This window comes from Pseudomonas synxantha, from assembly GCF_900105675.1.
Classification (GTDB): domain Bacteria; phylum Pseudomonadota; class Gammaproteobacteria; order Pseudomonadales; family Pseudomonadaceae; genus Aquipseudomonas; species Aquipseudomonas synxantha.
On the sequence record NZ_LT629786.1, the window covers coordinates 1,192,447 to 1,306,586 of the forward strand.

General features: G+C 60.7%; 105 protein-coding genes and 3 pseudogenes (2 of these 108 only partly in view). 67 read left to right on the plus strand and 41 right to left on the minus strand.

Annotated features, from left to right (window positions below):
• The 3 genes in view from lysA to BLU48_RS05725 are tightly spaced (at most 23 nt apart) and all read right to left on the minus strand, a layout consistent with a single transcriptional unit that may run on beyond the window.
• A protein-coding gene (gene lysA / locus BLU48_RS05715) for a diaminopimelate decarboxylase (RefSeq protein ID WP_057024672.1) crosses the window boundary here: on the minus strand, positions 1-1,134 show its 5' portion. 126 nt of this gene lie to the left of the window's left edge; 1,134 of the gene's 1,260 nt are visible here — the first part of the coding sequence; it begins with the start codon at positions 1,132-1,134; its stop codon lies off the left edge, out of view.
• Positions 1,135-1,157: 23 nt separating this feature from the next.
• Complete coding sequence (locus tag BLU48_RS05720) at positions 1,158-1,493, minus strand: hypothetical protein (RefSeq protein ID WP_057024673.1); 336 nt, start codon at positions 1,491-1,493, stop codon at positions 1,158-1,160.
• Positions 1,494-1,503: 10 nt separating this feature from the next.
• Positions 1,504-3,072 carry an amino acid adenylation domain-containing protein gene (locus tag BLU48_RS05725; RefSeq protein ID WP_057024674.1) on the minus strand — a complete coding sequence of 523 codons (1,569 nt, stop codon included), beginning with the start codon at positions 3,070-3,072 and terminating at the stop codon, positions 1,504-1,506.
• Between the two features lie 364 nt (positions 3,073-3,436).
• Between BLU48_RS05725 and BLU48_RS05730 the strand changes: the two genes are divergently transcribed.
• The 7 genes from BLU48_RS05730 to BLU48_RS05760 all read left to right on the plus strand — a co-directional run bounded on the left by BLU48_RS05730 (position 3,437) and on the right by BLU48_RS05760 (position 8,846).
• Complete coding sequence (locus BLU48_RS05730) at positions 3,437-3,868, plus strand: ACT domain-containing protein (RefSeq protein ID WP_057024675.1); 432 nt, start codon at positions 3,437-3,439, stop codon at positions 3,866-3,868.
• 152 nt (positions 3,869-4,020) lie between these two features.
• Positions 4,021-4,917, plus strand: a complete 897-nt coding sequence (locus BLU48_RS05735; RefSeq protein WP_124356211.1) for a hypothetical protein — start codon at positions 4,021-4,023, stop codon at positions 4,915-4,917.
• A gap of 56 nt (positions 4,918-4,973) precedes the next feature.
• On the plus strand, positions 4,974-5,768 hold the full coding sequence (locus BLU48_RS05740) for a pyrroline-5-carboxylate reductase family protein (protein WP_057024677.1): 795 nt from the start codon (positions 4,974-4,976) through the stop codon (positions 5,766-5,768).
• An 18-nt stretch (positions 5,769-5,786) separates the two neighbouring features.
• A complete protein-coding gene (locus BLU48_RS05745; protein WP_057024678.1) occupies positions 5,787-6,494 on the plus strand; it encodes a methyltransferase in 708 nt (235 codons plus the stop codon).
• Positions 6,495-6,841: 347 nt separating this feature from the next.
• The gene (locus BLU48_RS05750; RefSeq protein ID WP_057024679.1) at positions 6,842-7,039 is read left to right on the plus strand and encodes a hypothetical protein; all 198 of its coding nucleotides are present in this window, start codon (positions 6,842-6,844) and stop codon (positions 7,037-7,039) included.
• Between the two features lie 208 nt (positions 7,040-7,247).
• Complete coding sequence (locus BLU48_RS05755; RefSeq protein ID WP_057024680.1) at positions 7,248-7,490, plus strand: hypothetical protein; 243 nt, start codon at positions 7,248-7,250, stop codon at positions 7,488-7,490.
• A 54-nt stretch (positions 7,491-7,544) separates the two neighbouring features.
• Positions 7,545-8,846, plus strand: a complete 1,302-nt coding sequence (locus BLU48_RS05760; RefSeq protein ID WP_083348214.1) for an IS4 family transposase — start codon at positions 7,545-7,547, stop codon at positions 8,844-8,846.
• 156 nt (positions 8,847-9,002) lie between these two features.
• Here the strand turns inward: BLU48_RS05760 and BLU48_RS05765 are convergent, their stop codons facing one another.
• Entirely contained in the window at positions 9,003-10,499 is a 1,497-nt protein-coding gene (locus BLU48_RS05765; protein ID WP_057024997.1) for a trypsin-like serine peptidase, read from the minus strand.
• Between the two features lie 300 nt (positions 10,500-10,799).
• Between BLU48_RS05765 and BLU48_RS05770 the strand changes: the two genes are divergently transcribed.
• A complete protein-coding gene (locus BLU48_RS05770; RefSeq protein ID WP_057024996.1) occupies positions 10,800-11,126 on the plus strand; it encodes a DUF2388 domain-containing protein in 327 nt (108 codons plus the stop codon).
• A gap of 142 nt (positions 11,127-11,268) precedes the next feature.
• On the opposite strand, the gene BLU48_RS05775 is transcribed toward BLU48_RS05770, so the two are convergent.
• Complete coding sequence (locus tag BLU48_RS05775; RefSeq protein ID WP_043049434.1) at positions 11,269-12,147, minus strand: LysR family transcriptional regulator; 879 nt, start codon at positions 12,145-12,147, stop codon at positions 11,269-11,271.
• A gap of 131 nt (positions 12,148-12,278) precedes the next feature.
• Here BLU48_RS05775 and BLU48_RS05780 point away from each other — a divergent pair, with 131 nt between their 5' ends.
• From BLU48_RS05780 to BLU48_RS05820, 9 genes are all read left to right on the plus strand, one after another.
• Positions 12,279-13,145, plus strand: coding sequence for a hydrolase (locus BLU48_RS05780; protein ID WP_046068848.1), 867 nt, complete (start codon positions 12,279-12,281; stop codon positions 13,143-13,145).
• 126 nt (positions 13,146-13,271) lie between these two features.
• Positions 13,272-14,840, plus strand: coding sequence for an ABC transporter substrate-binding protein (locus BLU48_RS05785; RefSeq protein WP_057024995.1), 1,569 nt, complete (start codon positions 13,272-13,274; stop codon positions 14,838-14,840).
• 11 nt (positions 14,841-14,851) lie between these two features.
• Positions 14,852-15,805, plus strand: a complete 954-nt coding sequence (locus BLU48_RS05790) for an ABC transporter permease (protein WP_057024994.1) — start codon at positions 14,852-14,854, stop codon at positions 15,803-15,805.
• Entirely contained in the window at positions 15,802-16,671 is an 870-nt protein-coding gene (locus tag BLU48_RS05795; RefSeq protein WP_057024993.1) for an ABC transporter permease, read from the plus strand. Before BLU48_RS05790 ends, BLU48_RS05795 begins: the two co-directional genes overlap by 4 nt.
• A gap of 2 nt (positions 16,672-16,673) precedes the next feature.
• A complete protein-coding gene (locus BLU48_RS05800) occupies positions 16,674-18,305 on the plus strand; it encodes an ABC transporter ATP-binding protein (RefSeq protein WP_057024992.1) in 1,632 nt (543 codons plus the stop codon).
• A 129-nt stretch (positions 18,306-18,434) separates the two neighbouring features.
• The gene (locus BLU48_RS05805; protein ID WP_057024991.1) at positions 18,435-19,715 is read left to right on the plus strand and encodes an OprD family porin; all 1,281 of its coding nucleotides are present in this window, start codon (positions 18,435-18,437) and stop codon (positions 19,713-19,715) included.
• Between the two features lie 66 nt (positions 19,716-19,781).
• Complete coding sequence (locus BLU48_RS05810; RefSeq protein ID WP_057024990.1) at positions 19,782-21,299, plus strand: serine hydrolase domain-containing protein; 1,518 nt, start codon at positions 19,782-19,784, stop codon at positions 21,297-21,299.
• Positions 21,296-22,621, plus strand: a complete 1,326-nt coding sequence (aptA, locus tag BLU48_RS05815; RefSeq protein WP_057024989.1) for an omega-aminotransferase AptA — start codon at positions 21,296-21,298, stop codon at positions 22,619-22,621. Before BLU48_RS05810 ends, aptA begins: the two co-directional genes overlap by 4 nt.
• A gap of 14 nt (positions 22,622-22,635) precedes the next feature.
• Positions 22,636-24,054, plus strand: a complete 1,419-nt coding sequence (locus BLU48_RS05820) for an aldehyde dehydrogenase family protein (protein ID WP_057024988.1) — start codon at positions 22,636-22,638, stop codon at positions 24,052-24,054.
• 134 nt (positions 24,055-24,188) lie between these two features.
• Here the strand turns inward: BLU48_RS05820 and BLU48_RS05825 are convergent.
• The 3 genes and pseudogenes from BLU48_RS05825 to BLU48_RS05835 all read right to left on the minus strand — a co-directional run.
• Positions 24,189-24,406, minus strand: a pseudogene (locus BLU48_RS05825) (hypothetical protein); the annotation flags it as partial.
• Between the two features lie 72 nt (positions 24,407-24,478).
• A complete protein-coding gene (locus BLU48_RS05830; RefSeq protein ID WP_057024987.1) occupies positions 24,479-25,888 on the minus strand; it encodes an amino acid permease in 1,410 nt (469 codons plus the stop codon).
• Between the two features lie 187 nt (positions 25,889-26,075).
• Positions 26,076-27,110 carry a histone deacetylase family protein gene (locus BLU48_RS05835; protein WP_057024986.1) on the minus strand — a complete coding sequence of 345 codons (1,035 nt, stop codon included), beginning with the start codon at positions 27,108-27,110 and terminating at the stop codon, positions 26,076-26,078.
• Positions 27,111-27,229: 119 nt separating this feature from the next.
• Here BLU48_RS05835 and BLU48_RS05840 point away from each other — a divergent pair, with 119 nt between their 5' ends.
• Positions 27,230-27,730: an Lrp/AsnC family transcriptional regulator gene (locus BLU48_RS05840; RefSeq protein ID WP_057024985.1), complete on the plus strand. Its 501-nt coding sequence runs from the start codon at positions 27,230-27,232 to the stop codon at positions 27,728-27,730.
• 202 nt (positions 27,731-27,932) lie between these two features.
• Here the strand turns inward: BLU48_RS05840 and BLU48_RS05845 are convergent, their stop codons facing one another.
• Together BLU48_RS05845 and BLU48_RS05850 are read right to left on the minus strand one after the other, a co-directional pair.
• On the minus strand, positions 27,933-29,717 hold the full coding sequence (locus tag BLU48_RS05845) for an IlvD/Edd family dehydratase (RefSeq protein WP_057024984.1): 1,785 nt from the start codon (positions 29,715-29,717) through the stop codon (positions 27,933-27,935).
• 50 nt (positions 29,718-29,767) lie between these two features.
• The gene (locus BLU48_RS05850; RefSeq protein WP_057024983.1) at positions 29,768-30,949 is read right to left on the minus strand and encodes a fumarylacetoacetate hydrolase family protein; all 1,182 of its coding nucleotides are present in this window, start codon (positions 30,947-30,949) and stop codon (positions 29,768-29,770) included.
• A gap of 114 nt (positions 30,950-31,063) precedes the next feature.
• Here BLU48_RS05850 and BLU48_RS05855 point away from each other — a divergent pair, with 114 nt between their 5' ends.
• The 21 genes from BLU48_RS05855 to BLU48_RS05955 all read left to right on the plus strand — a co-directional run bounded on the left by BLU48_RS05855 (position 31,064) and on the right by BLU48_RS05955 (position 54,107).
• On the plus strand, positions 31,064-32,014 hold the full coding sequence (locus BLU48_RS05855) for a LysR family transcriptional regulator (RefSeq protein ID WP_057024982.1): 951 nt from the start codon (positions 31,064-31,066) through the stop codon (positions 32,012-32,014).
• A gap of 126 nt (positions 32,015-32,140) precedes the next feature.
• Positions 32,141-33,721 (plus strand): aldehyde dehydrogenase (NADP(+)), encoded by a 1,581-nt coding sequence (locus BLU48_RS05860; protein ID WP_057024981.1) that lies wholly within the window; start codon positions 32,141-32,143, stop codon positions 33,719-33,721.
• Positions 33,722-33,810: 89 nt separating this feature from the next.
• Positions 33,811-35,193, plus strand: a complete 1,383-nt coding sequence (locus BLU48_RS05865; RefSeq protein ID WP_057024980.1) for an MFS transporter — start codon at positions 33,811-33,813, stop codon at positions 35,191-35,193.
• An 86-nt stretch (positions 35,194-35,279) separates the two neighbouring features.
• Positions 35,280-35,972, plus strand: a complete 693-nt coding sequence (aqpZ, locus tag BLU48_RS05870) for an aquaporin Z (protein WP_057024979.1) — start codon at positions 35,280-35,282, stop codon at positions 35,970-35,972.
• 417 nt (positions 35,973-36,389) lie between these two features.
• The gene (gene gspE, locus BLU48_RS05875) at positions 36,390-38,087 is read left to right on the plus strand and encodes a type II secretion system ATPase GspE (protein WP_371851111.1); all 1,698 of its coding nucleotides are present in this window, start codon (positions 36,390-36,392) and stop codon (positions 38,085-38,087) included.
• A complete protein-coding gene (gene gspF / locus BLU48_RS05880) occupies positions 38,084-39,280 on the plus strand; it encodes a type II secretion system inner membrane protein GspF (RefSeq protein WP_057024977.1) in 1,197 nt (398 codons plus the stop codon). The genes gspE and gspF overlap by 4 nt, the downstream gene beginning before the upstream one ends.
• Positions 39,281-39,300: 20 nt before the next feature.
• The gene (gspG, locus tag BLU48_RS05885; protein WP_124356208.1) at positions 39,301-39,711 is read left to right on the plus strand and encodes a type II secretion system major pseudopilin GspG; all 411 of its coding nucleotides are present in this window, start codon (positions 39,301-39,303) and stop codon (positions 39,709-39,711) included.
• Between the two features lie 7 nt (positions 39,712-39,718).
• Positions 39,719-40,144 carry a GspH/FimT family pseudopilin gene (locus BLU48_RS05890; protein WP_057024975.1) on the plus strand — a complete coding sequence of 142 codons (426 nt, stop codon included), beginning with the start codon at positions 39,719-39,721 and terminating at the stop codon, positions 40,142-40,144.
• Complete coding sequence (locus BLU48_RS05895) at positions 40,141-40,473, plus strand: type II secretion system protein (protein ID WP_057024974.1); 333 nt, start codon at positions 40,141-40,143, stop codon at positions 40,471-40,473. Before BLU48_RS05890 ends, BLU48_RS05895 begins: the two co-directional genes overlap by 4 nt.
• Entirely contained in the window at positions 40,470-41,078 is a 609-nt protein-coding gene (locus BLU48_RS05900; protein ID WP_057024973.1) for a prepilin-type N-terminal cleavage/methylation domain-containing protein, read from the plus strand. The genes BLU48_RS05895 and BLU48_RS05900 overlap by 4 nt, the downstream gene beginning before the upstream one ends.
• Positions 41,075-41,776, plus strand: coding sequence for a hypothetical protein (locus BLU48_RS05905; protein ID WP_057024972.1), 702 nt, complete (start codon positions 41,075-41,077; stop codon positions 41,774-41,776). The genes BLU48_RS05900 and BLU48_RS05905 overlap by 4 nt, the downstream gene beginning before the upstream one ends.
• Positions 41,773-42,765, plus strand: coding sequence for a PilN domain-containing protein (locus BLU48_RS05910; RefSeq protein WP_057024971.1), 993 nt, complete (start codon positions 41,773-41,775; stop codon positions 42,763-42,765). The genes BLU48_RS05905 and BLU48_RS05910 overlap by 4 nt, the downstream gene beginning before the upstream one ends.
• Positions 42,740-43,342 (plus strand): type II secretion system protein GspM, encoded by a 603-nt coding sequence (gspM, locus tag BLU48_RS05915; RefSeq protein ID WP_057024970.1) that lies wholly within the window; start codon positions 42,740-42,742, stop codon positions 43,340-43,342. The genes BLU48_RS05910 and gspM overlap by 26 nt, the downstream gene beginning before the upstream one ends.
• Entirely contained in the window at positions 43,339-43,839 is a 501-nt protein-coding gene (locus BLU48_RS05920) for a hypothetical protein (protein WP_057024969.1), read from the plus strand. The genes gspM and BLU48_RS05920 overlap by 4 nt, the downstream gene beginning before the upstream one ends.
• Positions 43,840-43,844: 5 nt before the next feature.
• Positions 43,845-45,971 carry a type II secretion system secretin GspD gene (gspD, locus tag BLU48_RS05925; protein WP_057024968.1) on the plus strand — a complete coding sequence of 709 codons (2,127 nt, stop codon included), beginning with the start codon at positions 43,845-43,847 and terminating at the stop codon, positions 45,969-45,971.
• Positions 45,972-46,984: 1,013 nt separating this feature from the next.
• Positions 46,985-49,378: a TonB-dependent receptor plug domain-containing protein gene (locus BLU48_RS05930; RefSeq protein WP_057025001.1), complete on the plus strand. Its 2,394-nt coding sequence runs from the start codon at positions 46,985-46,987 to the stop codon at positions 49,376-49,378.
• Positions 49,379-49,397: 19 nt separating this feature from the next.
• Positions 49,398-50,369, plus strand: a complete 972-nt coding sequence (locus BLU48_RS05935; RefSeq protein ID WP_057024967.1) for an amino acid ABC transporter permease — start codon at positions 49,398-49,400, stop codon at positions 50,367-50,369.
• The gene (locus BLU48_RS05940; RefSeq protein WP_057013589.1) at positions 50,362-51,135 is read left to right on the plus strand and encodes an amino acid ABC transporter ATP-binding protein; all 774 of its coding nucleotides are present in this window, start codon (positions 50,362-50,364) and stop codon (positions 51,133-51,135) included. The genes BLU48_RS05935 and BLU48_RS05940 overlap by 8 nt, the downstream gene beginning before the upstream one ends.
• Before the next feature lie 18 nt (positions 51,136-51,153).
• Positions 51,154-52,077: an ABC transporter substrate-binding protein gene (locus BLU48_RS05945; RefSeq protein WP_057024966.1), complete on the plus strand. Its 924-nt coding sequence runs from the start codon at positions 51,154-51,156 to the stop codon at positions 52,075-52,077.
• A gap of 12 nt (positions 52,078-52,089) precedes the next feature.
• Positions 52,090-53,673, plus strand: coding sequence for a flavin monoamine oxidase family protein (locus tag BLU48_RS05950; RefSeq protein WP_057024965.1), 1,584 nt, complete (start codon positions 52,090-52,092; stop codon positions 53,671-53,673).
• Positions 53,674-53,684: 11 nt separating this feature from the next.
• On the plus strand, positions 53,685-54,107 hold the full coding sequence (locus BLU48_RS05955; RefSeq protein WP_057024964.1) for a RidA family protein: 423 nt from the start codon (positions 53,685-53,687) through the stop codon (positions 54,105-54,107).
• A 9-nt stretch (positions 54,108-54,116) separates the two neighbouring features.
• On the opposite strand, the gene BLU48_RS05960 is transcribed toward BLU48_RS05955, so the two are convergent.
• The 4 genes from BLU48_RS05960 to BLU48_RS05975 form a co-directional block, all read right to left on the minus strand.
• A complete protein-coding gene (locus BLU48_RS05960; RefSeq protein ID WP_046068824.1) occupies positions 54,117-54,689 on the minus strand; it encodes an HD domain-containing protein in 573 nt (190 codons plus the stop codon).
• A gap of 87 nt (positions 54,690-54,776) precedes the next feature.
• Positions 54,777-55,334, minus strand: coding sequence for a helix-turn-helix domain-containing protein (locus tag BLU48_RS05965; protein ID WP_057024963.1), 558 nt, complete (start codon positions 55,332-55,334; stop codon positions 54,777-54,779).
• Between the two features lie 250 nt (positions 55,335-55,584).
• Positions 55,585-56,421, minus strand: a complete 837-nt coding sequence (locus tag BLU48_RS05970; RefSeq protein WP_057024962.1) for a 5'-nucleotidase, lipoprotein e(P4) family — start codon at positions 56,419-56,421, stop codon at positions 55,585-55,587.
• Positions 56,422-56,458: 37 nt separating this feature from the next.
• Complete coding sequence (locus tag BLU48_RS05975) at positions 56,459-58,399, minus strand: hypothetical protein (RefSeq protein ID WP_057024961.1); 1,941 nt, start codon at positions 58,397-58,399, stop codon at positions 56,459-56,461.
• Positions 58,400-58,497: 98 nt separating this feature from the next.
• Between BLU48_RS05975 and BLU48_RS05980 the strand changes: the two genes are divergently transcribed.
• Positions 58,498-59,079: a hypothetical protein gene (locus BLU48_RS05980; protein ID WP_057024960.1), complete on the plus strand. Its 582-nt coding sequence runs from the start codon at positions 58,498-58,500 to the stop codon at positions 59,077-59,079.
• Here BLU48_RS05980 and BLU48_RS05985 read toward each other — a convergent pair.
• The 3 genes from BLU48_RS05985 to BLU48_RS05995 form a co-directional block, all read right to left on the minus strand.
• Entirely contained in the window at positions 59,049-60,263 is a 1,215-nt protein-coding gene (locus BLU48_RS05985; protein WP_057024959.1) for a DUF1835 domain-containing protein, read from the minus strand. The genes BLU48_RS05980 and BLU48_RS05985 overlap by 31 nt on opposite strands.
• Positions 60,264-60,414: 151 nt before the next feature.
• Positions 60,415-60,657: a hypothetical protein gene (locus BLU48_RS05990; protein WP_052501140.1), complete on the minus strand. Its 243-nt coding sequence runs from the start codon at positions 60,655-60,657 to the stop codon at positions 60,415-60,417.
• 72 nt (positions 60,658-60,729) lie between these two features.
• On the minus strand, positions 60,730-61,806 hold the full coding sequence (locus tag BLU48_RS05995; protein ID WP_057024958.1) for an aldo/keto reductase: 1,077 nt from the start codon (positions 61,804-61,806) through the stop codon (positions 60,730-60,732).
• A 215-nt stretch (positions 61,807-62,021) separates the two neighbouring features.
• Between BLU48_RS05995 and BLU48_RS06000 the strand changes: the two genes are divergently transcribed.
• The 4 genes from BLU48_RS06000 (at position 62,022) to BLU48_RS06015 (ending at position 65,487) form a co-directional block, all read left to right on the plus strand.
• On the plus strand, positions 62,022-62,654 hold the full coding sequence (locus BLU48_RS06000) for a glutathione S-transferase family protein (protein WP_057024957.1): 633 nt from the start codon (positions 62,022-62,024) through the stop codon (positions 62,652-62,654).
• 16 nt (positions 62,655-62,670) lie between these two features.
• Positions 62,671-63,591, plus strand: coding sequence for a LysR family transcriptional regulator (locus tag BLU48_RS06005; protein WP_057025000.1), 921 nt, complete (start codon positions 62,671-62,673; stop codon positions 63,589-63,591).
• Entirely contained in the window at positions 63,591-64,475 is an 885-nt protein-coding gene (locus BLU48_RS06010; protein ID WP_057024956.1) for a LysR family transcriptional regulator, read from the plus strand. The genes BLU48_RS06005 and BLU48_RS06010 overlap by 1 nt, the downstream gene beginning before the upstream one ends.
• A 79-nt stretch (positions 64,476-64,554) precedes the next feature.
• The gene (locus BLU48_RS06015; protein WP_057024999.1) at positions 64,555-65,487 is read left to right on the plus strand and encodes a pyridoxamine 5'-phosphate oxidase family protein; all 933 of its coding nucleotides are present in this window, start codon (positions 64,555-64,557) and stop codon (positions 65,485-65,487) included.
• Positions 65,488-66,321: 834 nt separating this feature from the next.
• Here the strand turns inward: BLU48_RS06015 and BLU48_RS06025 are convergent.
• Positions 66,322-66,597, minus strand: a complete 276-nt coding sequence (locus tag BLU48_RS06025; protein WP_057024955.1) for a DUF6124 family protein — start codon at positions 66,595-66,597, stop codon at positions 66,322-66,324.
• Between the two features lie 637 nt (positions 66,598-67,234).
• On the opposite strand from BLU48_RS06025, the gene BLU48_RS32200 reads away from it, so the two are divergent.
• From BLU48_RS32200 to BLU48_RS06045, 4 genes are read left to right on the plus strand one after another with little or no spacing between them, the layout of a single operon-like run.
• Positions 67,235-67,897, plus strand: coding sequence for a hypothetical protein (locus tag BLU48_RS32200; RefSeq protein WP_057024954.1), 663 nt, complete (start codon positions 67,235-67,237; stop codon positions 67,895-67,897).
• Positions 67,894-68,412 (plus strand): hypothetical protein, encoded by a 519-nt coding sequence (locus BLU48_RS06035; protein WP_057024953.1) that lies wholly within the window; start codon positions 67,894-67,896, stop codon positions 68,410-68,412. Before BLU48_RS32200 ends, BLU48_RS06035 begins: the two co-directional genes overlap by 4 nt.
• Positions 68,409-68,915, plus strand: a complete 507-nt coding sequence (locus BLU48_RS06040) for a hypothetical protein (protein ID WP_043049353.1) — start codon at positions 68,409-68,411, stop codon at positions 68,913-68,915. The genes BLU48_RS06035 and BLU48_RS06040 overlap by 4 nt, the downstream gene beginning before the upstream one ends.
• A 41-nt stretch (positions 68,916-68,956) precedes the next feature.
• Entirely contained in the window at positions 68,957-69,556 is a 600-nt protein-coding gene (locus tag BLU48_RS06045; RefSeq protein WP_057024952.1) for a hypothetical protein, read from the plus strand.
• Between the two features lie 23 nt (positions 69,557-69,579).
• Here BLU48_RS06045 and BLU48_RS06050 read toward each other — a convergent pair whose 3' ends face one another.
• Positions 69,580-71,067 carry an aldehyde dehydrogenase family protein gene (locus tag BLU48_RS06050; protein ID WP_057024951.1) on the minus strand — a complete coding sequence of 496 codons (1,488 nt, stop codon included), beginning with the start codon at positions 71,065-71,067 and terminating at the stop codon, positions 69,580-69,582.
• Positions 71,068-71,302: 235 nt separating this feature from the next.
• Here BLU48_RS06050 and BLU48_RS06060 point away from each other — a divergent pair, with 235 nt between their 5' ends.
• Together BLU48_RS06060 and BLU48_RS06065 are read left to right on the plus strand one after the other, a co-directional pair.
• Positions 71,303-72,472 carry a p-hydroxyphenylacetate 3-hydroxylase oxygenase component gene (locus BLU48_RS06060; protein WP_057024950.1) on the plus strand — a complete coding sequence of 390 codons (1,170 nt, stop codon included), beginning with the start codon at positions 71,303-71,305 and terminating at the stop codon, positions 72,470-72,472.
• A gap of 57 nt (positions 72,473-72,529) precedes the next feature.
• A pseudogene (locus tag BLU48_RS06065) lies at positions 72,530-73,003 on the plus strand (flavin reductase family protein); the annotation flags it as partial.
• A 32-nt stretch (positions 73,004-73,035) separates the two neighbouring features.
• Here BLU48_RS06065 and BLU48_RS06070 read toward each other — a convergent pair.
• Positions 73,036-74,358 (minus strand): alginate export family protein, encoded by a 1,323-nt coding sequence (locus tag BLU48_RS06070; RefSeq protein WP_057024948.1) that lies wholly within the window; start codon positions 74,356-74,358, stop codon positions 73,036-73,038.
• 217 nt (positions 74,359-74,575) lie between these two features.
• Here BLU48_RS06070 and BLU48_RS06075 point away from each other — a divergent pair, with 217 nt between their 5' ends.
• The 3 genes from BLU48_RS06075 to feaR all read left to right on the plus strand — a co-directional run bounded on the left by BLU48_RS06075 (position 74,576) and on the right by feaR (position 77,660).
• Positions 74,576-76,075, plus strand: a complete 1,500-nt coding sequence (locus BLU48_RS06075; RefSeq protein WP_057024947.1) for an APC family permease — start codon at positions 74,576-74,578, stop codon at positions 76,073-76,075.
• Positions 76,038-76,604, plus strand: coding sequence for a DUF3156 family protein (locus BLU48_RS06080; RefSeq protein WP_057024946.1), 567 nt, complete (start codon positions 76,038-76,040; stop codon positions 76,602-76,604). The genes BLU48_RS06075 and BLU48_RS06080 overlap by 38 nt, the downstream gene beginning before the upstream one ends.
• 114 nt (positions 76,605-76,718) lie before the next feature.
• Positions 76,719-77,660: a transcriptional regulator FeaR gene (feaR, locus tag BLU48_RS06085; RefSeq protein ID WP_057024945.1), complete on the plus strand. Its 942-nt coding sequence runs from the start codon at positions 76,719-76,721 to the stop codon at positions 77,658-77,660.
• A gap of 138 nt (positions 77,661-77,798) precedes the next feature.
• Here feaR and BLU48_RS06090 read toward each other — a convergent pair whose 3' ends face one another.
• The 5 genes from BLU48_RS06090 to BLU48_RS06110 are packed head-to-tail and all read right to left on the minus strand — an operon-like array spanning position 77,799 to position 81,868.
• A complete protein-coding gene (locus BLU48_RS06090; RefSeq protein WP_057024944.1) occupies positions 77,799-78,554 on the minus strand; it encodes an SDR family oxidoreductase in 756 nt (251 codons plus the stop codon).
• Positions 78,544-79,347: an SDR family NAD(P)-dependent oxidoreductase gene (locus BLU48_RS06095; RefSeq protein ID WP_057024943.1), complete on the minus strand. Its 804-nt coding sequence runs from the start codon at positions 79,345-79,347 to the stop codon at positions 78,544-78,546. The genes BLU48_RS06090 and BLU48_RS06095 overlap by 11 nt, the downstream gene beginning before the upstream one ends.
• Positions 79,340-80,161, minus strand: a complete 822-nt coding sequence (locus BLU48_RS06100) for a molybdenum cofactor biosynthesis F family protein (RefSeq protein WP_057024942.1) — start codon at positions 80,159-80,161, stop codon at positions 79,340-79,342. The genes BLU48_RS06095 and BLU48_RS06100 overlap by 8 nt, the downstream gene beginning before the upstream one ends.
• Positions 80,162-80,172: 11 nt before the next feature.
• Positions 80,173-80,538: a cupin domain-containing protein gene (locus tag BLU48_RS06105; protein WP_057024941.1), complete on the minus strand. Its 366-nt coding sequence runs from the start codon at positions 80,536-80,538 to the stop codon at positions 80,173-80,175.
• A 31-nt stretch (positions 80,539-80,569) separates the two neighbouring features.
• Positions 80,570-81,868, minus strand: a complete 1,299-nt coding sequence (locus BLU48_RS06110; protein WP_057024940.1) for an NAD(P)/FAD-dependent oxidoreductase — start codon at positions 81,866-81,868, stop codon at positions 80,570-80,572.
• A 207-nt stretch (positions 81,869-82,075) separates the two neighbouring features.
• On the opposite strand from BLU48_RS06110, the gene hpaR reads away from it, so the two are divergent.
• Positions 82,076-82,498 carry a homoprotocatechuate degradation operon regulator HpaR gene (hpaR, locus tag BLU48_RS06115; RefSeq protein ID WP_043049367.1) on the plus strand — a complete coding sequence of 141 codons (423 nt, stop codon included), beginning with the start codon at positions 82,076-82,078 and terminating at the stop codon, positions 82,496-82,498.
• 42 nt (positions 82,499-82,540) lie between these two features.
• On the opposite strand, the gene hpaI is transcribed toward hpaR, so the two are convergent.
• The 8 genes from hpaI to BLU48_RS06155 are packed head-to-tail and all read right to left on the minus strand — an operon-like array spanning position 82,541 to position 89,737.
• Complete coding sequence (gene hpaI, locus BLU48_RS06120; RefSeq protein ID WP_057024939.1) at positions 82,541-83,341, minus strand: 4-hydroxy-2-oxoheptanedioate aldolase; 801 nt, start codon at positions 83,339-83,341, stop codon at positions 82,541-82,543.
• 16 nt (positions 83,342-83,357) lie between these two features.
• Entirely contained in the window at positions 83,358-84,161 is an 804-nt protein-coding gene (gene hpaH, locus BLU48_RS06125; RefSeq protein WP_057024938.1) for a 2-oxo-hept-4-ene-1,7-dioate hydratase, read from the minus strand.
• Between the two features lie 11 nt (positions 84,162-84,172).
• Positions 84,173-85,477: an MFS transporter gene (locus tag BLU48_RS06130; protein ID WP_057024937.1), complete on the minus strand. Its 1,305-nt coding sequence runs from the start codon at positions 85,475-85,477 to the stop codon at positions 84,173-84,175.
• A gap of 47 nt (positions 85,478-85,524) precedes the next feature.
• Positions 85,525-85,917, minus strand: coding sequence for a tautomerase family protein (locus tag BLU48_RS06135; protein ID WP_057024936.1), 393 nt, complete (start codon positions 85,915-85,917; stop codon positions 85,525-85,527).
• A gap of 15 nt (positions 85,918-85,932) precedes the next feature.
• Entirely contained in the window at positions 85,933-86,790 is an 858-nt protein-coding gene (hpaD, locus tag BLU48_RS06140) for a 3,4-dihydroxyphenylacetate 2,3-dioxygenase (RefSeq protein WP_057024935.1), read from the minus strand.
• Positions 86,791-86,838: 48 nt separating this feature from the next.
• A complete protein-coding gene (gene hpaE, locus BLU48_RS06145) occupies positions 86,839-88,299 on the minus strand; it encodes a 5-carboxymethyl-2-hydroxymuconate semialdehyde dehydrogenase (RefSeq protein ID WP_057024934.1) in 1,461 nt (486 codons plus the stop codon).
• A gap of 5 nt (positions 88,300-88,304) precedes the next feature.
• Entirely contained in the window at positions 88,305-89,075 is a 771-nt protein-coding gene (locus BLU48_RS06150; protein WP_057024933.1) for a fumarylacetoacetate hydrolase family protein, read from the minus strand.
• Complete coding sequence (locus BLU48_RS06155; protein WP_056846658.1) at positions 89,072-89,737, minus strand: fumarylacetoacetate hydrolase family protein; 666 nt, start codon at positions 89,735-89,737, stop codon at positions 89,072-89,074. Before BLU48_RS06155 ends, BLU48_RS06150 begins: the two co-directional genes overlap by 4 nt.
• Before the next feature lie 128 nt (positions 89,738-89,865).
• Between BLU48_RS06155 and hpaA the strand changes: the two genes are divergently transcribed.
• Positions 89,866-90,720 carry a 4-hydroxyphenylacetate catabolism regulatory protein HpaA gene (gene hpaA / locus BLU48_RS06160; RefSeq protein ID WP_057024932.1) on the plus strand — a complete coding sequence of 285 codons (855 nt, stop codon included), beginning with the start codon at positions 89,866-89,868 and terminating at the stop codon, positions 90,718-90,720.
• Here the strand turns inward: hpaA and BLU48_RS32205 are convergent.
• The 6 genes and pseudogenes from BLU48_RS32205 to pmrG form a co-directional block, all read right to left on the minus strand.
• Positions 90,719-90,805, minus strand: a pseudogene (locus BLU48_RS32205) (hypothetical protein); the annotation flags it as partial. The gene hpaA and the pseudogene BLU48_RS32205 sit on opposite strands and share 2 nt — an antisense overlap.
• A gap of 12 nt (positions 90,806-90,817) precedes the next feature.
• Positions 90,818-91,612, minus strand: coding sequence for a helix-turn-helix transcriptional regulator (locus BLU48_RS06165; protein ID WP_057024931.1), 795 nt, complete (start codon positions 91,610-91,612; stop codon positions 90,818-90,820).
• Between the two features lie 962 nt (positions 91,613-92,574).
• Positions 92,575-92,883, minus strand: coding sequence for a DUF6124 family protein (locus BLU48_RS06170; RefSeq protein ID WP_056846655.1), 309 nt, complete (start codon positions 92,881-92,883; stop codon positions 92,575-92,577).
• Between the two features lie 332 nt (positions 92,884-93,215).
• Positions 93,216-94,733, minus strand: coding sequence for an ArnT family glycosyltransferase (locus BLU48_RS06175; protein WP_057024930.1), 1,518 nt, complete (start codon positions 94,731-94,733; stop codon positions 93,216-93,218).
• A 26-nt stretch (positions 94,734-94,759) separates the two neighbouring features.
• Positions 94,760-96,415 (minus strand): lipid IV(A) 4-amino-4-deoxy-L-arabinosyltransferase, encoded by a 1,656-nt coding sequence (gene arnT / locus BLU48_RS06180; RefSeq protein ID WP_057024929.1) that lies wholly within the window; start codon positions 96,413-96,415, stop codon positions 94,760-94,762.
• A 182-nt stretch (positions 96,416-96,597) separates the two neighbouring features.
• Entirely contained in the window at positions 96,598-97,278 is a 681-nt protein-coding gene (pmrG, locus tag BLU48_RS06185; protein WP_082636723.1) for a lipopolysaccharide core heptose(II)-phosphate phosphatase PmrG, read from the minus strand.
• 275 nt (positions 97,279-97,553) lie between these two features.
• On the opposite strand from pmrG, the gene BLU48_RS06190 reads away from it, so the two are divergent.
• The 6 genes from BLU48_RS06190 (at position 97,554) to BLU48_RS06215 (ending at position 104,812) form a co-directional block, all read left to right on the plus strand.
• Positions 97,554-98,222 carry an ABC transporter ATP-binding protein gene (locus tag BLU48_RS06190; RefSeq protein ID WP_057024927.1) on the plus strand — a complete coding sequence of 223 codons (669 nt, stop codon included), beginning with the start codon at positions 97,554-97,556 and terminating at the stop codon, positions 98,220-98,222.
• Position 98,223: 1 nt separating this feature from the next.
• A complete protein-coding gene (locus BLU48_RS06195) occupies positions 98,224-100,686 on the plus strand; it encodes an ABC transporter permease (protein ID WP_057024926.1) in 2,463 nt (820 codons plus the stop codon).
• On the plus strand, positions 100,676-101,740 hold the full coding sequence (locus BLU48_RS06200; RefSeq protein WP_057024925.1) for a lipocalin-like domain-containing protein: 1,065 nt from the start codon (positions 100,676-100,678) through the stop codon (positions 101,738-101,740). The genes BLU48_RS06195 and BLU48_RS06200 overlap by 11 nt, the downstream gene beginning before the upstream one ends.
• Positions 101,741-101,879: 139 nt before the next feature.
• Positions 101,880-102,872 (plus strand): hypothetical protein, encoded by a 993-nt coding sequence (locus BLU48_RS06205; RefSeq protein ID WP_057024924.1) that lies wholly within the window; start codon positions 101,880-101,882, stop codon positions 102,870-102,872.
• Positions 102,873-102,874: 2 nt separating this feature from the next.
• Complete coding sequence (locus tag BLU48_RS06210) at positions 102,875-103,231, plus strand: hypothetical protein (protein WP_046068780.1); 357 nt, start codon at positions 102,875-102,877, stop codon at positions 103,229-103,231.
• Between the two features lie 135 nt (positions 103,232-103,366).
• Positions 103,367-104,812 (plus strand): hypothetical protein, encoded by a 1,446-nt coding sequence (locus tag BLU48_RS06215; RefSeq protein ID WP_057024923.1) that lies wholly within the window; start codon positions 103,367-103,369, stop codon positions 104,810-104,812.
• A 5-nt stretch (positions 104,813-104,817) separates the two neighbouring features.
• Here BLU48_RS06215 and BLU48_RS06220 read toward each other — a convergent pair whose 3' ends face one another.
• The gene (locus BLU48_RS06220) at positions 104,818-105,519 is read right to left on the minus strand and encodes a sterol desaturase family protein (protein ID WP_057024922.1); all 702 of its coding nucleotides are present in this window, start codon (positions 105,517-105,519) and stop codon (positions 104,818-104,820) included.
• A gap of 658 nt (positions 105,520-106,177) precedes the next feature.
• Here BLU48_RS06220 and BLU48_RS06230 point away from each other — a divergent pair.
• The 6 genes from BLU48_RS06230 (at position 106,178) to BLU48_RS06260 (ending at position 113,551) form a co-directional block, all read left to right on the plus strand.
• Positions 106,178-107,098 (plus strand): substrate-binding domain-containing protein, encoded by a 921-nt coding sequence (locus BLU48_RS06230; protein ID WP_057024921.1) that lies wholly within the window; start codon positions 106,178-106,180, stop codon positions 107,096-107,098.
• 63 nt (positions 107,099-107,161) lie between these two features.
• Positions 107,162-108,670, plus strand: a complete 1,509-nt coding sequence (locus BLU48_RS06235) for a sugar ABC transporter ATP-binding protein (RefSeq protein ID WP_057024920.1) — start codon at positions 107,162-107,164, stop codon at positions 108,668-108,670.
• Positions 108,636-109,628: an ABC transporter permease gene (locus BLU48_RS06240; RefSeq protein ID WP_057024919.1), complete on the plus strand. Its 993-nt coding sequence runs from the start codon at positions 108,636-108,638 to the stop codon at positions 109,626-109,628. The genes BLU48_RS06235 and BLU48_RS06240 overlap by 35 nt, the downstream gene beginning before the upstream one ends.
• Before the next feature lie 27 nt (positions 109,629-109,655).
• A complete protein-coding gene (locus BLU48_RS06245; protein WP_057024918.1) occupies positions 109,656-110,747 on the plus strand; it encodes an alcohol dehydrogenase catalytic domain-containing protein in 1,092 nt (363 codons plus the stop codon).
• A 4-nt stretch (positions 110,748-110,751) separates the two neighbouring features.
• Positions 110,752-112,284, plus strand: coding sequence for an FGGY-family carbohydrate kinase (locus tag BLU48_RS06250; protein WP_057024917.1), 1,533 nt, complete (start codon positions 110,752-110,754; stop codon positions 112,282-112,284).
• Positions 112,285-112,825: 541 nt separating this feature from the next.
• On the plus strand, positions 112,826-113,551 hold the full coding sequence (locus tag BLU48_RS06260) for an SDR family oxidoreductase (protein WP_057024916.1): 726 nt from the start codon (positions 112,826-112,828) through the stop codon (positions 113,549-113,551).
• On the opposite strand, the gene BLU48_RS06265 is transcribed toward BLU48_RS06260, so the two are convergent.
• On the minus strand, positions 113,548-114,140 hold the 3' portion of the coding sequence (locus BLU48_RS06265) for a LacI family DNA-binding transcriptional regulator (RefSeq protein ID WP_046068771.1). 412 nt of this gene lie beyond the right edge of the window; 593 of the gene's 1,005 nt are visible here — the last part of the coding sequence; its start codon lies off the right edge, out of view; its stop codon occupies positions 113,548-113,550. The two genes, BLU48_RS06260 and BLU48_RS06265, sit on opposite strands and share 4 nt — an antisense overlap.

The window sequence follows — 114,140 nt, forward strand, 5'->3', positions numbered from 1 at the left end:
ATTGTAGTTTGACGACATGCTTGCACCATAAGCCCCACAATCATGAAAGATCAGCAGGTCACCAATCTCTACCTCGGGCAGGAGGTAGGAAATGACTTCCCCACCTTCCTTCTGAGTAAACACATCGCCTGACTCACAAAGGGGACCGGCAATCACTGTCGGCCGTAGGCCTTCGCTCTTTATTTGCCCTGTTGGGCTCATAACACTCACACGATGGATTGAGCCATACATGGCCGGACGAATCAGATCGTTGAAACCGGCGTCCACGAGAACGAAGAAGTTCTGGCCCATGGGTTTGTAAGCCCGCACTTCTGCGACCAAGATTCCGGCTTGCGCAGCCAGATAGCGGCCAGGCTCGATTTCCAGGCTGACTGGGTGTCCCAGGAATTCTTCTATCTTCTGACGTGCTGAGTGCCAGAGCTGAAAATAATGCTCGGGGTCAATTTCCTCCTCACGGTCAGTGTATGGAATCGACAGCCCGCCGCCCGCGGATATCGCTTCAATATCGACCCCCAGGAGCTTGACCTCGTTCACCATAGCGTCGCAGACACGCGCCAGATGCTCATAGTCGGCTCCCGAACCGATGTGCATGTGAAGGCCCACCAGTTTCAGCCCATGATGGTGAATCAACTCGATGCTGCTTTGGATTTCGGTGTGCCATATTCCGTGTTTACTGTGCTCTCCACCCGTATTCGTCTTGCGCGTGTGGCCATGACCGAACCCCGGATTGATCCGCAACCATACCTCATGCCCAGGGCTCAGGGCTCCCAACTGTTCAAGCATCTGCGGGGAGCCTGCGTTGACCGGGATCTTCAGTTCAACCAGGCGGGCTAGGGTGCCTGCGTCAATCAAGTCTGCGGTGAAAACGATGGGTGAGTGGGGGCCGTCAACGCAATAGCCCGCGCTCAGGGCACGCTCGACCTCTCCCAGCGACACGGAGTCGATCAACACGCCTTCTTCGCGCATCAGCGACAGGATGTGAATATTGGAGCAAGCCTTCTGCGCATAACGTATGAAATCGAAGGACTTCAGTTTTCTGATCTGCCGACGGATGATTGGCGCGTCGTATAACCAGAGCGGCGTGCCAACTGAGTGGATCGCCGGGATGATTGAATCGAGTAGATCTTTTGTCATGATAATCCTTAACGAGTGTGCGGTTACTGAGCAGCGCTGGCCGGACGGGTTGAAAACCAGCGGGCCGAACATAAAGTAAACAAAGCAACGATAATGAGACTGGCGATTACGGGGAGCGCGCTGACATGATCAATTGCGTACCCACCTGCCACCGCCACAACAGCCATGCCCAAAGGCGCAATCGAATGGAAGGTCACCATGACGACGCTGATCTCTTGTACGGGTGTTTCGGTCAGCAGGTCATTGTAAGCACGCATGAAAACAACTTCGAAGATGAACATGAAAATAAAGTAGGTCGGTATGACAAGGGCGCTAGAGGAGACCAGGAAGGGTGCCGCCAGCGCCGCAAGCCCCAACATAAATGTTTGATCATTTGAGAGAGAGTCGGATCCGGGCCTGGGTCTCAGTAGTGGGGCGAGTCTTGTCTTCCGACAACTCAAGTTCCCAAGAGTGTGACTCACGTAGTGTCTTGCGATCGACTTTGCCGTTATCGGTATAGGGAATGGCCTCTACCACCAGGAACCTGGCCGGTACCATGTAGTCGGGGAGGCGATCAGCCAAGCTGGTACGAATAGCCGCCGCGCTCAGTTCTACGCCGGGTTCGAATGTTAGATATGCCGAAAGACGGGTGTTGCCACTCGGCGCCCGAATGCCCACTACCACAGCTTCCTTTACCCCTGGGCAACGATTCAGGTGCGCCTCGATCTCTCCGGGCTCTACGCGATGTCCGGCCACTTTCAACTGGTCGTCTATCCGTCCCAAAAGGTCGATGCGGCCATCAGCATCTTGTTTTGCGATGTCCCCTGTTCGGAACGCCATTCCGTATGGGGTATCGATAAAGCGTTCGCGGGTAAGCTCGGGCTGCTTGAAGTAGCCGTCGGCAATACCGGTGCCGGTGATGAGCAGTTCGCCAGGTTGTGCGTCGGTGACTTTGCGCAGCGACTCATCGACAATGATAGGCGTCAATTCCGCAGGGAAACCCACCGGCACGAAGCCGGCATATTCTTGTTCAGGGTGGCACTCCCAATGGCAGCTATAAAGCGCTTCTGTCAGGCCGTACAGGTTGAACAATCGGGCGGGAATATCACAGGCGAAAAATCTTGAGGGAAGATCGCCAGGCATTACATCGCTGCTACTGAACACATAGCGTAGCGTCCGGTTCTGTTTGAACTCAGGTTCTTCAATCATCCCGGCCAACAGGGCTGGCACCGCCAGGAATACCGAGATCCGGCTCTGATTGATGGCATCGACCAGTTTCGACGGGCTTCTATGCTCGCCGGGCGGCAGTACAACGATCACGCAGCCTGACAGCAGAGGCCAGAAAATTTCCCGGACAAGGTTGGTGACGCTCAAGGTGGTGCGCAGTAACTGTCGGTCTTTTTTGCTTAGAGGGAATCGCGTTTGCAACCAGCGCTGTCCGCTGACCAAGGCGCGATGGGATAGCATGACCCCTTTAGGTTGCCCGGTGGAACCCGAGGTGTAAAACAAGAAGGCTAGGCTATCGGCGTCGACGGCAGGCAGGTTCTGCAGGTCGTGGGCGTGCAGCGTGTCAATGAGTCGAATCAGGGTCAGCCTGACTCCAGCCCATGAACCGACAAAGTGCTCGCTTGCCCGGTCTGTCACCAACGCCTGAGCGTCGGAATGGTTCAAGATCGCAGCTCGGCGCTCGTCCGTATCTTCCGGGTCGATGGGGACGCATGTGCAGCCGGCCTTGAGGATGCCAATGACCCCCGCCAGCATGTCCAATGATCGCGGAACCTGGATCGCAACTCTGCTACCGGTGGGGATGCCCTCGGCGATCAAGCTGCGTGCAACCTGGTCAGCCCGTTGTTCCAGTTGCGCATTGCTTATTGGTAAGTCATTGAACATCGCCGCTGTAGCGTCGGGAGCCAGCGTTGCTCGCGCAGTCAGAAAGTCATGTAAGCATTCGTTAAACATACCCTGGGCCTCTATCTATTCAAATCCATGTGATGCTGTCAAATTTTGCAGCGCCCAGTCGTTATGAAGACTTATACAGCGGTGCTGTAATAGGCATCTTCAAAGTGATGCAGGCTAAGTGAAAAGTTTGCGGACTGAGGTAGGTATAAGAAACGCACCGCCTACTTTGTGCCAAAGCTATATCAAAACTGCAGAGAAGAAAAATATCCGATTTTCTGTAAGGTATTCGTTTTTGATATGGCTTGACAATATTATTTGCGTGCCTTCAGGATGAGTGAGTTGTGCGTTGACGTCAGTCTAATTAAGTTTTGAATTGAAGGGTTGTGGGCGGTTGTTTGGTCGGAATATTTTAACGGAATGGTAAATGGGTATGGTCAATTTTGAGTTGGTGTTCAGAGTGCACGCACCTGCGTATTCGATATATAAGTTGAAAGGTGTTCCAGAGGCTGCTTGCTTATCAGTGGGCACGGATTTTGTATCGTTATCGATTGCACTGAATGAAACCACTCTGATTTGCACGAGCAATATTCAACTCGCGGGTTGTGTAGTCGAGCAGGCCAGTCTTGCCTGGCGTTGCCTTGAAGTGGTCAGCGAACATCCAGCGGATGTCGTGGGTTTGATAGCCTTTGTCAGTAATACTTTAGCCGGCGCAGGTATCAGTATGCTGACGATTTCCTCTTTTGCCGGTGACTACTTTTTTGTAAAAGAAAAGTCGCTCGATCACGCCATCACGGTACTGAGTGCCGCGGGTAGCATCTTTACCTCTATTACCGAGCCGCAGGGGTGCGCAGAGTGAGTCAAGTACGCTCATTGGAGGACCTCGCCGAATTGGGGAGGAAGGTCTGTGCCGTAGAGCCTGTCTTATTGGAGGGTAAATACAGTTTTACCAAAGACCGAGAGGTTTATTTGCGAGCCACGTTGGTCAGGAGGCTGGATCTGGAGGTTCGCATGCAGGACTGGGTGGCCTCCCGCGTTTCTGCAGACATGCTGCTTTCTCGCCTCTCCCACCGTTGTCGCTTGGGCGAAAGGGTGCAATGGCCACAGCACTTTCCAGTACAGATCGTCGACTCCGATTACAATGCTGCATTGTTGAATAATGTGTTTCTCTATTTTCCGTTCGGGGCCGGACTTCGCAGCGAAGAAGAACAACATATATTCGGCTTCGAACTGGTAGCGGTGTCCACCAGGATTTTCAATGAAATACATATTCCGGCATTGGAAATTATCGGTTCGAAAAATGCAAAGGCGTTAGTTGAAGAACGGCTTTCCAAACGATTAGAAGAGGTTGTTTGCCTGTACTCCCTGTTGCATGAAATGTGTCATCGGGTTGGCGTGTGGCGAGTGATTCCTTCAAAAGACAAATCGTTGTGCATCAGTGGCATGAACCTAGCGATTGTTGGAGAGCTCTGGGCTGATCTACAGCTTGTTGAAAATGCCAAGGAATTCCCGGAGCTTGTGCTGTTCATCTTTTTGAATCGTATTTTCTGGTATGCCCGCAAGGGATATAGCGTCAGCGTACAGCACGGTGACTTGAACACTGACAATGATGCTTGGGGCGGGGTTTACCTGTGGGTGAGGTTGCGCGACGCCGGGGCCCTCTCCATTAATCAGGTGACTGGAAAGTTGGATTTCGAGTTGGACGCTATGGCGGATGTATTCAGTGCCTGTTATCGGGAACTTGAGGCGTTAGGGGCATCCTGCCTTGAAGCGGGAGCCGAAGGGGATGCGCTCGTCAATCAATGGAAGTTGAGTGTGTTGTCTGGTGCCCTTGAGCAACAAGTTTTGCCCTTTGAGTTGCAGGAAATTTATGCGCTGTGCAGGGGAGTGCCTGAATCGTTTCATTGATGTAATTGTGTCGTATCGAGTTTGCTCAGGCTTGTTTCATACATAAAGGACTGTTTATGAGAACTATACATATGTTGGGCGCAGGGCACATGGGGGGAGCCATTCTTTACGGCCTTCGCCAACAACTGAAGGGTACTGATAGTCTTCGTGTCATCGAGGTTGATGCCGAACGTAGCGCCCGGTATTCCAGTGATGGTTTCCAAGTCAGTACCCGCCTCGAAACGATTGAGGATGACGACATTATTGTTCTGGCAGTTCCTCCGCAGCGGTTCGCGCAGGCGTTGATGCAGAACGAACGACTCAAACGGCATCGCGGCCCGGTTATTTCCGTCATGGCAGGCATTACTTTGAATACGCTGACCCGTGAGTTGGGACATTGCAACGTCGTGCGTTCGATTCCCAACACACCGTCGCAGGTGGGGGAAGGCGTGACGCTGTATTACGCCCCGAAGTCAGCCAGTCCTGAGCTGACATCTGCTGCACAGCAGGTGTTCGGTGCAATCGGCGTTGTGATTCGTGTTGAGGACGAAACGCAGATTGATTCAGGTACGGCCCTGGGCGGTGGCGGCCCAGCGTTGGTTGCTTTTTTTGCCGACGCCTTGCAGGAGTATGCTCATGACGAAGGTTTCGATGCCCAACAGGCTGCGCTGATTGCCACTCAGTTACTGCACGGCACTGCCCGGTTGATACGTGAAACCGGCAAGCCCGCGTGGCAAGTCTGTAAGGATGTACAGACCAAAGGCGGTACAACGGAGCGTGCCATCGATACGTTCATTGATGCGGATCTCAAGGGTATCGTCAAGGCAGCCCTACAGGCGGCGGCGCGTCGCTCGGTAGAGCTGGGACAATAACCAGAAAAGGATAGCCCGATGAGTGCTCAGGTAAACTTGCAATCAGACTCTCCGAACATCGATCCTCAGCCGAAGGAGGATGTCAGTTATTCCCTCTATTTTGGTTTGGGTCAGTCACTCACGCTTTTGGATCACCCTGAAGTGTTCAAGGTCAGCGCAGCCGGAAAAGCATTCGGTTCATTATTGACAAGGCGCTTCGGAAGGCAATACGCCGATGCTCGCTTTCTCGATATAGGAACGGGCAGTGGAGTGCACTCGCTGCTTTTGCGCCGCCTGGGCATGAAGTCGGTCACTGCCACGGACATTTCAGCCCAGGCTATCGACGTGGCGAAGATCAATGAGGTCGCCAATCTTGGCACTGAGGATGTCCGGTTTATCCTCAGTGATCTGTTTGATGGCATGGACCCCACCACCGACGCCTTTGATGTGATTCTGTTCAACCCGCCAGGCTGGCAGACCCCGTCGACAGAGTTTCTACAGGCACTGCAACACTCGGAGTCTGCCCAGGGGCTGGCCATTGAGGCGATGTTTTATGGTGATCGCACGCTCAAGCGCTTCTTTGATGAAGTGCCTTTATTTCTCAAATCTGGCGCAAAACTTATCATTGGTCTGAACTCGCTGGTGGGCATTCCGGCCGTGATGCAGGCATTGTGTCAAAAACACGATGCCGATTACCACATTGACTGGTGCTTGTTAGGGAATCCTGGCCTGATGTCCACGCGGTAGCGCTTGATATTAAGCGAGTCCAGCTCGGGGTCAGATAGCCCAAAAAGCGCCTTGAACGGCTCTGGAGAAAGGCCGGAAATACGAAAAGTCATGTGTGGCTCCTGTCGTTTGTGTCTGCGCATAAGACAGGCACCCTCGCAGGCTCGCTATCCGTTTCTTGCCTTCAAATTCCTTAGGAGATGACCGCTGGATGGGTTGTAGGAGTGCTTAAGCGAAGCAGCTACCACCCTTACGCCCCAACACAGCCTTCCGATCCTCCGTTCGTCCAATGCCCGGCACTCGCAGCTACAGGCCAAGTCCAATGGTTTAAGTGCGTATTTGTCGTGCTTTTACAGCGGAGAGACAGCATGGAAATCAACGAGAACGCCCCAGGCAATATTTCACAGCAGGCAGTAACGCGCGGCACGGACAACGAGACCGGTCATGATCCAAAGCGCGATGAGGAGCATGTCCCGTTGCCACCGGACGATGAGGCACCCCTCGAGGAAGATATGTCGGACGTGGACGCTGCCGACTCAGTAGCCAGTGAGCATCCTGATAACTGAGCATTTAGATCAACGGACCCGGCCAAGCGCCGGGTTTGCCTAATAGGCCATTGGCTTTTCAGCGTTAGAAGCTGGATAGATCGACGTACAAGTCGCTGTCGGGGCTCGGTTTGCATTTAAATGCCAGCGCAAAATAATTACGCTATTGTCGGCATGAGGCTTATCGAAAAGGCCGAGAAGTTAAAGCAACCCAGCTGCGGAGACTGATATGCGTGCCGAAGACATTCTCGCCGACGACACAAACGAAGCAACATTTGAAGGCGTGACCGTACGTAAAGGGACGGTGGGCGCCTTTTTGGCAAACGTACGGGTTTGGAGTGATTCGGACGCGAGCATGGATGATCAACTGCTAGCCGAGCGCGAGATTATTCAATCTTTACCCGCTCTAAAGGCCAGCCCTTTCAAGGTCTTCTGTAAAATCCCCCTGAAATTTCATTCAGGGGATACCTAAACGATGTGGGCGGAAGTTCTAGCGCGTTTCGAGAAAAAAGCACCTGCCAGTGTCATGGCCAAACTGGCGCTGCAGCAGGCTATTGCCCCCGAGTGGATTGATCAGGTTTTCGAAGAACACCGGCAACGGCAGTATTCTCGTGAGCTATTGTTCTCGACCATCATCAAGCTAATGTCCCTTGTTTCATTGGGTTTTAAGCCATCTCTGCACGCCGCCGCGCGACAACTGGAAGACCTTCCTGTTAGCCTGGCGGCGCTCTACGACAAGATCAGTCGTACCGAGCCTGCTCTGTTGCGCGCCCTGATTACGGGCTGTGCACAGCGCCTGGCTCCAACCATCCGGGAACTGGGCTGCACGGCGATGCTGCCGGGCTGGCAGGTTCGGGTAGTGGATGGTAATCACCTGGCATCCACTGAGAAACGTCTGGGAGCTTTACGCAACGAGCGCGGCGCCGCTCGTCCCGGTTTTTCGGTTGTTGCATACGATCCCGATCTGGATCAGGTCGTCGACCTTCAGGCGTGTGAGGATGCCTACGCAAGCGAGCGCGTTTGTGTGCTGCCTTTATTGGCCAATGCCGAGCCCGGCCAAGTGTGGCTGGCTGACCGGCTTTATTGCACGCTCCCGGTTATGGAGGCTTGTGAGCAAGTCCAAACTTGCTTTGTCATTCGTCAGCAAGCCAAGCATCCACGTTTGATTCAAGAGGGTGAGTGGCAAGAGCCAGTACCTGTGGAAACTGGCACTGTGCGTGAGCAGATCATCCAGGTCAAAGGCGGTTACCAATGTCGGCGTGTCGAACTGACGCTTCATTCGCCAACGGACTCCGGCGACAGCAGCTTGATGTTCTGGAGCAACCTGCCTGAGAGCGTCAGTGCACAACAGATCGCCGAACTGTATCGCCGCCGCTGGAGCATTGAAGGTATGTTCCAGCGACTGGAAGCGATCCTGGAAAGTGAGATCGAAACCCTTGGCAGCCCAAAGGCTGCCTTACTCGGGTTCGCAACGGCGGTATTGGCTTACAACGTCCTGGCTGTTCTCAAACGCAGTGTTGAACAAGCTCATCGGGATACCCAGCCTGAAGGATGGGAAGTCTCGATTTACCATTTAGCGGTTCAGGTCAGGAGTGGATATGAGGGAATGCAGATTGCGCTGCCCTCGGAACATCTTCCTGTCATTCCGTTGGAAAAACTGGCTCAGCACTTATTGGCGCTTGCCAAAAATATCCAACCTAAACAAGTTGCGAAAAGCCCCCGTGGCCCCAAGGTACCCAAGCCCAAAACATGGGTTAAAGGCACCGCGGTGAATGCGCATGTTTCAACGGACAGGGTACTTAAGGCTGCCAAAACGAAAAGACCTTGAAAGGGCTGGCTCTAAAGGCGATCGGGCTCCTTGATGTGTTTGAGCCTAAAGATTCCCGACTGCGTGAGTTGATCGCCAGGGCGGGCGTGCCACAGTGAGTGCATGGTCGAATCCGGATGGTAGTCACCCTGGTTAGCAAGATCAGAGATTGCCGCATCACCTGGCATGACGCTGCGAGCGAACCGTTGCTCCTCTGATCACATCTGTGCGAATGGCCGACGGTTGGCCAGCGTTGTTGCGTGCATAGCTGCATAACGTGATCGGCAACTCTGCTATGTCAATGAAAATGCCGTCCATGGCCAGGGTGTAGCGATCGTCGTCAATATCGCCACATGTGGTGCTGACCGCCGCGTTCACGCTGTAGTAGTAATGCTGGCTGAAACCGTTGTGCTGGGTTTCCCAGGCGACGTGATAGCGGTGCTTGAGCTGCGGTGCCGGTGCCGGGTTGGTCAGGAATACCGAATGGGTGAACGCATTGCGCAGCAGCGCTTCGGTCAGCGGCTGCTCGGCCTTTTGCACCCCGAGTATGCACAGCACATGCGGCCCCAGCTCTGGGCCGATGGGCTGATTGATGTAGGCTTCATCAGAGGCGGCAGCCACTTGGTAACCGTGCGTGCGTGCGCAATCGCTGATGTCATTCACGGCTTTGAATCGATAGAACGGTTCCTGGATTGAAAACCTCAGGTTCCAGGTCGGACGAATAATTTTGTCGGCGGCGTCACGTTGTAAATGCACATAGGGTTTCAGGTTCCACGGTTCGTCCAGCGTGATTTCAACGGCCTTGAGCTGGCAGGTCGGGGTGTCGTTACGGAAAACGCCGTCTACAAAGCAGTAGTACAAGTCGTTGGCGGGGTAGCTGTAGTTGAATTTGGCAGCTTCGCACGCCGAGTTGTTCTGGCAGCTATTGAGAATGTCCTTCTGAATGGCAGACGCGACTTTGCTGATGATGCTGGTGATTTCATTGGTGTTACGGTCCAGCATCGGACTGCCGGAGCTGCCTGGACGCAGGCCGTTGCAGCGGTTGCGCAAGGCGCTGGGGAACACGCCGGGATGTTCGGCAAAACTGTTGAGGGTCGACTCTACGCAGGCACTCATGCGCAGGCCTTTTTTCAGGAATCCGGTCGGCGCTCCCACGTTAATCACTTCTCGATCCGACGTCTGCCGTTGGGAGGCCAGCTTGAGTGGCATGATCGCGCCGGCCACCAGCACGCCCAGTGATGTATCCAGTTCGAGCACGGCCAGGTCAGTGCCCGCCATGCTGCTCCAATGTGCTGTCTTGACTGTGTAGGTGACACGCTGTTCGGGCGTGTCATGAAAGTAATTGAAGGTCACCTCGGCGGTAAATGCCTGGCGCACGCGCGCCGTACCGTAGCTGTAGAACACACAATGCCCGGCGGTCAGCACATAAGCCGGGCCGACGGCCTTACCCTGGCGGTTGCGCGTGTCGAGCAGAACGGCATTGCAGGTCTGGCCTAAGGCGTTTTTCAGTGAACCGATGCCGGTCCACTGCGGATACCGTTGGTTTTTATTTTCAAGTGCCACGGAAGGTGACTGTTCAGTAAGTCCCTCAGCCAGGTCTCTGGCGTGGCTGGGCCAGACAGTGCCGAGCAACAGGAAATACAGGATGACGCAGGCGGTGTGAGTAAGTGACATAAGGGGCCTCGACATAGAAGTCATTGATTGGCTGAAATTACCCAATCAGGCCAAGGCAGGAGGCATACATGACTATTGCGTAACCCTTGGTGCGAGTGCGGATTGAAGTTGAAAGCCGATCACGTCGGGTCCATCAGCGACCGGGCGTTCGTCCTGGCGTCTTGGCAGCGAACCGTCAGTGTGATTTTTATAGCTTTATTGGGGAGTGGTCAGTGCACCCGCATTGCTCACTCTCATCGCTTGCGCTAGCCCTCTATTTTGCTATCTTGCCCGCTCGTATCGCAGTGGAAGCATCGAAGCATGGATTTATGGAAGACGTTGGCAGCCATCATCACGGTGTCGATCAGTGCTGACGTAATGGCGTGGTATGTCGAAAATCCAGTAGAGCGGGCGCTGACCGTCACGACGCTGTTTCCGACCATGATCCTCGGCGGAACAACAGCATTCACAATGTATGGTCCCTCGTTGATGAAAAAAGCCAAGAACGATGCGCTCGCATTCATAGGCTCTGATGGTGAGATCCGCGGCGCGCAGTTTGAGCAAGCTTCTCGCTACTATCGCTCGACCTATAACCCGCCGCTAATGTCTGACATGCAGTTGGCGCGAGCGATCGTCGTGGCGTACTGAGTACAACCTTTCACACCCTCTTCACATTCATGTGTTTATGGTTACTCCAGCTCCTGGTGAAAACTTCTTAGCCCGTGCCCCATCGCGGGCTTTTCTTTGTCTGCGATTTCAGGGGCTGTGTACTACAGGCAAAAGGGGATGATTACGTTGCCACAGCCGACATCAGCAGCTTGCGAATTTCCCCGGTAATTGCACTTTTGGTGCCTTGCTCCAAGATCCCCACTCGGCGCACCGCCAAGTCTCCCGGCAATGGCAGTACACGCAGGCTTGGGTCTTTGTGCCAGTCGAAATTTTTCAGCAGCGGCACAATAGCAACTCCGACTTGCTGGCGTACCAGGTCTGCGATGCCGATGATCGAGTTCAGCTCGAGGATTTCCAGCGGTTCGACCGATTCACTCTTGATGATCGACTGCACCTTGCGGCCCACGGCGGTGGAACGGTCATAGCGAATGAACGGCTGGGTCCTGAGCAGTTCCACAGCGTCATTGATGCCTGCGGTTTGCGCAGTATTGGCGAGCATGACGATGGGCTCGTTGTAGAGTAGGGTCCAGCTCAATCCATCGAAGTTCTGCCGCGCGGTCTCGATCAGCAATGCCGCGTCGAGCTTGGCAGCGTGTACCAGGTTGACCACTTCGTCGGAGCGGGCGGTCATCAGGTTGACCGATATGCGCGGGTGCAGCTTTTTCAGTTGCACCAGGCAATTGGCGAGCAGGCCCATGCCGGAGGTAATGCCGCCGATGGACACTTCCCCTTCCATGGCCATGCCATCGGGCGCCTCTGCAATCATTTGCTCGTAGTCCGCCAACAGGCGCTTGGCCTTGGGCAGCAACAACACGCCATCGCGGCTCAGCTTGATCTGCCGCTGGCTACGGTCGAACAGCGGCCGGCGCATCTCTTCTTCGAGGGCGCGCATTTGCTGGCCGACGGCGGCGTTGGTGAGGGCCACACGGTCGGCGGCGGCGGCAAAACTGCCGTACTCGGCGACGGCGATAAACGTCTTGAAGAAACGAATGTTGCTCATGGGTAGGCCCGCGCTCATGGGTACGTCGGCATAGTAAAGCTTTTGTTTACTCTGGTTAAAGTTAAATTAGTTTTTCTTTTTATAGTGCTCGACCAATACTCAAGTCCGAACTGACTCGGCGAACTTTCCAAATGAGCAATCCAGATATCAGCCCTGAAAGCGCAGCATTACGTGCGGCAAAAAACGTGTATCACCTCGGCGCCACCACCGTGTACTCCCACTATGAGGACAGCCGGTTTGCCTACACCCTTTACGTGCCTGAAAGCATCGAGGACCGCACCCGGCCGGTAGACCTGGTGGTTTCGCTGCACGGCTCGACCCGCGCAATGGAGATTTATCGCAATGGTTTCGCGGAATTTGGCCGCTGGAACGATTGTGTGATCCTGTCGCCGCTGTTCCCGGTCGGCGTGTTGGGCGACGGCAATGGTGATGGCTACAAGCAGATGGTCGAAGGCGATATCCGTTACGACCAAGTGTTGCTCGACATGATCGCCAGCGTTGGCAAGCGCTACGGTCGCAGCTTCGATACCTTTGCACTGTTCGGCTATTCCGGTGGTGGGCAATTCACCCATCGCTTCTGCTACCTGCATCCCGAAAAACTCTGGGCGGCGTCCATCGGCGCACCGGGTTCGGTGACCCTGCTCGATGCCGATCAGGACTGGTGGGTCGGCGTGCGGGACTTTGCCACACGCTTTGGTAAACCGTTGAACCTGCCAGCTTTGCGGCGATTGCCCGTGCATATGGTGGTGGGGGATTCAGACCTCGAAACCTGGGAGATTACCCACCGTGAAGGCGGCAAGCACTACATGGCCGGTGCCAACGCTGCCGGGCGTACGCGACCGGAACGTCTGGCTACCTTGAAGGCCAGCTTCGAGGCCGCCGGTGTGCAGGTGCACTTTGACCTGCTGCCCAACGTCGCGCACCAGGGCATCAAGGCCATGCCGGCGGCCCAGGATTTTTTCGCCAAGGTGTTGCGCCACAAGCGCAGCCTGGGCTGATTCACCGCTGCAAGCTGCACTCAGAACAGACCGTATAACAATAACCAAGGATTCACTCATTCTGATGCCGGTCCTGCCTTGGCCCACGCCAACGACCGGGACATTTCTTCAAGGAGTCTTTCTCCCGTGAACAATTACGTAAAGACGGCACTGGCCGTCGCGTTATCGGCGTGCACGTTTTCCATGGCCGTCGCCCAAGACAAGGTCATCAGCGTTGGCCTCAACGGTGATATCCGCAGCACCGACCCGGGCGTCAACCGTGATGACAATACCGATGCGGTAATGATGCATATCGTCGAAGGCCTTGTGGCGTACCGCGAAGACACCAGCGTCGCGCCGATGCTCGCCAGTGCGGTCGCCGTGTCGCCGGATGGCCTGCGCTACACCTTTACCCTGCGCGACGGCGTGCACTTCCAGAATGGCCAGTTGCTGGCCGCCAAGGACGTGCAATGGACTTGGCAGCGTTACCTCGACCCCAAGACCCAGTGGCGTTGCCTGGCGGAGTTCGATGGGCGCGGTGCGGCCAAGATTATCGATGTCGCCGCCCCCGACGCAAACACCGTGGTGTTCACCCTGGACCAGGCCAACGGCTTGTTCCTCGCCGCCATGGCGCGCCCGGATTGTGCCGGCGGCGGCATCCTGCACCCGGACTCCCTGGCTGCCGATGGCAGTTGGCACGCACCGATTGGCACCGGGCCGTTCACCCTGGGCAAATGGCAGAAGGGCCAGTACGTCGAGCTGGAGCGTTTCAAGGACTACAGCTCACGGGCCGAGGCCACGGCGGACGGCTACACCGGCAACAAGCAGGCGTTTGTCGACAAGGTGCGGTTTGAAGTGATCCCCGATTCCGCCTCGGCCAAGGCCGCGTTGCTGTCGGGTGGCGTGGACCTGCTGCCGGATGTCACGGCGATGGACGCTGCGCAACTCAAGCAGGTGAAGAATCTGCAGGTCCAGGTCAGCCCTATCATGACCATCAGCGGCCTGCTTTTCCAGACCCGCGACCCGTTGCTCAAGGATGTGCGCATCCGCCGTGCGGTGGCGTTATCCCTGGATTACTCGCAGATGGTCGCGGCGTTGTCCGACGGCTTGTCGGTGGCCAACAACTCAATCATTCCCACTGCGAGTCCGTACTACGACAGCACCGCGCACCAGGGTTATACCTACAACCTCGACGAGGCCCGGCGCCTGTTGAAGGAGGCCGGCTACCGCGGTGAAAAAATCCGCATGCTGGTCAACAAACGCTACCCGCAGATGTTCGACATGGGTTTGCTCAGCCAGGCCATGACCCAGGCGGCAGGGCTGAACATCGAGATGGAAACCCTGGAGTGGGGCACACAGTTGGAGCGTTACCAGACCGGTAGCTACCAGATGATGTCGTTCTCCTATTCGGGACGTTTCGATGCGGCGCAAAGCTACGAATCGGTGATCGGCGACAAGGACAAGGAACCGCGCAAAGTCTGGGACAACCCCGAGGCCCTGGCGATCCTGCGTGAGGTCCAGCGCGAAGTGGATCCCGCCAAGCGCCGGCCCCTGTTCGACCAACTGCACACGCTGATGCTCAAGGATGTACCGATGGTGGTGATCTACAACGGCACTGCCATCGGCGCCATGGGTAAGCGTGTCGAGGGTTATCGTTCCTGGCCTGTTGCCAAGCCGCGCCTGTGGGGCGTGAAGCTGGCCGACACTTCCAAGTAAGGCGTAGCGATATGTTTCGATTCATCTCACACAGGCTCGGCATGGCGGTGCCGACCCTGTTGCTGATCTCGGTGATTGTGTTTGCCTTGATCCGCCTGATCCCCGGCGACCCGGCCTTGCTGATGCTCGGCGACATGGCCGACCCGCAAAGCCTGGCCGATATGCGCAGCAGCCTGGGGCTGGACCACTCGGTGGTGACCCAGTACCTGATCTGGATAAAGTCGGTGCTTAGTGGCGACCTCGGGGCGTCCATCAGCAGCCGCCAGCCGGTTTTGGATTTGCTGGTGGAGCGCTTCAGCGTCAGCGCCACGGTGGTGCTGGTGGCGGTGCTGTTGGCAACCCTGCTGGCAACCCTGCTGGCGGTGCCGGTGGGTCTGCTCGCGGCCTGGAAGCAAAACAGCGCGATGGACCTGGGTCTGGTGATGACGGCGACGCTGTTGCTGTCGGTGCCGAGCTTCTGGTTGGGCTTGTTGCTGCTCTACGTGTTCGGTATCCAGCTGGGCTGGCTGCCGGTGATCGGCTACGTCGGCTTTGGCAGCGATCCGATGAAAGCGCTGACTTATGTGGTGCTGCCAATCGTGACCCTGACCCTGGTTGAGTTCGGCGCCATCGCCCGAATGGCACGGGCCAGCACCATTGAAGTGTTGCGCCTGGAATATATCGCCCATGCCCGGGCCAAGGGCTTGTCGGAGGGCGCGGTGCTGTGGAAACACGCCCTGCGCAATGCCTTCGCACCGACCTGGACCCTGATCGGCCTGATCCTCGGCAACCTGCTCGGCGGCATTGCGGTGCTGGAAACCGTGTTCACCTTGCCCGGTATCGGCCGGCTGATGGTCGACGCGATCTTCTCCCGCGACTACCCGGTGTTGCAGGGCTGTCTGTTGCTGATCACCTGCATCTATGTGTTGGTCAACCTGTTGGTGGATCTGCTGTATCCGCTGTTCGATCCAAGGGTGAAGCTATGAACTTGAAGACGCCTGCCTTGCCCGGCGTAGCGGCGATCCCGCCGCGTCGACGCCGACGCTACCCGCCGCTGAATGCGCTGATTGGCGGCGGCTTGCTCGCAGCCCTGGTGTTGTTGGCCTTGCTCGGCGTGGTGTGGACGCCATACGACCCGCTCAAGCTCGACCTGCTCTTGCGCCTGCACGCACCGAATGCCGTGCACTGGCTGGGCACCGATGAATTTGGCCGGGATGTGTTCAGCCGCTTGATCATCGGTGCGCGCACCAGCCTGTGGATCAGCCTGCTGTCGGTGAGTGTGGCGGTGGTCTGCGGCACGCTGATCGGCATGCTCGCCGGTTACCTGCGCGGCTGGACCGACCGCATCCTGATGATGCTCAACGATGCGCTGCTCGCGTTCCCCGGCATCCTCATGGCCCTGGGCATCATGGCGATTGTCGGGGCCAGCCAGTACGGCATCGTGCTCGCCCTGGGCATTGCCTACACGCCTTCGGTGGTGCGGGTGGTGCGCGGCAGTGTGCTGTCATTGCGTGAGCTGGAGTTTATCGAGGCCTCGCGGGTGATCGGCAACTCCGAGCTGTACACCATGTTCCGCCACATCACGCCCAACTGCCTCGCGCCGTTGTGTGTGCTGGCCACCAGCATGTTCGGCTGGGCGTTGCTCTCGGAGAGCGCGCTGAGCTTCCTCGGCCTTGGCGTGCCACCACCGGCCGCGACCTGGGGCAGCATGCTCTCGGCGAGCCGCACCTATATCTCGAACGCGCCGTGGCTGGGGATCTTCCCGGGCATCTTTATCAGCCTGACGTTGCTTGCTATCAATCTGTTCGGCGATGCCTTGCGTGATCGTCTCGACCCGCGCATGAGGAAATGAGCATGAGCGTACCCGCGCCTTTGTTGGCCGTTGAAAATCTACAGATTCGCGTCGGCGTGGACGGTCCGCTGGCCGTCGATGACTTCAGCTTCACCATGGCCCCCGGCGAGATCGTCGCACTGGTGGGCGAGTCGGGCAGCGGCAAGACCATGGCCGCGCGCGCTGCCATTGGCTTGCTGCCAGCACCGATGCAGGTGTGCGGTGGGCGCATCATCTTTCAGGGCCAGGCCCTGGACAGCAGCAATGCCAAGGCCATGCGTGAAGTGCGTGGCGCACGGATCGGCATGGTGTTCCAGGAGCCGATGGTCTCGCTCAACCCCGCGCTGAGCATCGGCCGGCAGATGAGCGAGGCACTCAAACTGCATACCACGCTGGATGCGGTGACGATCCGTGAGCGCTGCATCGCCATGCTGCAACGCATCGGCATCAAGGACGCCGAAAAGTGCCTGGTGTCCTACCCGCACCAATTCTCCGGTGGCATGCGCCAACGCATCATGCTGGCCTCGGTGATGCTGCTGCGCCCGGCGCTGCTGATTGCCGACGAACCCACCACGGCCCTGGATTGCCTGGCGCAACTGGATGTGATCGAGTTGATGCTGGAACTGACTCGCGAGCAGGGCACCGCGATTCTGTTTATCAGCCACGACCTGTCCCTGGTGGCGCGTTATGCCCACAAAGTGGTGGTGATGCGCTCGGGCAAGGCGGTAGAGCAGGGCCGTATCGAAGACATCCTCTTTGCGCCCAAGGCCGAATACACCCGGCAATTGCTCGAAGCGCTGCCACGGCGCGGGGAACTGGTGCCAGTGCCGGCGGCCGACAGCGCGTTGTTGCAGGTCCGGGATGTGTGTATCGAACACCCGGGGCCGCGCAGCTTCTGGGGGCGCAGCGTGCCCAAGCGCGTGGTGCACTCGGTGAGCCTGAGTATCGCGCCGGGCGAGACCCTGGCCCTGGTTGGTGGCAGCGGTTCGGGCAAGACTACCCTCGGGCGTGCGGTCGTCGGCTTGGTCAACCCCTGTGCCGGGGCGATCCTGTTCCAAGGCGTGGATATCCTCAAAGCCGCCAACCGGGCACATCGCCTGCAATGCCAGATGATCTTCCAGGACCCGTATTCGTCCCTCGACCCGCGCATGACTGTCGGCCAGATCCTCGCCGAACCGCTGCGCCATGAACCCGCCCTGACGGCTGCGCAAAAGCGCCAGCGGGTCACCGACACCCTGGTCGACGTGGGCCTGCCCGAACAGTTTCGCGAGCGTTTTGCCCATCAACTCTCCGGTGGTCAGCGCCAGCGCGTGGCGATTGGCCGGGCGTTGGTGCGCCGGCCCAAGCTGGTGATTGCCGACGAGCCGATTTCGGCGCTGGACATGACCATCCAGAAGCAGATCCTCGAACTGTTCGAGCGCTTGCAACGCCAATACGGCTTTGCCTGCCTGTTCATTTCCCACGATCTCTCAGCGGTGGAACGCATCGCCCACCGTGTGGCGGTGATGAACCAGGGCGAGGTGGTCGAAATGGGCCCGCGTGACACGATTTTCGACGCTCCACAACACCCTTACACCCGTCGGCTACTCGCCGCGGCCAGCCCCTTGGAGAAACGTGCGGACGGCAGCTACCGCCTCCGTGCCAGCGTGATTTAGGTACTGCTGCACCCCAGGCCACGGCATTAAACCCAGCCCTTCGCAAATCGACGATTTGCGAAGCGGGCGAAGCCATGGCCGAAGAAAACAAAAACAACCCCACTCAACCTGTCTGCCAGGAACCTACACATGAATAACCGCATCAACAAAGTTGTCGCTAGTGCCAGCGTCATGGGCGCCGGTTTCATGCCCTTGTTTGCCCAGGCCGGCTTCGTCGCCGACAGCAAAGCGGCGCTGGAGTTGAAGAACTACTACTTCAACCGCGACTACCGCGAGTCCAGCGGGCAGAACAAACGTGCCGAATGGGCGCAGGGTTTTATCCTCAAACTCGAGTCGGGCTTTACCGACGGTACCGTGGGTTTTGGCCTGGACGCGGTGGGTATGTTGGGCATCAAGCTCGATTCGAGCCCGGACAACTCCGGCACCGGGCTGCTGGCACGTTCCAGCATGGCCGAGCCAGGCTCCCCCAGCTACGCCCGCCGCGCCCATGACAACTACTCAAAACTGGGCCTCACCGGCAAGGCGCGCCTGGCCAAAAGCGAGTTGCGCGTGGGTTACATGGTGCCTGACCTGCCGACGCTGCAGCCGAACCTGAGCCGCCTGTTCCCGCAGAGTTTCAGCGGTACCGCAGTGACCTCCAAGGACATCGACAAGCTGACACTGACCGCCGGCCAACTGGACCAGGTCAAGCAGCGCGACTCAACCCACTACGAGGATATGGGGCTTACCAGCCAGTACGGCGCCTACAAAAGCAGCGCCAAGAGCGATGAGTTCCGCTACGCCGGCGGCGAGTACGCACTCACGCCGACGACCTTTGTGACCTACCAGTTCGGGCAACTGGAAAGCCTGTACCAACAGCATTACCTGGGCTTGAAAAACAGCTTTAAGTTGGGCCCGGGCACGTTCAAGACCGATATCCGCTATTTCAGCGCCAGTGAAGACGCTGCAGGCCTGGCCGGCAAGGTGGATAACCGGGCGTTGAGTACGCGCATCGGCTATGGCCTCTACGGCCACAACCTCAGCGGCGGTTACCAGGAACAGTACGGCTCGACGCCGTTCACCTATGTGGACGGCACCAACACCTACCTGTTCACCGAGTATCAACTGGCCAACTTCTCCCAAACCGGCGAGCGCGTGTGGCATGCCCGCTATGACTATGACTTCGCCTCGCTGGGCATTCCGGGCCTGCTGTTCTCGACGCGTTATGCCAAGGGCGACAACGCCAAGGTCATCGGCTTCAACGGCGAAGGACGCGAGTGGGAGAGGGACTTGAGCCTCGGCTATGTGGTGCAGAGCGGCACGTTCAAGGATGTCTCGCTGCGTTGGCAGAACGCCAGCGCGACGAGCAACTTCGCCCGTGACACCAACGAAAACAGAGTGATCCTGGGTTACACCGTGGCGCTCTGGTAGCGGTAATGGCGTGCAACAGGAACAGCCTGTTGCACGCCCAAGCAGTGGAAAGAGGGGATAGATCAGATGACGAGTTTGCCGTTGCGGCGGGCACTGCCCAGTCAACAACGCGTATCGGCGCGTGGCGTAAGTGATTTCATCGAAGCGGTGAACGCTGCGGACCTGGAGTTGCACAGCTTCATGCTGTACCGCGATGGCGCGGTGGTAGCCGAAGCGTTTTGGGCGCCTTATTGCGCCGAACGCCTGCATGTCCAGCATTCGGCGACAAAAAGCTGGGTGTCCATGGCCGTCGGGCTGTTGGTGGATGACGGCGTGCTGTCGCTGGACGCCAAGGTGGTGGATTTTTTTGCCGCCGATTGCCCGGCATCCATCAGCGCCAACCTGGCGGCCATGACCGTGCGGGATTTGCTGACCATGCGCACCGGCCATCGCCAGGGCATTTCTGGTGGCGCCTGGCGCGGGCGCAGTGACAGTTGGGTGCGGTTGTTCCTCAATGAGCCGGTCGAAGACCCGCCAGGGCACCGGTTTATCTATAGCAGTGCGTCGAGCTTCATGCTCTCGGCGATTGTCAGCGTAGTCAGCGGCCAGACGGCGTTCGAGCTGTGCAACGCACGTATCTTCCAACCCATGGGCATGGGCCCCATCGAGTGGGATCTGGCTCCTGGCGGTTTCAACACCGGTGGCAATGGCCTCAGTTGCCGCACCGAAGACTTGCTCAAATTCGGCGTGTTGCACTTGCAACACGGCAATTGGCAGGGGCAGCAATTGCTGTCCCGAGAATGGGTGGCCGAAGCGACCCGTGGGCACGTCGATGATGTATGGATGGGCGCCTTCAATGGCAAGCGCTACCTGAGTCGCGACGAGTCGAGCGGCGCGGCTGTCACGCGCCGCGAAGGCTACGGCTACCAGTGGTGGATGACCCTGCACGGTGGGTATTACGCCTCCGGCGTGTTTGGCCAGCAGTGCATTGTGCTACCGCGCCATAACGCGGTGATTGCGTTTACCGCGGGACTCGCCCTGGGCGAGCGGCGCTTGCACAGCCTGCTCTGGGAGCATCTTTTGCCGGCGCTGGACGTACCCAGCGAAGGCTCGGCGGATGCCGCGCTGGCGGCGCTGCTGGCCCATCAACAACGGCCAGTCATGTCTGGCGCCGCGAGCTCGCCGCGCCAGGCTGAATTCAGCACTACGTTTGCCATGCAGGCCAACGAAGACCAGGTCAGCGAAGTGCGCCTGGAGTTCGGGCCTGAGTATTGTGACTTTTACCTCACCGACCCCCGTGGCACCCATTGCATCCGGGCCGGGTTGAGCGCCGGCATCGAAACCCAGACCAGCATGACCGGCCACTATCTGCATCACCAATACCAGCCGGAACTCACCCCCGTGGTGGCGCAGGCGCGCTGGACCGAAGACCGGGTGTTGAGCATGACCTGGCAGTTTGTCGAGACGGCGTTTTGTGATCGGGTCACCTGCCGTATCGAACACGGCACCTTGTACGTGGACCGCAGCGTCAACGTAAACGCAGGCCCGTTGCAGCGCCCGACGCTGGCCGGCCATCCAACCATCGCTTCGCAGGAGTCGCCATGAACGATTTTTCCAACCCTTCAGTTTCCGCGCGCGGCGCGTTCTGGGCGCCATTTACCCCGATGCGCCAGTTCCAGCAACAACCGATGATGTTCGCCAGCGCCGACGGTATGCACTACACCACCACCGATGGGCGCCGCGTACTCGACGCAATGGCGGGGCTGTGGTGCGTGAACGCCGGGCATGGCCAGCCGAAAATAGTCGAAGCCATTCGCGAAGCGGCGGGGCGCCTGGACTTTGTCTCGTCGTTCAAGATGAGCCATCCCCAGGCCCTGGAAATGGCCGAGCGCCTGATCGACATCAGCCCCGCCGGTATGGAGCAGGTGTTCTTCACCAACTCTGGATCTGAAGCGGTGGATACTGCGTTGAAGATCGCGCGGGCGTATCACCAGGCGCGTGGTGATTGCCGTCGGACCAAATTTATCGGGCGTGCCAAAGGCTACCATGGCATGGGCTTCGGTGGGCTGTCAGTATCCGGTATCGGTCGCCAGAAACGTGACTTTGGCCCGCTGCTGGGGGAGGTCTCGCACCTGCCATTGCCCTATGACGCGGGCATGCGTTTCAGCGTTGGGCAGCCGCAGCAGGGCGCCAGTTACGCTGATGCGCTGACACAACTGCTGGATATCCAGGACCCGAGCACCGTGGCCGCGGTGATTGTCGAGCCGGTGACCGGCTCCGGCGGGGTTTATGCGCCGCCCCAAGGCTATTTGCAACGCTTGCGCGAGATTTGCACACGGCACGGCGTGCTGTTGATTTTCGACGAGGTAATCACCGGTTTTGGCCGCGTCGGCGCGCCCTTTGCCGCGCAAGCCTTTGGCGTGCTGCCGGACCTGATCACTACCGCCAAGGGCCTGACCAACGGCGCCGTGCCCATGGGCGGCGTGCTGGTCAGTGGCGCGGTGTATGAAGCGTTCATGGCCGGGCCGCAGAATGTCATCGAACTGATGCACGGCTACACCTATTCCGCGCACCCACTGGCGTGTGCGGCCGGGTTGGCGACCCTGGAGGTGCATCGTGAATTGGGCATCAACCAGCACGTCAACGCGGTGAGTGGGCTGTGGCAGTCGACCGCACTCGCGCTGCAAGGCATCGGCGCGGTGCTGGACGTACGCGCGATCGGTTTGCTCTGCGCGGTGGAGCTCGAGCCGCGTACTGGTTTCCCCGGCGCGCGTGGCAGCGAGGTTGCGCAGTGGTGCTTCGACAACGGCGTGCTGGTGCGCGGCTCGGGTGACACCATTGTGATTTCGCCGCCGCTGGTCATCAGCCCGCAGGAGATCGCCCAGGTGTTCGAAACCCTGGCGAGTGCCCTGAAACACGTCGCCTGAAGGGAGTCCAAGGTATGTCGGATCTGTTTGAGTTCTATATTGACGGTGCCTGGGTCAAGCCTCACGGCACGGCCATTGAGCCCGTGGTAAATCCATCCACCGAGCAGGTGGTTGCGCGCATCACCCTTGGCGACAGCCACGATGTGGACCGCGCAGTCGGCGCGGCCAGGCAAGCGTTTGCCGGGTTCGCAGCAAGTTCGCTTGAGGCGCGTGTCGACCTGCTGCAACGCATTATCCAGGCCTACAAACTCCACAGCGAAGCGCTGGTCGAAGCGGTACACCTGGAAATGGGCGCGCCGCTGTCCCTGGCCCGCAGTGCACATGTGCCGGCAGGCCTGGGCCATCTGGTGCAGGCGCTGGAAGTGCTACGCGATTACCGCTTCGAACGCCGCGTCGGCCAGACGCTAGTGGTGCGTGAGCCTATCGGTGTGTGCGCCCTGATTACCCCTTGGAACTGGCCACTTAATCAACTCACCTGCAAGCTCGCACCCGCCCTGGCGGTGGGCTGCACCGTCGTACTCAAGCCAAGTGAGTGTGCGCCATTGTCGGCGCATATCGTCGCGCAAATCCTGCATGAGGCCGGGGTGCCGAAGGGGGTGTTCAACCTGGTCAACGGTAATGGGCCGGTGGTTGGCGCTGCGCTGGCCAGCCATGCCGAGGTGGATATGGTGTCGTTTACCGGCTCGACCCGCGCCGGCATCGCAGTGGCCAAGGCGGCGGCCGATACAGTCAAGCGTGTGTCCCAGGAGCTGGGCGGCAAATCCGCGAATATTCTGCTCGACGACGCCTATCTGCCTAGCGCGGTGCGTCACGGGTTACAGGCGTGCATCCGTAACAGCGGCCAGTCGTGCAATGCGCCGACGCGCCTGCTAGTACCGCGCGCGCAGCAACAGGCTGTGATTGATATCGTCCGGGAAGTGCTGGCGCAGGTGTGTTTCGACGACAGTCAGCCGACCTGCGCCATCGGCCCTGTGGCGAACGCCCTGCAATTTGAACGGGTTCAGGCCATGATCGTTAAGGCCATCGCCGAGGGTTCGCGATTGATCGCCGGAGGACTGGGACGACCACGGGGGATTGAGCGCGGGTACTACGTGCAACCTACGGTATTTGCCGACGTCACCCCGGACATGCTCGTGGCGCGGGAAGAAATCTTCGGCCCGGTCCTGGCGATCATGCCGTACGACAGCGAAGCCGAGGCGATAGCCATCGCGAACGACAGCCCTTATGGCTTGTCAGGCTACGTCACCTCGACCAGTCTTGAACGCAGCCGTAGGGTTGCGCGGCAATTGCGCACCGGCATGGTCCATCTCAACGGCGCCCGGGCCGACCAGGCAGCGCCGTTTGGAGGCTACAAGCAGTCGGGTAACGGGCGGGAGTGGGGCGAGTTGGGGTTTGAAGAATACCTGGAGAACAAGTCATTGTTTGGGTATTAACGGTTTCAGAGGTACGCGACGGAGCGGCAAATAGATTAACCGCCCCTTTGCTCGCTAGTTGGCGCTAACACGCGAACAAAGCCGACTGCTTCGGTTGGTCGTTAAAGATCCTCGGACCGGCGTATTTCGCTACCGGCTTCACGGGTGGTGAAAAACGTATGTGCCTCGGCAATCGCATTGCTCATATGGCTGCGCCTGCGCGACACTTCGGCATTGAACGTCAGCAGCAGAAAACTATAGACACCGCTCAATATGCCAACGAGCACCACACCGAAAATGCGCAGTAAACGGCGTGCGGCGTTTGGGGTGGAGAGGAGGGATTGATCTGGTGCAGGTACGTCTTGAGTTTCATTGTGACAAACATAGAGACGTGGGGCTCGGGTAGGAATGAGACGATTCTCAAAAGCTTTCGGCCCCCTGCGGCTCAGATCGCAGCCTGCGTTGATCTTCCTGTGTCACGCCTGCTGCGCGTTAGCTGATAAGCCACGGCCAGCCATATAAACCATCCTGGCATGACCATCAAGGCAACGCGGGTGTCAGGTCTCAATGCCAGCAGGCACAGAACGAAACCCATAAAAGCCAGTGAAAGCCATGCCATTGGCACGCCGCCTGGCATCTTGTAAGCAGATTTTGCGTGAAGCTCAGGACGCTTTTTGCGATAGGCGATGTAGGACACGAGGATGGTCGACCACGTGAAGATCACCAGAATCGCTGACACAGTGGAAACGATGGTGAAGGCCGTCATGACTTCCGGAACGATGAACAGCACGAGTACGCCCAGCAGCATCAACAGCGTGGTGAAGGCCAGGCTCAGCAGAGGCACGCTGTTGCTCGACAGTCGCCGAAAAATACCCGGAGCATTGTCCTGATTCGCCAGCCCGAACAGCATACGGCTGGAGGAGAATACGCCACTGTTGGCCGATGAAGCGGCGGATGTCAGCACCACGAAGTTAACGATGCCGGCAGCTGCGGGAAAGCCGGCGACGAGGAAAAGTTCGACAAAAGGACTTTTTACAGGTGACACCTGTTGCCAGGACGTTACCGCAATAATGCAGCCTAATGCCAACACGTAGAACAGGATGATTCGCAACGGAATCGAGTTGATTGCCTTGGGTAAGGTCCTCTCCGGAGACCGGGTTTCTGCCGCAGCGGTGCCGATCAGCTCGGTGCCGGCAAATGAGAATATCGCCATCTGAAAACCGGCAAAAAAACCAAGCAAACCGTTAGGGAATGCAGCCTGCTTGTTCACTAGATGGCTCAGGGACGCGGTAACGCCATTGGGGGATACGAACGAGCTGGCAATCAGCACGATGCTGACCCCAATAAGCGTCACGACGGCGATGATCTTAATGATCGCGAACCAGAATTCGACTTCACCGAAAAGCCTGACCGTCAGCACGTTCAAGGTAAACAGTGTCGCCAGCATCCCGATAGCCGGTATCCAGGCAGGCAGGTGGGGGAACCAGTACTGAAAAAAGCCACCAACGACGACGGCATCGCCGATCACGGCAACGCACCAGCTCAGCCAATACGACCAGCCGAGAAAAAATGCGGCGCGAGGTCCCAGGTAAGCGCCGGCAAAATCGGCAAAGGTTTTGAAATTCAAATTGGAAAGCAGCATTTCGCCCATGGCACGCATGACGAAGTAAACGAACAGGCCAATGATCATGTAGATGAGGATGATCGAGGTGCCGGAGAGGGCGATGATCTTTCCGGAGCCCATGAACAAACCTGTACCAATGGCGCCGCCCATTGCCATTAGCTGGATGTGACGATTGCTGAGCGTGCGCTGCAACGTGGGTTGTTCAACCCGCTCTGATGAATTCGATTTCATTTCAAAACCTCTTGATCTTATGTTTTTGAGTTTTGGCAGAAAAGTGGGTATCCAGCGCCACTGTCAGGATGCAATGGCGGGTGACGGCATTGGTTTATCTGGGTGATGACGTCCCCCTGCACATGCCTGTGGCGTCACTTACAGGTGAACTGGCCGTGCGCATATAGGCGGCTTTGGCCGGGGGCGTTCAGGCGCGTTTGCTCTCGAAGCCATGCAATACGTTCACCGCATTGATTCCGATTTCATCGACCATGTAGCCGCCTTCCATCACGAAGAGGGTGGGGCAACCAACGTTCGCTATCAGCTCGCCAATCCCGATGAAATCCTCGCTTTCCAACAGGAAATGACTGATGGGGTCGTCCTTGAAGGTGTCGACGCCCAATGAGATCACCAATACTTCCGGCGCGAATTGCTGAAGTTTCTTGCAGGCGTGAAGCAGGGCGTCGCGGTAGCTGTCCCAGGCGGTGTTTTTCGGCAATGGGTAATTGAGGTTGAACCCTTCGCCACGGCCGGCACCGACCTCACCGCTGAACCCTGAGTAGTACGGATAGGACACGCTTGGCTCGCCGTGCAGCGAGACGAACATGACGTCATTGCGCTGGTAAAAAATGTTCTGGGTGCCGTTGCCGTGATGAAAGTCGACGTCGAGTACCGCGGCACGTTTGGCGCCCTGGGTGATCGCCTGCTGTGCGGCAATGGCCGCATTGTTGAGATAGCAGTAACCCCCCATGTATTCACGCGCCGCGTGATGGCCCGGCGGACGGCAAAGGGCAAAGGCGCTGTCGTGGCCTTCATCGATAAGTGCCAGACCTGTCAGTGCGATATCGGCACTGGTCTTGACCGCCTGCCAGGTGGTGGCGGTGATGGGTGAACCGGCATCCATTGCATAAAAGCCGAGTTTGCCGTCAATAAAGGTTGGCACCTGGTCGTTGGCCAAATCGCGTACAGGCCATACCAGTGGCAATGCATCATGAGTGCGTCCTGTCGCGCACCATTCTGACCACGCGCTTTCCAGGAAGCTCACGTAGCGCTCGCTGTGCGCGTTGACGTAGCACGACCGGTCAAACACGCGGGGTTCGACTATCTGGCCAAGGCCTACTTGCTTGACACGGTTGTGAACGGTGTCGGCCCGACTGGGCTGCTCGAACGACGGCTTGAGCACGCCATCCTTCAATTCAGTGCCATGGTGCAGACGGTGGGAATCACTGAAAACTGTAAACATTCTGCGCATCCGTTAATGTGAGCCAGTGAAAATATTCTGTTCTGGTCAGGGCGCGATTTCTTTGCTTTGTTTTCGGGATTCTCTATATTTATCGGGTGATTTAACTCGGAAATGACGTAATGAAGAAAAATATATCCAGGCGTATCAGCCTCGATGAGACTGATCTGGCCATTCTTGAGTTATTGCAGGAGGACGCGAGCATTTCCAACGCCGAACTCAGTGAGCGACTTTCGTTGAGCCTCACGCCTTGCTGGCGACGGCGCAAGAGAATGGAGGAGGCGGGGGTGATAAAGGGTTATCAGGCAACCCTTGATCGAAGAATGCTGGGGCTGGATATCATGGCATTCGTGCACATCCGCTTTTCTACCCACGCCGATCACGCTCCGGACGCCTTCGAGGCAGTGATTGCGCAATTGCCAGAGGTATTGGCCTGCCACAAGATCACCGGTGACGCCGACTACGTGCTCCAGGTGTTGGCAGAGGATCTTGATAGCTATAGCGACTTTATCGAGCAAGTGCTGAGGCGGCAGGTGGGTATCGCGTCTATTCAGTCGAGCCTGGCTTTGCGCGAAATCAAGGCCGGTAGTCGCATCGCCATACCTAAATTGAGCAAGGGGTAATGGAGGTGGGGCGCCGCGCATACGTTCGGTGTCCGGAGCATTCCTTGCCAATCGCACCGGCATTGCGTTCGCAAAGACCCTGGCCTTTGATCAGCAATAAAACGCCTGACGCCTATTTGATTAAACGGTAAAAGCCCGGCATGTCTGCTGGGCTTTTCTGCGTTGGCTTCTCAAGCGGGGCGGCTATGCCCTCGCTCGCTTGTCAATGAGAATGTCGCGGCTCACCACTGCGGGCAATCACGCGCAGATGCAGAGTTGCAGGCTCCAGGCACCCACCTGTTGAAAGCTGTCCCACCAGTTGCCGGTACAGTTCCTGCCAGGGTGTCTGGGAGGGTGGGAGGTTCGGCGTCCACTCGAGTCGACGCCGGCTCATCTCGGCCTCGTCTATCAGCAGGTTGACCGTGCGTGTGTTCAGGTCGACCTTCAGGCGGTCGTTGGTTTTGAGCAACGCCAAGCCACCGCCTACCGCTGCTTCGGGGGACATGTTGAGAATTGACGGGCTTGCCGACGTGCCGCTTTGGCGCCCATCGCCCAGGCAGGGCAGGGAGTCGATGCCTTGTTTGATCAGGGCGGCGGGAGGCGCCATGTTCACCACTTCTGCACTGCCGGGGTAGCCCACGGTGCCCACACCGCGGATGACCAGGATGCAGCGCTCGTCGATATCCAGCGCCGGGTCGTCGATGCGGGCGTGGTAGTCCTCTGGCCCTTCGAACACGATCGCCCGGGCCTCGAAGCTGTTTTCTGCGCCGGGTTCGGACAGGTAGGTCTTGCGAAAAGCTTCGCCCACCACCGACATTTTCATGATGGCGCTGTCGAAGAAGTTGCCGCTGAGCACGATGAAGCCGGCGCGGTGCTTGAGTGGTGTTTCAAAGGGGTAGATCACATCGGCGTTGCTGGTCAGGGCACTGCTGACGATTTCGCCGATGGTCTTGCCGCTTACCGTCGCGCAGTCTTTATGCAGACGCCCGGCTTTTTGCAGTTCGTGCATCACGGCCGGCACCCCGCCGGCGCGGTGGAAGCCTTCGCCGAGGTACTTACCCGCCGGCATGCAATTGACCAGCAGCGGCACGTCCTCGCCAATCCGTTGCCAGTCATCCAGGCTCAGTTCGACGCCCATGTGCCGGGCAATCGCAATCAGGTGCGGAGGGCAATTGCTGGATGCGCCGAGTGCCGAGGCGACGGCGATCGCGTTCTCGAATGCCTCACGCGTCATGATCTGCGACGGCCTTACGTCGTGCAGGACCAGCTCGCAAATGCGCTTGCCGGTGGCATAAGCCATCTGCCCGCGCTCACGGTAGGGCGCGGGAATGCTCGCACAGCCAGGCAACGACATCCCCAAGGCTTCGGCCAACGCATTCATCGACAGGGCGGTGCCCATGGTGTTGCAGTGCCCAACGGACGGCGAGGCCGCCGTGGTCATCTCCATGAAGCCTTCGTAGTCGATTTCGCCGGTGGCCATCAGATTGCGCGCATGCCAGAGCACGGTGCCGGAGCCGATCAACTCGCCCTTGTGGTGACCGTCGAGCATCGGGCCGCCGGACAGGACAATGGCGGGCAGGTCGGTGGTTGCGGCAGCCATCAGGCAGGCCGGCGTGGTTTTGTCGCAACCGGTGGTGAGGACTACGCCGTCCAACGGGTAACCGTGGAGGATCTCCACCAACCCCAGATACGCCAGGTTACGGTCCAGTGCGGCCGTGGGCCGACGCGATTGCTCAGCGATCGGATGCACCGGGAACTCCATGGGGATGCCGCCGGCATCACGAATACCGGCCTTGACGCGTTGCGCCAACTCCAGATGATGACGGTTGCAGGGGGTCAGGTCGCTGCCGGTCTGGGCGATGCCGATGATCGGGCGTCCCGATTGCAGTTCTTCGCGGGTCATCCCGTAGTTCATGTAGCGTTCAACATACAGGGCAGTCATGTCCGCGTGGGCAGGGTCATTGAACCATTGCTCGCTGCGCAGGCGACGTTTTGGCATTTCATTCATGATTCATTTCTCTCTTGTCATTATTGGCTGAATCGACAATCGGTTGGGATTCAGCGGGCGAGCAGGCCGCGGGACGCCAGATTGCGCAACAAGGCGCCGACCCCAAATGTCCAGGGGGTAGCGGCAGAGCTGTGGGTCACCTGGTTATGCAGGCTACCGAGCAACGGGCTGCTGATACGGACGCGGTCGCCCAGCTTGTGGGTAAAACCGCTGCCGGCCTGATCGCGGTCTTCAGTGGGGGCGAACAGCGTACCGAGAAACAGCAGAAAACCATCGGGATATTGGTGATTGGCGTTGAGCGTCTGACCCACCAGGTCCTGTGGGTCGCGGCTGATCTGACCCATGGAGCTTGAGCCTTGCAGCCGATAACCGTCTTCGCCTTGTACCTCTAGATCGACCACGCAGGCCCGCACATCATCCAGGCCGAAGTGTTCGTCGAACAGGCGAATAAACGGCCCAATGGCGCAGGAGGCATTGTTGTCCTTGGCCTTGCTCAGCAACAGCGCGCTGCGGCCTTCGAAATCGCGCAGGTTGACGTCGTTGCCCAGGGTGGCGCCGTGGATCTGGCCACGGCTGTTCACCGCCAGCACCACTTCGGGTTCCGGATTGTTCCACTGCGAGCCGGGATGAATGCCGATGTGGCTACCGCTTCCCACCGCCGCGAGGATAGGTGCCTTGGTGAAGATCTCCGCATCCGGGCCAATGCCGACTTCCAGGTATTGCGACCACATCCCCCGTTCGATCAGCAATGCCTTGAGACGCATGGCTTGCTCCGAGCCCGGTACGATCGAGCGCAGGTTGTCGCCAATTACGCTGCGGACGGTGGCGCGCACAGCCTCGGCTTTTGCCATGTCACCGCCGGCCTGCTCCTCGATCACGCGCTCGATCATGCTGGCGGCGAACGTGACCCCGGCGGCCTTGATCACTTGCAAGTCCAGGGGCGGCAGCAAGTAGGGTCTGGACGGATCGGGAGCGGGGCCAGTGTTGGCGAGCAGCGCTTCGACACTGGCGATGAAGGTGCCGGGCGTCTGCCTTACGGCCGCCAGTGGAGATGGCGTTTCCAGCAGGTCGCTCAGTGTTGCAAAACGCTCCGACAGATCAAACACACCGTCGCTGCGCAGCACTATCGGCGAGGGGCCCGCGATACTGCCTGGCACCCATGCGCGGCCGATCAGGGTGGCGGCCATACCATCGACCGGCAGGGTATTTTCGGGAGTCAGCAATAACGGCATGGCGAATTTTCCTGGTTCGTAAAGCCTTCACGCTAGGGCGGCGAGTCGATAAACTCCAATGAGATATATTCAGTATTTGATAACGTCAGGTTATTAGTAGCCCAGGGAATAGTCATGTCCGATCTGTCCTTCTCCAGCTTCTGCGGCTGGCTGAAATTCCGTCATCTTGTGTTGATCGATACGTTGGGACGCACGCGCAACATGCACCTGGCGGCGCAACAGATGAACCTCAGTCAGCCGGCCATCAGTAAGATGCTCAAGGAAATCGAAAGCCTGCTCGGCTTCGCCCTGTTCGAACGATTGCCGCGCAGCATGCCGCCGACCGCCCTGGGTGAGCATGTGCTGCGTTATGCGCAGATTGCCTTGAACGACGCACGTTCGTTTGTCGAGCAAATCAGCAGCCTGCGGGAGGGCGGTCATGGCTCCCTCAAGGTCGGAGGGATTTTTGCCGCAACGGCGGCGGCTTTGCCCGAAGCGGTCCTGCAGATCAAACAGCGCTGGCCGCTGCTTTCGATTGAAGTAGTGGAGCAGACCAGTAATCGCCTGATGGAGATGCTTGAAGAGAAGCAGCTGGATCTTGCGGTGGCCCGGTTTACCGATCAAAGCCAGCAGCGACGCTATGACTTCGAGCCCTTGGCCCCCGAACCGTTCTCGATCGTGGTTAACGGTCGTCACCCGCTGGCGGACGCCGGCCGCCTCTCGTTGCAACAATTGGTGGACTTGCCGTGGATTCTCTATCCGGTCGGCACACCGATTCGTGGTCGCATGGAACAAGCCTTTGCCGAAGCCGGGGTCGGGATGCCACGCAACACCATTGACACCATTTCCATGCAGACCTTCCTCCAGGTCTTACAGCGCGGGCCGATGATCGGGATGCTGCCCAGCGCCATGGTCAACCCGCTGCTCGAAAGCGGCCAATTGAAGACGCTCGACACCCCGCTGCACTTGGTGCCGCAGGACTACGGAATTCTCACGCGCAAAGGCGAACAACTGGTAGGGGCGGCACTGGAGTTCGCCGAAATACTCAAGGAAAACGCACGCCTGGCCAGGGATCAACCGGGTTAAGGGGCGAAAAATGGCGGTTGTTGCGATAACGGATCGTTATCGGATAATCAACAAATGCCATTGGGAAAGAATCGTTTGGCGGCAGTAGAGTACCGACCAGATTCCCATCTGGGTCAGGAGACTCTCATGCCCGAACTGTCCGGACACAACTTTATCGCCGGTGGCCGCAGCGCTGCCGGGTCGGTGTTGCTGCACAGCGTGGACGCTACAACCGGGCAACCACTGCCCACAGGTTTCGTCCAGGCCACGGTCGAGGAGGTGGATGCCGCAGCCATGGCGGCTGCCCGGGCTTATCCCGCCTTTCGCAACCTGTCGGCCGAGCGCCGAGCGCAATTTCTGGAGGCCATAGCCAGTGAACTGGACGCCTTGGGCGATGACTTTGTGGCCCTTGTCTGTCAGGAGACTGCGTTGCCGGCGGCACGTGTACAGGGTGAACGATCCCGCACCAGTGGCCAGATGCGCCTGTTCGCCCAGGCCCTGCGCCACGGCGGCTTTTACGGAGCGCGTATCGACTTGCCGTTGCCCGCCCGCCAACCCTTGCCCAGGGGCGATCTGCGCCAGTGCCGCTTGGGCCTCGGCCCGGTAGCGGTATTCGGCGCGAGTAATTTTCCGCTGGCATTCTCCACCGCAGGCGGTGATACCGCTGCCGCGCTCGCCGCGGGCTGCCCGGTCGTATTCAAGGCCCACAGCGGGCACATGGCGACCGCGGAACGGGTGGCCGAAGCCATCATCCGCGCCGCCGAGCAGACCGACATGCCCAGAGGCGTGTTCAACATGGTCTTCGGTGCTGGCGTGGGAGAAGCTTTGGTCAAGCACCCCATGATTCAAGCCGTCGGCTTCACCGGTTCACTCAAGGGCGGTAGGGCGCTGTGTGACATGGCGGCTGCGCGCCCGCAACCGATCCCGGTGTTTGCCGAGATGAGCAGCATCAATCCGGTATTAGTATTGCCGGAAGCCTTGCAGGTACGGGGCGAGCGTGTCGCGACCGAGCTGGCGGCTTCGGTGGTCATGGGGGCAGGGCAGTTCTGCACCAATCCTGGCTTGGTCATCGGCATTCGCTCAGCGGCATTCAGCCGCTTCGTGCAAACGCTGAGTACATTGCTGGCCGATCAGCCGGGGCAAACCATGCTCAATGCCAATGGCCTGCGCAGCTATGTCCAGGGCTGTGAAGCCTTGCTGGAGCATCCGCAGATCACCCATTTGGCCGGGCACGTACAGCAGGGTAATCAGGCCAGCGCGCAGTTGTTCCAGGCCGATGTCGAGCTGCTTCTGACGAGCAATGTCATGCTGCAGGAAGAAATCTTCGGCCCGGCCACGGTGGTGGTGGAAGTGGCTGATCGGGCTGAACTGTTGGCGGCCTTGCAGGGTTTGCGCGGCCAACTGACAGCCACCCTGATCGGTGAGCCGGCTGAACTCGAGCAGTGTGCTGACCTTGTGGCCGTGCTTGAGCAAAAAGTTGGGCGGGTGCTGATCAACGGTTACCCGACCGGGGTGGAGGTTTGCGATGCCATGGTCCATGGCGGGCCTTGGCCGGCGACGTCCGATGCCCGTGGCACCTCGGTAGGCACCTTGGCCATCGATCGGTTCCTGCGGCCGGTGTGCTACCAGAACTTCCCCGATGGCTTGCTTCCCGACGCCTTGAAGAACAGCAATCCCTTGGGGCTGATGCGCCTGGTCAATGGAGAACACACGGCCCAGTCACTGTAATAACGGCTGCACTGCCGGATGAGTGCTCATTCGGCTTGACCCATTCGATAAAAATAATCAGGCATATCCATATGCCCAGGGGTTACCTCATGCAAACCATATCCGAGCATTCGCCCGCGCAGGCGCCATCTCGCGAACTCGACTTTGAAAACCAGACCTACCGCAAAGTCATCTGGCGCATCCTTCCCGTCCTGCTCTTGTGTTACATGGCAGCCTACCTGGACCGGGTCAACATCGGCTTTGCCAAACTGGATATGCTCAATGAGCTGCAGTTCAGCAACACGGTCTATGCGTTGGGCGCCAGTATGTTTTTCTGGGGGTATTTCCTCTTCGAAGTCCCCAGCAATCTGCTGCTGCATCGCTTCGGGGCACGATTCTGGATCGCCCGGATCATGCTTAGTTGGGCAGTGATCTCCATGGCGGTGGCCTACACCGTGCCGCTGGCGGGGTTCTTCGGTATCCAGTCAAGCAGCATGTTTTATGTGTTGCGCTTCCTCCTGGGGGTGTGTGAAGCCGGCTTCTTCCCCGGCGTGATTCTGTACCTCAATTATTGGTTTCCAACGCACCGGCAAAGCCGCGTGATGTCCGGCTTCCTGATGGCCATGCCGATCAGCCTGACACTGGGCGGCATGTTGTCCGGTTGGCTGATGAACAGCATGCAGGGCGTGCACGGCCTGTCGGGTTGGCAGTGGATGCTGATCATCGAGGGTCTTCCGTCGATCATCATGGCCTTCATCGTGATCGTCTGCCTGGCGGACAACATCGACAAGGCCAAGTGGCTTTCAGCGGCGGAAAAAGCCCTGCTCAAGGCCAACCTGCAAACCGATAACCACGGCAAGGCGACGCGTTTGAGTGAGGTGTTCTTCAACCCGAAGGTGTGGTTGCTGGTGTTGATTTTGCTGACCTTCAACACCGGCTTCTACGGCCTGGCATTCTGGATGCCCTCGATTATCAAGAGCAGCGGTATCACCAACAGTTTGCATATTGGCTTCCTGACCGCCATACCCTATGCGGTCGCCACGGTGGTGATGCTGCTCAACGCTCGACACTCCAACCGTACCGGCGAGCGGCGCCTGCACGCGGCCATACCTGCCTTTATCGGTGGGGTCGGCTTGATCTTCAGCGCTTTCTTCGCCGACAACCTGGTGTTGTCCGTACTCTTCCTGAGCGTCGCCGCCTCCGGGATTCTCAGCCTGATGCCGATTTTCTGGACCCTGCCGGGGACCTTGTTGTCGGGCGTAGCGGCTGCAGCCGGCATCGGCATGATCAACGCCATCGGCAACCTGTCGGGGTTCACCGGGGCGATGATCACTGCAGTGGCTGAGAACCTCACCGGCAACATCAACAATGGCACCTATGTGTTGGCCCTGTGTCTGTTCGTCAGTGGCGGGCTGATCCTGGCTATCCCGGTGTCTATGCTCGGCAGGGCGCCGAAAGCGGCAAGCACCTCAGTGGCGCTGGAAACCGCATAGACACGCGCCAAGGAAATTTCCCACATCCAACCCCGATACCCGGTTGTTAGGCTCCAACTCTTTGACCTACTTCAAGGAGTTTCCCGATGACAAAACGTCTAGCCGCCGAGTTCTTCGGTACATTCTGGTTGGTACTGGGTGGTTGCGGCAGTGCTGTGTTGGCTGCCGCATTTCCTGAGTTGGGCATTGGTTTTGTAGGCGTGGCATTGGTATTTGGCTTGACGGTATTAACCATGGCCTACGCCGTCGGCCATATTTGCGGCGGGCATTTCAATCCGGCGGTCACCTTGGGTTTGCTCGCCGCTGGGCGTATTGATGGCAAGGATGTGGTGCCCTATATCCTCACTCAGGTTCTGGGCGCGATTGCGGCGGCCGGGGTGTTGTACCTGATCGCCAGCGGCAAGGCCGGGTTTGATGTAACGGCGGGGTTTGCCACCAATGGTTATGGCGAGCATTCACCCGGGGGCTTCTCGTTGCTGTCGGTAGCGGTCACCGAGTTTGTGCTCACGGCGTTTTTCCTGCTGATCATCCTGGGCGTCACCGATAAACAGGCGCCGGCGGGTTTTGCGCCGCTGGCCATCGGGTTTGCCCTGGTCTTGATTCACCTGATCAGTATTCCTGTAAGCAACACGTCGGTTAACCCGGCGCGCAGTACGGGTGTGGCGCTGTTCCAGGGCGATTGGGCGATGACCCAGTTGTGGGTGTTCTGGGTGATGCCTTTGCTTGGCGCAGTGGCTGGTGGCCTCGTGCACCGTTTTGCCTTGGCGACAAAACAATAGTCGCTAACTCCAACATCCTGGTGGGCTGCCAGGCCGCCATCGGGAGCAAGTCGAATCGTCGCACCGCCCCTCCCACAGGGGCCTGCGGTGCACCTGAAGTTGTGTAGATACCCATCCGCTGATGGGCCAAGCCAGCAGGCCCGACACGATCTTGTTGCATTGCCGGTTAATTGAACGGGAAAGTGCCTGAATTAATAAGAAGTATGGCTAATTGCAACTAGTGGCTATTGGCTGCTAACGCTCTATATCAGTGCATTTGGCAATGTTTTGTATTTAATTCCCCCGTAATCCGGAACTAGCGCTATAACTTCCAGTCGATACCCCCGGCTAACTCCCGTATGGGCTGTGGCGAACTAATGGCATTGTTCGGTAGTTCCAAATAGCCATACTTTTCGCAATCTTAGATATTCCTAGATGATGTCGTCAGCCCCCATTGATGCCTGCAAGCTGCCTATCCCGCACACCGACCAGGTGTGCACGTGGCTGATGCAGCATGCCGGGCTCAAATCCCTCGACCTGGAGCGCGCCCAGCGCTTATCCACTGACCCCCGCGACCTGCTGGGGTTACTGACGCGCCTGGGCTTGGTCTCCGAGGTCGAGCTGGCGCGTGCCTGGGCCGATCTGCTGGATGCGCCCTTGCTGCTGGCCGACGCCGCGCCGCCGCTGCTTGACCCGCTGCCGGTCTTGACCGAGCGCTTTATGCGGCATTACCAAGTGGTGCCCATGGGCTGGAGTGAAGGTGGCCTGCGCGTACTGGCCGCCAACCCGGCGCAGCTGTATCCGTTCCAGGCCCTGGCTTACGCCTGTCAGGTGCCGGTGTGGCTGGCCGTCGGCCCGCGTAATGAAGTCGACACACTGATCGAACGCTATTACGGCCAGGGCCGTTCCGCCATGGGCACCCTGATCGAGAACCTCGACGAGCAGGACGGCGCCCTTGAAGACATCGAGCACCTCAAGGACATGGCGTCCGAAGCGCCGGTGATTCGCCTGGTCAACCTGATCCTGCAACGTGCGGTGGAACAGCGCGCTTCGGACATCCATATCGAGCCCTTCGAAAACCAGTTCAAGGTGCGCTATCGCATCGACGGCGTGCTGCACGAGGCCGAAGCGCCGCCCGCCAGTTCATCGGCGGCGGTGATCTCGCGGGTGAAAATCATGGCGCGCCTGGACATTGCCGAACGGCGCCTGCCCCAGGACGGGCGCATCATGCTGCGCATCCAGGGCAAGGAACTGGACCTGCGCGTGTCCACGGTGCCCACCAGTTTTGGCGAATCGGTGGTGATGCGCCTGCTGGATCGGCAAACCGTGCAGTTCGACTTCCCCAGCCTGGGTTTTGACGGCCAGCGCCTGGCGGCCTTCCTCGACCTGCTCGAACGGCCCCACGGCATCCTGCTGGTGACCGGGCCCACCGGCTCGGGCAAAACCACCACGCTCTACACCGCCTTGTCGCGGCTCAACACCAGCGAACGCAAGATCATCACCGTGGAAGACCCGGTGGAATACCAGCTCGAAGGGATCAACCAGATCCAGGTCAAGCCGGCCATCGGCCTGGACTTTGCCGGAGTGCTGCGCGCCATCGTGCGCCAGGACCCGGACGTGATCATGATCGGCGAAATCCGTGACCTGGAAACCTGTCGCATCGCCGTGCAGTCCTCCCTCACTGGGCACCTGGTCCTTTCAACCCTGCACACCAACAGCGCTGCCGCGAGTATCACGCGCTTGCTCGACATGGGCGTGGAGAGCTACCTGATTGCCTCCACCGTCAGCGGCATTCTCGCCCAGCGCCTGGTGCGGCGCCTGGACCCGGCCACGCGGGTGGCCTTCGAAGCGCCGCCGGCATTGATCCAGGAACATGGCCTGGATCGATTGACCGAGCAACGTCCGATCCTGCTCTACCGTGGCGATTACCACGGCCGCAGCGCGCTCACCGAGTTGCTGGTGATGAACGACGAATTGCGCAGCCTGCTGATGCGCCACGCCGACGCCGCCACCCTTGAGCAGGCGGCCCGCCGCGGCGGTTTGCGCACCTTGTATGAAGACGGTTTGCGCCAGGCGCTGGCGGGCGTCACGTCCCTGGAAGAAGTGCTGCGCGTGACCCGTGGAGAGGACGTGTGAGCCTGTTCAAATTCCGCGCCCTGGACAGCCAGGGCGTTGCCCAGAGCGGTACGCTGCACGCCGCTGACCAGGCCGCCGCCGTCGCCGCCGTGCACAAACGTGGCTGGTTGCTGCTGCACATCGAAACGGCGGGCAGCCCTTTGTTGCACAAGACACGCGGGCAGTTGAAAGGCGCCGCGCTGGTGAGTTTCACCCAGCAGCTGGCCACGCTGCTCGGCGCTGGCCAGCCCCTTGAGCGCTCGCTGGGCCTGCTGCTCAAGCAACCTGGCCAACCCCAGGTGCGGGCATTGATCGAACGTATCCGCGAGCAGGTCAAGGCCGGCAAGCCGTTGTCGGTCGCGTTGGAGGAAGAGGGCGGTACGTTTTCCCCGCTGTACCTGAGCATGGTGCGCGCCGGTGAAGCCGGTGGGGCGCTGGAAGCGACCCTGCGCCAGCTCAGCGATTATCTGGAACGCAGTCAGTTACTGCGTGGCGAGGTGATCAACGCACTGATCTACCCGGCGTTCCTGGTGGTCGGCGTGCTGGGTTCGCTGGCGCTGTTGCTGGCTTATGTGGTGCCGCAATTCGTGCCGATCTTCCAGGACCTGGGCGTGCCGATTCCGCTTATTACCCAAGTGATCCTGGAGCTTGGCGAGTTTCTGGGCGCCCATGGCCTGGTGTTGCTGGCCGGCTTGTTGATTAGTACATGGACCCTGGCAGCACGCCTGCGCGACCCCGGTCGGCGCGAACGTTTTGACCGTCGTCTGTTGGGCGTGCGCGTAATCGGCCCGCTGCTGCAACGGGTACAAGCTGCCCGCCTGACCCGCACCCTCGGCACTTTGCTCAGCAATGGCGTGGCGTTGCTGCCGGCGTTGGTCATCGCCCGGCAGGTCTGCAGCAATCGTGCACTGCAGGCGCAAGTGACGCTGGCGGCGCAACGGGTCAAAGGCGGCGGCACACTTGCCGATGCGTTTGGCCGCCAGCCGCTGCTGCCGGAGTTGGCCCTGCAAATGATCGAGGTCGGCGAACAAGCCGGTGAACTGCCCAGCATGCTGCTCAAGGTCGCCGACATCTTTGACATCGAAGCCAAACGCGCAATCGAACGTCTGCTCGCGGCGCTGGTGCCGACCCTGACCGTGGTCATGGCCGTGCTGGTGGCGGTGATCATGCTCGCGATCATGCTGCCGCTGATGAGCCTTACCAGCCATATATGAACCTTCATGGAGTTGAATCAATGAAAACCAGGCATCGCCAACGCGGCTTCACCCTATTGGAAATGCTCGCGGTGATCGTGCTGCTGGGTATCGTCGCGACCATTGTGGTGCGCCAGGTCGGCGGCAATGTGGACAAGGGCAAATACGGCGCGGGCAAAGCGCAACTGGCCAGCTTGAGCATGAAGATCGACAGTTACGCCCTGGACGTGGGTGCGCCACCCAACAGCCTGCAACAGTTGGTGGACAAGCCTGCCAACGCCTCCAGCTGGGCTGGCCCCTATGCCAAGCCTTCGGAATTGAAAGACCCGTTCGGCCATGGCTTCGGCTATCGCTTCCCCGGTGAGCACGGCGCCTTCGACCTGGTCTTCTACGGCCAGGACGGCCAGCCCGGCGGTGAGGGCTACAGTGCCGACCTGGGCAACTGGGAATAACCCGCCCATGACCCAGCGCGGCTTTACCCTGCTGGAGATGCTGGTGGTGCTTGTATTGATCGGCATCGCGGCCGGGTTGCTGGCGTTCGGGGTGCGCCAGGGGCTGCAGGTGGCCCAGGAGCGCCGGGTGGTCGGGCAGATGGTCGAGGCACTGCGCACCACGCGGGCGGGGGCGATTATCAGCGGCCAGGCTGCACGCACCGAGTTCGACCTCCAGGGCCTGAGCTTCCAGGCCCCAGGGCGTGCGCCGCAACACTGGCCGGCCCAGTTGCAGGTGACGTTGCACAGTGCCGAGGCGGCGGGCGCCGCCGTGGTGTTCTACCCCGATGGCAGCTCCACCGGCGGCAACCTGTTGCTGGCCAACGGCACGCGGCGTTGGCGTATCGACATTGGCTGGCTCACGGGCAGCGTGCAGTCCAAGGCGCTGCCATGAAGTACCAGGCCGGCTTTACCTTGCTGGAAATGCTCGCCGCCCTGACGTTGATGGCGGTGTGCAGCAGTGTGTTGCTGGTTGCCTTCGGCCAGAGTGCGCGCTCGTTATCGCAAGTGGCCCGGAGCGACCGGCTCACCCATGCTGCGCTCACGGTGCTCGACCAGGAAGCGGCCGGCCCGTTGACCGAGGGCACCCGCCAGGGCGAACTCGATGGCATCCATTGGCAGTTGACCAGCACGCGACAACAGCCCCGTCTGTTTCGCCTCGACCTGAGCCTGCGCGAAGGCTCGCACCAGGCCCGTTTCAGCACCTTGAAGGCACGCCTGTGAAGCGCCGCGAGCAGGGCTTCACCTTGCTGGAGATCCTCGTGGTGCTCAGCCTGCTCTCGGTATTGGTGCTGCTGGTGGGCGGTGCGTTGCTCGGGGCCAACCGGGCGGTAGCCAAGGCCCAGGGCTATACCGCCAGCCTGGATGAAATGCGCGCCGCCCAACAGTTCTTGCGCACCGCCATCAGCGAGGCGCTGCCGTTGGATGTTGCTGAAGACGACAGCCAGGCCGATGGGTTTTTTATCGCGACGCCAGAGCGCTTGCAGTTTGTGTCGACCTTGCCCGGCGTGCTCGGCGGTGGCATCCAGCGCTTTACCCTGCAACGGGTCGAGCAGGATCTGCAGGTGGCGTTCTCGCAGCCGGAATCGCACAAACATCCCCTGCGCGACGATCCCCAGGTGCTGCTGCATAACGTCGAGGCGCTGCGATTCAGTTTTCGTGGTGTCTCGCCATTGGGCCAGCCCACCGGCTGGCTGAGCACATGGCCCTGGCCCAAGCGGTTGCCCGCTGCGGTGCGCGTCGACGCCAGCGTCAACGGGCCGGTGCCGTGGGTGACCCAGGTGATTGCCCTGCGCCTGAACCTGTCCAGCGCGAGTATTGAGGAATGAGGCGCCAACGCGGTGCGGCGCTGTTGCTGGTGCTGTGGGTGCTGGCCTTGCTCAGCGTGTTGCTCGGCGGTCTGGCGGGTTGGGTACAGCTGGAAAGCCGCCAGGCGCTGTGGCATCGCCAGCACACTCAGACGCTGCTGGCTGCCGAAGCCGGGATCGCCCAGGTCATGGCTGATGGGCATTGGGTGGCGGATGGGCGCACTATCGCGCTGACCTTCGACGACGCCCGCCTACAGGTGCGCCTGCGCAGTGAGCGCGGCAAGCTGTACCTGGTCAACGCCCATACCGATGACCTGCTGCGCCTGGCCCTGGCCTGCGGTGCCACACCGGCCCAGGCCCAACAATTAATCAAGACCCTCGAAGCCCGTCGTAAACAGGGCCTGGCACCGTTTCGGGTGCTGGAAGAAGTACGTCAACTGCCCGGCATGACCCAGGCGCTCTACAGCCAACTGGTGCCGGAACTCACCTTGTGGAGCGACCTGGACCGACCCGATCCGGCATTCGCCAGCGCCTTGATGCGCAAGGCACTGAACCTGCCGCGCCAAAACGCCGAGGGCGTCGACCCTGGCCAGGTGCTGGAAATCGACAGCCGCGCCGAACGCCCCGGCGGCTATCAGGCGCGCCTGCAACTCACCGTCTTATTGAGCCCCGCGGAGGACAGCGCACAGCCCTATCGGGTCGTGCGGTGGCAAGAATGAATCGACTCGAACCTATCGCCAGGCAGTGGCGCGGCAGCCTGTTGCAACAAGGCTGGCGGCTGTGGCTCACGGAGTTGCGCGGCTGTGTGCCGAAGTGGCTGGCCCTGCAGGAGCCCCCTGAGCAGGTCCATCATTGGCCGCTGACGACGCCGGTTGCGCCGGGCAATGCACGCCAGGTGCTGATGCTCGCCCACGACATGGTGTTGCAGCAACGCGTGCAACTGCCCCTGGCTGCCGCGCGCAACCTCACGGAGGTGGTCGGCTATGAACTGGACCGCTACACCCCGTTCGACGCCGAGCAGCTGTACTTCGTGGCTCGCCAGGAGCGGCGCACGTCCAGTCACCTTGAGGTAACACTGGTGGCGATCCTGCGCGAGCGCCTGGACCAGATCCTTAGTGACTGCGCCGCCCTTGGCTTGCATCCGCACCGCGTGGACGTGGCGGGCCTGGGCATCGACCTGCTGCCCGCGCCGCTGCGCCCGCGCCAACGTCCAGCCGGAAAGCAGTTGCAGCGCAGCTTGCCGTGGTTGTGCGGCGCCTTGCTGATCGCCGCGATGCTGTTATGGCTCAACGACCGCCAGCGCGTACTCGACACCATGCACGCCACCGTACAGCAGCAAAAAGCCCAGGTCGCCCAGGTGCAAGCGGTACGCCAGCAACTGCTCAATACCCGCGGCGCAGCACAGTACCTCACCCAGCGCAAACTGGCACAGCCGCCCCTGGCCGCGCTGCTGAACGACTTGACCACCTGCCTGCCCGCCGACACTTGGCTTGACCAGTTGGCCGTCAAGGAGGGCGAGGTGACGTTCTCTGGCCAGAGTGCCAAGGCCAGTGGCCTGATCACCCGCATCAAAGCCTGCCGACGCCTGGAAAATGCTCAGTTCGAAGGGGTGATCCAACCCGATGCGCGCACCGGCAAGGACCAGTTTGCCTTGCGTGCCCACTTACGCCAGGAGGCCGCCGATGCGCCGACCCCTCACACCCCGTGAACGTCGCGGCGGGGCCTTGTTGATTCTCGCCGTGGTGCTCGGTGCGGCCTATTGGCTGTTGATCGACAGCTGGTTTGCCGGGCCGCTGCGGGCCATGGGCGAACAAGCCGAACAATTGCGTGAACAGCAGCAACGCTACGCCAGCGTATTGCGCCAGGGCGATGCGTTGCGCGAGCAGCTTGAGCGGGCGCGGCTAGACCCGGCCAGCAGCGCCAGCCTGTTGCCCGGCGATGATCCCGATGTGGTCGCTGCCGACCTGATGCAGCGCCTCGCCGACCTGATCAACAGCCACGCCAACCTTGGCGGCGGCTGCACCCTGACCCAACGCAAACCCATCACTGCCGAACAGGACGACAGCGAGCCTTACCGCCAGGTCAAGGTCAGCCTCACGCTCAACTGCGCCATCGAACCGCTGACCGCGATCCTGCATGCGCTGGAATATCAGCCGCCGTTTCTGTTTGTCGATGAGCTGCGCATTCGCCGCAGCAAACAGGCGCCGTCCACTGGCGGGGCGGGCAAGCTGACGGTGCAGCTGCTGGTGCGTGGTTACCTGCAACCTGCGCGGGTGACGCCATGATCGGCTCACTACGCCCATTGGAATGGAGCTTGCTCGGCCTGGCCGGCTTATTAGGGCTGTTGATGGCGGTGATCCTCAGCAGCATCGGCGACGAACCGCGGTGGCTGCCCGCAGCGCCGGTGCCTGCGCAGCCCTCCGTCAGTGTGCAAGCCGCTCCTGCGCTGGCGTTGCAGGATCTGGCTGCCACCTGGCAAGCACCGCTGTTCAGCCCGGACCGCCGCCCGGACCGGGTGATGGGCAAGGTGCGGGTGGCCAGCCTGGCCAACCTGACCCTCAGCGGCATCATGATCACCGGCAACCTGCAAATGGCCATGCTCAAGCAAGCCGATGGCCCGGCGCTGACTGTACGCCTGGGCCAGACCCTGCCCAACGGCTGGCGCCTGGAACACCTGACCCCGCAATACGCCCGTTTCGCCCTGGACGGGCGCACCCAGACCCTGAGCCTCTACGGCAAGCGGTTACCCCTGATTTCCCATCCCCGCGAGCCCCTCCCTTGATCGATATGCGCACTTCGCTGTTTTGCCTGGCCACTGCCGTCTCCCTGGGCGGCTGTGGATCGTTGCCTGATACCCTCGACCCGGACGCCGACCTGCTGCACGAAGCACTGCAGGGTACCGGCTCGCAACGCCCGCCGCCCGAGTCGCCCGTGGTTGAAAACCCGCAGCCGGCCACCCCGGCACCGCCGCAACGCCAGTTGATTCGCGGCAATCAAAGCTTCGTGCGCCAGCCCACCGCGCCCGCGAAAGTGCCGGAGCAGGGCGGCGACATCGTGTTCAACTTCGCCGACCAGCCCATCGAGGCGGTAATCAATAGCGTGATGGGCGACCTGCTGCACGAGAACTACAGCATCGCCGAGGGGGTGAAGGGCAATGTCAGCTTCTCCACCTCCAAACCGGTGGACAAGCAACAGGCGCTGTCGATTCTCGAGACGCTGCTGTCGTGGACCGACAACGCGATGATCAAGCAGGGCAACCGCTACGTCATCCTGCCGGCCAACCAGGCGGTGGCGGGCAAGCTGGTGCCGCAGATGCGCGTGGCGCAACCGTCCAGCGGCCTCTCGGCGCGGCTGTTCCCGCTGCGCTATATCTCCGCCACCGAGATGCAGAAACTGCTCAAGCCGTTTGCCCGAGAGAATGCATTTCTGTTGGTCGACCCGGCACGCAATGTACTGAGCCTGGCCGGCACCCCGGAAGAGTTGGCCAACTACCAGGACACCATCGACACCTTCGACGTCGACTGGCTCAAGGGCATGTCGGTGGCGGTATTCGGCCTGCAACGCGCCTCGGTGGCCGAGCTGATGCCCGAGCTGCAAGCCATGTTCGGCGCCGACAGCGGCACGCCCCTGGCAGGCATGCTGCGCTTCCTGCCGGTCGAGCGCACCAATTCGGTGGTGGCGATCTCTTCCCAGCCCGAGTACCTCAGCGAGGTGGGCGACTGGATTCGCACCATTGACGAGGGCGGCGGCAACGAGCCGCAGATGTATGTGTACGACGTGCGCAATATGAAGGCCGCCGACCTGGCCAAGTACCTGCGGCAGATCTACGGCAACGGCGCGATCAAGGACGACACCCCCGCCAAGGTCGCCCCGGGCTTGCGTACGACTACATTGTCATCGTCCACCAGCGCCGGTTTGCAAGCCAACACTCCTGTGCCAGCCCCCGAGGAGCCCGAGCCGCAGAGCGGCGAGAACACCCCGGCGACCCCCACCAGCGACCTCGAGGCCGGCACCCGCATCACTGCGCAAAAGAGCAGCAACCAACTGCTGGTGCGCACCCGCCCGGCGCAGTGGAAAGAGATCGAAGCGGCGATCAAGCGCCTGGACAACCCGCCGCTGCAAGTGCAGATCGAAACCCGCATCCTCGAGGTCAAGCTTACCGGTGAACTGGACCTGGGCGTGCAGTGGTACCTCGGCCGCCTGGCCGGCAATTCCACCAGCACCACGGTGGCCAATGCTTCCGGCAGCCAGGGCGCACTGGGCGGTGGTGGAGCAGGGCTGGGGGCGGCGGACTCATTGTTCTACTCTTTTGTCAGCTCCAACCTGCAAGTGGCCCTGCACGCCCTGGAAACCAACGGCCGTACCCAGGTGCTGTCGGCGCCGTCGCTGGTGGTGATGAACAACCAGCCGGCGCAGATCCAGGTGGGCGACAACATTCCCATCAGCCAGACCACCGTTAACACCGGTGACGCCGACACCACCCTGAGCAGCGTCGAATATGTGCAGACCGGGGTGATTCTGGACGTGGTGCCGCGCATCAATCCAGGTGGCCTGGTGTACATGGATATCCAGCAGCAGGTCAGCGATGCCGAGAATCAGGTCGGTAATAGCGACACGCCGGTCAACCCGCGGATCTCCACGCGTTCGGTGTCCACCCAGGTGGCGGTGCAGAGTGGGCAGACGGTGTTGCTCGGCGGGTTGATCAAGCAGGACAACGCTGAGAGTGTCAGTGCCGTGCCTTACCTGGGCAAAATCCCGGGGTTGCGCTGGTTGTTTGGCAATACCAGCAAGTCCAAGGACCGTACGGAGTTGATCGTGTTGATCACGCCTCGGGTAATTACCAGCAGCAGCCAGGCGCGGCAGGTGACGGATGACTATCGCCAGCAGATGCAGCTGTTGCGGCCCGCTCAATAATCCTGGCTGCACCGAGTACCAATGTGGGAGGGGGCTTGCCCCCGATGAGCATGGGTATCTACACAACTTTGGTACGCCGCTGCTCTTCTGCAATGGAGCTTGCTGCCTGGCAGCTTATAGCTATCTAACTGATGCACCGCGATCCAAATGTGGGAGGGGGCTTGCCCCCGATGGCGGCCTTAGGGCCGACCAAGATGCTGGATCAGACCGAGTACATATCCGTTATTTGGGCAACGGCCACTTAGGGTTCCGCTTTTACAGCGGGTCACTTTTGAAAAGCGCAAAAGTAACCAAAACGCTCTTGCCCCACCACTCGGCACCTCGCCCAGGCTCGGTGTGCCCGTAATCCGACAGGGATTTGGGGGGCCGCCGCCACGCGCCATCCATGGCGCGGGGCGGCTAAACCGGCATCCCTGCCGGTTTACCCCCCAAATCCCTGTCGAATTCCGGCCAGCGTGGTTTGACGGGGCGCCTAAGATCAAGATCAAAAGCAGATCAAGATCAAGAGCGGCTCGTTTCGCATCGTGGTTACTGACGGTCGCTACGTCAGAGTTGTGTAGATACCCATGCCCCGATGAGGGAGTGTCAGTGAGCACATCTGTGACTGACCCAACGCCATCGGGGTGTAGAACCCTCCCACAAGGGTATGCGCACGTTCCAATTAAAAAAATAATCATTTTTATGAATAAAGATATTTGTAAATAATGAAATTAGAGAATATTAGCTTATACCAAAACAGCATTATATTTTTAAAATTCATTCCGTTATGTTTGAGTTCAACAGCCTACCCCTGACCTCGGATGGTACCCAGCGTGATTCAGATTCTGCGCGCCTGACCGGGTAATCCCGCCGCAGCAGAATCGTTGGACGGGAGCTCAACGTATGTTGCCACCTCACACCCCGCGCTTGCCCCACACCTAGCCCAAACCGCGCCCACCCCCTGGAACGCCGGCCACGCCGCACCAAGCAGCGTGCCTGCCCGACTTCGCGATTTGGAAAAGCTGGGAATGGATATGAAGCACGTTCTACCACCCACCACCGCCCTGGCGTTGACCCTGCTGGCCGCAGCGACACAGGCCCAGGACGACAGCACACTCTCCACCGTCGTGGTCACCGGTAACCGTGGCGCCGAGCAGCGCACGGTCACCAGCAGCCCGGTGCCCATTGATGTGGTCAGCGCCAAGCAATTGCAAAGCACCGGCAAGCCCGGGTTGATGGAAGCATTGAGCGCGGTGATCCCATCGCTGACCCTACCGGAAAAAACCGGCTGGGACGCCAGTGGCATCGCACGAGCGCCGAACCTGCGTGGTTTGAGCGCCGCCGAAGTGCTGGTGCTGGTCAACGGCAAGCGCCGCCATACCAGCGCCACCCTGAATATCAACGGTATCAACACCGGTGCGGCACCGGCCGACCTGGACCTGATTCCCATCAGCGCCATCGACCATGTGGAAGTGCTGCGCGATGGCGCCGCCGCCCAGTACGGTTCCGATGCCATCGCCGGGGTGATCAACGTGATCCTCAAGGCCGACGCCAGCGGCACCTCGGTAACGAACGCGGGGCTTGGCTATGACGGCAAGAAGCAGACCGTGCAACAAAGCCTCAACAAGGGCTTCGAGATCGGCAACGGCGGCATCGTGCAGCTGGCCCTGGATGCGCGCAGCCAGAACGACGACAACAAGGCCAGCGCCAACGGCTATAGCTATGAACAAGCCTATGACCTGGCAGGCAAGTCCACCTACGGTGGCTACGGCACGCCCAAGACCAACCTGCTGACCCTGGGCTACAACGCCGAGCTGCCGATTGACGACAGTTTCAGCCTGTACTCCTTCACCACCTACTCGCGACGCAAGGCCGAGCAGGGCCAGAACTTCCGCTTGCCGACCATCACCAACACCATTACTACCGGGCCCAACGGCTACCCGGCCGGGTACACCCCGACCTGGTACATCGACGAGGACGATTTCCAGGCGGCGTTCGGTGGCAAGGGCAGCGTGGGCGAGTGGGACTGGGACCTGTCCACCACCTACGGGCGTAACGAAGCGGAGCAGGGCACCACCCACAACCAGAACCCGTCCCTGGGCGAGGCCACGCCGAACAGCTTCACGTCCGGCACCTGGATTTCCACCGAGTTGACCACCAACCTGGACTTCAAGCGCGGCTTTGATATCGGCCTGCAAAAACCCTTGGACCTGTCCTATGGCTTCGAGCATCGGCGCGACACCTATGAGGTGCAGGCCGGTGACTACGCCTCCTATGCCAACGGCGGCTACTGCGTGGCGCCGGGTAATTGTGCGTCCTCGGGAGCCCAGGTCACCAACGGCATTTCTGCGCAGGAACAAAGCAGCGCCTCGCGCAACAGCCTGGCCGGCTATGTGGACGTGGGCTTCAACCCGTTGCCGGACTGGTATGTCGGCACCGCCCTGCGCTATGAGCATTACAACCAAGGCGTGGGCGCTACCCGCAGCGGCAAGCTGACCACCCGCTACGACTTCACGCCGCAGATCGCGGTGCGTGCCACGGTGAGTAATGGCTTTCGTGCGCCGTCCCTGGCCAACAGTTTGTTCAGTGCGCGCTCTACCACCTACGGCGTGGTGGACGGGGTGTACCAGTCGATCAACTACGGCGTGCTGCCAGTGGGTTCGGCGGCGGCCAAGGCGTTGGGCGCCGAAGAGCTCAAGCCCGAGCGCTCGACCAATTTCAGCCTCGGCTTGACCCTGACCCCCACCGAGCGCCTGAGCTTCACCGCCGATGCCTACGTGATCAACCTGCGCGACCGCATCACCCTCACCGGCACCTTGCTCGGCCCGCAAGTCACCCAGGTGCTGCAGAACAATGGCGTCAACTCCATCTCCGGCGGCCAGTACTTTATCAACGGCGCCGATACCCGCACCAAGGGCCTGGACCTGGTCAGCAGCTACAACCAGGACCTGGGCACGTTCGGCGCCCTGAAATGGACCGCCGCGTTCAACTGGAACCAGACCCGGATCCTCAATTACAAGCAGTCCACCAACATCCTCGGCACTTCCTTTGATCTGATGGACCGCCAGGCGCGCAACCTGATCACTGGCGTGCAGCCCACTACCAAGCTGATCCTCGGCGGCGACTGGAGCATCGGGCGCTTGAACCTCAACCTGGCCCTGACCCGCTACGGCTCCTACAAGGAAGTGAACTCCTCGGCCAACCGCGACCTGGACCGGGTCTACAGCGCCAAATGGATCACCGACCTCGACCTTGGCTACAACCTCACCCAAGACCTGAACATCGCCATCGGCGCCAAGAACCTGTTCGACCAATACCCCAAGAAGCAAGGGGTGCCGAGCAGCACCATGGTCGCCAGCTACGGCACTTATTCGCCCTACGGTTTTACCGGCGGGTATTACTACACCCGGCTGACTTACGCCTTCTAAGGCCTGCGAGGAATAGCACATGCCCATTGTTGCCAAACCCTACGACCTGCTCGATGAGGTCAGCGTCCAACCGCTGCGTCAGCGCCGTGTCGCCACGCCGATCAAGGCGCTGCAAGTAGTGCCCGCCCGACATCCCTGGCGCTGGGCCGGGTCGATCTTCGCCGCGCTGGTGCTGCTGGCCATCGTGCATTCCCTGGCCACCAACCCGCGCTGGGAATGGGGCGTGTTCGGCCAGTGGTTCTTCTCGCCGTCAGTGCTGCGCGGGCTGGGGCAGACGCTGTTGCTGACCCTGCTGAGCACTGTGTTCAGCGTCATTCTTGGCACGGCGCTGGCCCTGGCGCGGCTGTCGGGTTCGCCGTTGCTGGCCGCATTGGCCTGGGGCTATATCTGGTTTTTCCGCTCGATGCCGGCGCTGCTGGTGCTGATCATCCTCTACAACTTTGCCTACCTGTATGACCACATCCTGCTCGGTGTGCCGTTTACCGACCTGGTGTTCGCGCAATGGTCGACGGTGGATGTGCTCAGCCAATTCACCGTGGCGGTGCTGGGCTTGAGCCTGATGCAGGCGGCCTACGCGGCGGAGATCATCCGCGGTGGCCTGATCGGCGTGGAGGCCGGCCAGCATGAAGCGGCGGCGGCCCTGGGGTTGCCGGCGTCGCGGCGTATCTTTCGCATCATCCTGCCCCAGGCGCTGCGCTCGATCCTGCCGTCGGGGTTCAATGAAATCATCGGCCTGGTCAAGGGCACCTCCATCGTCTACGTGCTGGCCTTGCCCGAGCTGTTCTACACCGTGCAGGTCATCTACAACCGCACCCAGGCGGTAATTCCGCTGCTGATCGTCGCCACCGTCTGGTACCTGATCATCACCACCGTGCTCACCAGCGCCCAGTACTACGTCGAACGCCACTTTGCCCGCGGCACCGCCCGGGTGCTGCCGCCGACGCCGTTGCAGCGCCTGCGCCGCTGGTTCAAGGAGAAGGCCCATGGCTGAAGCACGCGCCGGGCGCATCCAGATCCAGGGCGTGGGCAAGCGCTTTGGCAACCAGCAGGTGCTCGATAACATCGACCTGACCATCGACCCCGGCAAGGTCACGGTGATCCTCGGGCCGTCCGGCTCGGGCAAGTCCACCCTGCTGCGCACCATCAACCACCTGGAGAAGATCGATAGCGGGCATATCACTATCGACGGTGAGTACGTCGGCTATCGGCGCAAGGGTGACCTGCTGTTCGAACTCAAGGAACGCGAGATCCTCAAGCGCCGCATCGACGTGGGTTTTGTGTTCCAGAACTTCAACCTGTTCCCGCACCTCACCGCCTGGGAAAACATCGCCGAAGCGCCGTTGGCCCACAAGCGCTGGAGCAAAGCCCAAGCCCACTTCAAGGCCGCCGAATTGCTGGCCAAGGTCGGCCTGGCGGACAAGGCCGACGCCTACCCGCGCCAGCTCTCCGGCGGCCAGCAGCAACGCGTCGCCATCGCCCGGGCCCTGGCACTGGACCCCAAGGTGCTGCTGTTCGACGAGCCCACCTCGGCCCTCGACCCGGAATTGGTGGGCGAGGTGCTGGACGTGATCAAGGGCCTGACCCGGCTGGGCGTGACCCTGGTGATCGTCACCCACGAGATCGGCTTTGCGCGTGAAGTTGCCGACCACGTGGTGTTTCTCTGCGACGGCCAACTGATCGAAGAGGGTCCGCCCGAGCAGATCCTGCGCCAACCCCGCCATCCCCGCACCCAGGCCTTTCTCGGCAAGGTGCTTTAGTTCAAGGAGTGACTGCCCATGTTCATCAACACCACCCGCGTGGCCTTGCTGGCGCTTGCCGTCAGCACCGCGCAATACGCCTTCGCCGTGCAACAGGTTGATCTGAGCCCCGACCGCCCGCGCATCCATGTGCCGCGCAATGAAGCGGCCATCGCGCAGATCCCGCCGGGGTTCAAGTTCGCCCAGCCGGGCAAGTTCACCGTGGCCGTGTCCGGCGTGGCCGGGCCGCCCCTGGCGCTGCTCGCCAGTGACGACAAGACCACCATCGGCAGCGAAGCCGACACCGCACAACTGATCGCCGACAGCCTCGGCCTGCAACTCAACGTGGTACAGACCAGTTGGGAGGATTGGCCCCTGGGCGTCAGCTCGGGCAAATACGACGTGGTGATCAGTAACGTCACCGTCACCGAAGCGCGCAAAAAGCGTTTTGACTTCGCCACCTACCGCCAGGATGTGCTCGGCTTTTACGTCAAGAGCACCAGCAAGATCACTGAGATCAAGCAGGCGGCGGACATTGCCGGGCTGAAGATCATCGTCGGCTCCGGCACCAACCAGGAAAAGGTCCTGCTGGCCTGGAACGAGGCCAATGAAAAAGCCGGCCTCAAGCCTGCGCTGTTGCAGTACTTCGACGACCAGGCCGCCGCGCAACTGGCGGTGCAGTCAGGGCGCAGTGATGCGCTGTTCGGGCCGAACTCGGTGTACGCCTATTCGGCGGCGATCACCGGCGGTATCAAGCGCGTCGGCACCGTCAACGGTGGCTGGCCGCTGCAGGCCGATATCGCCGTGACCACGCGCAAGGACAACGGCCTGGTCCAGCCGATCCACACCGCCTTGCAAGGCGCGATTGCCGGTGGCCAATACGAACAGGTCTTGCAGCGCTGGGGCCTGGATGTGGAGCGGGTCGACCAATCGCTGATCAACCCGCCCGGGCTGCCGGACTAAGGAGGTTTGGACATGGGACTGACACGACGTGAAGCGTTGTCGAGCATTGCCGCAGTGGGCGGTGAAAAGGCCGTCAAGGATGCATTGGCGGTCTTGGGCCTGGGCCCATCCTCACATCGCCGGCCGCAACCGCTGAAACTCAAGGACGGCCTGGGGCAGGGCACCCGCGTGTTGGTACTGGGCGCCGGGATTGCCGGGCTGGTCACGGCACTGGAACTGAGCCGCGCCGGCTTCAACGTGCAAGTGCTCGAAGCCCGAGAGCGCGTGGGGGGCCGCACCTGGACCCTGCGCAACGGTGACCGCGTGGACTACAAGGATGGTCGCTCGCAGACCGTAGGGTTTGATCCGGGCCGGTATTTCAACGCCGGCCCCGCGCGCATTCCCAGCCAACACCGCACGATCCTCGATTACTGCAGTGAGCTGGGTGTGCCCCTGGAAGTGCTGGTCAACAGCAGCCATGGCGCCCAGGTGCGGCCGGACCTGGGCAAGCCAGCGTTCAGCGTCGGCCAGGCGCTCAACGATACCCGTGGGCACCTGTCCGGGCTGTTGGCCAAGGCGGTGCAGCGTGACGCCCTCGATGATGTGTTGAGCGGCGAAGAGCGCACGCGCTTGCTGGGTTTCCTGCAGGTGTATGGCGACCTGTCCCAGGAACTGACCTTCGAGGGCACCCTGCGCTCGGGGCACCTGGAATCCGCCGCCCACCCTGGCGCCTTGCCCGCCCGTTGTCGCCCGCTGGGGCTCGAACGCCTGCTGCACCCGGAACTCTGGGGCGCCTTGCTGCACACCGAGTTTCCGGAATTTTCCGCCACCATGTTCCAACCGGTGGGCGGTATGGACCGCATCACCGATGCCTTCTACCGGCGCGTGCATGAGCAGGTGCAACTGGGCGCCCGGGTGCGGCAGATCCGCCAATTGGAGGACGGCGTGGCGGTGACCTATCACGACCAGCACAGCGGCCGTGAACAGGTGGTGCGCGCCGATTACTTGATCTCGACCTTGCCGCTGCCATTGCTGGCCAAACTCGATACGGATTTCAGCGACCCGATCAAGGCCGCGTTGCGCAGCACCCGCAGCGATCAGGCGACCAAGGTGGCGTGGCAATCCCCGCGCTTCTGGGAAACCGATTACCGCACCTACGGCGGCCTGTCGTGGATCGAACACCCGGCGCGCCTGCTCTGGTATCCCAGCAACGACCTCAACACCCGCGACGGTGTGCTGGTGGCTGGTTATGTGACGGGGGAGGGCGCTGAGGTGTTTGGTGCGCAGCCGCTCGATAAGCAGTACGCCACTTCGAGGGAGGCCGTGGAGCTCCTGCATCCGGGTTATTCCAAGCACCTGCGTAATCCGCTGGCGGTGTCCTGGGAACAGATCCCCTACAGCGAAGGCCCATGGCTGCAACGTGAGCACTTCCCGGCCGAGGCCAGCGCCTTGCTCGAGCGCCCCCACGGCCGCGTGTACTTCGCCGGCGACGGCCTGGTGCAAAGCGGCGTGGGGATCTGGCAGGAGTCAGCCGCCAACTCAGCGCGCCATGTGGTCGCGCAACTGGCCGAGCGCGTCATCCAACAACGACAGACCGCGGCCGTGGCCGCTTCCTAAGGAGTAACACCATGAGCAACAGCATCCAACGCACCAGCGTCGGCGACTTCCCCATCTCGCAAACCGTCACCGTGCCGGCTTCCGCCAGCCTGGTGTTCGTCAGTGGCACGCTACCGGACCTCGTCGATCCGAGTGTGCCTGGGGTTTTTGGCGATACCGAAGTGCAGACTGCTTCGGTGTTCAACAAATTGCGCCAGATCCTGAGCCAACACGACCTGGACCTAGGCGATATCGTGCAGTTGCGGGTGTTTCTGGTCGGTACCGAAGAAACCGACGGCAAGCTGGATTTTGCCGGGCTGCAGCGTGGGTATACGCAGTACTTCGGCACGCCGGAGCAGCCGAACAAACCGGCGCGGACAGCGTTGCAAGTGGTGGCGTTGCCGTTGCCGGGGGCGTTGGTGGAGGTGGAGGCGATTGCTGCTCGGGCGTTGTGATCAAACCCGTTACTCGGCGGCGTGAAGCCTTTGCTCTGTCGCTCGATCGATCAATGCCCGCAATGCTTCGAACAAGGGGTCGGCATCCGTGTGTTTTTTGCCGTAGGCCAGGTTGAAGGCGTAGTCGAAATCGGGAGGGTTCAGCCCCTGGGTGTGCTGCAGCAGGGTCTCCAGTTTGTCCATGGCTTTGACGGCTTTTGCTTCCGGCGAAAGCGCGTTCTCGTAGTCATCCCACAACGTCAGGATCTCGGTTTTCAGCGGACTGTCCAGGGACTGGGCCAACAGCAGCAGGTCGAGCCGCTCCTGCTCGCCCTTGTTGGGAAAGGCCGCCTGGCTAACCGCCGGGATATCGCCGTGGATGGCTTCGCCCAAATCATGGATAACGCACATCTTGAGGATTTTCAGCAGGTCCAGGCCGGGCAGTTGATCGGCGAATACCATCGCCATCAGACACAGGCGCCAACTGTGTTCGGCCGTGCTTTCAGTGCGACCCGAAGCCGTGTGGGCGCTTCTGAGCACATCCTTGAGTTTTTCCGCTTCGCGCAGGAAATCGAGACGGCCTTTGATTTTTTCCAGGTCCATGATGCTGCCCCCACAAGGTCGGTTATGCAGCTAAGCCTAGGTGCGCGAGCGTAGATCGTCCACGCATAAAATATGCGCGGTGTTCAGTCAGAGCGTCTCGACCAGGCGCGCGGCGCTGCCATCGCTCAGGGTCATGCGTGTCCAGCGACACAGGCTTGGGCGTATCGGCACGAGGCTGGAATCGTTGCTTCCAGTGGTGAACTCAAGGGCTGGGGGGGCCTGGGTTTCGCGCCAGCCGGTGTGTTCCAGGCTGGCTTCGATCAGCTGGATTTCCTGGGTTGCGAAGCGCCACAGCGACTGGCCCATAAGATCGGCGAGCGGGCTGGTGAATTGGAGTGCGCGGGAGGGCGAGCATGCGAGCAGGCGGTGCGTCAGGTCGCACACCAGGTGCATCGCTTGCGAACTCTCACTGACCAGCCGGGCCAATGCCTGGTCGGCGGCTGCATCAAGCCGGGCTGCCAACAACTGCTCAAGCTGTTGGTGCGCAGCCGGATCCATCGCTTGTACGCCACTTTCCCAGCGCGAAATAGTCGATTGAGTGACGTTGAATAGCTGCGCCGCATGGCTTTGCTTGACGCGGTGCAGCAAACGCCATCGCCGCAGCGCAATGCCGGGCAGCGCAGGCTTGAGCAAGGAGTGAGGCATTTGCGGTTCCTGAGCCGGCGGGTGGATGACGAGTGTGATGATATGAGGGCCGCAGTGCAAATGAGTGGGATGAACGGCCCTCGGGTTGGCACACCAAGCCTCAGGGCTGAAGTGTTGATCGCTCCAGATACTGGTTCAACGCAGATCCAATGTGGGAGGGGGCTTGCCCCCGATAGCGGATTGTCAGTCACTGCATGTGTTGACTGAACCACTGCTATCGGGAGCAAGCCCCCTCCCACATGGCTACTCCCTATTCCTGCAACAACAACGCCTGCTGCTTGAGCCTGCGCTTCTGCGCAAACGGCAACTTTTCATCATCCCCATACGGCGCGCTGTACCAATTGCCGTAGCTCGGGTTGGGCAGCAGGAACCAGCGTTGCCCCAGCCAGTTCACATAGGGTTCGACGGCCTTGCGCTGCGCAGCCAGGGTGTTGTGTTCGGCCTGCACGAAATCTCCCAGGGAGTCACCGGCCATCAACAGCACGCGTGCCTGGCTGGCGACCCATTGGCGGCGGCAGTTCTTGCCGTAGCCGGCGCTTTCGCAGTGGCCGGTAGGCGTGCTGGCCGCCAGGATCTGTTCATTACTCTCAATCGGAAAGCCGCGTAAACGCAGGTTGTTGGCCGTAGCCGCGACCTGGCTGTGTTCGCGGTTGGTGAGGTAATACACCTTGATCCCTTTTTGCCTGGCAGCCTGCAGGAATGCCACGGAACCTGGCAGTGCCTGGGCTTTGGCCTGCTCCACCCAGGTGTTCCAACGGTCATAGGAATACACCTGGTTATTGATGATGTCGCGGGCGTTGAGCGGCACGTTGTCCAACAGGGTCTCGTCGATATCCACCACCACCGCCGGTGGCAGGCCGGCCAGCTTGCGCGCCGGCAAGGGCAGGGCGTCCCAGGTGGGGTCGGCCAGCGCTACATCGAGTTGGCGGGTGGCGTTGGCGAAGAGCTGGCGGTAGATCAGCTCGTGCTCGATGGACGTCTGGGTCCAGAGCACGGCGTCGAGTTGGTCGTTGGCCGGTGGGGTCTGCTGGCAGCCTGTGAGGGCGGTGGTGAGCAAGCAAAGGCTCGCGACAATCAGATTACGCATGGAATGGTCTCGCAGTGGACGCCTGGGCGTGGATGACTCAATAAGGCTCGCCGATCGAGCAGTGTGCAATCAATTGCGCGAGTGCTCTTCTTAATAGGCTCTCTGCATGCGTGTTCATGCGTAGCATCAGGGAACCGTCCGATTGCAGGATGATGATCCCGTCGAGTTTGTCATGATAGCTGCGTACTTCATGGAAGCCGCCCTCGTCGGTAAACAACATCAACGGACCGCGCTCTGTTCTGGTGATGGCGTAAATGTCCAGCAACGGGCCGTGTTTGGCGGTTTCGAACAAGCCAAGCATGGCGTGGCGGGCAGGCACTCCTGCACGAACCGACCTCGGATAATATTCGTTAACGATCAACTCCATGCCTGCGTCGGCAATATACCCGGCAATGTCTGGCCAACAGGCTTGCGCCCGAGGGGCCAAGACATGTGCCATCGAACTTGTTGCATCGACAATCAGCTTGGGTAGCGGCCGAATATGTTCCGTAAGGACACGACGAAAGTGCTCGCGCAACTGGCGCGCTGAAGCCGCATTGGAGGGTGTCACGCAGGCGAATGCCTCGCAGCGCTCGCTAACGTTCACGTCGCCTTTATGTTTGCACATCTCACGGAGTTTCCTGGGCTGGCAGGCGGGCACCGGCCCATAGTTGGCGAGCGCTACCAGCGCCTCTGTATTGAGTTTTGCATAGTCACGCAATGCTTGATTGAAGTTGCGTGTATTAGCCCTGGCATATTGTTTGGCTTCAAGTACATAAATGATGCGATGGCTTCCATCCGCTTTGCGCTGCAGGAGTGAATAGTCTGGTTGAATATGTTGCTTGCGACCCGTTCCTGTCAGCCCAATACCTTGGGCCGCGACGCGAAACTCCGCGATCAATTCGAGAACGTCATTACCGATGCGCAGGTTAGCGATATGGCTGGGACTGAAAGCGAATGTCAGGCGATTGTCCGTGCCCATCAATTCAAAGTGCTCACCCGCGTATTGCAGTTCACGTTTGAGCAGGGTAACGAGCCACACGGAGTAGAGCTGTGAGCGGTGTTTCCAGATGGGCAGGTCGAGCACGTCCTCCAGTTCATGGGATAACGCGTTGGCCGCGACCACGTCTGAGTGAGCGTTGACCAGCGTTTCGACCTTTTTCGCCAAAACGGCTCGCTGGGAATGAGGGACCTGTTGGTGGCAATACCAAAGCGCCGGCAGAAGATGAAAGCGCGCAATGTGGTCTTCCTGGATATGAGCCAGCAAGGACTCGCTCCATTGCCTGATAGGTGTGCGGCCCGGCATGGCTGGATCGTCGGTCCTGCGCACGCTGCGCAGTTCAGCCTGGCTGGCGTAGCGGCCTGTGCGACGGCACAATTGCTCGGTCAGGTCCGCGATAGGCTGGAGTGCGCGGGTCAGTGGGTCGGTGATCGGTCCCTGGGGCAGTGGTACGGATGTCTGGTAAGGCCAGTCTAAATTGTTTATCCAGTTTTTTACCTCATCGCTCGCGATGGGCGTTTTGAGGGCGGCCCGAGCATTTTCCTCGCCCAGTGTGTCTGCAAAGGTGGTCAAAAGCCCCCCGCTGATCGCTACCAAGTCCCTGGGGTTATAAGCGCGTTGCGCAACAGTGCTATTGAGTCGCTCCATGATGTTGCGTGCGCTGCGAAAGGCCTCTGCATCGAAAGACAGCTTTTCGCCTTCATCAAAGTTGAACTCGAGTAACAGGCGCTCATTGCTATGGGATACGCCTGCCTCAATCATCATCTGATAGATGTCAGTGAGCATCATGCTGAACGGCTGCAAGGCATTGAGTACCGCGATCAGGAACGACGTGATGTCGACGTCGTGCAGCCGCAAGTAAGCGCCAACGTCCTGGAACGCGGGGATGTGCAACGCCGCCCGTAGGTCCACGACGAATTGTTTATCGTGGCTCATGGGGGCCAGCCGGCCCTCTGAATTCAAGCTGTCCCAAAGCTCAGCCGCGGTTTTCAAGTGCACAGGTTCATCCTTGATAAAGATAAGTGGCGATTAGCCATAATTTGCAAAGCGTGAGATGTTACCCGACTCAAGGAAACCATGCGCATTTCAGGATCAACATGAACGCACAACAAGGTCTTTACGAAAATGTCACGCTTATTGACATTCAATTGGCGTCTGTCTATTACCCGATTCTGGTCGACCTGGCCAAGCATAAACATTGCCTGACCTACACCGAGTTGGTTGATCGGGCCAAGCATGAGAACCCCGACCATAGGGTCGTTCAGAATGCCATCCCTGTATCCACCGGGCGGCGCTTGGATGTAGTCAGGCTGTTCACTGACGAGCGCAAGTTGCCAGACCTGACGTCGCTGGTAATCAGTAAAGGCACGGGGGAGTGTGGGAGCTTTTTCACCCGCCATTTCGATCCGGTGGCTGCGCGTGAGCAGGTCTTTGCGTTTGACTGGAACACCGCGACTACGGATTTTGCAGGTTTTGTCGAAGTGACCGAGAAAGCGGTGAAGCCGCGTAAAAAGGTCAAGAAGCCGCAGGCACGCGAACGCATGGCGGCTTACTATCAGGCGAACAAATCCAACCTCCCGGCTAACGTGAGTGAGTACAGAGAAGCCATCATCGAGCTCATTATGGAGGGCTTCTCTGATGAGGAGGCTTACGCGATGACGTTGCGCCAGACAAGCTGAGCGTACCTGTCGATTGTCCAATGCGACTGACCTGGCTCGATACAGGTACCGCCTACCCAACGTGCTTCTGAGCTATGGTCTGGCCAATAGGCGCTCTCGCTGAGCACTTCCCGCCCCAAGGCTGTCAGTTCCAGGTGGCGCCGAGGCCATTCCAGATGCGTCTCGGTTTCCAACAGCAACGGCTGCTCTGCATCAATCAACGGCTGCAGCAGGGCATGGAACATCATGTCTCCCAGGAATGGCAACGGCTCGCGCTTACCCATCAGCTCTGCGAACACCCGGCCGAATGGCACCGGTCCGGCCTCGGCGATGTACGTCAGGCCCAGGCGTTCGGTCAACGACAAGCCATCATGCGTTCCGGGTAACTCCTGCAATTGGCGCAGCAGCGCCGGAGCGAGAAAGGGCAGGCAGGGGTAATTGCCATGGGCCAGTTCCGCGAGCTTGAGCGGTGAGCTGTCGCAATAAGCCGACCAGGCGCGTTTGGCCAATTGCACTGCGTTGTCGTCGATCAAGCGCCGCTGCGGCCAGAGCCAGGCCAGCACATCGGGGGCCAATTGGCCTATGCCGATAAATCGCTCGACCCCGGGAATGCGGTCTGCCTCAATCAGCTCCAGCTTGTGCGGCGCCCGCTCCAGGCCGGCCAGGGCGCGCACCAGAAACAGTTGGTCGTAGGCGTCCGCTTCGCACCACAGCACACTGTGATCGGCATTGGCCAAGGTTTGTAGCTGGTCGTATTCATCGTTGACGCGATGCGCGACTTCAGTGGAGTCAAGGGCAAAGGCCTGACTGATAAAGATACTGCGCATCGCGCGGAACGTTTGGCTGGGCAGTTCACGCACTGGCCCCATGCACAACGGGTCCGTGAGCATCCGGAACTGGCCCTTGAACCCGGCCAGTTGCAGGCTGTGGGCAATATCGTTGCCACACCGCCAATGGGTGGTGCGCGATTCATCGCTGGCCTCGAAACCAGGGTGTCGGGCGGCAAAGTCGAGGGCGTCGACATGGGCCTTGAGCTTGGGCCAACTGGCGAAGCCCAGTTGTTTGGCAAGCTGCCATTGAGCCTGGGACAAGGTTGCGCTGGGGTCTTGGCTTTTCAGGCGCGACAACAGTTCCTTGGCGCGCTTGCGCTGCTGCTCAAGGTTAAGGCGGCCGTCGGTGTTTGAGGCGAAAGGGCGTTGCGACATACGAGCTCCTTGTTCGAACCTTTTCCGCTTTAAGGTTGGGAGTCGTAGAAATGAGGTAGAGCTGTGATGTCCTGGGCGCAGCCCTTTCCGCGGAAGGTGGCGTGGAGAGCGCCAGGCCGCAAATATAGGCAGCGCGACGCACGAATGCAAATCAACCTTGCCCATCACCCTTGCGATCGATCCAATGGGTCTTGATGCCCTTGGCCCAGGCCACTGTATAAAAACAGCTGAGCAAGACGATGCCCCATTGCTCGGCGTTGATCGACGACCAGAACCAGAACGGCTGGCCGGCCATGCCAAACAGGCAAGCGTAGCGGCGCACTTTCAAGCGTTTGCTCTGGCTGAACCAGATAGCGACGACGCCGAGGGCGGCGATCATGATTTGCGCGATCAAAGCCAGACTCCTTTGCCGGGGGCACTTGATTCAAAGGTGGGAAGGATGTGTTCCCACCTTTGAACCGCACTGTTATTTGTCTTTGCGCGCATCCATGGTCTTTTGATGCTCGGCCAGAAACGGCTGTTCCGCAGGATCAAAACGATCAATCCCGGCCGTAAAGCGGTGCCAATAGGGGTACAGCGGCTGGCGACGGGTGACCGCCTCGATGCGTGACGATTGTGCTTCGGTCAGCTTCAGCTCAGTGGCGGCGAGGTTGTCGCGCAGGTGCTCTTCGGTACGCGCTCCGACGATCAGCGAGGTGATCCCCGGGCGATCCTTGAGCCAGGCCAGGCAGGTACGGGCGACCGAGACGCCATGCTCATCGCCGACGGCGGCGAGGGTCTCGATAATGTCCAGGGCGCGCTCCTGGTCATGCACATAGGGTTCCGGCCAGCCGCTGCCCTGGCGGGTATTGGGTGGCGGCTTGTGCCCGCGGCGGGTCGTGCCGGTCAGCAGGCCTTCTCCCATCGGGCCCCATACCAAAGTACCGACGTGCTGGTCCAAGGCCAGCGGCAGCAATTCGTACTCGGCTTCACGGGATTCCGGGGTGTAGTAGATCTGCTGGGTGATGGGTTTGAGCATGCCGTGCAGCTCGGCCTTGCCCAGGGTTTTCATCATCTGCCAGGCCGTGAAGTTGCTGGTGCCGAAGTAGCGGATCTTGCCCGAACCGACCAACAGGCGCAGGGCTTCGAGAGTCTCTTCGATCGGCGTCATGCCGTCCCAGTTATGCAGTTGGTAAAGGTCGATATGGTCGGTACCCAAACGCTTCAAACTCGCTTCGCAGGCGCGGATCAGGTGATAGCGCGATGAGCCGGAATTGTTCGGGTTGCTGTCCACCGGGCTGCGGCCCTTGGTAGCCAGCAGGATATCGTTGCGCTTGTCACCCAGGGCCTTGCCGACCACCTCTTCGGCCAGGCCGTGGGAGTAGAGGTCAGCGGTATCGACCATATTCACCCCGGCATCGAACGCGATGTCGAACATACGCTTGGCCAGGGGCACGTCCACCGCGCCGCATTTTTCGAACTCCGCACGACCGCCAAAGGGCACGGTGCCCAGGATGATTTCCGATACCAGCAGGCCGGAATGACCCAGTTGTCGGTATTGCATGTCGCCTCCTACTTAACGTTGCACGTGAAGGTGTGAACGATGGGGAGGACGATAGTTTGAATTTTTTTCATGAAATTGCGACGCCGGCGCCGAGAACTTCCAACAGGTGATTGTTTCGTCCAATGAAATGCTGGATTGTAAATCCTGGTCATTCCGCCGACTGAGGCGGCAGTGGAATATGCCTGGCGTCGATACCCATTCTTTTGGAGCCTTTCATGACCCAGCCTGCGATCAAACTTTATGGTTTTCCATTGTCCGGCCACTCCCATCGGGTCGAGCTGATGTTGTCCCTGCTGGGCTTGCCCAATGAATTTATCCTGGTGGACCTCAAGCAAGGTGCGCATAAAACGCCCGAATTCATTGCTAATCTCAACCGCTTCGGCCAGGTACCGGTGATCGATGACGGCGGTACTGTCTTGGCCGACTCCAATGCGATTCTGGTCTACCTTGCCAGTACCTATGGCAAAGGGCAGTGGTTGCCGAGCGAGCCCATCGGCCAAGCGCGGGTCCAACGCTGGCTCTCGGCCGCCGCCGGTCAACTCCATGCGGGGCCCGCCACGGCGCGCTTGGCCACAGTGTTTGGCGCCGAGGTGGACACTGTCAGCGCAATCAACCGAGCCTATGCCCTGCTGAACGTGATGGAGCAGCAACTGGGCGAGAGCCGTTTTCTGGCTGGTGATCAGCCAAGCATTGCCGATATCGCGTTCTACACCTACGTGGCCCATGCGCCGGAAGGCAACGTGTCGCTGTCCGACTACCCTGAGGTGCGTGCCTGGCTTGCCAGCATCGAAGCCTTGCCAGGGTTTGTCGCTATGCCGCGCACGGCGGTGGGGCTGCAATCACAGTAACGATCAAGGGATGCCGATGGACCGATTTCATGAGATGCAGGTATTCCTGGCGGTGGCCGAGGAGGAGGGTTTTGCGGCTGCTGCACGCCGCCTGAAGACCTCGCCACCCAGCGTGACCCGCGCCATTGCCGCTATGGAACAGCGCATCGGTACGCAACTGCTGGCGCGCACCACGCGCAGCCTGCACCTGACCGATGCCGGCCAGCGTTACCTGGAAGATTGCCGGCGCATCCTCGCCGAACTGGAAGAGGCCGAGGAAGCGGCAGCGGGCAGTTACTCCATCCCCGGCGGCCACCTGACAGTGACCGCACCGGTACTGTTTGGCGAGCTGTATGTGGCGCCTGTGCTGGGGGAGTACCTGGACCAGTTCCCCCTGGTGAACATCAGTGCCTTGCTGGTCGACCGTGTGGTCAACATGACCGACGAAGGCGTTGATGTAGCGGTGCGTATCGGCCATCTGCAAGAACCCGGACAGCAGGCGATCAAGGTCGGCGAAGTGCGCCGGGTGGTGTGCGCATCGCCGGCTTATCTGGACCAACGTGGGCGCCCGCAGCGGCCTGAGCAATTGCGAGAAGCCAAGATCGTCACCTCATCGTCCAGCCAACTGGTCAGTGAATGGACGTTCGTCGACGCCGGCCAGCCGCTGAAGATAGCCATTGAGCCGCGTCTGAGCGTTACGGCGAACAATGCCGCAATCAATCTGGCGCGCCTGGGCTGGGGCATGACGCGGGTGCTGTCGTATCAAGTCGCGGCAGCGGTGGCGGCGGGTGAGCTGGAGCTGGTGCTGGAGGCTTTCGAACCGGCGCCGCTGCCGATCCACGTGGTGTTCCAGCAAAACGGTCGCATACCGGCCAAGGTCCATACCTTTGTGGATTTCTTAAGCCAGCGCCTCGGACAGGACGCGGCCCTCAATCCAGCGACGAAGCGGCGCGCCTGATGGAGCGCTTTCGCGATATGCAGTTGTTTGCGGCGCTGGCCGGGCAACCCAGCCTGGCGTCGGCAGCACGCCATGCCCGGGTTTCCGGCCCGACCCTGGTACGTGCGGTTGCGCGCCTGGAGACACGCCTGCGGGTGGTGTTACTGCAGCGCAGCACACGCGGGGTCAACCTCACCGATGCAGGCCAGGCTTATCTTGCCGACTGTGTACGCCTGCTGGCAGCGGTGGATGCGGCCGAAGCCTCGGCCAACGGCGCCCATGTGCACGCCCAGGGCAACCTGCGGATATGCCTGCCGTTGCTGTTCAGCCGCTATGTGATGGCGCCACTGCTGGCTGGCTATATGGACCGCTACCCGGCGGTGCGTGTCATCGCTAACTACCACGATTATTACCCCAACCTGCACGAAGAGGGGTTTGACGTGGCGGTGTGGGTGGGTGAGCTGCCCAACTCATCGCTGATTGCACGACAGGTCGGGCAAGTGCGCACCCTGCTTTGCGCGAGCCCCACGTATTTGGCGGCCAGGGGCGAGCCCCGGCATCCGGCTGACCTCAAGCAACATCACCTGATTGCCAGCGCCGAAGCGGTGCATTGGGGTTTTCCCCACTACGCCCTCAAGGCCCGCGCACGCCTCAGTTGCGCCACGGTGCAAGGCGCGATCAATGCGGCGGTGCAGGGCGCGGGGGTGATTCGTTGCCTGAGCTATCCGGTTCACGATCACTTGATGAGTGGCCGACTGCGCCGTGTCTTGCCGGCCTTTGAACTGCCGCCGCTGCCAGTGCATGTGATCTACCGCGAAGGCCGTCATGCGCCGATGCGCGTGCGCAGTTTTGTCGACTACTGCGTCACCGCGTTGCGCGAACATCCGGCATTTCAGTTGGCGTAATAGTGGATTGCCTGGGGTGGGCATTCTCTGCATGGCTGGGCAGGCGCAGCATTCGGTTATCCAACCAGAGGTGATCGCCATGAACTCGATCGAACAATCCCCTTGGCATACCGGCGAACGGCAACTGCAGGAAAGCGCCGGCGTTGCCGAACGCATGGCCATGATCGGGCCGAAGGTCATTCGTGATCATTTGCCCGAGCAGCATCGTGATTTTTATCCGTTGTTGCCTTACCTCATTCTGGGTGTGGTGGACGAACAGGGTATCCCCTGGGCGACCATGCTGGAGGGCGCGCCAGGGTTTGCCCATTCACCGGATCCACAGGCGCTGCAAATCGACAGCCTGCCCGCCAGAAGCGACCCGGCCTCGGCTGGCATCACTCGTGGCGCGTCCGTTGGCCTGCTGGGCATCGACCTCGGCACCCGGCGTCGCAACCGCATGAACGGTCGGATCGGAGCGCTGGATCATGACGGCTTTGCGGTTGATGTGGTGCACACTTTCGGCAACTGCCCCAAGTACATCCAACTGCGGCCCGTCGCTGGGGTTGCGCGCAAACCTGGCGATACAGCCGAGCGCAGCACCAGCCTGGACGCTGCCGCCCAAACGCTGATCAGCAACGCCGACACCTTCTTCGTCGCCAGCTACGTGGACCAGCACGGCGAACGCTCGGTGGACGTTTCCCATCGCGGCGGCAACACGGGGTTTGTGCGGGTAGAAGGCAACGTGCTGACCATCCCTGATTTTGCCGGCAACCTGTTCTTCAACACCCTCGGTAATCTGCAAGCCAACCCGGTAGCGGGGCTGCTGTTTGTCGATTTTGAAACCGGCGACGTGCTGCAAGTGGCGGGGCGTACATCGTTGATTCTTGGCGGGCCGCAAGTGGCCGAGTTTGAAGGCGCGCAACGCTTGTGGACAGTGACGGTGGAGCATGTGGTCCGCCGTCCTGCAGCCTTGGCATTGCGCTGGCAGTTCGCGCAGTTCTCACCGCACAGCCTGGCGATGGGCACCTGGTAGCCGGGCACCCGCTCCCAGGCATTGCTATCTCACTGATGCAGTGAGATCAAAATGTGGGAGGGGGCTTGCCCCCGATGAGGTAGTGTCAGCCAATACATCTGTGACTGACCCACCGCAATCGGGAGCAAGCCCCCTCCCACATAGGAACATCATTGCCTGTTGAATTTGCGTTTGTTCATCAGGCCACCGGGCATTCTCGGTTCAGTCCGGGGCGGACGGTGAAGATGACGTCGGGGGGCAGTTGAGGGTTGTCATCCGAGGGGGATGACGGGGGATTGGGTGTGACTTTCTTCATGGCGAAGCTCCTATGAATGAGCACATCCATTTCGCTACCACACGAAGTAAGGAGGCGACTGTACACGGGGTGGTAGACCGGTCATAGAAACCCGGCAGGCCGAAGCCTCCCATGCACAGCCGCCACAAAGCAGCCCGCACAAAAAAACGCCCTTGAGCGTTTTGGGGTCTATGAAAGAACTGGGCTACCACGCCCATTCGCTGATTTTGCAGCGACCCGCGAAGGTTAGCGGCGAGGCTCATCGGACGCAACCCGAAGTTTGTGTAAGAGCCGTCTGATGAACTCACTCCTTGGATCAACGTCAGCGGGTGGTCGTTGCCGCAAGGTTGATCGAGATGGAGGCGCAGGCGCTGGGGCTGAAAACGACAGCTATCTCACTGATGCAATCCGATCAAAATGTGGGATGGGCGGTGCGACGATTCGACTTGCCCCCCGATGGCGGTGGGTCAGTCACAGATGTATTGATTGACACTACCTCATCGGGGGCAAGCCCCCTCCCACATAGGAACGTCATTGCCTGTTGAGTTTGCGCTTGTTAATCAGGCCACCGGGCATTCCCGGTTCAGCGCTTCATCGACCAGTAACTGCGCAATCTCGATCATCTGCACCACCGCCAGCACATGCTTGCGGCTCTGGCCGTCAAGCTGTTCGGCACAGTCATAGGCACAGACAGTCGCTGACTCCAGCATTTCGCTGGCATTGCACAAGGCCGCTTCAGTGCTGAGTCCGGGGCGGACGGTGAAGATGACATCTGAGGGGAGCTGAGGGTTGTCATCCGAGGGGGATGGCGGGGGATTGGGTGTGACTTTTTTCATACGGTTGCTCCTGGAGTTAGAGGAGCCGCCACAATCACTTCCACATGATGGGGTGGCGACTGTACGCAGGTGTGGAAGACCGGACTCCAGGACCCCGGCGCACTCGAAAGTGCCCCGCGCACAGCCGCCATAACACTTTATAGCGAGCATGAAAAAAGCGCCCGCTAAGGCTATGGGCGCTTATACGCCTGGAGAGTTCGGGCTTCCACACCCGTTCGCTGATTTTGCAGCGACCCGCGAAGGTTAGCGGCGAGGTTCATCGGACGCAACCCGAAGTTTGTGTAAGAGCGGTCTGATGAACTCACTCCTTGGATCAACGTCAGCGGGTGGTCGTTGCCGCAAGGTTGATCGAGATGGAGGCGCAGGCGCGGGGGACTGCGATCCAACTGTGGGAGGGGGCTTGCCCCCGATGGCGGTGGGTCAGTCACAGATGTATTGATTGACACTACCTCATCGGGAGCAAGCCCCTTCCCACATTTGATCTGCGCTGCTTTGAGCATCATTTGTAGTCAAACCCCGATTCCCGCCGTACCATTCGCCCCCCCTCGCAGTGACGCGAGGCGCAGCGCCAGGAAGGCTCATCCCATATTTGTCCTGGCGACTGCAGTGTACTTTTTGCCAGCGTTCAGGATTCGATATGTCTTGCTTCTCCCGGCCTTTGGCCTTGTTCTTGATCACGGCGGCCCTGACGGGTTGCGGTACTCAGCCGGCATCGCTGGTCAGCCAGCCGTTGCAACCTGGCCCTCTGGAGCCAGTCGCTTATGTTGTCGGGTCGATCGGCCCGCAGAGCCTCAGTGCGTCCCCCGCGCCTAATCAGCGTCTGCTGTTTCGCAAGCGTGGTTCGGAGTTTGGTGCCGCGGCGATATGGGTCGGTGCGGGGCGCCAAACCCCTCAGGATGTGAAAGATGCGGCCGGTGCCGCCAGTGTATTTGTGCTGGCGCTCAAGCCTGGGGATTATGAGTTTTATGATTTTCAGTTTTTCTCCAGCAGTTACTCACCGACTCTGGGGACCACCTACACCTCGGTGCAGGCGCGAGAGAAGTTCAACCTGCCACTGCGTCTGAAGGCCGGCAACGCCTATTACCTCGGAGAATTTCGCTCGTTATGCCTTGGCGCTTCCCTGTGTGGCTTCCACTGGCGTGACCAGCAAGGTCGTGACGAGCCGCTTGCGCGCCACTATGTTCCGGGCCTGCCGACCCTGGATTTGCTGCCCCTGGATTATCGCAGCGCCGCCCCTTACATCATCGTGCCTCTGCCAGCCGGCGCGGGCCAGAACACCCTTCACGAGACACGTCCATGAACCGCTTTATGACCCTCGGCGCCCTGGCGCTGCTGACCGGGTGTGCAACCACCCATACGCTGCCTGAGCGTGCATTGCCGGATGGCAAGGAATACCTCAAGCCGATCCACGTCATGATCGATGATCCGCTCAATGCCGCACTCATCCGTAATCAGTTGCGCGAGACCGGGGTGTTTCGCAGTGTCGAAACCGGCAGGGGCAACCCGGGGGATTATTCGGTGTGGGTGCGCTACAACATCCAGCGTGATATGCCGCCTTTCCCCTTGGTATTGCTGAGTGCGGCAACCCTGTTTCTAATGCCCCTTTCAGTGACCGTCGACACCACCACCGAGTTTTCCCTGCAGCACAATGGAAAGCAGCTCAAGCAGTACAGCTACCGCAACGTCACCCACAAATACTCCTGGTTGCTGGATGGCCCTGGCGGGATGGAGTTACAGAACGGTCATCGTGTTGCACGTGCTTTTGCCGAGGATGTACAGCGCGACGGCTTGCTGCCCGAGGAGCACGCACAATGATCAGGACTACGCTACTGGCTGCCGTGCTGTTGCTTGGCGGTTGCGGTACCGCCCTCAAACCGTTGGACTACAAGGCAGAGCGTGCCTATGTGCCGATGAGCGTCACAATGCCGTCGCCCACGTCGAGGTTTGAACAGCAGACGCAGCGCGAGGTCATCCAGCTGTTGCGTGACACAGGTGCCTTCAGTTTTATGGATGGCGGCTTCAGCAAGACCGGCTACAGCTTGTTGGTCGATCAACGCGGCGGTAAAGGTGCCGGTGCGCTCCCGGCGATACTCGGCGCGCTGACGCTGCTGACCGTGCCGGTGCCCTACACCTATGAGCGCCAGTTGCACGGCTCGCTGTACAAAGACGGGCACCTGCTCAAAACCTATGCCTACAAACGCGGTGGCTGGACGGCCACGACCTGGTATATCCCTATGACCGAGCCCCGCAGTGAAAGCGAAATGTTGAGCGACTTGATGCGGGATCTGGACCACGATCGCTTGATTCCTTATCAGTGACAGTTGGGTATTTTAATTAGTCTTAATAGAGGAATTCACGGATGAATTACGCGTTGTTGTTTGGCTTGGATGTGCAACTGGGCTTTTTGGTGATGGCTTTTGTGTTGGTGATGGCGGTGATTGGTTTCATTCTTGACAAAGACACCACGCCGCAAGTTGTCGTGGCGACCGGCGTTGCGCTGATTTCGATTGCCGCGTGTGCCGTGGTCTCTATCGACGCATTCAATGGGCTGGCTCAGTCACTACACGAACAAGGCAAAATCAGCGGTGATCTGTTTGACCAGGTCAAACACCGTTCCAACCTGTTCCTGTTTGTTTTCCCGTTTGTAACCGCCGCCATCGGCACGAACCTGATTTCCGACGTGCTGACTAAGAAGTTGCATTATGAAAAAACCTTGGGTCCTGTGGATTTGCTGCAGGGGTGCTGGGAGCTTCTGAAAATCCTGTTCGGTGTGGTTATTTTGCCGTTTGTTGCGATTGGCTTGGTGCCCTTCCTGCTGGTCGATACGTGGAAGCGCCACGTCACCCGTTATATGGAAGTCGTTGGCGCAGTAAACCGTCATCTGCAACTCAAGATGCTGAAGGCCGACATCATTTCCAGGAATCTGTTTCGTGGCCCACCAGCCAAACCTGAGCCCTGATTCCGGTCGCCGGCACTCAGTCCTCAATACCGAACCATCACCGACTTAAGCTCGGTGTAATCCTCAATGAACGCACTGCCAAACTCCCGCCCAACCCCCGAAGACCGGCTGCCGCCAAACGGCACTGCCGGGTCGAGCAAGGTGTGCATGTTTACCCACAAGGTGCCAGCCTTGATGGCCGGAATCATGCGCAGGGCCTTGCCCAAATCGTTGGTCCACAGGCTGGCGCTCAACCCGTAGGGCCCGTGGTTCATCAGCGCCAGCAGCTCGTCTTCGTCGTCGTAGGGCAGGAAGGTGGCGATGGGGCCGAAGGTTTCTTCGTTGAGCAGGGTGTCGTGCAGGTGGTTGGCGAGGATCACCGTGGGTTCGACGTAGCAACCAGGCCGGTCGATAAGGTGGCCGCCGTGGATGATCGTGTTGTTTTCGGTGCGGGCCTGGTTGAAGTAGCCGAGCAGTTTCTGCTGGTGCTGCTGGTGCGTGACCGGGCCGAATTCGGTGTGTTCGTCCAGGGGCGAGCCAATGTTCAGGCGGCTCAGGCGCGCCGCGAGTTTTTCCAGCACGGCGTCGATTTGCGAGCGGTGCACGAAGAAGCGTTCGGCCGCCGCGCAGATTTGCCCCGAGTGCAAAAAGCCTGCTTCGATGATGCCGTCCACTGCTTTGTCCACGTCCATGTCACGCAGGAAGCCCGCAGCATTCTTGCCGCCCAGTTCCAGGGTCGCACGGGTCAGCCCGGCACCCATGGCGCTGCGGCCGACGGCGATGCCGGTGGGCACTGAGCCGGTGAATGAAACCTTGTGCGTGCCGGGGTGTTCCACCAGCCCCTTGCCGACATGGCCGCTGCCGGTCAACACATTGAGCACCCCCGCCGGTAACCCCGCGTCGATGGCCAGTTCAGCGATGCGCAGCAGGGTCAGCGGCGTGAATTCGCTGGGCTTGATGATGATGCTGCAGCCGGTCACCAGTGCCGAAGCGAGTTTCCAGATGGCGATCATGGTCGAGAAATTCCACGGCACGATGCCAACCACCACGCCCACCGGTTCGCGCAGGGTGAAGGCGGTGTAGCGCTCGCCATTGAATGACGGCAGCGATGGAGTCAGCGTCTGGCCGCTGAGCTTGGTGGCCCAGCCAGCGTAGTAGCGCAGGAAGTGCGCGGCCTGCTCGACCTCGAAAGCGCGGGAAATCTGGATGATCTTGCCCGACTGGCAGGTTTCGATCTGCGCCAGTTCTTCACGGTGCTGTTCCAGCAGATCGGCCAGTTTCAGCAGCACGTTGCCACGGGTGGCGGGGGCGGCCTGGGACCACAGTTGGAAACCACGGTTGGCGGACGCGACCGCGGCGTCGATGTCCGCCAGGTCAGCGTCGGCCACTTCGGCGATGACCTGGCCGTTGGCAGGGTTGGTCACGCTCAGGCTTTCAGTGGCGTGGCTGCGTACGCTGACACCGTCGATAAACACCCCATGGCGGCGACGCAGAAAGGCTTCGACTTGGGGCAGCAGCGGGATATCGCTCATGGCAGGTTCCTGGCAGTTCATAAAGAAAACCCGAGGGTAACCAACGCACCGATAAGCGGCTTGACTGTGCCTGCCAGGTTTTATGCCTGTGCCTGCCGCACCTGTGAAAAGTACAAGTTTGCCTGCCGAATGTGCATTCTCCGCCTGCGTGAGCCGTTCGATACTGGCCCTGCATCCCGCGCCGCTCCGCGATCCGGAGCGCCTGCCGGACTTCCAATAATAAGCAGGGCCGTCCATGAAAAAGCCAAACCCGCTCCTCGAAGACCTCAAGCCCATCCTGCCGGCCATCGCCGCCAATGCCAGCCGCGCCGAACAGCTGCGCCAAGTGCCGGATGAGAATATCGCCTTGCTCAAAAGCATCGGCCTGCACCGCGCCTTTCAGCCCAAGGCGTACGGCGGCCTCGAGCTGTCATTGCCCGAATTCGCCGACTGTATCGCCTTGCTTGCCGGCAGTTGTGCCAGCACCGCCTGGGCCATGAGTTTGTTGTGCACCCACAGCCATCAATTGGCGCTGTTCTCGGCTCGGTTGCAGGAGGAAATCTGGGGCGCCAACCCGGATGCCACGGCCAGCAGCAGTATTGCGCCGTTTGGTCGGGTCACCGAGGGCGAAGGCGGCGTGTACTTCAGCGGCGAGATGGGCTGGAGCAGCGGCTGCGACCATGGTGAGTGGGCAATTGTCGGCTGCCGCCGCCAGAATGCCGAAGGCACCCAGGATTACTGCTTTGCCGTGCTGCCGCGCAGTGACTATCAGATTCGCGACGACTGGTTCGCTGCCGGCATGAAAGGCAGCGGCACCAAAACCCTGGTCATCGACAACGCCTGGGTGCCCGAGCACCGTATCCAGAAGGCCAAGGACATGATGGAGGGCAAGTCCGCAGGCTTTGGCCTCTACCCGGACAGCCAGATTTTCTATGCGCCTTATCGACCGTATTTTGCCAGTGGCTTTTCCACCGTCAGCCTCGGTGTGGCCGAGCGCATGCTCGAGGTGTTCCGCGAAAAAACCAAGACCCGGGTGCGCGCCTACACCGGTGCCGCTGTGGGCGCCGCCACCCCGGCGTTGATGCGCCTGGCCGAGTCCACCCATCAGGTGGCCGCCGCCCGGGCGTTCCTGGAGAAGACCTGGCAGGAACACGCTGAACACAGCGCCGCCCAGCGTTACCCGACGCGCCAGACCCTGGCGTTCTGGCGCACCAACCAGGCCTATGCCACCAAAATGTGCATCGAAGCGGTGGATCGCCTGTTTGCCGCCGCGGGTGGCAACGCCTGGTTCGAACATAACGAGATGCAGCGCCTGTTCCGCGATTCCCATATGACCGGCGCCCATGCCTACACCGACTACGACGTCTGCGCGCAGATCCTCGGCCGTGAGCTGATGGGCCTGGAGCCCGACCCGAGCATGGTGTAGTCGCGTATTCCTCCATAACCATCAGGGCGGCCAATAGACGCCACCCGGGAGTCTTGCATGTCTGACATTTTTGACCCGCGTGCCTTTCGCCGCGCCCTGGGCAACTTCGCCACCGGCGTGACCGTGGTCACCGCCGCCACCGCTTCCGGGCGCAAGGTGGGCGTGACCGCCAACAGTTTCAACTCGGTGTCCCTCGACCCGCCGCTGGTGCTGTGGAGCATCGACAAACGCTCCAATAGCCATGAGGTGTTCGAGGAGGCCAGCCACTTTGCCGTGAATGTGTTGGCGGCCGACCAGGTGCACCTGTCCAACAACTTTGCGCGCCCCCGTGAAGACCGCTTCGCCCTGATCGAATACGAGCCGGGGGAGGGCGGCTCGCCGGTGTTCGCCGATTGCTCGGCGCGCTTTCACTGCGAGAAATACCAGCAGATCGATGGCGGCGACCACTGGATCATGATCGGCAAGGTGGTGGCCTTCGACGACTTTGGCCGTGCGCCGCTGCTCTATCATCAAGGCGCCTATGCCGAGGTGCGGGCGCTGCCTCCGTGCGCGCCCGAGGGGGGTCAGAACGGTACGGCCACCACCAGCTGACTGTAGACATTGGTAGCGTTGCCGCCGACCTGGTTGCCGCCGGTGTCGGCATCTTTGTCGGGTTTGTACAGCCCCAGCAGCGGCGTGATGATCAGGTGTTCATTGACGGCCCATTCGGCGTACAGGTCCAGTTCGCGGCCATCCAGGTTCAACTGGCCGCGGGTGCTGACGGTGTTGTAGTCGAAGAACAGCGCGCCGAGGGTGAGGTTCTCCAGCGGCTTGACCTTGAGCGCCACGTGTTGCACCGCTGTGTTGCTGTTGTAGGGGCCGGAATAGTTGCCCGCCACTTCGCCCTGTACCCAGGTGCCATAGCCGCGGTTGAAGCCTGAGAACATGCCGTCCCAGTTTTTTGAATAACGGGCGTAGCGGTAGGTCAGGTCCGGTGACCAGGGCAGGTCGGCGAAGGTGTAGCCGGCTTCGGCGTAGCCGGCGCTCTGCTGGCTGTCGCGGCGGTCCTGGCGGGCCAGTTCGAAGGCGAAGTGCGCGTTGTCGATGCCGGCACTACCGGCACCGCGCAGGCTGTAGAGGTTCATGCCTTTGCGCTGGCGTTGCAGGTCGGTAGCGAAACGCTCATCCACGTCGATCCCGTGTATATAGGTGAGCCCCAGGGTGCCCGGGGCGGCGCTGTATTCCAGGGTGCCCGCAGCCATTTCGGTCCTGGCTTGGGCGCGGTTGTCGGACTTGATCCACATCAGGCTGCCATGCACGCCATCCTTGCCGCCCAGGCGAACGACCGCGGTCTTGTCGAAGGCATGGCGCGCAGCGATGTAGTAGGCGCCGCCGCGATTGAACTCCCCATCGCCCACGCCATTGCCGAGGTTGGGGCCGTCGTCGTTGATGATAAAACCGTCGCCCAGCATGATGATCTGGCGGCCGAACGACAGGTCTACACCGTCTTTGCCCAATGCCGGGAACAGCTCGCCGGAGCGCCAGCCGGCGAAGGCTTCGTCAAACTTGGTGGTGCGCTCGGTGCCATTGGTGACCCCGGACGCATCGCCATCCCCCCAGGTACCGGAACTCACCAGGTTAGCCGTGCCATACACGCCGCCCAGGCTACCCAGGTTTTGCTCGACGCTCAGGCCGTACTTGATAAACGCCTCGCGCCAGGTGGAGCCGCCGCGGCGGCCGTCGTAATTTTTCGGACTGTTGAACATCCCATACACAGCGAGGAAGTTTCCCGTGACCTGGGTGTCGGCATCGGCGTACAACTCGACGGCATGAGCTTGCCCGGCCAACAGCGCGACGCCTATGACGACCGCTTGGCGTAGACGGCGGTTTTTCAGTGTGTGCTCCATTGTTATTGTCCCCATCTTGGTTAAGAGTGAGGGCGCATTAGGGCGAGGGGCGTCAAGCCAAGTCTTTGCCATGCGTGCCAGGGAATTGACCCTGGCCGCCAGGTGCTACGCCGTGGCAGGCAGCTACAAAACCAGCGGCAGACAGCGGCAAGACGATCAACGCGGGTGGGGCGCAGAGTGCCGACACACTAAAAAAACCGCTTTCGAGGACCCCACCATGTCGATCAACGACCGACTCACCGCGCACCTCAACCGAGGCACGGTAGGTTTCCCCACCGCGTTGGCCAGCACCATTGGCCTGATCATGGCCAGCCCGGTGATTCTTACCGCCACCATGGGCTTCGGCATCGGCGGCAGTGCGTTTGCCCTGGCAATGCTGATCGCCGTGGTGATGATGCTGGCCCAGGCGACCACCTTTGCCGAGGCCGCCTCGATGCTGCCCACCACCGGTTCGGTGTACGACTACATCAATTGCGGCATGGGCCGGTTCTTCGCGATCACCGGCACGCTGTCGGCGTATCTGATCGTGCATGTGTTCGCCGGCACCGCCGAAACCATCCTCGCCGGGGTCATGGCGCTGGTGAACTTCGAACACCTCAATACCCTGGCAGAATCGGCCGGCGGCTCGTGGCTGCTGGGTGTGGGTTTCGTGATCGTGTTCGGGGTGCTGAACGCCTTCGGGGTCAGCGCCTTTGGCCGCGCAGAGATCATCCTTACGTTCGGCATGTGGACCACCCTGATGGTGTTCGGCGTGCTGGGCTTGATCGCCGCGCCAGCGGTGCAACTGGACGGCTGGTTCGGGGAATCGCTGGTGGGCACTGATCTGGTCACCGTGTTGTCGCTGGTGGGCATGGCGATGTTCATGTTCGTCGGCTGCGAGTTCGTCACCCCGCTGGCGCCGGACCTGCGCCAATCGGCCAAGGTGATGCCACGGGCGATGATGCTCGGGCTGATGGGCGTGGCGACGTGCATGTTTATCTATGGCGCCGCGATGAAGCGCCAGGTGGAAAACGTGGTGCTCGACGCCGCCTCCGGCGTGCACCTGTTGGACACACCCATGGCTATCCCACGGTTCGCTGAACAGGTGATGGGGCAGATCGGCCCGTTGTGGCTGGGCATTGGCTTCCTGTTTGCCGGCGCTGCAACCATTAATACCCTGATGGCTGGCGTACCGCGCATCCTCTATGGCATGGCGGTGGATGGCGCGTTACCGAAGGTGTTCACCTACCTGCACCCGCGCTTCAAGACACCGCTGCTGTGCATCCTCGTAGCGATGTTGATCCCGTGCCTGCATGCGCTGTACCTGGGCGGCAACACCGACAACATCATGCACCTGGTGCTGGCGGCGGTGTGCGCGTGGAGTTTTGCCTACCTGCTGGTGACGTTGTCGGTAGTGATCCTGCGCATTCGCCGTCCGGATTTGCCCCGGGCGTACCGTTCGCCGTGGTTCCCGCTGCCGCAGGTCGTGTCGAGCATCGGCATCCTGCTGGGCATGTGGTTTATCACCCCACCCGGCATGAACCCGGCGGATATCTATGTGCCGTTCGGAGTGATGCTTGGCGTAACGGCGGCCTACGCGTTGTTCTGGACCCTGGTGGTACAGAAGGTCAACCCCTTCAAGCCCGCCTGCGTCGAGGAGGTGTTGGCCAAGGAATTCAGTCATGAACCGGGACATGCCCATGAGCCTTATAGCGACTTTGCGGCAAAGGCTGTTTGAACTGTTCAGCGCTGATCGCGCACCGAGCGGCTATCGACCCGGGGTGACCCTGGCGCGCTTGCGGCGTGATCTTGGCCTGGCGAAACTCGACGTGGGTGGGGCGGTATTTGAGCTGGTCGAGCGCACCGAATCGCAGTTGTTGATGCATCTGGTCATGACGGAGTTCGTGTTGCACGTACCCACGCCTACCCCAGGGGCGGGCAGCTTCGAGGTGCACCATGGCGGGGCTATTCGGCGCAACGGCATCCGCGTGCGGCAACGTTCTGGCAACCAGGCCCTGGGGCCTGAGCTGCAGGCGCGTTTGCTGGCGGACAAAGGGTTATTCGAAGCGCTGATGCCCCTGGATTTCAAGCGTCTGCGTATCGACCTCAAGGACCGGCAATGGTGCGTGCGCCTGGAGCATATGGGCGGCAGCGAAGTGGTCAACCGCATGCCGGCGTTTCGGCGTTATATCGCTGTAAGCCCGGAGCAACGCAACTATTTACTGGCGGCGTTGGCGGGCATGAAGCGGGTACTGTCGAATCTCTGATTGGCATCATTAGTGCTTCTGCAAAGGCCAAACGAGTTGTTGTTGCGCGCATATAGATAACATGTTAACTATTGCACCAGAACAACAAAAAGAACGCCACTGCGGAGACACCCCATGAGCATCCCACAGCATGCACCCGACGGGCTCGACAGCTGGAACCGCGAACTGCGCGCCGCGTGCGGCCACTTCGACACCGAACTGGCCTTCAACCGTTCGCTGTTTATCGGCGAGATTCACAACCTGCCCCGTGGCCTGGCCATCCTGCGCACCAATGCCGGGCTGATCAAGCGCCTCACGCACCATGCCGACCACGACAACGACCAGGAATGTTTCCTGGTCAGCCAGCGCAGCGGCTATGCGCAGATCACCCAGAACGACCAGACCGTGCAACTGGCCCCTGGCGAGATGCTGCTGATGGACTCGGTAGGCTCCATCGAAATCACGCCCTTCGGCTTGATCGAACACGCCTCGTTGTCCCTCTCGCGCACTGAGGTGTGCAAGCACCTGCGCGGCCAGGGGCGGGCCTTTGGCAAGATTTCATCGACCAAGGCCTGTGGGCGCATGTTGCATGTGCTGATGGATCAATTGTGCAAGGACGATACCGAAGACAACGCCACGGAAGTGGAAGCACTGCAAGCGGCCTTCGTCTCACTGTTGGGTTCGGCGCTGGAGCAGGGCGATGACTGCCACGAAGGTGTAGCCTCGTTGCAGGGCAATAACCTGCGCAGCTATGTGCAAAAAGTCATCGACGAGTCACTGGGCCAACCTGGCCTGAGCCCGATTGGCCTGGCTAACCGCCTGAATATCTCGGTGCGACACCTGTACCGCTTGTTCGAGGAACAGGACGACAGCGTCTGCCGCTACATCCAGCGGGCGCGGCTCAAGCGCAGTGCGGACGACTTGACCAACCCGTTCCTGCGCAGTGAATCGATCACCTCGATTGCCTACAAATGGGGGTTTACCGACTCGGCGCACTTCAGCCGATCATTCAAGAAACAGTTCGAGGTGTCGCCCAAGGATTTTCGCACCAGCCGGTTGCAGGCGGTGGGGGCTTAAAGGCCACTGTCTTCAAATCAAAGGAGATCCAATGTGGGAGGGGGCTTGCTCCCGATGAGGGTGTGTCAGTCGATGCATATGTGACTGACCCATTGCCATCGGGAGCAAGCCCCCTCCCACATTGGACCGAGTTGAGTGTCAGATTTCGGGCAGGGTGGAGCCACCATCTACCACCAGGGTCTGCCCGGTGATATAGCCAGCCAAATCAGAAGCCAGAAACACCATCGCGCCGGCAATATCCGCCGCCGTACCCAAACGCCCCAACGGCACACGGCTGGCGATGCTGTCATTCAAGGCGGCATCACCCAGGTTACCCATCGCCGGCGTGGCGATCATGCCCGGCTCCACGCCATTGACCCGCACATTCAACGGCGCCAGTTCCAGCGCCGCATTACGGATAAACCCGTTCACCCCGGCCTTGGACGCTGCATAGTGGCTCAGCCCCGGATAACCCACCCGATTGCCGGTGACCGAAGACGTCACCAGCACGCAACCCCGGCCTTGCTCGCGAAACATCGGCAGCGCCGCCTGGGTCAGCCAGAACAGCGCCGAGAGGTTCACCGCCAAGGTGCGTTGCAGGATCTGCGGGGTGATGTCAGCGAACGCGGTCAGCGGGAAATAGCCAGCGTTGTGCACCAGAATATCCAGTTGCGCCAACTCTTGAACGCAGGCGACTACCGCCTCGGCTTGCGCCAGGTCAACGCCCACGGCCTCGACCTGATAGCCCTGCGCGCACAACCCAGCGGCCACCCTTTCAGCTTGTTCAAGCAGGCGATCGGCAATTACCACCCGCGCACCACGTTGGGCAAAGGCTTGGACGATGCCCAGGCCAATCCCTTGGGCACCGCCGGTGACCAGCACCACCTGGCCGCTGAAATCCAGGTCATTGGGCATGGGCAGGCTCCAGGCGCGTAAACGCCAGCGTCGGCACGTCGACGATGCTGGACCCACCGTCCGCCACCAAGGTCGCCCCGGTAATGATCGAAGCGTCGTCGCTGGCCAGGAAGCGGCACACCTTGGCGATCTCATCGGCACGGGCGGCGCGGCGCAGGGGTACATCGGCACACACACGCTCGTACGCTTGCTGCAAGGTGTCGCCGTAGGCGTCCATCAACGGCTGCATCTCTGCATCGGCCATCGGCGTGTGCACCCAGCCTGGGCACACCGCGTTGACGCGCACGCCGTGGGGCCCATAGTCCCGTGCCAACGAGCGATTGAGCCCGAGCAACGCATGTTTGGCCGTGGTGTAGCCGCACACTTCTGGCCCTGCTGCGAGGGAGGCGATGGAGCCGATCAGCACGATACTGCCGGCGCTTTCCCGCAACAGCGGCAGGCAGGCGCGGGCACTGTAGAACGCGCTGTCCAGGTTGCTGCGCAGCGCCGTTTCCCAGGTAGCCGGGCTGGTCTGGGTGGCGCTGCCCAGGCCATGGCCGCCAGCACAGGCCAGCAGCACATCAATGCGTCCGTAGTGCGTGTGGATCTGCCGGATAAAGCCGTCCCAGTTGTCAGGGCAGGCCGCATCGCCCACCAGGACCAGGCCGCCGGTTGCCTGCGCCACCTGCTCCAGCGGCTCACGGCGCCGGCCGATCAGCACCAGCCGTGCGCCTTCCTCGGCGTACAGCTGGGCACAGGCGGCACCGATGCCGGTGCCGGCCCCGGTGATCACCACCGTGCGCGCCTCAGTCACGGGGATATTCCGTGTGGTTGAGCACCTGGCAATAGGAGCTGATGGGGAAGTTCGACAGCGCATCGAAGGACGCCCCCGCATAGCCGAAGATCTTGCCGTCGCTGCGGTGCTGTTGCAGGTCGATCAACACCAGGCCGAGGGTGGGCACGATCTTCTCCTGCCAGACGAACAGGTACAGCTGCTCGGCGATCTTGTAGTAATGGCAGCGGTCGGTGTCGCACAAGCCTTTCTCCACCCCCTCAAGGCATTGCCAGGCGTAGAACTGCGGGTTGAGGTAGATGTGCTCGTAGACCTCGCTGGGGCTGTAGCGGTAGTGATTGCGCAGGCCCACCAGTTCCTCGGTGGGGGCGTGCAGGCAATGGCCTTCCTGCCACGGCCGGTCGAGGCTGCCGTGGAGGAACTCGGCGTGCACCGAGGTCAGCGGTTTGCCAGCCAGGGCGCGGTGGTAAAGACCTTCGTGGGTCTCTGCCGGCTCCGGCATACGGCCAATCACCGCGGTAAAGGAGGCCGTTGGCGTGTCCAGCACCAGGCTGATCGACCAGCTTTGCCCGGCCTCATGCTTGATGAAGTCCACCAGGTACAGGCCCGGGCGAATCGAGCTGGCGCGGTAGGCGGCGCTGCCGCTGGAGTGGCCGTCGGCGGCGTGCCAAGCCAGGCGCTCTTGCTCGAAACGGTGTTCGATCTGCCAGCCATTGGCGAAGTGCAAAGTGAAGGTCTGCCCGGCCAGGTCGGCAAGGTTCGGCAGGATGAATGCCTCGGGTGCAAAACCGTCCGCCAGGGCGCCTACGGTGATCCAGTCAGAAGAAGTGCTCATGACAAGGCTCCTTAAACAACGGCGAAGTAGTGTTTGACGAAACTCTCGCTGACCACATCCCATAGCACCGGTGTGCCCTTGGTCACGAACCAGCTGTCGCCAGCCCTGTAGCGGGTCGACTGGCCGGTGGACTCATCGGTGAGCACCACTTCGCCGGTGACCACGGTGGCTTGTTCGGCGAAGGGGTAGACCATGCGGAACTTGCCCTGGGTGGTGCCGAAGTAGGCGCTGCTGACCGCATCGGTGGGGGCGCCGAAGGTCATCTTGCCGAAGGCGCGCACCTCGCCTTCAAGGATCTGCGAGCCGAGGTCGGCCACGGTGCCCCAGGCATCGAGTTCCGATAGCTGGATGTTGTGTTTGAGGGGAGTAAGGGACATGGCAGTGGTTCCTGATGAATGAAAAAGTGGATCAACGACGTCCGTTCCAGTAGCCGGACAGTTGGTGCCAGGATTTACCCGCCGTCAGCAGCAAGGGGCGGATCGCGTCCTTGCCGATGATGGTCGGGCGGTGGATCGAGCTGACCAGGTCATAGCGCGCCGAGCCTTCGCTCATGCCTTCGGCCAGGACCTTGCAGATGATGTGGCTGGGGGTGACGCCAAAGCCCGAATAGCCCTGCACGAAAAACGCATTGCTGCGCCCTGGCAAGGTGCCGATCTGCGGGAACAGATTGGGGCTGCAGGCCATCGGGCCACCCCAGGCCAGGTCGATCTTGACGTCCTTGAGGTAGGGGAAGATTTTCAGCATGAGCGTGCGGTTCCAGGCTTTCAGGTCGCCGGGAATGTGTTCCACCAGGGGCGTCGCGGCGCCGAACAGCAAACGGTTTTCATTGGTTACGCGGTAATAGTCGATCACCGGGCGGATGTCGCTGTAGGCGCCACGGATCGGGCTGATGCGCCGGATCAACTCTTCGGACAATGGCTCGGTCATCATCTGGAACGCGTAGGTGTTGATGGTCGAGCGGTGCAGTTCCGGTTCCAGCTTGTTGAGGAAGCTGTCACAAGCCCACAGCACCTTGCTGGCGCGCACCGAACCACGACCGGTGCGCACGGTAATGCGCTCGCCGTAGCTGACTTCCAGGGCCGGGCTGTTCTCGAAGATGCGCACGCCATGGCTGGCCAGCGCGGTGGCTTCGCCCAGCAGCAGGTTCAGCGAATGCACATGCCCGCCACCCATGTGCAGCAGGGCGCTGGTGTAGGCGTTGGAACCGATGATCTGCTGCACATCCGAGCCACCGAGAAAGCGGATCTCGTGCTGGCTGTTGATCGACTTGAAGTCCTTTTCCCAAGCGCGCAGGGTTTTTTCCTGGCGGGCGTTGAAGCCCATGTAGCCGTAGCCGTGGCAGAAATCCGCATCAATGTTGTACTTGGCGATGCGGTTCTTGATGATGTCGGCGCCCAGGTCGCTGATCTCGAACACCTGGCGCAGGCCGTCTTCGCCCACGTCCTTCTTGATCTTCTCCAGGTCATGGCCGATGCCCGCCATGATCTGCCCGCCGTTGCGTCCGGTGCCACCAAAGCCCAGGTAGCGCGCTTCAAGCACCACGATATTGGTGATGCCTTTTTCCGCCAGTTCAAGCGCGGTGTTGATCCCTGAAAAGCCGCCACCGATCACCACGACATCCGCGTCGATGTCTTGCTCCAGGGTGGGGAAGCTGAGGTTGTATTTCTTGGTGGCGGTGTAATACGTAGGGGTTTCGATGTTGATCATGGCGCAGCCTGAAAAAGTGAAGGAAGGCGCTGAAGCGGATGCCTCCATTAGGGCCCCTGGCGGGCTGGAAGTCTTGATCCTGCGTGCCCGGCTTTTTGATTCAGCGCGCCACGGGCGCGGCGACAGACAAGTTATAGCGCGCGAATGGGCGCGGAATGTTAGAGTTTCGTTAAATTATTAACTAAATACTTCGTGACCCTGAGCCCTATGTCCAAACCTCGACAATCCCTGACCCTGGCCTTGTTGCAAGCCCGTGAAGCGGCGATGAGTTTTTTCCGCCCCTCGTTGAATGAGCACGGCCTGACCGAACAGCAATGGCGCATCATCCGCATCCTCGAACAGCACGGTGAGCTGGAGATTTACCAACTGGCGGAACTGGCCTGCATCCTCAAGCCGAGCATGACCGGCGTGCTGGTGCGCATGGAAGCCGCCGGCATGGTGCACCGACGCAAGGCCGAACAGGACCAGCGCCGGGTGCTCATTACTTTGGCGGACAAGGGCAAGGCCAGTTTCGAGTCCATGAGCCAGTGCATGGAGGCCAACTACCAGCGCTTGCAGGATCAGTTTGGCGAGGAGAAATTCCAGACCTTGCTGGGGTTGCTGGATGACTTGAAGAACATCAAGCGCTGAATCAATCTCATGATCAAAACAGGTCAACATGTGGGAGGGGGCTCAGTAGACTCCGCCTGTGTGCACGGCCGCTGGAATGTCTTTGAACTTCCCGGCCAGGCTTTGCAACCCGCGCATCAACACCGTGGTATCCACTCCTACCGCCACGAACGTCGCCCCCAGCTCGATATAGCGCCGCGCCAGGCGTTCATCCGCACTGAGAATCCCTGCCGCCTTGCCCGCTCGAACAATGCGCACGATGGCGTCCTCTATCGCCGCCTGCACTTCAGGGTGCCCTGGGTTACCGCGATGCCCCATGGCCGCACTCAAGTCCGCCGGGCCGATGAACACACCGTCCACGCCTTCGACGGCGGTGATAGCGTCCAGATTGGCCAGGCCCTCGCGATTTTCAATCTGCACCAGCAGGCACATCTGCGCGTCGGCCTGGTCGAGGTAGTCGGTGATGCCGTTCCAGCGCGAAGCACGGGCCAGTGCACTGCCGACGCCGCGAGTACCCTGGGGTGGGTAGCGCAGGGCGCGCACCAGTTCTTGGGCCTGGGCAGCGCTTTCGACCATGGGCACCAGCAGCGTCTGCGCGCCGATATCCAGCAGTTGCTTGATCAATGCCGTGTCGCCGACCACCGGGCGAATCAGCGCCTGGCTGGGGTAGGGCGCGATGGCCTGCAATTGCGCAAGCATCCCCGGCAGGTGGTTGGGCGCGTGTTCGCCATCGATCAGCAGCCAGTCGAAACCGGCGTTGGCGGCCAGCTCCGCGCTATAGGCATTGGCGAGGCCGAGCCACAGGCCGATCTGCGCCTCGCCCTGGTGAAGGCGTTGTTTGAAGCGGTTGACAGGCATGTCCATGACAGTGCTCCAGTATTCAGACGAAGCGACAGGCGATCGAGCCGAGCAGATCGTAGTCGACGTGGAAAGTATCCCCAGGGCGGGCCGCCACCGGGCGGGTAAACGAACCGCCTAGAATCACTTGGCCGGGCAGCAGGGTGACGTCATGCGCCGCCAGCTTGTTGGCCAGCCATGCCACGCCTTTGGCCGGGTGGTTGAGCACTGCCGCCGAGACGCCGGACTCTTCGATCACGCCATTGCGGTACAGCACCGCCGGCACTTTGCGCAGGTCGATCTCGGTCGGCCGCACGGCACGGCCACCGAGCACCACACCGGCGTTGGCGGCGTTGTCGGAGATGGTGTCGAACACCTTGCGGGTGGCGTTGGTCTGTGGGTCGATCTGTTGGATGCGAGCGTCGATGATTTCCAGCGCCGGGATCACCCATTCGGTGGCATCAAGCACATCGAACACTGTGCAGTTCGGACCCTTGAGCGGCTTGCCGAGGATGAATGCCAGTTCCACTTCCACACGCGGCACGATGAAGCGCTCGAAGGGAATATCACTGCCTTCATCGAAAAACATGTCATCGAGCAGGGCGCCGTAGTCGGGCTCGGTGATGTTTGAAGAGACCTGCATGGCCCGTGAAGTGAGGCCGATCTTGTGGCCCTTGAGCGTACGCCCATCGTTGATTTTTTGTGCCACCCAGGCGCGCTGGATGGCGTAGGCATCCTCGATGGTGATGCCGGGGTAGTCGAGGGAAAACTGGCGCACCTGTTCGCGGCTGCGTTCGGCGCGGTCCAGGTGCGCGGCGGCCGCGAGGATTTGCTGGGAGTCGAGCATGGCAACGGTCTCTAGTGGGGGTTGACGATGGCGGCGTGGGTGCGCAGCACCAGCAGGCCACCGAGGGCGATAAACAGGGCGAGTACGTACAGGGCCAGGCTGGCGCTCTGGGTGGCGTCGCGCATCCAGCCAATCAGGTAGGGCGCCAGGAACGCGGCAATGCTGCCGAACGAGCTGATCATGGCGATGCCCGCCGCCTGGGTGGTATTGGAGAGAAACGCCGGCGGCAGTTGCCAGAACATCGGCAGCGCCGCGCTGGCGCCCATGCCGGCAACCACCAGCCCGCTCATCACCAGCAGCGCGTTGCCAGGCGCCAGGCCCGCCACGGCGATGCCGGCCGCGGCCATCAGCAGCGGCACGCACAGGTGCCAGCGGCGTTCGCGGTGACGGTCGGAGGAGCGCCCGCAGCCGATCATGAAGAAGCAGCCGGCCAGGTAGGGCACGGCGCTGAGCAGGCCGACCTGGCTGTCGCGGCCGATGCCGGCGCCGTGGATCAGGCTTGGCATCCAGAACGCCAGGGTGTTGACCGCCAGCATTACTGCAAAGTACACGGCCACCAACAGCCACACTTGCGGGTCCCGCAGGATGCCGCTGAACGAGGTGATGGTCTTGCGCTGTTCCTCGTTGCTCAACTGGGTGCGCAGTTGCTGTTTTTGCTCGGTGCTCAACCAGGGCACTGACTCGAAACTGTCCGGCAAGCACTTGAGCACCACCAGCCCCAGCAGCACCACGGGCGCACCTTCGATCAGGAACATCCACTGCCAGCCGCGCAGGCTGCCGACGTCGTGGAAGTTCTCCAGGATCGCCCCGGAAATCGGCCCGCCCAACACCCCGGCCATGGGCACGGCGATGGCAAACAAGGCGGTGACCTGGGCACGCCGACGCGCCGGGTACCAGCGGTTGAGAAACACCAGGATGCCAGGGAAAAAACCGGCCTCGGCCACCCCCAGTAAAAAGCGCAGCAGATAGAAACCGCGGGCGCTCTCCACCCACAGCATGCCGGTGGAGAGCAGGCCCCACACCACCATCAGGCAGGCGATCCAGCGCCGTGGCCCGACGCGGTCCAGGGCCATGTTGCTGGGCACGCCGAACAGCGCGTAGGCGATAAAAAACAGCCCGGCGCCGAAGCCGTACACCGTGTCGCTGAACTGCAGGTCGTGGCTCATCTGCATCTTGGCGAAGCCGATGTTGATGCGGTCCAGATGGGCGAACAGGTAACACACCAGCAACAAGGGCATCAGGCGCCAGGTCACCAAACGATGGGTGCGGTCGTGCTCGGCAAGCCGCAGGCTTGCGGTGGAGTGGGCTGTGCTCATGATGTTGTACTTTTTGTTTGAGTGGCCGTGAAGAGGAGGGCGGGTTTTTACCCCGCCGCGTTGTTCAGGAACGCATGCACATTGTTCTGCTTGAAGTTGAGCTGCGGGTGCAGTTCGACCATCTCGAACGACAGCGCCAATAACCGTTGCGCCTGCAGCTCGGCGAAGTGCGCGGTGATCACCCCGAATAAGGCTTCGGCTACCGCCTGGCGCGTGGCCAGGTCGCGGCCGTGGCCGACCTTGAGGGTCATGTGTACAAAGGCATAGTCGTGCTTGCCGTCGGCCATGCGCCAGGTGTCCAGGCGCACGCCGCGGCTGCGGATACCACCGAGGGGGAACACGCCGCTGTCTCCCAGCACGCGGTGGACTTTTTCAAACAGGCCGGGCAGGTCGGCCTGTTGTTCGAGGTTGTCGGTGTATTCGGCAATAAAGTGCGGCATGGTGTTCTCCCTGGTCTACAGCGGGAAAATCGCATTGATCTGGCCGGTGCCCGAACTGCCGAACGCCGGCGTGATGATCTCGGCCGGCTGGGCATAGTCCGGCCCGCCCAACAGGCCCAGGAGCATGGCGGTGTCGTGCATCTTGCCTTCGCCAAAGCAGTGTTCGGCGTAGTCCGGCAGCATGGCGCAGAACTCCTTGTAGCGGCCTTGCTGCCACATCTCGACCACGTGCAGGTCCACCTGCTTGTCGAATTCGCGGGTCCAGTTATGGATATTCGCTTCGGCCTGGCGGTCGTCGGAAAAACGATGGGACAGCGACCCAGACGCCAGCACCAGCACCTTGCGCTCGCTCTTTTCGATGGCCCGGCGTACGGCGGCGCCGAAGGCGAAGCTGTCTTCCAGGCGATGCCAGGCACACCAGGCAGCGATGGAAATGACCTTGAATTTTTCATCCTCGGGCACGCCCATGTGCATGTAGCGCATTGGCACCAGGGTGCCGTATTCCAGCTCCAGGCTGGGGATGTTGTGGGCCATGCTGCGCACGCCGGCCAGGTTGGCTTCGGCGGCGATCAGCTCACCCAGCTCGGGGCAGCCCGGGTAGGCGTAGTCCATGTTCTTGATGAAGTGCGGCAGCTCGTTGCTGGTGTAGGTGCCTTGGAACCGTTCGCCACAGTTGATGTGATAACCGCTGTTGACCAGCCAGTGCACGTCGAACACCACGGCGGTGTCGGCCCCCAGTTCGCGGGCGCGGCGCCCGATTTCCTTGTGCCCGGCAATCGCCGCTTCGCGACAGCCGTGATGCTTGCCGGGCAGTTCCGACAGGTACATCGACGGTACGTGGCAGATCTTCGCTGCCAGAACCACTTCGCCCATGATGATTCTCCTGAATAATTATTCTTGTAAGGTCGGTAGGAGCCTGTTTCAGATGCCCCAGCGCGGAATGTGATGACTGCCCATGGAAATGCACACGTTCTTGATCTCGGCAAACACTTCAAAGCTGTACTGGCCACCCTCACGGCCGGTGCCCGAACCCTTCACCCCGCCGAACGGCTGGCGCAAGTCGCGCACGTTCTGGCTGTTGATAAATACCATGCCTGCTTCAATGCCGCGGGCCAGTCGATGGGCTTTGCCGATGTCCTGGGTCCAGATATAGGAGGCCAGGCCGTACTCGGTGTCGTTGGCCAATTGCAGCGCTTGGGCTTCGTCCTTGAACGGGATCAGGCACACCACCGGGCCGAAGATTTCTTCCTGGGCGATGCGCATCTTGTTATTCACATCGGCGAATACCGTCGGCTGGATAAATTGGCCGCAGCTCAAGTGCGCAGGCAAGTTGGCCGGCCGCTCCAGCCCGCCGGCCAGCAGCGTAGCGCCTTCCTCCAGGCCGATCCTGATGTAACCGGTGACCTTGTCGTAATGGGCCTGGGTGATCATCGAGCCGACCTGGGTCTTGGGGTCCTGGGGGTCGCCCACAATCAAGCGCTTGGCCCGCGCCGCGAACTCGGCGACAAACTGCGGGTAGACGCTTTCCTGGATAAAGATCCGGCTGCCGGCGGTGCAACGCTCGCCGTTCAGGGAAAAGATCGTAAACAGTGCGGCATCAAGGGCACGCTCAAGGTCGGCGTCTTCAAAGATCAGCACCGGCGACTTGCCGCCCAGTTCCATGGAATACTTTTTAAGGCCGGCGGTCTGCATGATTTTCCTGCCGGTGGCGGTGCCGCCGGTAAAGGAAATCGCCCGCACATCCGGGTGGCGCACCAGGGCATCACCAGCGGTGGCGCCGTAGCCCTGGATCACATTGAGCACACCATTGGGGATCCCGGCTTCCACTGCCAGGCGTCCCAGTTCATTGGCGGTCAGGGGCGACAGCTCCGACATCTTCAACACCGCCGTGTTACCCAGGGCCAGGCACGGTGCGGTCTTCCAGGTGGCGGTCATGAACGGCACGTTCCATGGCGACACCAACGCGCACACGCCCACCGGCTGGTAGAGGGTGTAGTTGAGCATCTGGTCGTCCACCGGGTAGCTGTGGCCGTCCATGCGCGTGCAGACTTCAGCGAAGAAATCGAAGTTGTGCGAGGCGCGTGGGATCAACACGTTTTTGGTCTGGTGGATCGGCAGTCCGGTGTCGAGGGTCTCCAGCTCGGCCAGGCGTGGCACGTTCTGTTCGATCAGTTCACCCAGCTTGCGCATCAGGCGTGCGCGCTCCTTGGCTGGGGTGTTGGCCCACTTGGGGAACGCCGCCTTGGCCGCCGCCACGGCTTGGGCGACTTCTTCGGCGCCGCCGCTGGCCACTTCACCAATGGCCTCGCCGGTGGCCGGGTTGTAGTTGACGAACACGTCTTTGCTCTCGACCTCACGGCCATCGATCCAATGTTTGATCATGTTGCTCAAGCCTCTTTGCGCACGGAGAAAAACTGCGTCTCACTGACAATATGGTTGACCAGGCGGCCCACGCCTTCGACTTCCACCACCACTTCATCCCCCGGCACCACATCGGCCAGGCCCTCGGGCGTGCCGGTGGCGATCATGTCGCCAGGTTGCAGGGTCATGAAGCTGGACAGGTATTCGATGAGGTAGGGGATATCGAAAATCATGTCTTTGGTGCTGCCTTCCTGGCGCAACTCGCCGTTGATCCAGGTGCGCAATTTCAGGTTGCCCGGGTCGGGCACGTCAGCCACGTCGACGATCCACGGGCCGACCGGGGTGGTGGCGTCGCGGTTTTTTACCCGCAGGTTGGGGCGGTAGTAGTTTTCCAGGTAGTCGCGGATCGCGTAGTCGTTGCACACCGTGTAGCCGGCCAGGTAATCCAGGGCGTCGGCACGCTTGACGTTGCGGGCGGTCTTGCCGATCACCGCCACCAGCTCGCACTCGTAGTGCATGTAGGCAACGTCGTCCGGGCGCCAGGTGACCTGGCGGTGGCCGGTGTAGGTGCCGACTGACTTGATAAAAACCAGCGGTTCGGTCGGCGGTGTGAAAGCCAGTTCGGCGGCGTGGTCGGCGTAGTTCAAGCCGAGGGCGAACATGTTGCCGGTGGCGGGTGGCAGCCATTGCACCTGTTCTTGCGCGAGCCGGCGGCCATCGCCGAGGCGCACGCTGCAGTCGTCGTCGACCTGCACGGAATGGATTTGACCTTCAAAGCCGATGCGTGCGCGCTTCATGCCAATACCTCTGCCTCAATGGTGTTGAGCAAACGGCCCACACCGGTGATTTCAACTTCAACCCGGTCGCCGGGCTGCACATCGACGCGGCCTTCCGGTGTGCCGGTGATCAGCACGTCACCAGGGTGCAGGGTCATGAACTCGCTGATCTCGGCGATCAATTGCGCGATGTCTCGCACCCAATGAACGGTGGAATTTTCCTGGCGCAGTTGGCCGTTGACGAAGAGCTTGAGGTCCAATTGATTGGGGTTGGTCACTTGGTCGCGGGCAATCACCTCAGGCCCCAGGGCACAGAACCCATCGCGGCATTTGGCTTTGACGGCGGGGCGGTAGTAGCTGTCTTCCGGCAGGCTGAACTCGTTGACCACCACATATCCGGCGACATGGGCCATGGCATTGTCCAGGCTGACGCGGCTGGCGCGTTGGCCGATCACCACGCCCAATGCTGGGCCCGGTTGCAGGCGCTCGCCCGCAGGCTGCAGCACCACGCCGCCATGGGCATTGCGGGTGTTGGGGGTCTTGATAAACAACACCGGCTTGGTCGGCGGCTTCTGGTAGGGCGCCTGCTCGAAGGCGGCGAGATGTTGCTCCAGCAGGCCCTGGTAGTTCAGCGCAACGCCGAACAGGGTGCCGCTGGCAACATCATGCAGGGTACGGCTCATGCGTTTCTCCTGGCGGTGGCGAAGGCTGCGTTGGCAGTTCGTTAAGTTGTTAACGTTATAATTAATATGTTAACTACCGTCAAGCATGGCAAACTCCAACGGCATCAGAACAACAAGAGGAGGGCCGCGTGAAGCCGATTCCCAATATCAACATCGGGCAGGTCTACGACCAGCGCTACAGCGATGCCGAGGTGCATTACGACAAGCTCGGCAACCTGGCGGGTTTTTTCGGGCGCAACATGGCCGTGCATCGGCATGACCGGTTTTTCCAGGTGCATTACGTCAAGAGTGGTGCAGTGCGGGTTTATCTGGATGATCGTCAATACGTCGAGTCGGGGCCGATGTTTTTTCTCACGCCGCCCACGGTGGCGCATGCCTTCGTCACCGAAGCTGATGCCGACGGGCATGTGTTGACGGTGCGCCAGCAGTTGGTGTGGGGATTGATCGACGCCGACCCAAGCCTCGCCTCAGGTGCGGCCTGTGTCGCGCTGGGCGACGACGCCGACGGGCTGGATCAGCTCTTCGAAGCCCTGTGCAGCGAGATCAACGCCGAGCGGGCAGGGCGCGCTGCCGCCCTCGACAGCCTGACGCGCCTGATCATGATCCGCCTGCTGCGCCTGTGCGCCCATGCGTTACCGGCACGCCCGATGGCCCGTGAAGACCTGCGCATTTTTCATCGTTTCAACGAACTGGTCGAAGCCCATTACCTGGAACATTGGCCGTTGGTGCGCTATGCCGAAGGAATCGGCGTGACACCGGCGCGGCTCAATGAGGTGTGCCGTCGCATCGCCGACTTACCTTCCAAGCGTCTGGTCCTTGAACGGCTGATGCAGGAGGCCAAGCGCCTGCTGCTGTTCAGCGGAAGTTCGGCAAATGAAATCTGCTACCAGCTGGGGTTCAAGGACCCGGCATATTTCAGCCGGTTTTTCCTGCGTTATGCGCAGATGACGCCGGGGGAGTATCGGCTGCGGCAGTCGGGGTGATCGCCGGGAACAGGTCTGCGCGCTGGATGCGGTACTGTGCCTGGAACGCCTGCACATTCAGGGCCGCCACCCGCAGGTTGCGGTGTCAGTTTGTTCATCAGGCGCCGACCATCCATTTGGCCAGGCCGTGCCGGCCACTCACGCCGAGCTTGGCGGCGGCACGCTTGAGGTAGGTCTCGATGGAACTGTTTTTGACACTGAGTTTTTCCGCGATCTGCGGCACGGTGCCGCCGGTCAACAGGCCAAGGCACACCTCCTGCTCCCGTGCCGACAAGGTGATATCGCTGAGGGACAGGCGTTTGTAGAATTCGCGCTGCCATTGCGATTGCTCCAGCAGGGTATGGGCCGGGTCGGTCTCGGCCTGCGGTGCCTGGCGCAGAAGCTGCGCGTGCCGCTCCATCAGCGGCAACAGGGTGTCCGACAAGCATTTGAGAAACGACAACTGCGCCAGGGAAAACCCACGCTGGGTCGCAGGCCGATAGAACGAAATCACGCAGCGTCGATTGCCTTGGCGCGATACCAGGTTGCACTGGTGCGAACTGCGCCGTGGATGAGCGCTGTCGGCCTTGGCTTTCATCTGGATCAACAACGGGTCTTGCATGCGCAGCATCTGGCGCAGCAACGGGTGGTCGCCCAGCGGGTGCAGGATCTGAGCTACAGGCAAGTCCTTGTTCAGCCCGGCGCTGCCCAGCAACTTGATGTCCAGCACGCGGTCGCTCAGTTCATCCAGGGTCCATTCGCTGAGGTCTACCAAATGGATTGGCACCCACTTGTCCACCAGATGCAGCATGTTGGCGGCGAAGTGCTCGTTGCCACTGCTTGAAATCAACTCGCCCATTTCGGCAAAAAAATGCGGGCCCTGTGTGTCGCCAATACTACGGGTCAGACTCATAGCCATCTCATCCTTGATGTCGAAAACCGTCAACCGACGCGCTAGGCCTGGGCGGGACGGTCCGTACTGCTTGAACGTAACTCGGCGTTCGAGATTTTATTAAGCCATAGGGATTTATCCTACGTATGTAGCGGAAACGCGGGACAAAGGCTGCCATAAAAGTCGCGTCAGTAATTCGACGTTTCTGGCGAGTAAAAACGGCAACGAAGGCAGGTGGATTATTTTTACAGAAAGTTAAGTAACTGATATTCGGGATAAAAATATTAATTTAGATAAATGATCGACTGCCAGCATCGGCTACATATAGCCAATCTCCTACAGGGCTTTAATCGTTTCAGCAATGAACCGCTCGCTAACCCCGTTTTATCCAGTTGAATGCCTGGGGTTCGGCTGACAGACAGCTCCTCTCCCACATTTTAAGGCGTTGCCTTAAAGGGATTCATACACTCGATGGAACGTTCCACTCTTCGCCTGTGAAGCCGAATCCAAGCATTGGAATGCGCACAGTGTGGGAGGGGGCTTGCCCCGATGAGGGAGTGTCAGCAGTGGATATATCAGCTGACCCACTGCCATCGGGAGCAAGCCCCCTCCCACATTTTAAGGTGTTGTCTTCAAGGGCTTCATACACTCGATGGAACGTTCAACTCTTCGCCTACTGAAGCCGAATCCAAGCATTGGAATGCGCACAGTGTGGGAGGGGGCTTGCCCCGATGAGGGAGTGTCAGCAGTGGATATATCAGCTGACCCACTGCCATCGGGAGCAAGCCCCCTCCCACATTTTAAGGTGTTGTCTTCAAGGGCTTCATACACTCGATGGAACGTTCAACTCTTCGCCTGCTGAAGCCGAATCCAAGCATTGGAATGCGCACAGTGTGGGAGGGGGCTTGCCCCCGATGAGGGAGTGTCAGCAGTGGATATATCAGCTGAGCCACCGCCATCGGGAGCAAGCCCCCTCCCACATTTTAAGGTGTTGTCTTCAAGGGTTTCATACACTCGATAGAGCGATCCACTGTGGTCCTGGCAATCTCCAGCAAATGCCACACCGCGAGGATCTTCGCCCGCCCCGGGCTATCCAGCAATTCACCACAATCGAGCGCCGTCGCCGAAGCACTGTCGAGCAGGCTGGCGGTGTACAGCAACGCATCTTCAAAACTCAGGTCGTCGTTGACGCTGTGGAAACCCTGGCTGGGCAGGTAGTGGTCGATGGCGCGGTTGAACGCGGCGCGGGTTTTGGCGGGATCGAAGGGTGGATCGGGTAGGACTTTATTCATGGTGTAACTCCAACTGGTAGGTAAGGAGCCGAACCCTTCGCGACTAAACGTTGGGAGGCGGCTGTACGCAGGTTAGTCGACCGGCCAGTTGGATCCGGCGCACCCGAAGGTGCCCTGCGCACAGCCACCACGATCGGGGTGACAGCTTGCGCACAACTGGAATCCGGGCGACTAAACCCGATCACTGATGAGCAGTGACGGATCGCAGACTAGCCACCGATTCCAACCGGCACAAGGCGGCGGGGATTGTCTCGGAAACGTCCTGCAATTTAAAGGGATACGACTTGCTGGCCCTTTACAAACCATGACGAAAGGCCAGTAGCGACACAGGCTCACCGCGGCGCAGGCACAAACGCCACGCTCCCATCCTCACGCGGCTGAAACAACCGCTCGCCATTATCCGGCTGCGTCCTGACCAGCTGATGATCCACCCCCAGGAACTCCAGCGGCATCGGCTCTTGCTTGGAATGCTGCACGACGATAATCGTGCGCTGCGGGTCGAAGCGTTGGCCGCTGGTTTTGTCCAGCCAGGCCATGAATGCGGCGCTGTCACCCTGGCGGGGGAAGTCCTGGGCTTCGCTGACGTAGTAGAAGGGCTTGCCATGGTTTTGCAGGTACATCGGCAGCTTGTTGTCGACCTCCACCAGCACCATTTGCCACTGGTTCCAGGGGACGCTTTTCAGCGCTTGGGCCTGTAGGTCTGCGGCAAAGCGGGTCACGCCACCGTTGCCGTTGGTCCAGGGGTAGATCACGCCCAGCACCAACACCATCAAGCCTGCGCTGAGTCCAAAACCTTTCTGCCAACGCGGCCAACTCGCCGGTTTTGTTTGCAGGCGTTCACTCAGCCACCAGGCGGCGAGCAATTGGGCAAAGGGCACCAGCGGCAGTACGTAGTAGCTGCGACGGCTGCCGCTGGCGGTGAAGAACACAAACAACAGGCCCAGGCCCCACACCAGCCAGCGCACGTTGGGCGGGGTATGGCGCCACTGCCGCACGGCCAGCCACAGGCCGAGCAGCCAGCAGGGCGCCCAGGGCAGGGTGTAGACCGGCAGGTAGATCAGATAGGTGTAGATCGGCCCCATATGGTCGAAGGGGTCGAAGAAGCGCACCACGTTTTCCCGCAGTACCAGTTCCAGGCCGCTCTGGCCGTAAGTGGGCGCGCCGTAGTGATGGGACAGTACGAAAGGGATCGCGTAGAACGCTGCGGCAATGAGCACGGCCAGCAGCAGGCGTAGATTGAGGTGACGTTTGTAGCGCTGCCCGTTGAGCAGGTGCGGCAATAGCAGCAGCCCCGGCAGCACGAAACCGATCAAGCCTTTGAACAGTGAGGTGGCTGCCAACAGCAGGAAAAATACCGTGTAGCGCCCCAGTCGTGTGTCGTCCGGCCCACGCCAATACCACCACACCGCCGCCAGCACGCCGCAAACAGTCAGCACATCAGCGGTGGCTACTCGCCCCCAGAACAGGAAGTAGAAGGTGGTAGCGAGCATCCAGCCGGCAATCAACCCGGTGCCCTTGCGGAACAGGCGTTCGCCAATCAGGTAAATCAGCCAGATACTCAGCCATGCGGCAATTACCGATGACAGGCGCAGCGACCACGGCCCCAGGCCGCCCATCAGGTGGGCGAAGCCTGCAATCAACCAGTAGGAGGGCAGGGGTTTGTCGTAGTAGGGCGTGCCTTTGAGATAGGGATCGAAGTAGTCACCGCTTTGCAGCATCTGCAAGGCGATGTTCGCCCAGCGGGTTTCCGGCCCCCACAGGTCGCGGCTGCCCAGGCCCAGCAGCAACAGCAAGGCCGAGGTGCCCAGCAATAAAGCCAAGGCGCCGCGTTCGGTTCTCCAGAAGCTCATGGGTTTTCCCTGTGGCAGGCGCTGCATTAAGGTTGTCGTGGGTAAATCGTCAGCACCAGGTTGCCTTTGCGATAACGCTTGCCGCCGAGAGGCAGTTGCCCTTCTTCGCGATGTTCGCTGGTGCTCCTGACCCGCATCAGCACGCCGACCGAACCCTGCTGGCGAGCCTCGGCCAACCAGGCCTGGACGTTATCCAGCGTGATCTTGCGGTGTGCCGAGTCTTGGTAATGCAGGCCGTAGCGCAGCTCGCCCACGGTGCTGTAGAAGGCCACTTGCGGCCGCCGCAAGCGCCATGACAAGGCCGACGCAGCCCCCAGTTCGTTGCTCAGCAAAGCCTGGGTTTGCTGCAGTTCGTCCAGGTGTTCAAGCACGAACTGGTCGGGCATTTCGTTATCCGCGATCAGCGCCGGCATGCCCGCCGGCAACAATGCCACCAGCAGGCCGATGCCCAGCGCCGGCATCGCCCATAACGTCATTGGCCGTACTGCTTGCAGCAGGTTGGCGAGGATCCAGCCCAGCAGCACGATAAACACCAGGGACAGGCTGAACATCTCGGCATGGCTGTTGCCATACAGCGGGTCGGTGATTTGCAGGTAGATCAGCAGCACCATGGCGGCCATGCCAAGGGTGAAATTGACCGCGCCGTTGATCACGATCGTGCGCACCCTGCCTTGCTTGATCAGGTCGATCAACCCGTGGCCCATCAGCAATGCCAGGGGCAACAGGCACGGCATGATGTAGGTCGGCAGCTTGCCTTTGCTCAGGCTGAAAAAGCCCAGGGGCAGCAGCAGCCACAGGGCGAGAAAGGCAATCGCCGGCTGGCGCTTTTCCTGCCAGGTCTTGAGCAATGTGGTGGGTAACAAGGCGGCCCACGGCAGGCACGCCACCACCATGATTGGCAGGAAGAACCACATCGGCCGCGCATGTTGTGCGTTGTCGGCAGCAAAGCGGCGGATGTGTTCATGCCAGAAGAAAAAATGCCAGTAATCCGGTTCCCGCACGTGGATCGCCAGGGCCCACGGCAGGCACACCAGCACGGCGACCAGCACTGCCAGCGGCCCGTAGCGCATCAGCTCGCCCACGCGGCGCTGCCAGAGCACGTAAGGCACAGCGATCAGTACCGGCAGCAGCCATGCCAGGAAACCCTTGGTCATAAACCCCATGGCGCAGGCCAACCCCAACACTGCCCAGGCCCCCAGGCGCTCGCGAGGTGTGCGGCTGTCCAAGGCAAACCACAGCGCCACCAGGCTCAGGTTCACCCACAAGGTGAATTGCGGGTCGAGGTTGGAATACCCCGCTTGCCCGGCCACCAGGCCAAAGCTCATGTACAGCAGGGCGCAGGCGAAGCTCTTGCGCGGATCGTTCCACAAGCGCCGGGCGAGCAGGTAGGCCAGCAGCACACTCAGCCCGGTGCTCAGGACCGAGGCGATGCGCACCCCAAACAGGTTTTCACCGAACACCGCTTGGCCGAGGGCTATCAGCCAATACCCGGCGGCGGGCTTCTCGAAATAACGCACCCCCATGAAGTGCGGCGCCACCCAATTGCCGCTCATCAGCATTTCCTGGCTGACCTGGGCATAGCGGGTTTCATCCGGGGTCCATAAACCATGCAAGCCCAAGGGCAGCAGGAAGAAGACGGCAAAGCCGAGTAGTAACCAGGGCAGGGGATTGAAACGGGTCATGAATACGTCGCTCCTTGACGTTCAACAAGGGGCAATGAGGCAATTAAATAAGCGGGGCGAAGAGTCACGATGTTCACTGAACCATTGAAGGGGAACTTAACTAACAGGTGCAAGCGAACATGCCATAACAGGGCTGTCGTTTTGCTGAACGTAATAGCCGTGGTATATGTAAAAAAGTGTGTTTAAAGTTGTTTTAGTGAGACCTTCCATTGCTGCATGTTCATAGTGCCTAATGTTTCGAATTCGCCGTTGGGCAATACCTTGACGAACAGCGCGCTGCCGTATTCGGCGGCGGCAGCGTGGGGAAAGCCAAGCGACTTTTGAAAGTCGCTCATGCAGGCACTGTGGGTGATCAGCATCAGGTTGCGACCGCTGCGTTTGTGGCCGAGGATTTCCTCGCCCATGGCGTCACCGCAGATGGCCAGGGGCCCCGGCGAAAGCTCGGTCTTGCCGAACATGAACAGTGACGTCTGGGCGGTGCGCGTGGTGGGGCTGCTGAGCACGTCGGTAAGCTCCATGCCCAGTGAATCAAAGGCTTTGCCCAGTTGCGCGGCGCGTTGGCTGCCCTGGACCGTGAGGCCGCCGGCGGGGCCGAAGCACGGGTTGGTGGAGCGGTCGCAACGCTCTTCATGGCGCACCAGCACTACCACGTCACCATTGCGCCAACTGGCGAGCACCCCCGAGGTTACCAGCCGGTTGCCGACGCCCAGGTCCAGCGGCGAGGCCGGCCATAACAGGAAGCCCGTCAGAAGAGCGGCGGTAACAGTGATACCGAGCAAATGCAGGCGGTATTTTTTCAGGCGCTTTAACCGTGCCCGTTTGGGTTTAGGATTGGCCAGGGTCATATCTGCCACGCTGTTCACCATTCGGCACTATTGTTGTGTTTATAAACACGCACAGTTAATGGGCAGTTGCCCGTTGTGGAACAGGAGCCTGTCATAGCGTTGCTGTCTTTTTGCTGAACACGTGCCTATTAAAAAACACCATGTGTACTAACTAATAAGTTGCGGCTTATCGCCATTTGACGCGCAATCTAAAGTGCCGAGGATGGGCAAGCAGTGAAATCCATGTGAAAAATTTGCATGGGCTGCACAATCAGCCGTTATTCTCGTTGGCAGTCCTTCCAGTGAGCGTTTTTATGTTGCAGGTGCAAGGTGTTGTAAAAAACTACGCCACCCCCCAAGGCCCGCTGGCCGTCCTGGCGGGTGTCGACCTCTACCTGGGGGAACGCAGCAGCCTGGCGCTGATGGGCGAATCGGGCAGCGGCAAAAGTACGCTGTTGCACCTGGTGGCCGGGCTGGACCGTGTGGATGGCGGCAGCATTCAAATCGGCGCGCAGCGCCTCGACCAACTGACGGAGGCGCAACTGGCCCATTGGCGGCGTACTGAAATCGGCCTGGTGTTCCAGCAGTTCAACCTGATCGGCAGCTTGCGCGTGGAGGACAACCTGGCGTTCCAGGCGCGGTTGGCCGGGCGTTTCGATCCGCAGTGGCAGGCGCAGTTGGTGGAGCGCCTGGGCCTGGGCGATTTGCTCAAGCGATACCCTGAGCAACTGTCTGGCGGCCAGCAGCAACGGGTGGCGGTAGGGCGAGCACTGGCCTCGCGCCCGGGCTTGCTGTTGGCCGATGAGCCCACCGGCAACCTCGACGAAACCACCAGCGATGAAGTGCTGCAACTGCTGTTGGACCTGCTGCACGACAGCCCTACGAGCCTGTTGATGGTCACCCACAGCCCACGCCTGGCCGCACGCCTGGACCGCCAGGTGGTGCTGCATCACGGCCGTGTCGTGCCGATGGAAGCGCGCTGAGATGGCACTGTTCTACTGGACATTGCGTGCGTTGGTAAGCCATTGGCGACGTCACCCAGTGCAGTTTTTCAGCGTGCTCACCGGTCTGTGGCTGGCCACGGCTTTATTGACCGGCGTGCAGGCCCTCAACAGCCAGGCACGGGACAGCTATGCACGCGCCAGCCAGTTGATCGGTGGTGAGCCCCAAGCCAGCCTGAGTGCGCCGGACGCCGCCAGTTTCCCGCAAGCGCTGTTTGCCCAACTGCGCCGCGCCGGGTGGCCGGTTTCCCCGGTGGTGCAGGGACGGTTGGTACTCAAGGGGCATGAGCAACAGCGCCTGCAACTGATGGGCATCGACCCGGTGTCGTTGCCCGGCAGTGGCAGTGTGGCGGGGCAACGCTTGAGCCAGGCGCAAATGCTGGCGTTTTTCACCCCGCCAGGGCGTACCTGGGTGGCTGCGCAAACCTTGCAGGCGCTCGGGTTGCACGAGGGCGATCAGCCGCAGACACTCAACGGGCACTCCCTGCCGCCATTGCAGGTACAGGCGGACATGGCGCCGGGTTTGCTGTTGACCGATATCGCGTTTGCCCAACCCTTGCTCGACATGCAGGGGCAACTGTCACGCTTGTTGCTGGACAACACCTTCGCCGCCCGCCACCCCACGCCACCCGCCGCGCTGCAACTCAAGCAGGGCGAGGACAACAACCTCGCGCGCCTCACCGAGAGCTTTCACCTGAACCTTGATGCGTTGGGCTTTCTGTCCTTTGTGGTGGGGCTGTTTATCGTGCATGCGGCCATCGGCCTGGCCCTGGAACAACGCCGTGGCCTGCTGCGCACCTTGCGCGCCTGTGGCGTCAGCGCGCGGATGCTGATCCTGAGCCTGGGCGTTGAAATGGGGGTTTTATCGTTGTTGGGCGGCTTGCTCGGCATCGCCAGCGGATATGTGTTGGCCAGCCTGTTGCTGCCGGATGTGGCTGCCAGTTTGCGTGGCCTGTATGGCGCTGAAGTCCCGGGCCAACTGAGCTTGAGCCCCTGGTGGTGGCTCGCCGGCCTGGGCTTGAGCCTGCTTGGCGCACTGCTCGCCGGGGCCAGCAGCCTGTGGCGTGCCGCGCGCTTGCCCTTACTGGCGCTGGCTAACGCCCAAGCCTGGCATGAGGCCCACGGGCGCTGGTTGCGGCGCCAGGGCTGGGTGGCGTGCGCGGCACTGCTGATCGCGCTGCTGGCGCTGTGGCTGGGCGATAGCCTGGCCGCCGGTTTTGTGCTGATGGCGGCGTTGCTGCTGGGCGCCGCGCTGGGGTTACCGGTGCTGCTCAACGGGCTGTTGAAAATCGTGCTGGGCCGCAGTCGCGCTGTGCTCGGCCAATGGTTCCTCGCCGATTGCCGCCAGCAACTGCCGGCCCTGAGCCTGGCGTTGATGGCGCTGCTGTTGGCCCTGGCGGCGAATATCGGGGCCGGTTCCATGACCTCGGGTTTCCGCCAGACTTTCAATCATTGGTTGGAGCAGCGCCTGACCGCCGAGCTGTACCTCAACCCGCAGAACCCGGCCCAGGCCGAGCAACTGAATGCCTGGCTGGCACGCCAGCCGCTGGTGCAGGCAGTGTTGCCTACCTGGCAGGTGGCGGTGCAGCTGCAAGGCTGGCCGGCAGACGTGTTTGGCGTGGTCGACGACCCCACCTATCGCCAGCACTGGCCGTTGCTTGAGGCTGCAAACGCACCCTGGGACCGCTTGCTGCAAGATGACAGCGTGATGCTCAGCGAGCAACTGGCGCGACGCTTGAACGTTCAGTTGGGCGATACCCTCTCGATCCCAACGCCACAAGGAAGCTGGGCGCCGCAGATCGTCGGGATCTACGCCGACTACGGCAACCCCAAGGGCCACCTGCTGGTCAATGCCCGGCACTTGCTGGCGCACTGGCCGACACTGTCACCGGCGCGTTTCAACCTGCGGGTGGCGCCCCAGAACGTGCCGGCGCTGGTGGGTGAGGTGCAGCGTCAATTTGCCCTCGAAGACAGCCACATTGTCGATCAACAGCAACTCAAGGGCTGGTCCAGCCAGGTCTTCGAACGCACCTTCGCCGCCACCGCCGCGTTGAACAGCCTTACGCTGGGCGTGGCTGGCGTGGCGTTGTTCATCAGCCTGCTGACCCAGAGCCAGAGCCGCCTCGGCCAACTCGCGCCGCTGTGGGCATTGGGTGTGACGCGGCGCCAACTGATGCTGCTCAATCTGGGCCAGACCTGGCTGCTGGCGTTGCTCACACTGATCCTGGCGTTGCCGTTGGGGCTGCTGCTGGCGTGGTGCCTGGATGCGGTGATCAACGTCCAGGCCTTCGGTTGGCGCCTGCCGTTGCAGGTGTTCCCCTGGCAGCTTGCGCAATTACTGGGGCTGGCGATGGTTGCCACGTTGCTGGCGTCTGCCTGGCCCTTGTGGCAGTTGTACCGCAGCCGCCCGGCGGATTTGTTGAGGACCTTTGCCCATGAAGATTAAGGCGTTGTGCTGCGCCGCCTTGTTACTGCTGAGCGCATGCGACAAGACGCCTGCGCCCGAGACCAGCTTCGCCGGCCTGGGCAGTGAGGCGGCGGACTTTACTCAGGTTGTGCCCGGCAAGGTCTTCAGCTTTCCCGAGGACCATGGCCCGCACCCAGGCTTTCGTATCGAATGGTGGTACGTCACCGCCAACCTCAAGGATGCCCAGGGCAATCTCTTCGGTGTGCAATGGACGCTGTTTCGCAATGCGCTGAAGGCCGGCTCCACGCAACCGGGCTGGCACGATTCAACGGTGTGGCTCGGTCACGCCGCCGTCACTTCGGCCACCCGCCACTACGCCGCCGAACGTCTGGCCCGCGGCGGCGTCGGCCAGGCCGGCGCCCAGGCGGTGCCGTTCAACGCCTGGATCGACGACTGGAACTTTGCCACCCAACCCGGCGCCGCCAGCCCCCTGGCTGACATGCAACTCAAGGCCAGCGGTGCCCAATTCGCCTACGACCTGCGCCTGACCTCCAACCGCCCATTGGTGCTGCAAGGTGACAAGGGCTACAGCCGCAAATCCGACCAGGGCCAGGCGTCGTACTACTACAGCCAGCCTTTCTTCACCGCCAATGGCAGCGTCAGTCTCGACGGCCAGGTCTACCAGGTCAGCGGCCCGGCCTGGCTCGACCGCGAATGGAGCAGCCAACCCCTGGCCGCCAGCCAGACCGGTTGGGACTGGTTCTCCCTGCACCTGGACCGGGGCGAGCAACTGATGCTGTTTCGCGTGCGGCAAAAAGACGGTGGCGGTTACCTCACCGGCACCTGGATCGACGCCCAAGGCCACACCGAGACCCTGCACAATGCCGATATCCAACTCACACCGCTCGCCACCACGGGCATCGACGGGCGCAGCATTCCTACGCGCTGGTCGCTGAAAATTCCTGGTAAACAGCTGGATATCACTACCCAGGCGGTCAATCCAAAGGCGTGGATGAACCTGGGGATTCCCTACTGGGAAGGTCCAGTGAAGTTCGAGGGTGGGGTGGGGTATTTGGAGATGACGGGGTATTAGGGGCGCTTTCCGTAGGTTCTTATCTTTTGCTGTGTAGGCAACTTCCCAAACTTATTTTTTGACCCCTCCTGCTTGTGTCCAGGCTGTAGGCGCTTGCTTATCTTTCGATGCCATCCCTCTCGGTATCGGAATCCAGGACATGGCGTACGGCTACATCAATCAACAGGCTTTACCGTACGCATTTTTGAAATCACAGCTGTGGCATGCAGGTTTGTTGCAGGGCCGAGATCATTTCGATGTGCTGAACCAACACCTGAGTCACGGATTGGTGAGGCCGGGTGAGTTGGTGATCGTTCCAGAAGCGTCCGGTGCCCATTGCACAATCGAAGAAGCCTGGTTGATGCGCCATGCGGAAAAGATTAGTCGCCAGTTGGACCAGAATATGTCTCTCGATGGAGCTGGAAATAAAAATTATGACCTGGCGCAGAGCATTCTGGGGTATGGCTCGATTGGGATAGGCAGTGCGACATCGGCTTGGAGCCGACACCTGAGGGAGGTCGCAAACACCTTGGAGGAAATCGAGCAATTGCATCGACAATTGAAGGACGGTGGACTGGACAGAGAGACGTTCATACGCCAACGCCAACGGATGTTTGACGTTTTGCATTCGCAACTGCAAGGGACTGCACGATTTGGCTCGGGGTTGCGTGGCAATCAATCGCTGAAGGGAACGCTTGGGATCTCGACCAAAAGCTATCTGCATCAAGGCGAGATTGCGGGGTATGCGCAGCGGGTTCACACAATTACGCAGATGTCGAAATGGTTGAAGCAAGGAACGTATCTTGGGATGGCGTTGGATGTGGGCGTGGCGGGTCTGGAAATCAAGGAGGCGTGTGTGGCGGGAAGGGAGGTGCAATGCAAAAGAGCGAAGTATGTGGAGACGGGAAGGTTGGTGGGTGGGGTGGTAGGGGCTGCTGGCGCAGGGGGGCTGGGTGCTGAATTAACACGGCGTGCATGCAACATTTTTCTAGGTGTCGCGACGAGAGGATCCGGTGCTCTGGCCTGCGCAATCATTGGGGGCGCGACGGCAGGGTATCTAGGAGGTAAGAAGGGCGGGGATGGTGGGGCGTTTCTGGGTGGAAAAATCATAGAGAACGACGGTGATTTGATATTCCAGCCAGGGGGGGCTTAAGCATGGATTTTTTTCTCGCCTATACCGCTGTGATGGTTATCGGGACGTTTGTGGTTTTGGGACTGATACTTTTTGTCGAACGAACAAAACTCGACGAGATGGAAGGTTACTTCAGTGAAAACGTGCAGGTCCGTGAATATCAGCAACGCTGGGGACGAAACCAGCGGTTTATCAGGTTTCATCGTATGTGTCTGATGATTGATATCCTCCGCGAGCCAGAACGCTCCGTAAAAGAAGGCTTTATGACTGAGGCAGAGTTAGCCGCCATTCCGTCAGCGCTCAAGCGTTGGGCTGTCTGGCCCTATCGTCTTGCGATGATTTGGGCTATCAGTTGGGGCTATTGGTGCACCTGGCTTTAGAGGACCTGAATTCCTGGAGCTCACATTATAAAAAAATACTGTACATCCATACAGCATTGTCCTACAGTCCATCCCAGGTGACCGGATGTCACCGGTTACCTGAGCTTCAATTTTTTAACTATGGATGGATAAAAAATGAAATCGAAAAAAGCCTTTATGCTGGGCGCGGCCATGGCGGCCTCCTGCTTCGTTTCGGCCTTCGCCCTGGCCGAGCAAGCCCCGCTGAAACTCAGTGCGCAGACGGTCAAACAGGCCGTGGATAAAGCGTTGAAACCCGGCGGTACGTTGGAAAAAAACAGCCTGTCGGATGCACTCAAGCAAAAGCTCAATGCGGCCAAGGCGGGGCAGACCAAGGTCGTCAAGAGCAAACCAGTGGCCAGCAATGTGGCGGTTGACACCAAGCTCAGCGAGCTGCAAAAACCTGACCCGGCGCAAATGAAACAGGCTGCGATCGCTGAATTCACGCCGCTGTTTCCGACCCTGGATATCAATACCCTCTACACCCTCACCGGGGTAGAGACCGGCGCGCAAATCGCTTACCACTTCAACCTGCCGAAAAACTCGCGAATCCAGGTGCAACTGCTGAACCAGAGCGCCGGTACGGACATGTCGTTGACCCTGTTCCACGACGACGGCCAGGGTAACCTGACGCCACTGGGCACTTCTGATAACCCTGGCAGTGCCGATGAATACCTCAACGGCGTGTTGCCGGCCGGTGACTACTACTGGTTCATGGTGGCCAATACCGCGAGTAACGCGCAGTTCAGTTTCGGCGTGGCGGTGGACAGCAACATTGATGCCTACGAGCCCAACGACACCGAGCAAACCGCGTTTGTGCTGCCGGATGCCTTGAATCAGGTGACTGGTAACCTCGACAGCGTCAATGACGTGGATTACTTCTCCTTCGTCTCGTTGCGTGGCCAAGGTGTGGGCATGTTCCTGGGCGATGACGGTGCGGGCACGCGTAACCAGTGGATCTTCGAACGGTTCGATGGCACCAAGTGGGTGGAAGTCCCGCAGGGCTCCACCTCCACCTATCCCAACCTGACGCCGGGCTACACGGTCAAGGTGCGTGTACGGGCCAATCCAGCGGTGGCACTGAACCCTCAGGCTCAATACAAGCTGACCCTCGGTTCGGCGCCACGCCTGAACCAGCACGATGTGAACGGCGATAACGTGGTACGCATCCCCAGCTCGATCTTCCAACTGGCCACCCAGGCGGCCCGCAATCTGAGCTGGAGCACCCAGTGGTCAGACAGCACTGGCGAGCCCCTGCGCGGCGTCACCCCTGTACTGCGTGTCGACAAGCATTTCGGCGCCACTTACAACTGGGTCGACTATGAGGCCAAGACCGGCATCACCGGTGCAGCCTCGGGGAATGTCGCGCTGGGCACCTGCTCTGGCGACTACAAAGTGCGGTACCCGGACAGCGCCTCGGGCCAGACCTACAACTGGGAAACCTGGTTCAACGAGGGCGGCTGGCGCATCGAGCTCAGGGAGTTCCCTGGTGTAGGCGTGGGTGGCAATACCGTCCAATACGTCAGCCTCGGCCACATCTGCAGCCAGACCATCGTGCACTGATTGATCTATGTGTGTGACGCGGGGGGCAGTCCAGTTGGACTGCCCCTTTTTTTTACCGTGGGTTCCCAATGCAAAGTGCCAAACAGATAGTCCATCAACGGCAGCACGATATTGAAATTACGCCCCTGCATCAGCTCGCGACGGTGGTGCAGGGCGTGCAGGCGGTGCATCTGGCGAATCCACGGCAGACGCGCCACCGCGTGTTCAGCGGGCAAGTGTTCGCAGGCGTGGAACACTTCGTAGAGCAGGTAGCCGAGGATCATGCACCCGGCAAACAGCCCGGCGACGTTGGGGCTCAATTGCTTGAGCAGCCACCAGGCGGGGAGGGTGATGGCCAGGCTGTGCAGCACAATCAGCCAGGCAGGGAACAGAATGACGCGCCAGTCCCGGGGGCTGTCGTAGGTCATGTGCCCAGGGGTGAAGAAGCTGTGGTGGTCGCCGGTGTGGCGTGCGTAGAACAGCCGAGCGAACCCATGTTTGTGATGGCCGAGGTGGCGGTGTACGAGGTAGATGCACAGGTTGAAGAACACCAGGGTCAAGGGCACGGTCAGCCACTCTAGCGCGGTGATGTCGGCGGTGGCGGACCAGGCCAGGGTCATGCAGGCAATGCCGTAGCCGAGGACGAACGTGGCGTGCAGCCAGGGGTTGTAGTGGCGATGCACGTTGGCACGGTAGTGGGCGCGGAAGGTTTCGGTGGGGTGGGGCATGGTGGACTGCTCGGTCTTTTTGTCAGGGACTGAGCTTAGTGGATGGGGCGCAATGTGCGAGTTTTTTGGAGCCCCCGCTCCTAATGTGGGAGGGGGCTTGCCCCCGATGGCGGCCTGACAGCCGACCAGGATGTTGGATCAGGCCGGGTACATATTCATTGCTGCGGTAACGGCCACTTAGGGTTCCGCTTTTACAGCGGGTCACTTTTGGAAAAGAGCCCCAAAAGTAACCAAAGGCTCTTGCCCCACCACTCGGCACCTCGCCCAGGCTCGGTGTGCCCGTAATCCGCCAGGGATTTGGGGGGCCGCCGCCACGCGCCCTCCCTGGCGCGGGGCGGCTAAACCGGCATCCCTGCCGGTTTACCCCCCAAATCCCTGTCGGATTCCGGCCAGCGTGGTTTAACGGGGCGCCTGAGATCAAGATCAAGAGCAAGAGCGGCTCGCTGCGCATCGTGGTTACCGTTGGCTGCTACTCAGTTGTGTAAATACCCATGCCCCGATGATGGAATGTCAGGGATACATCAGTGCTGACCCACCCACATTTTGATCGAGACCGACCAGTGGAGGCTTGCGCAGGTCCGATTTACTTGTTAGCTTCTGGCAAAATGTTAACGATAACATTTGCTCTAAAAATAAAAACAAAACAGAGACCCACGCCATGAAAATGCTCTCGAAGACCCTGTGTTTACTGGCTGCCGGCATCACCCTCGGCACTCAGGCATTTGCCGCCACGTTACCTGCGCCCATCCGCATCGGTGCGTCGTTCCAGGAAATCAATAACCCCTATTTCGTCACCATGAAAAACGCCCTGGAAGAAGCCGGCGCGACCATCGGTGCAAAGCTCATCATTACCGACGCCCGCCACGACGTGTCCAAGCAGGTCAGTGACGTCGAAGACATGCTGCAAAAAGGCATCGATATCCTGCTGATCAACCCTACCGATTCGGTCGGTGTGCAATCGGCCGTCAAGTCGGCCCATGCCGCGGGCGTCGTGGTGGTGGCGGTGGACGCCCAGGCGGACGGCCCGCTGGATTCGTTCGTCGGCTCGAAGAACTTCGACGCCGGCTTCCAGGCGTGTGAATACCTGGCGAAAAACATCGGTGACAAAGGCAATATCGCCATCCTCGACGGCATTGCCGTGGTGCCGATCCTCGAACGTGTGCGCGGTTGCAAAGAGGCGGTGGCCAAGCACCCGGACATCAAGATCGTCAGCATCCAGAATGGCAAGCAGGAACGTGACCAGGCGCTGACCGTCACCGAAAACATGTTGCAGGCCCAGCCCACCCTCAAGGGCATTTTCAGCGTCAATGACAACGGCTCCCTCGGTGCACTCTCGGCCATCGAAGCCAGCGGCATGGATGTGAAACTGGTCAGCGTCGATGGCGCGCCGGAAGCGATCAAGGCGATCCAGAAGCCCGGCAGTCATTTCATCGCCACCTCGGCCCAATACCCCCGTGACCAGATCCGCCTGGCTTTGGGCATTGCCCTGGCCAAGAAGTGGGGCTCGCAAGTACCCGCCACTATTCCGGTGGACATCACTCTGATCGACCAGGCCAAGGCCAAGGATTTCAGCTGGTAAACCCCTCAAGCCCCGCGCTCGCCGTGGGGCCCAGGCAAACCTTCTGAACGCGAGGTCGGCGGTATGAGCAGTCTTCTGAAGCTGGAAAACATCTGTAAGCGGTACCCGGGCGTGCAGGCCCTCAAGTCGATCAACCTGCAAGTGGAGCGCGGCGAAATCCACGCCTTGCTCGGCGAAAACGGCGCGGGCAAATCCACCCTGATGAAGATCCTCGGCGGTGTCGAGCATCAGGACGAAGGGCAGATCCTCATCGATGGCCAGGTCCGGCAATTTGCGACCTACCGTGACGCGATTGCCGCCGGTATCGGCATCGTGTTCCAGGAATTCAGCCTGATTCCCTACCTCACGGCCGTGGAAAACATCTTCCTCGGCCATGAGCTGAGCAACCGTTTCGGCCTGTTGCGCAAGCGCGAAATGATCGAGGCGGCGCAGGCGTTGTTCCAGCGTCTCGGGGTGAGTATCGACCTGCACTGCGCGGTCAAGCACCTGAGCGTAGCCGAGCAGCAGTTCGTCGAAATCGCCAAGGCCCTGGCCCTGGATGCGCGCTTGCTGGTACTCGATGAACCGACCGCAACCCTGACCCCCAGCGAAGCCGAGCTGCTGTTCGAGATCATGCGTGAACTCAAGCGCCAGGGCGTGGCGGTGATTTTTATCTCGCACCATCTGGAAGAGATTTTCCAGGTGTGTGATCGCATCAGCGTACTGCGCGACGGCGCCAATGTGGGCGTTACCGATGTGGCCGACAGCGATATCGACCGCCTGGTGGAAATGATGGTGGGGCGGCGCCTGGCATGCAGCTTTCCGCCCAAGCCCACCGGCGAGCGCGGCCCGCTGTTACTGGAGGTCAAGGACATCCAGTTGGTACGCAACGGCCCGCATAACAGCTTCCAACTGCACAAGGGCGAGATCCTCGGCTTCGCCGGGCTGGTGGGCTCGGGCCGCACCGAACTGGCCCTGGGCATGATGGGCGCGCTGGCGTCGGTGAGCAAAGACGTGTGGCTGCGCGGCGAAAAAATCAGCCTCAATGACCCGGCCGAGGCACTCGCCCATGGCATCGGCCTGCTGCCGGAAAGCCGCAAGAGCGAAGGGCTGATCACCGATTTCAGCATTCGCGAAAACATCTCCCTGAACAACCTGCCCAAGTACCAGAACGCCAGCGGGCTGATCGACACGGCCAAGGAATGCGCCAGCGTCGAAGCGCTGATGCGCCAGCTGTCGATCAAGGCGCCCAGCGGCGAAAGCCGGGTGCTTAACCTCAGCGGCGGCAACCAGCAAAAAGTCGTGATCGCACGCTGGATCAACCACCACTGCGACGTGCTGGTGTTCGATGAACCCACACGTGGCATCGACGTCGGCGCCAAGGCGCAGATCTACGCCTTGATGCGCAGCCTCACCGAACAGGGCTACGCCATCATCATGATTTCTTCTGAACTGCCCGAAGTCATCGGCATGTGCGACCGCGTCGCGGTGTTCCACAAGGGCGCGATCGTCAAGGTGCTGGAAGCGTCCGCCGTCAATCCTCAAGAGGTCATGCGCCATGCAACAGGGGGCTCAAGTGAATACGTCCATTAACACCGCAGGCACCAGCCGCTTGCGCCTGAACCTGGCGCGGCTGCTGCGCTCGCCGGCGTTTTATCCGTTTGTCGGGCTGGTGGTGGTGACCCTGGTGATGATCCTTGCCAGCGACACGTTTCTTACCGCCAGCAACCTGTCCAACATTGCCCGCCAGGTGTCGATCAACGCGATTATCGCGGTGGGCATGACCTGCGTGATTCTTACCGGTGGCATCGATTTGTCGGTGGGGCCGGTGATGGCGCTGTCCGGCACCTTGACTGCCGGGCTGATGGTCGCGGGTGTGCCGCCCGGCCTGGCGATTGGCGCCGGGTTGCTGGTAGGCGTGGCGTTCGGCATCGGCAACGGCTTGTTCGTGGCTTACCTGCACATGCCGCCGATCATCGTCACCCTGGCGACCATGGGCATCGCCCGTGGATTCGGGCTGATGTACACCGACGGTTACCCGATTTCCGGGTTGCCGGAGTGGTTTGCCTTTTTCGGTCGCGCCAGTGTGTTCGGCATGCAGGTGCCGATCCTGATCATGCTGCTCACTTACCTGGCGGCCTATGTGCTGCTGCAACACACGCGCATCGGCCGCTACATCTACGCCATCGGTGGCAATGAAGAAGCAGTGCGTTTGTCCGGAGTGCGCGCAGCGCGCTTCAAGCTACTGGTGTATGGCATCAGCGGCTTCACCGCGGCGATTGCCGGGCTGGTGCTCACCTCGCGCCTGATGAGCGGCCAGCCGAATGCCGGCGTGTCGTTTGAGCTGGATGCGATTGCCGCCGTGGTGCTTGGCGGCGCATCGATTGCCGGCGGACGCGGGGTCATCGTCGGCACCTTGCTCGGCGCCATGCTGCTGGGCGTGTTGAACAACGGCTTGAACATGCTTGGCGTATCGCCTTACGTGCAGAGCGTGATCAAGGGCGGGATCATTTTGCTGGCGATCTTTATCAGCCGTCAGCGCCATCGATAAATACCTCATCACACAGGACTGAACACCATGGACAAGCACACCCACATGCAAGCCGTCGTCTGCCACGGCCCGAAAGACTACCGCCTGGAACGCATCGGCAAGCCCCAGGCCCGCGCCAATGAGCTGGTGATCCGCATCGCCGCCTGTGGCATCTGCGCCAGCGACTGCAAGTGCCACTCGGGCGCGGCGATGTTCTGGGGTGGCGACAACCCCTGGGTCAAGGCGCCGGTGGTGCCTGGCCACGAATTTTTCGGCTACGTGGTGGAAACGGGCGAGGGCGCCGAGGAGCACTTTGAGGTCAAGGTCGGCGACAAGGTCATCGCCGAACAGATCGTGCCCTGTGGCAAGTGCCGCTTCTGCAAGTCGGGCAAATACTGGATGTGCGAAGTGCACAACATCTTCGGCTTCCAGCGCGAAGTGGCCGAAGGCGGCATGGCCCAGTATATGCGCATTCCCAAGACTGCCATCGTGCACAGGATTCCCGAGGCAGTGTCCTTGGAGGATTCGGCGCTGGTGGAGCCCATGGCCTGCTCGATCCATACCGTCAACCGTGGCGATATCCAGCTCGACGACGTGGTGGTGATTGCCGGCGCGGGCACCCTCGGCCTGTGCATGGTCCAGGTGGCGGCGCTGAAGACCCCGAAAAAACTGGTGGTGATCGACATGGTCGACGAGCGCCTGGAACTGGCGAAAAAATTCGGCGCCGATGTGGTGATCAACCCGGCCCGTGACAATGCTCGCGAGATCATCAACGGCCTCACTGACAACTACGGCTGTGACGTCTACATCGAAACCACCGGCGTACCGGCGGGCGTCACTCAAGGCCTGGACCTGATCCGCAAGCTCGGGCGCTTCGTCGAGTTCAGTGTATTTGGCGCCGAGACCAGCGTCGACTGGTCGATCATCGGCGACCGCAAGGAACTCGACGTGCGTGGTGCGCACCTTGGGCCGTATTGCTACCCGATCGCCATCGACCTGTTCGAACGCGGCCTGGTCACCTCCAAAGGCATTGTCACCCATGATTTCCCGCTGGACGACTTCGCCGAAGCCTTCGAACTGGCCAACTCCACCAAGTCGATCAAGGTGCTGTTGAAGCCGGTGCTGCCCGCCCATGAGTAACGGCATGCACTACGTCATGGGTGTCGACATCGGCACCCAGAGCACCAAGGCGTTGTTGGTGGATGCCCAGGGCACGATCATCGCCCAGCACAGCCAGGGTTATCGGGTCGATACCCCGAAAGTGCGCTGGGCCGAGCAATGGCCGCAGGTGTGGCTGGATGCAGTCGAGGCGTGCGTGGCCCAGTGCATGGCCAAGGCTGGCGTGCCGGCGCAGCAGGTCAAGGCGCTGTGCATCAGCAGCTTGTACGGTGGCTCAGGGGTTGCCGTGGATGCACAGATGACGCCGCTGCACCCCTGCCTGATCTGGATGGATCGTCGCGCCGGCGAGCAGGTCGAGTGGGTACGTGAGCACGTGGACCTGGACCGGCTGTTTGCGGTGACCGGCAACTCAGTGGACAGCTACTACGGTTTCACCAAGATGCTCTGGCTCAAGCAGCATCAGCCGCAGGTGTGGGCGAACACCCGCTACCTGCTGCCGCCCAACAGCTATATCAACTGGTGCCTGACCGGTGAGCTGGCGGTGGACCACAGCAGCGCCGGCAATATCGGCGGTGTGTATGACGTGCTCGAGCGCGGCTGGTCCGAGGAGATGCTCGCGGCGCTGGAGATTCCCCTGGCCATGATGCCCGAGCGCCTGTTGTATTCCGGCGAAGTGGTGGGTGGGCTGTTGCCGGATTGGGCGGCACGCCTGGGTTTGCAGGCGGGCATGCCGATCCTCGCCGGCGGTGTGGACGCGGCCATGGCCACCCTGGCCGCAGGCGTCACCCAGCCGGGCAATCATGTGGCAATGATCGGCACCAGCATGTGCTGGGGTTACCTCAACCAGCAGGTGGATGCCCGCCATGGCTTGGTCAGCATGCCCCATGTCTACAACGGTCACCGCGACCTGTACATCTTCGGCGGCGCGATCACCGCCGGGGCCTCGGTCAGTTGGTTTCGCGAGCAGTTCTGCCAGGCCGAAGAGCAACAGGCCCAGGCGACGGGGCAAGACAGCCTGGTGCTGCTGGAGCAGAGCGCGACGAAGATCCCGGCGGGCAGCGAAGGCCTGTTGTTCCTGCCGTACCTGATGGGTGAGCGCAGCCCGGTATGGGACGACCGCGCCAGCGGCAGTTTTGTCGGGCTGAACCTGTATCACAGCCGCATCCACTTGTATCGCGCAGTGCTGGAAGGGGTGAGTTTTGCCCTGCGCCACAATATCGAAGCAGGCACCCAGGGCGCACATTCCCTGGATCCGCGCCTGATTGTAGTGGGCGGGGCGAGCCATTCGGACCTGTGGATGCAGATTATTGCGGATGTCACTCGCTACCCCGTCTACACCATTGTCCAAGAGGTTGAAGCGGCCCTGGGCGCGGCGTTATTGGCGGCGCATACGGTGGGGTTGGTGAGTGATGAAGCCATGGACACGGGCTGGGTGAAACTGGAGCAACGGGCGCAGCCCAAGCGCGAGAATGTCGCGGTCTACGACCAAGGGTTTGCCGAGTACCTGAAGCTATACCCGGCCCTGAAACCGATCATGCACAACCTGCAAGCTACCTGACTCAACACAGAAAAAAATGTGGGAGGGGGCTTGCCCCCGATGGCGTTGGGTCAGCCACAGATGCATTCACTGAAACGCCCCCATCGGGGCATAGGTATCTACACAGCTGGCCATACTGACTCGCTGCTTGCTCTTGCTCTTGCTCTTGCTCTTGCTCTTGCTCTGCTTTTGATCTTGATCTTAGGCGCCCCGTTAAACCACGCTGGCCGGAATTCGACAGGGATTTGGGGGGTAAACCGGCAGAGATGCCGGTTTAGCCGCCCCGCGCCATGGATGGCGCGTGGCGGCGGCCCCCCAAATCCATGGCGGATTACGGGCACACCGAGCCCAGGCGAGGTGCCGAGTGGTGGGGGCAAGAGCGTTTTGCTTACTTTGCCGCTTTTCAAAAGTGACCCGCTGTAAAAGCGGAACCCTAAATGGCCGTTGCCCAAATAACGGATATGTACCCGGCCTGATCCAACATCCTGGTCGGCTGTCAGGCCGCCATCGGGGGCAAGCCCCCTCCCACAGTGGATCTTCATTGTTCTTGAGATTTTTATCTATGAACGCAGTCTTCAACTTCACCCACCACCGCATCCTCGTCACCGGCGCCAGCAGCGGTATCGGCCGGGAAATCGCCCGGCAGTTGATTGCCAGCGGCGCCGAAGTCTTTGCCCTCGGCCGCGACGCCCAAGCCTTGGCCGAACTGGGCTGCCACTCCCTCTGTGTGGACATTGCCGACAGCGCGGCCCTCGATAAAGTGCTGCAAGACCTGCCGCCCCTGCACGGCCTGGTCAATTGCGCCGGCATCTCGCGCCTGGAGCCCGCCGCTGCCATCAGCGCAGACGCCTTCGACCAGGTGATGAACGTCAACGCTCGTGCTGCCGCCCAGGTGGCCAGCCGTGTCGCGGCCAAGATGATCGCGGCGGACATCGCCGGCCGTATCGTCAATGTGTCCAGCCAGGCGTCGTTGGTGGCGTTGGATGACCACCTCGGCTATTGCGCGTCCAAGGCGGCCCTGGATGCAATCACCCGTGTGCAATGCGCCGAATGGGGGCGGTTTGGCCTGCGCGTCAACAGCGTCAACCCCACCGTGACGCTGACGCCGATGGCAAGCATGGCCTGGTCCGACCCGGCCAAGCGCGACCCGGCGTTGGCGGCGATTCCCCTGGGGCGTTTTGCGCAACCGGCGGAAGTGGCGTTGCCGGTGCTGTTCCTGCTGAGCGATGCGGCGAGCATGATCAGCGGCGTGAGCTTGCCTGTCGACGGTGGCTACACCAGCCGCTAGCCGTTTTCCAACTGCCCGGCGATCACAACCTTGTCCCGTGGCTTGTAGGGATCTTCCAGCCGGTCGAGCAGCAGGCGTACCGCGCTGCTGCCGGCCAGGGAGGCATCGTGGGCCACGCAGGCGATGGGCACGCCAAAGATATCGGCGAAGGGCAGGCGGTCGATACCGCAGATGGTCAGGCTGTCGTGGGGGATGTCGTGCATGCGCAATGCGCGCAAGGCTCCCAGGGTAATCAACTGGTTGAAACCCATGATCGCGTCCGGCGCCGAGTGAGTGGCCAGGTAGTCGAGGGTGTGCAAATACGCCGGCATCAAGGTGTAGTCGCCGGCCTGCACCTCGACCTGAATGTGCGGGTGTTCGGCCAGCACTTCGCGCAGGCCCTTGAGGCGCTCCACCGTGATACGCGAATGCTCGGGGCCGGTCAGCACCAGCAGGCGCCTGAAGTTTGGGGTCTGGCGCAGCAGGTAGTGTGCTGCTTGCAGGCCGCTGTGGTAGTTGTCCAGCACTACGCGGCTGAACGGGCTGTCGTGGATCGTGCGATCAAGCAGCACCACCGGGGTCTTGCCGTTGCCCAGGCGTTCCAGGTAAT

Excerpts from the sequence above, each read along its gene's own strand:
- BLU48_RS05955 (WP_057024964.1), top strand. The coding sequence starts at position 53,685 with ATGAGCAACAGCATCCAACGCACCAGCGTCGGCGACTTCCCCATCTCG.
- BLU48_RS05855 (WP_057024982.1), top strand. The coding sequence starts at position 31,064 with ATGTCCGATCTGTCCTTCTCCAGCTTCTGCGGCTGGCTGAAATTCCGT.
- BLU48_RS05755 (WP_057024680.1), top strand. The coding sequence starts at position 7,248 with ATGCGTGCCGAAGACATTCTCGCCGACGACACAAACGAAGCAACATTT.
- BLU48_RS05750 (WP_057024679.1), top strand. The coding sequence starts at position 6,842 with ATGGAAATCAACGAGAACGCCCCAGGCAATATTTCACAGCAGGCAGTA.
- feaR (WP_057024945.1), top strand. The coding sequence starts at position 76,719 with ATGAGCATCCCACAGCATGCACCCGACGGGCTCGACAGCTGGAACCGC.
- BLU48_RS05840 (WP_057024985.1), top strand. The coding sequence starts at position 27,230 with ATGAAGAAAAATATATCCAGGCGTATCAGCCTCGATGAGACTGATCTG.
- BLU48_RS05820 (WP_057024988.1), top strand. The coding sequence starts at position 22,636 with ATGTCGGATCTGTTTGAGTTCTATATTGACGGTGCCTGGGTCAAGCCT.
- BLU48_RS05890 (WP_057024975.1), top strand. The coding sequence starts at position 39,719 with ATGACCCAGCGCGGCTTTACCCTGCTGGAGATGCTGGTGGTGCTTGTA.
- BLU48_RS05835 (WP_057024986.1), bottom strand. The coding sequence starts at position 27,110 with ATGTTTACAGTTTTCAGTGATTCCCACCGTCTGCACCATGGCACTGAA.
- BLU48_RS05920 (WP_057024969.1), top strand. The coding sequence starts at position 43,339 with ATGATCGGCTCACTACGCCCATTGGAATGGAGCTTGCTCGGCCTGGCC.
- BLU48_RS05775 (WP_043049434.1), bottom strand. The coding sequence starts at position 12,147 with ATGAGCAACATTCGTTTCTTCAAGACGTTTATCGCCGTCGCCGAGTAC.
- hpaI (WP_057024939.1), bottom strand. The coding sequence starts at position 83,341 with ATGGACATGCCTGTCAACCGCTTCAAACAACGCCTTCACCAGGGCGAG.
- BLU48_RS05790 (WP_057024994.1), top strand. The coding sequence starts at position 14,852 with ATGTTTCGATTCATCTCACACAGGCTCGGCATGGCGGTGCCGACCCTG.
- BLU48_RS06260 (WP_057024916.1), top strand. The coding sequence starts at position 112,826 with ATGAACGCAGTCTTCAACTTCACCCACCACCGCATCCTCGTCACCGGC.
- BLU48_RS05725 (WP_057024674.1), bottom strand. The coding sequence starts at position 3,072 with ATGTTTAACGAATGCTTACATGACTTTCTGACTGCGCGAGCAACGCTG.
- BLU48_RS06060 (WP_057024950.1), top strand. The coding sequence starts at position 71,303 with ATGAAAAAGCCAAACCCGCTCCTCGAAGACCTCAAGCCCATCCTGCCG.
- BLU48_RS06070 (WP_057024948.1), bottom strand. The coding sequence starts at position 74,358 with ATGGAGCACACACTGAAAAACCGCCGTCTACGCCAAGCGGTCGTCATA.
- BLU48_RS06025 (WP_057024955.1), bottom strand. The coding sequence starts at position 66,597 with ATGAAAAAAGTCACACCCAATCCCCCGCCATCCCCCTCGGATGACAAC.
- BLU48_RS05985 (WP_057024959.1), bottom strand. The coding sequence starts at position 60,263 with ATGTCGCAACGCCCTTTCGCCTCAAACACCGACGGCCGCCTTAACCTT.
- BLU48_RS05800 (WP_057024992.1), top strand. The coding sequence starts at position 16,674 with ATGAGCGTACCCGCGCCTTTGTTGGCCGTTGAAAATCTACAGATTCGC.
- BLU48_RS06195 (WP_057024926.1), top strand. The coding sequence starts at position 98,224 with ATGGCACTGTTCTACTGGACATTGCGTGCGTTGGTAAGCCATTGGCGA.
- BLU48_RS06000 (WP_057024957.1), top strand. The coding sequence starts at position 62,022 with ATGACCCAGCCTGCGATCAAACTTTATGGTTTTCCATTGTCCGGCCAC.
- BLU48_RS06150 (WP_057024933.1), bottom strand. The coding sequence starts at position 89,075 with ATGAAGCGCGCACGCATCGGCTTTGAAGGTCAAATCCATTCCGTGCAG.
- BLU48_RS06240 (WP_057024919.1), top strand. The coding sequence starts at position 108,636 with ATGCAACAGGGGGCTCAAGTGAATACGTCCATTAACACCGCAGGCACC.
- BLU48_RS06015 (WP_057024999.1), top strand. The coding sequence starts at position 64,555 with ATGAACTCGATCGAACAATCCCCTTGGCATACCGGCGAACGGCAACTG.
- BLU48_RS05720 (WP_057024673.1), bottom strand. The coding sequence starts at position 1,493 with ATGTTGGGGCTTGCGGCGCTGGCGGCACCCTTCCTGGTCTCCTCTAGC.
- BLU48_RS05735 (WP_124356211.1), top strand. The coding sequence starts at position 4,021 with ATGCAGGACTGGGTGGCCTCCCGCGTTTCTGCAGACATGCTGCTTTCT.
- hpaH (WP_057024938.1), bottom strand. The coding sequence starts at position 84,161 with ATGCTCGACTCCCAGCAAATCCTCGCGGCCGCCGCGCACCTGGACCGC.
- gspD (WP_057024968.1), top strand. The coding sequence starts at position 43,845 with ATGCGCACTTCGCTGTTTTGCCTGGCCACTGCCGTCTCCCTGGGCGGC.
- BLU48_RS05740 (WP_057024677.1), top strand. The coding sequence starts at position 4,974 with ATGAGAACTATACATATGTTGGGCGCAGGGCACATGGGGGGAGCCATT.
- BLU48_RS06155 (WP_056846658.1), bottom strand. The coding sequence starts at position 89,737 with ATGAGCCGTACCCTGCATGATGTTGCCAGCGGCACCCTGTTCGGCGTT.
- BLU48_RS05830 (WP_057024987.1), bottom strand. The coding sequence starts at position 25,888 with ATGAAATCGAATTCATCAGAGCGGGTTGAACAACCCACGTTGCAGCGC.
- BLU48_RS06205 (WP_057024924.1), top strand. The coding sequence starts at position 101,880 with ATGGCGTACGGCTACATCAATCAACAGGCTTTACCGTACGCATTTTTG.
- hpaE (WP_057024934.1), bottom strand. The coding sequence starts at position 88,299 with ATGATCAAACATTGGATCGATGGCCGTGAGGTCGAGAGCAAAGACGTG.
- BLU48_RS05895 (WP_057024974.1), top strand. The coding sequence starts at position 40,141 with ATGAAGTACCAGGCCGGCTTTACCTTGCTGGAAATGCTCGCCGCCCTG.
- BLU48_RS06090 (WP_057024944.1), bottom strand. The coding sequence starts at position 78,554 with ATGCCCAATGACCTGGATTTCAGCGGCCAGGTGGTGCTGGTCACCGGC.
- BLU48_RS06200 (WP_057024925.1), top strand. The coding sequence starts at position 100,676 with ATGAAGATTAAGGCGTTGTGCTGCGCCGCCTTGTTACTGCTGAGCGCA.
- BLU48_RS06235 (WP_057024920.1), top strand. The coding sequence starts at position 107,162 with ATGAGCAGTCTTCTGAAGCTGGAAAACATCTGTAAGCGGTACCCGGGC.
- BLU48_RS05940 (WP_057013589.1), top strand. The coding sequence starts at position 50,362 with ATGGCTGAAGCACGCGCCGGGCGCATCCAGATCCAGGGCGTGGGCAAG.
- BLU48_RS05930 (WP_057025001.1), top strand. The coding sequence starts at position 46,985 with ATGAAGCACGTTCTACCACCCACCACCGCCCTGGCGTTGACCCTGCTG.
- BLU48_RS06100 (WP_057024942.1), bottom strand. The coding sequence starts at position 80,161 with ATGAGCACTTCTTCTGACTGGATCACCGTAGGCGCCCTGGCGGACGGT.
- BLU48_RS06005 (WP_057025000.1), top strand. The coding sequence starts at position 62,671 with ATGGACCGATTTCATGAGATGCAGGTATTCCTGGCGGTGGCCGAGGAG.
- BLU48_RS06190 (WP_057024927.1), top strand. The coding sequence starts at position 97,554 with ATGTTGCAGGTGCAAGGTGTTGTAAAAAACTACGCCACCCCCCAAGGC.
- BLU48_RS06075 (WP_057024947.1), top strand. The coding sequence starts at position 74,576 with ATGTCGATCAACGACCGACTCACCGCGCACCTCAACCGAGGCACGGTA.
- BLU48_RS05980 (WP_057024960.1), top strand. The coding sequence starts at position 58,498 with ATGAACGCACAACAAGGTCTTTACGAAAATGTCACGCTTATTGACATT.
- BLU48_RS05850 (WP_057024983.1), bottom strand. The coding sequence starts at position 30,949 with ATGCCGTTATTGCTGACTCCCGAAAATACCCTGCCGGTCGATGGTATG.
- BLU48_RS06210 (WP_046068780.1), top strand. The coding sequence starts at position 102,875 with ATGGATTTTTTTCTCGCCTATACCGCTGTGATGGTTATCGGGACGTTT.
- BLU48_RS06040 (WP_043049353.1), top strand. The coding sequence starts at position 68,409 with ATGATCAGGACTACGCTACTGGCTGCCGTGCTGTTGCTTGGCGGTTGC.
- gspG (WP_124356208.1), top strand. The coding sequence starts at position 39,301 with ATGAAAACCAGGCATCGCCAACGCGGCTTCACCCTATTGGAAATGCTC.
- BLU48_RS05935 (WP_057024967.1), top strand. The coding sequence starts at position 49,398 with ATGCCCATTGTTGCCAAACCCTACGACCTGCTCGATGAGGTCAGCGTC.
- BLU48_RS06130 (WP_057024937.1), bottom strand. The coding sequence starts at position 85,477 with ATGAGCACAGCCCACTCCACCGCAAGCCTGCGGCTTGCCGAGCACGAC.
- BLU48_RS05905 (WP_057024972.1), top strand. The coding sequence starts at position 41,075 with ATGAGGCGCCAACGCGGTGCGGCGCTGTTGCTGGTGCTGTGGGTGCTG.
- BLU48_RS06230 (WP_057024921.1), top strand. The coding sequence starts at position 106,178 with ATGAAAATGCTCTCGAAGACCCTGTGTTTACTGGCTGCCGGCATCACC.
- aqpZ (WP_057024979.1), top strand. The coding sequence starts at position 35,280 with ATGACAAAACGTCTAGCCGCCGAGTTCTTCGGTACATTCTGGTTGGTA.
- BLU48_RS06050 (WP_057024951.1), bottom strand. The coding sequence starts at position 71,067 with ATGAGCGATATCCCGCTGCTGCCCCAAGTCGAAGCCTTTCTGCGTCGC.
- BLU48_RS06080 (WP_057024946.1), top strand. The coding sequence starts at position 76,038 with ATGAGCCTTATAGCGACTTTGCGGCAAAGGCTGTTTGAACTGTTCAGC.
- BLU48_RS05960 (WP_046068824.1), bottom strand. The coding sequence starts at position 54,689 with ATGGACCTGGAAAAAATCAAAGGCCGTCTCGATTTCCTGCGCGAAGCG.
- BLU48_RS05910 (WP_057024971.1), top strand. The coding sequence starts at position 41,773 with ATGAATCGACTCGAACCTATCGCCAGGCAGTGGCGCGGCAGCCTGTTG.
- hpaD (WP_057024935.1), bottom strand. The coding sequence starts at position 86,790 with ATGGGCGAAGTGGTTCTGGCAGCGAAGATCTGCCACGTACCGTCGATG.
- BLU48_RS05780 (WP_046068848.1), top strand. The coding sequence starts at position 12,279 with ATGAGCAATCCAGATATCAGCCCTGAAAGCGCAGCATTACGTGCGGCA.
- hpaR (WP_043049367.1), top strand. The coding sequence starts at position 82,076 with ATGTCCAAACCTCGACAATCCCTGACCCTGGCCTTGTTGCAAGCCCGT.
- BLU48_RS06105 (WP_057024941.1), bottom strand. The coding sequence starts at position 80,538 with ATGTCCCTTACTCCCCTCAAACACAACATCCAGCTATCGGAACTCGAT.
- gspM (WP_057024970.1), top strand. The coding sequence starts at position 42,740 with ATGCGCCGACCCCTCACACCCCGTGAACGTCGCGGCGGGGCCTTGTTG.
- BLU48_RS06245 (WP_057024918.1), top strand. The coding sequence starts at position 109,656 with ATGGACAAGCACACCCACATGCAAGCCGTCGTCTGCCACGGCCCGAAA.
- BLU48_RS06035 (WP_057024953.1), top strand. The coding sequence starts at position 67,894 with ATGAACCGCTTTATGACCCTCGGCGCCCTGGCGCTGCTGACCGGGTGT.
- BLU48_RS06250 (WP_057024917.1), top strand. The coding sequence starts at position 110,752 with ATGCACTACGTCATGGGTGTCGACATCGGCACCCAGAGCACCAAGGCG.
- BLU48_RS05765 (WP_057024997.1), bottom strand. The coding sequence starts at position 10,499 with ATGTCACTTACTCACACCGCCTGCGTCATCCTGTATTTCCTGTTGCTC.
- BLU48_RS06220 (WP_057024922.1), bottom strand. The coding sequence starts at position 105,519 with ATGCCCCACCCCACCGAAACCTTCCGCGCCCACTACCGTGCCAACGTG.
- BLU48_RS05745 (WP_057024678.1), top strand. The coding sequence starts at position 5,787 with ATGAGTGCTCAGGTAAACTTGCAATCAGACTCTCCGAACATCGATCCT.
- gspE (WP_371851111.1), top strand. The coding sequence starts at position 36,390 with ATGTCGTCAGCCCCCATTGATGCCTGCAAGCTGCCTATCCCGCACACC.
- arnT (WP_057024929.1), bottom strand. The coding sequence starts at position 96,415 with ATGACCCGTTTCAATCCCCTGCCCTGGTTACTACTCGGCTTTGCCGTC.
- BLU48_RS05760 (WP_083348214.1), top strand. The coding sequence starts at position 7,545 with ATGGCCAAACTGGCGCTGCAGCAGGCTATTGCCCCCGAGTGGATTGAT.
- BLU48_RS06215 (WP_057024923.1), top strand. The coding sequence starts at position 103,367 with ATGAAATCGAAAAAAGCCTTTATGCTGGGCGCGGCCATGGCGGCCTCC.
- BLU48_RS06165 (WP_057024931.1), bottom strand. The coding sequence starts at position 91,612 with ATGAGTCTGACCCGTAGTATTGGCGACACACAGGGCCCGCATTTTTTT.
- BLU48_RS06110 (WP_057024940.1), bottom strand. The coding sequence starts at position 81,868 with ATGATCAACATCGAAACCCCTACGTATTACACCGCCACCAAGAAATAC.
- BLU48_RS05795 (WP_057024993.1), top strand. The coding sequence starts at position 15,802 with ATGAACTTGAAGACGCCTGCCTTGCCCGGCGTAGCGGCGATCCCGCCG.
- BLU48_RS06010 (WP_057024956.1), top strand. The coding sequence starts at position 63,591 with ATGGAGCGCTTTCGCGATATGCAGTTGTTTGCGGCGCTGGCCGGGCAA.
- BLU48_RS06175 (WP_057024930.1), bottom strand. The coding sequence starts at position 94,733 with ATGAGCTTCTGGAGAACCGAACGCGGCGCCTTGGCTTTATTGCTGGGC.
- BLU48_RS05860 (WP_057024981.1), top strand. The coding sequence starts at position 32,141 with ATGCCCGAACTGTCCGGACACAACTTTATCGCCGGTGGCCGCAGCGCT.
- BLU48_RS06045 (WP_057024952.1), top strand. The coding sequence starts at position 68,957 with ATGAATTACGCGTTGTTGTTTGGCTTGGATGTGCAACTGGGCTTTTTG.
- BLU48_RS05865 (WP_057024980.1), top strand. The coding sequence starts at position 33,811 with ATGCAAACCATATCCGAGCATTCGCCCGCGCAGGCGCCATCTCGCGAA.
- BLU48_RS05965 (WP_057024963.1), bottom strand. The coding sequence starts at position 55,334 with ATGCCTCACTCCTTGCTCAAGCCTGCGCTGCCCGGCATTGCGCTGCGG.
- BLU48_RS05970 (WP_057024962.1), bottom strand. The coding sequence starts at position 56,421 with ATGCGTAATCTGATTGTCGCGAGCCTTTGCTTGCTCACCACCGCCCTC.
- BLU48_RS06170 (WP_056846655.1), bottom strand. The coding sequence starts at position 92,883 with ATGAATAAAGTCCTACCCGATCCACCCTTCGATCCCGCCAAAACCCGC.
- BLU48_RS05950 (WP_057024965.1), top strand. The coding sequence starts at position 52,090 with ATGGGACTGACACGACGTGAAGCGTTGTCGAGCATTGCCGCAGTGGGC.
- BLU48_RS05770 (WP_057024996.1), top strand. The coding sequence starts at position 10,800 with ATGGATTTATGGAAGACGTTGGCAGCCATCATCACGGTGTCGATCAGT.
- BLU48_RS06135 (WP_057024936.1), bottom strand. The coding sequence starts at position 85,917 with ATGCCGCACTTTATTGCCGAATACACCGACAACCTCGAACAACAGGCC.
- BLU48_RS05730 (WP_057024675.1), top strand. The coding sequence starts at position 3,437 with ATGGGTATGGTCAATTTTGAGTTGGTGTTCAGAGTGCACGCACCTGCG.
- aptA (WP_057024989.1), top strand. The coding sequence starts at position 21,296 with ATGAACGATTTTTCCAACCCTTCAGTTTCCGCGCGCGGCGCGTTCTGG.
- BLU48_RS05805 (WP_057024991.1), top strand. The coding sequence starts at position 18,435 with ATGAATAACCGCATCAACAAAGTTGTCGCTAGTGCCAGCGTCATGGGC.
- BLU48_RS05995 (WP_057024958.1), bottom strand. The coding sequence starts at position 61,806 with ATGCAATACCGACAACTGGGTCATTCCGGCCTGCTGGTATCGGAAATC.
- BLU48_RS05945 (WP_057024966.1), top strand. The coding sequence starts at position 51,154 with ATGTTCATCAACACCACCCGCGTGGCCTTGCTGGCGCTTGCCGTCAGC.
- BLU48_RS05810 (WP_057024990.1), top strand. The coding sequence starts at position 19,782 with ATGACGAGTTTGCCGTTGCGGCGGGCACTGCCCAGTCAACAACGCGTA.
- BLU48_RS32200 (WP_057024954.1), top strand. The coding sequence starts at position 67,235 with ATGTCTTGCTTCTCCCGGCCTTTGGCCTTGTTCTTGATCACGGCGGCC.
- BLU48_RS05845 (WP_057024984.1), bottom strand. The coding sequence starts at position 29,717 with ATGAATGAAATGCCAAAACGTCGCCTGCGCAGCGAGCAATGGTTCAAT.